Raw genomic sequence first — 111785 nt, 5'->3', positions numbered from 1 at the left:
CGACCGCGGCGGCGGCCGGGGCGGTGGCCTTGCGGGTCGCACGGCGGCGGGTACGGGCCGGCGGGGCGGCCTCCTCCGCGGGCTCCTCGACGGGCTCCTCGGCGACGGCCGGGGCGGCCTCGGTCAGCTCCGCGGGCTCCTCGGCGGCGGCCGTGGAGGTCACGGGCGAGGTGGCCTTGCGGGTGGCACGGCGACGCGCGGGACGCGCCGGAGCGGCCTCGGCGGCCTCCTCGGCGACGGCCGGCTCAGCGGCTTCGGCGACCGGGGCGACGGCCTCGGCCACGGGGGTCTCCACGGCCGCGGTCTCGACGACCGGGGCGGTGGCCTTACGGGTCGCACGGCGGCGGGTACGGGCCGGCGGGGCGGCCTCGGCCTCGACCGGGGCGGCCTCCACGGCCGGGGCCTCGGGGGCCGCCGTGGTCTCGGCGGAATCGGCGGTCGCGCCCGTCACCGGCGGACCGGCGGGGCGGGAAGCGGCGCGGCGCCTGCGGCGCGGCGGCAGCTTGTCACCGGGGGCGTTGGTGTCTTCGTTGGACTCGAGCATGCGGGGTTCTCCCGTCACGCTCCCGGGCGCCGCGCCTGGTTCCGGTCCGGCGGCACGGTCGCGCCTGTGGCGCGGTGCCGCCGTCCGGGGCGCGGGCGCCGCACGGGAGCTCTATGTCTGGCTCGCCGGTTCCGTACGCCCTGTGCGGACGGCCTGGCGAAAGTCTCCTGGTCAGTGCGCGGCCCGACCCAGGTGGCTCCCGAGTGCCAGGGCTGCGCTACAACGACCGCTCCCTACGCGGTACCCGCACCCGGCGCCGTCGCAGAGGCGGTCGCGGCGGCCGTGGTAGAAGCGGCCGTGACTGCCTCGCGGTCGGGCGCGAGCGGGTCGGTCACCGTGCCGGACTCCTCGTCGAAGAGCCCCTGCGCCAGCCTGGTCACCGCAGCGGGGACCGGCGGCGCCAGGTCGGCCACAGCTCGGAGACCGGACAGGACGTCGTCGGGTCGCACGGCAGGTGTCACGTGCCGAACAACCAGCCGCAGTATCGCACAGGCGCTGTCCAGCGGCCTATCACCCTGGGGATCGCCCTGGGGACGTGCTGCCGTCAGCTCGGTGACCGCGGAGCGGGCGTCGAAGGTACGGACGCCGTTCTTGGTCTTGCGCTGTACTTCCACCGTCTCGGCCGCGAGAAACGCCTCGACGGCCTTCGTCGCCTCCTCGACCGTGACGCCTTCGAGCCGGAGCTCCCACACGGAGGCGGTGAGCCGGTCGGCGAGTCCGGAGGTCCGGGCCTCGACGGCGTCGGTGATGTCGAGTCCGGCCGGCAGGGACTCGTCGAGCAGGGCCCGCAGCGACTCGGGGTCGCGCGCCTGCGTCAGCGCGATCTCCAGGTACTCGGCCTCGGAGCCGGTACCCGTCGGCGCGGCGTTGGCGTACGACACCTTGGGGTGCGGGGTGAAGCCGGCCGAGTACGCCATGGGCACCTCGGCGCGGCGCAGCGCACGCTCGAAGGCGCGCTGGAAGTCACGGTGACTGGTGAACCGGAGGCGGCCGCGCTTGGTGTAGCGCAGTCGGATGCGCTGCACCGCCGGTGCGGGCGGCGGGCCTTCGGGCTGTCGCTTGCCCAGTGGTTCTTCTCCTCGGTGCGGGGCGGCGCGGGTGGCGCCGTCCACGAGATGTACGGGTTGCCCTGGGGGTCCCGCCCGGTTCACCCCCGCTTTCGCAGGGAGATCTCGGGGGCGGGCGCCGCGCCGGGGACGTTCGTTGTACTACCCAGAGTACGCGCCCGGGCCACCTCCGGTTCCCCGGGTTCGGTCATCCGTGCTCCGCCGACCAGGGCGCGCCGGGCGTCCCGGCGGGCCTCCCGCACGGTCGCGCGTGCCGACGCGAGCGCGTCACGGACGGTCGCGCGTGCCGAAGCGAGCGCGTCGCGAACGGTCGCGCGTGCCGAAGCGAGCGCGTCGCGGACAGTCGCGCGGCCCGACGCGACGGCCGCCCGCACGCCGGCGCGCGCCGAGGCCAGTGCCTCCCGCGCCGCCCGCCCGACGGTGACGGCGAGTCTGCGGGCCGGGACCCCCACGCGGTCCCGCACCCAGCGCCCCACCGGCCGGGCGATCCGCGTCCACGCCCAGGCGGCGGGCCGCCCGACGAGGTTCCACGCCACCCACTTCACCGCCCGCCCCACGGCCCGCGACACGAACCCGGCGACGCGCCAGCACATCCCGAGCGCGTCCCGCACCTCCCGGGCGACGGGCACCAGGACCCGCGTCCAGAGCCACCGGGCGGGGACCACGACGCCGTACCGGCACACGGGCACGACCACGTACCGCCACAGCCCCGCCCACGGCCACACGAACAGCGCCCTCCCCAGCCACGACGCCGTCACCGCCAGCGCGTGCCCGACCCGCGGGAGGAACCACCCGAGGCCCCGCCCGAGCTGCCGGAACGCCCGGCCGATCCCTCGTCCCAGCGGGCTCAGCACGTACCGGTCGAGCCACACGGCGGGCACGACCACGCCGTACCGGAACAGGGGCACGAGGAGGTACCGGAACAGCGCGGCGAGGGGGACGAGGACGAGCTTCTCCAGGAGGAACAGCAGCGCGGTGCCCAGCCGCGTGAGGACCGCCCGGTACAGCCAGGCGGCGGGCACCGCGATCCCGTACCGGCCCACGGGCACGACCACGTACCGCCACAACCCCACCCACGGCCACACGAACACGGCCTTCCCCAGCCAGACGCCCGCCGTGGACAGGCCCCGCCACAGCCAGCCGGCCCCGCCGGCGATACCGCGCCCCACTCCGGTGAGCGACCAGGCGAGTCCGCGCCCCAGCCCCGTGAGCGACCAGGCGAGGCCTCGGCCCACGCCCGTGGCCACCCACGCGATGCCGTGTCCCAGGGGTGTCAGGACCGTGCGGTACAGCCGGCGCGAGGGGCGGGCCACCATGTGGTGGAGGAGGCGGCCGATGCCGTGGCCGATGGCGGCGAAGACCAGGTGGAGACCGCGGTACAGGCCCGTGAGCAGCCAGGTCAGGGCCCGGCCCGTGGGGCGGAGGAGGGCGCGGTGGAGGAAGTGCGCCGCGGCCGTGAGGGCGTCCCAGGCCATGCGGACGGGGAGGACGATCAGCAGCACGACGATCCGGACGGGGATGCGGATCAGTGCCGGCGGAGGCGGCGGGTTCTCCAGGGTCATGCCGGAGATGACGCGACGGCCCGGCGGAGGGTTTCCCCTCGCGCCGGGCCGTCGCCGGAGCGTTACCCGATCGGACTACTTGACGACCGACAGCGGCAGCAGCTTCTTGCCGGTGGGGCCGATCTGGATGTGGGTGTCCATCTGCGGGCAGACGCCGCAGTCGAAGCACGGAGTCCAGCGGCAGTCCTCGACCTCGGTCTCGTCGAGCGAGTCCTGCCAGTCCTCCCAGAGCCAGTCCTTGTCGAGACCGGAGTCCAGGTGGTCCCACGGGAGGACCTCTTCGTAGGTCCGCTCGCGGGTGGTGTACCAGGCGACGTCGACGCCGAAGCCGGGCAGCGTCTTCTCGGCGCAGGCCATCCAGCGGTCGTACGAGAAGTGCTCGCGCCAGCCGTCGAAGCGGCCGCCGTCCTCGTAGACCGCGCGGATGACGGCGCCGATGCGGCGGTCGCCGCGGGAGAGGAGGCCCTCGACGATGCCGGGCTTGCCGTCGTGGTAGCGGAAGCCGATGGAGCGGCCGTACTTCTTGTCGCCGCGGATCTTGTCGCGGAGCTTCCGCAGGCGCTCGTCGGTCTCCTCGGCGGAGAGCTGCGGCGCCCACTGGAAGGGGGTGTGCGGCTTGGGGACGAAACCGCCGATGGAGACGGTGCAGCGGATGTCGTTCTGGCCGGAGACCTTGCGGCCCTCGGCGATCACGTTCATCGCCATGTCGGCGATCTGGAGGACGTCCTCGTCGGTCTCCGTCGGCAGGCCGCACATGAAGTACAGCTTCACCTGGCGCCAGCCGTTGCCGTACGCGGTGGAGACGGTCCGGATCAGGTCCTCCTCCGAGACCATCTTGTTGATGACCTTGCGCATGCGCTCGGAGCCGCCCTCGGGGGCGAAGGTGAGACCGGAGCGGCGGCCGTTCCTGGTCAGCTCGTTGGCGAGGTCGACGTTGAAGGCGTCCACGCGGGTCGAGGGGAGGGAGAGACCGACCTTGTCGTCCGTGTAGCGGTCGGCCAGGCCCTTCGCGATCTCGCCGATCTCGCTGTGGTCCGCGGAGGAGAGCGAGAGGAGGCCGACCTCCTCGAAGCCGGTCGCCTTGAGACCCTTCTCGACCATCTCGCCGATGCCGGTGATGCTTCGCTCCCGCACGGGGCGCGTGATCATGCCGGCCTGGCAGAAGCGGCAGCCGCGGGTGCAGCCGCGGAAGATCTCGACGGACATGCGCTCGTGGACGGTCTCCGCGAGCGGCACGAGGGGCTGCTTCGGGTACGGCCACTCGTCGAGGTCCATGACGGTGTGCTTGGAGACGCGCCACGGCACACCGGACTTGTTCGGCACGACGCGGCCGATGCGGCCGTCCGGCAGGTACTCGACGTCGTAGAAGCCCGGGATGTAGACCGAGCCGGTCTTCGCGAGGCGGAAGAGGACCTCCTCGCGCCCGCCCGGTCGGCCTTCCGCCTTCCACGCGCGGATGATCTCGGTCATGTCGAGGACGGCCTGCTCGCCGTCGCCGATGATCGCCGCGTCGATGAAGTCCGCGATCGGCTCGGGGTTGAAGGCGGCGTGGCCGCCGGCGAGCACGATCGGGTGGTCGACGGTCCGGTCCTTCGCCTCCAGCGGGATGCCGGCCAGGTCCAGGGCGGTGAGCATGTTCGTGTAGCCGAGCTCGGTGGAGAAGCTCAGGCCGAACACGTCGAAGGCGCTCACCGGGCGGTGCGAGTCGACCGTGAACTGCGGTACGCCGTGCTCCCGCATCAGCTCTTCGAGGTCCGGCCACACGCTGTAGGTGCGCTCGGCGAGGACGCCCTCGCGCTCGTTCAGCACCTCGTACAGGATCATGACGCCCTGGTTGGGCAGGCCGACCTCGTACGCGTCCGGGTACATCAGCGCCCAGCGGACGTCGGCGGACTCCCAGGGCTTGACCGTGGAGTTCAGCTCTCCACCGACGTACTGAATCGGCTTCTGCACGTGCGGGAGCAGAGCTTCGAGCTGCGGGAAGACAGACTCGGCAGCAGACATCTCGAACCTTCGTGAGCTGGCAGGGGGGCGACTCTCAAGCGTACCCCGGTGCTCAGCGGGTCAGTGCCGACCGGATTCCCGGGGCCGAGGCCCGGTCCCACGCCGCGGGGAGCTCGCGCTCGACGGCGGCGGCCGCCGCTTCCTCGTGCCCGTGGAGAAGGCCCCAGGTGAAGGCGGATTCGCCGACTCCGTGGGCCTGGATTCCGAGTTCGCGCAGGGCTGTGCGGGCGACGACGGAGTCGTGGTGTTCGCCGAGGAGGGACTGGACGGCCTTGACGCGTTTCGCGAGCCGTTTGGCGGGCTTGCCGAGGGTGGGGCGGGCCGCGTCGGCGGCGTAGCGGGCGCGTTTGGCGGCCTTGCGGGCGTCGTGGAGGGCGAGGTCGCGCTCGTGGCCGGGGTCGAGGGAGAGGGCGTGCTCGATCCGGCCGCCGAGGCGGGCGTGGTCCGCGCGGACGGCGCGGGCGAGGACCTTGCGGGCGTCGCGGCGGGCGGCCTTGCGCAGCGGCGGGGCGGCGAGGAGCGCGTCGAGGGTGTCGAGGAGGGCGAGGTGGCGGGCGGAGTCGAGGGCGGCGAGGGCCTGGTGCCGGGCGCTCCTGGCGCGGGCGGCGTCCCGGCGGCGCAGGCGGGCCCTGACCGGGCCGAGGACCAGCGTGGGGGGCAGCTCCGCGACGTGGGCGCGCAGGCGGGCGTCGAGGACCTCGTGGTCGCGGGCGACGCCGAGTTCTCCGGCGAGCCACTTCAGTTCGTCGCCGACGGGGTCGGTGACGTTCCGGTCGAGGACGCGGCGGTACGTCTTGAGTGCGCTGCGCAGCCGTCGGCAGGCGACCCTCAGCTGGTGGACGGCGTCGGGGAGGTCGCGCCGTACGGCGGGGTCGAGGGCGACGATCGCGTGGATCTGTTCCCGTGCGTAGGCGAGGACGGCGGCCGCGGCGGTGCCGGGTTCCGCGGGGGCGGCCGGCGGCCGCGGGCGCCCGCCGCCGCCCGTCTCGGCGAGGGCCCTGGCGAGTTTGGACGCGGAGGCGGACGGGTGGATGCCGGCCTTCCCGAGGCGCTTCCCGATGGCGTCGAGGAGCGCCGGGTCGGGGCCGCCGGGGCCTTCGTGGTGGTCGGGGCCGTCCGGGCCGTCGGCGAGTTCCACCTCGATCTCGGTCCAGGTGGCCTCGGGGCCTTCCGGCAGCCGGGTGGCGTGCACGGTGTCGACGGAGAGCTCGGCGAGGAGGGTGCCGTCGGCGGCGAGGAGGTGGCGGACGTCCCGGGACGAGCGGAGGCGTACGACGGGGACGACCGCGCCGGTCCGGACCCGGGAGCGCAGGAGCCCCGCCAGCTCATCCGGGAGGGTGTCGCTGAGCGGGGCCCTGATCTCGTCGCGGATGCCGGCGGCGACGGGGAACTTGACGTGCCAGCCGGCGTCGCTCCCTCCGGTGCGGCGGCGGAGGGTGACCGAGTCGGCGGCGAGGCGCAGGTCGGGCGTGTCGTAGTAGACGGCGTCCAGTTCCATGACGCCCCGGTCCACGGCCTGGGAGACCTCGGGCACCTTGGTGAGGTCCGGTACCGGTGTCTCCCCGGTGGCTTCGTACTTCCGCTCGATCTCGCGCTTCGTCTCGGCCATACCTCGAATCTAGTCGCCGTCAGGCCGTCATCGGGCGTTGGACGCGGATCGACTGGAGCAGTCCGATCGCCACCCAGACGGCGAACATCGACGAGCCGCCGTACGAGACGAACGGCAGCGGCAGGCCGGCGACCGGCATGATGCCGAGGGTCATGCCGATGTTCTCGAAGGACTGGAAGGCGAACCAGGCGATGATGCCGGCCACGACGATGGTGCCGTAGAGCTCGGTGGTCTCGCGGGCGATCCGGCAGGAGCGCCAGAGGATGACGCCGAGGAGGACGAGGATCAGTCCGGCGCCGACGAAGCCTAGCTCCTCCCCCGCGACCGTGAAGACGAAGTCGGTCTGCTGTTCGGGGACGAACTGGCCGGTGGTCTGGGACCCCTTGAAGAGGCCGGAGCCGAGGAGGCCGCCGGAGCCGATGGCGATGCGGGCCTGGTTGGTGTTGTAGCCGACGCCGGAGGGGTCGAGGTCGGGGTTGGCGAAGGCGGCGAAGCGGTTGATCTGGTACTCGTCGAGCATGCCGAGCGTGGTGACGAGGACCGCGCCGAGGACGCCCGTGCCGATCAGGCCGAGGACCCACCGGTTGGAGGCGCCGGAGGCGAGGAGCACGCCGAGCACGATGACGGCCATGACCATGACCGAGCCGAGGTCGGGCATCAGCATGACGATGCCCATGGGGAGGGCCGCGAGGGTGAGGGCCTTGGCGACGGTGCGGTGGTCGGGGTGGAGCTGGTCGCCCGCGTCGACCTTGGCGGCGAGCAGCATCGCCATGACCAGGATGATCGTGATCTTCACGAACTCGCTGGGCTGGAGGGAGAAGCCGCCGCCGACGACGATCCACGCGTGGGCGCCGTTGATGGTGGCGCCGAGCGGGGTGAGGACGGCGAGGATCAGCACGATCGACAGCGTGTAGAGGATCGGCACCGCGCCGCGCAGGGTGCGGTGGCCGAGCCAGATCGTGCCGATCATCAGGGCGAGGCCGATGCCGGTGTTGAGCAGGTGCCGGAAGAGGAAGTAGTACGGGTCGCCGTTGTTGAGCTCGGTGCGGCCGCGGGTGGCGGACCAGACGAGCAGGGATCCGATGGCGGAGAGGGCGAGCGCCGAGAGCAGGATCGGCCAGTCGAGCCGGCGGAGCACCGAGTCGCGGGCCGCCAGTTTGGCGAGGGTCCCGCGCTCGGGCGCGTACCGGGAGACGGAGAAGCCGTGGGGTGCGGTCATGGGTCGTCCTCAGTCCCGGTGTCGGCCGGCGGGCGGGCCCGCGAGTGCCTGGTCGTCGTCGTCCGGCTTCTTCGTGCCGTCCGGCGCGGTCGGGGGTGCGTTCGGGTCGACCTTCTGGGCCTCGGGGTCGTACGGCTTGATCTTCGGGGCGTCGATGGAGCCGTCGGCCTCGATCTTCGGCAGGGTCTTCTGCGGCTGCGGCAGCAGGGCCCGCTTGAGGTCCTGGTTGCCGGCGTCGTCGAGTCCGTAGAGCGCGTCGTAGATGTTGCGCACGGCGGGGCCCGAGGCGCCGGAGCCGGTACCACCCTGGGCGATCGTCATGATGATCGCGTAGTCCTTGGTGTACGTGGCGAACCAGGAGGTCGTCTGCTTGCCGTAGACCTCGGCGGTACCGGTCTTGGCGTGCATCGCGATCTTGTCCTGGGGCCAGCCGCCGAATCGCCAGGCGGCCGTACCGCGGGTGGCGACTCCCGCGAGGGCTTCCTCTATCAACGCCTGGGTCTTGGCGTCCATCGGCAGCTTGCCGTGGGACTTGGGCTTGATCTCGGTGACCTTCTTGCCGTCGGGGCTGATGACGGCCTTGCCGACGGTGGGGTTCCAGAGCGTGCCGCCGTTGGCGATGGCGGCGTAGATGGTGGCCATCTGGATGGGGGTGACGAGGGTGTCGCCCTGGCCGATCGAGTAGTTGACGGAGTCACCGGCGCGCATGAGGTTGCCTTCGAGGCAGTTCTCGTACGAGAGCTGCTGCACGTAGGTGCCGCCGCGCTTGCCGACCTTGCACCAGTAGTCCTTGTTGGCCGTCCAGAAGTTCTGCTTCCACTTCCGGTCGGGGACGCGGCCGGTGACCTCGTTGGGGAGGTCGATGCCGGTCTCGGCGCCGAGGCCGAACTGGTGGGCCGTCTTGTAGAACCAGTCCTTGGCGTCCTTCTTCGGCTTCATGCCGCCGTCGTTCAGCCACTGCTGGTGGGAGAGGGCGTAGTAGACGGTGTCGCAGGAGACCTCGAGCGCCTGGCCGAGGGTGATGGAGCCGTGGCCCTGGGACTCGAAGTTCTTGAAGACCTGGCCGCCGATGGAGTACGAGGAGGGGCACGGGTAGCGCCCGTTGAACTCGTATCCGGCGTTGACGGCGGCGGTCGTCGGGATGACCTTGAAGATCGAGCCGGGGGCGGCCTGGCCCTGGATGGCCCGGTTGAGGAGCGGGAAGTTCGAGTCCTTGCCGGTGAGGGCGGCGTAGTCCTTGGCGGAGATGCCGCCGACCCAGGCGTTGGGGTCGTAGTCGGGCTGCGAGGCCATGGCGACGATCCGGCCGGTCTTCGTCTCCATGACGACGACGGCGCCCGCGTCGGCCTTGTAGTTCTCGCTGGTGTTCCGGTCGAACGTCTTGCGGGCCTCCAGCATCGCGTTGTGCAGCTCCCATTCGGCGACCGCCTGCACGCGGGCGTCGATGGAGGTCACGACGTTGGAGCCGGGGACCGCGGGGTCGCTCTTGGCCTGGCCGATGACGCGGCCGAGGTTGTCGACCTCGTAGCGGGTGACGCCGGCCTTGCCGCGCAGTTCCTTGTCGTAGGTGCGCTCCAGGCCGGAGCGGCCGACCTGGTCGGAGCGGAGGAACGGCGAGTCGGTGTCCTTGGCCTTCTCGATCTCGGCGTCGGTGACGGGCGAGAGGTAGCCGAGGACCTGGGAGGTGCGGGCCTTGCCGGGGGCCGGGTAGCGGCGCACGGCGGTGGGTTCGGCGGTGATGCCGGGGAAGTCCTCGGCGCGCTCCCGGATCTGGAGGGCCTGCTGGGTGGTGGCCTCGTCGGTGACCGGGATCGGCTGGTAGGGCGAACCGTTCCAGCAGGGCTTGGGCGTCTTGGAGTCGCAGAGCCGGATCTTGTTGATGACGTCGTCGGGCTTCACGTCGAGGACCTCGGCGAGCCGGGTCAGGACGGTCTTGCCCCGGTCCTTCATCTTCATCAGCTCGGTGCGGGACGCGGAGACCACGAGCCGGGTCTCGTTGTCGGCGAGCGGCACGCCGCGGGCGTCGAGGAGCGAGCCGCGGACGGCGGGCTGGACGACCTGCTGGACGTGGTTGTTCTTCGCCTCGTCGGTGTACTCCTTGCCGTTGCGGATCTGGAGGTACCAGAGGCGGCCCCCCAGGGTGAGCAGCAGCGAGAAGACCAGGATCTGGATGACGACGAGCCGGATCTGGACCCGCGGGGTCCGCCCTGTCTCGGGGATGTTGCTCATACTGCCGGTGCCCCCTCGGTCACAGTCGCTTGACTCCCTTGATGCGTCCGGCCCGTGAGGCGCGGCTCCGGGCGGCCTTCACGCGCAGGCCGCCGCGCTGGTTGCCGATCCGCAGGCCGGTGCCCGAGGAGAGCCAGCCGGACGCGACGTCGGCGCCGTTGCCCCCGCCGGCGTCGGCGAGCGGATCGTTCTCGGCCCGTCTGGCCAGGGCCATGATGAGCGGCACCGTGAACGGCGCGAGGAGCAGGTCGTACACGGCCGCGGAGAACAGCAGGAACCCGAGGCCGACATGGCGGGCGGCGGTGTCGCCGACGAGGGCGCCGACGCCGGCGTAGAGCAGGGTGGAGCCGACGGCCGCGGCGACGACGACGGCCATGGGGCCGGTCGCGGAGGTCAGTCGGCCGTTGTCCGGGCGGGCGAGGCCGACCAGGTAGCCGATGACGCAGAGCACGAGGGCGTAGCGGCCGGCGGCGTGGTCGGCGGGCGGGGCCAGGTCGGAGAGCAGTCCCGCGGTGAAGCCGATGAGGGAGCCGCTGACGGGTCCGTAGACGAGGGCGAGGCCGACGACGGTGAGGAGGACGAGGTCGGGGACGGCGCCGGGGAGTTGGAGGCGGGCGAGGACGGAGACCTGGACGACCAGGGCGACCACGATCAGGGTGGCGGAGAGGAGGATGCGGTTGAACTTCACGGTGTCGCGTCCCCCTGGTCCTGCGGTGCCTGCTGGTTCTGGTTCGGCTGCTGCCCCTGTGGTGTGCCGTCGGCGGCCCGCTGTCCGTCCGGTGGCGGCGGGGTCACCGTGACGGTGACGGTCGGCGCGGGCTTCGGCTTCTGCGGCAGGACCATGTCGCGGGGGTCGGAGCGGGGGGCCTGGACGACGACGCCGACGATGTCGAGCTTGGTGAAGCCGACGTACGGGCGGACGTAGATGTTGCGGGTCAGGCCGCCGCCCGCGGGGTCGACGCGGACGACCTCGCCGACCGGGACGCCGGGCACGAAGGGCTTGTCGGCGCTCGATCCGAAGGTGACGAGCCGGTCGCCGGGCTTCACCTTGGCCTTGCCGTTGAGGAGCTGGACGAGCAGCGGCCGGTCGCCCTGGCCGGTGGCGAAGCCGAGTTCGTCGGACTTCTCCATGCGCGTGCCGACGGTGAAGTCGGGGTCGTTGGCGAGGAGGACCGTGGCGGTCGACGGGCCGACGGTGGTGACCCGGCCGACGAGCCCGGAGCCGTTGAGGACGGTCATGTCCCGCGTGATGCCGTCGCGGGCGCCCACGTCGATGGTGACGGTCCATGAGAAGCCCTGGGCCGCTCCTATGGCGATGACCTGGGCGCCCTTGATGCCGTACTGCCCGGCGCCGGCGGTCTTGAGCATGGTGTCGAGCTCGCGGAGCCGGTTGCGGTTGCGGTCGTCGCTGCCGAGCTCGGCCTTGAGCTCGGCGTTCTCCTTCTCCAGAGCGGCGATCCGGGTGTGCCGCTCGCCGGAGTCCCGGACCGCGCCTATGGCGTTGCCGATGGGATCGACGGCGGCCGCCACACCGTTCTCGACCGGCCCGAAGACCGCCGCTGCGGCCTGTCGGGCACCGTCGACGGGTGACTCCTGGCCGCCGCGGATGTCCACCGTGATCAGTGCGAACGCGATGGCGATCAGCAGCACCAGGAGCAGCCGGCTCTCTCGTGTGTCCCTCACGTGCGGCGGCCGTGCCTTTCCTCGGGGTTCGGTTGTTCGGCTGTGCGGGTGAAACTCGGTGCGGGCGTTCCCTCGTGGGGCCGTACGGGTGGTGCTAGCGGCGCGGCTGGGCGTCCAGGACCTGCTGGAGGGCCTCGAATTCCTCCACGCACTTGCCGGAGCCGAGCGCCACCGAGTCCAGCGGGTCCTCGGCGATGTGGATCGGCATGCCGGTCTCGCGGCGGAGCCGCTCGTCGAGGCCGCGCAGCAGGGCGCCGCCACCCGTGAGAACGATGCCGCGGTCCATGACGTCACCGGAGAGCTCCGGCGGGCACTTGTCGAGGGTGGTCTTCACGGCGTCGACGATCGCGTTGACCGGCTCCTCGATGGCCTTGCGGACCTCGGCGGCCGAGATGACCACGGTCTTCGGGAGACCGGAGACGAGGTCGCGGCCGCGGATCTCGGTGTGCTCGTCCTTGTCGAGGTCGTACGCGGAACCGATGGTGATCTTGATCTGCTCGGCGGTGCGCTCACCGAGGAGGAGCGAGTACTCCTTCTTGATGTGCTGGATGATCGCGTTGTCCAGCTCGTCGCCGGCGACCCGGATCGACTGTGCCGTGACGATTCCGCCGAGGGAGATGACGGCGACCTCGGTGGTGCCGCCGCCGATGTCCACGACCATGTTGCCGGTGGCCTCGTGGACGGGGAGGCCCGAGCCGATGGCCGCCGCCATGGGCTCCTCGATGATGTGCACCTGGCGGGCGCCGGCCTGCGTCGAGGCCTCGATCACGGCGCGGCGCTCCACCCCGGTGATGCCGGAGGGAACGCAGACGACGACGCGGGGGCGGGCCAGGTAGCGGCGCTTGTGGATCTTGAGGATGAAGTAGCGGAGCATCCGCTCCGTGATCTCGAAGTCGGCGATCACGCCGTCCTTCAGGGGCCGGACGGCGACGATGTTGCCGGGCGTCCGGCCGATCATCTTCTTCGCTTCCGCGCCGACCGCCAGGATGCCGCCGGTGTTGGTGTTGATCGCCACGACGGACGGCTCGTTGAGGACGATGCCACGCCCCCTGACGTACACCAGCGTGTTGGCAGTCCCGAGGTCGATAGCCATGTCACGGCCGATGAACGACATTGAGTTCCCCTTGTTTCCCATGAGGATGCTTCGGGCCTTCCCCAGCGACCGTTGACGGCTTCTCAGGTAGGCGAAACGGTGGCTGAAGTGGGTGGCGGAAGGTGGTGCGGCGTGGAGTTTTCCATCGTAGTGCCGCCCGCCGGGATACCGCGCGGCGGTCCACCTCTGTACAGGTGACGGTAGGACGCGGCGATCCGTTCCCGGGATCGGCGTTCATATGCCTGGGGGCGACCGAATTCCTTCGGTCGCCCCACAGGGTGATGCGTTCGGCTGACTCGGAGTCAGCACACGTCAGGCAAGACCCGGGAAGAAGATCTTCAGCTCGCGGAGCGCCGACTCCTCGGAGTCCGAGGCGTGGATCAGGTTCTCGCGGACGATCGTGCCGAAGTCGCCGCGGATGGAACCGGGCGCGGCGGCGATCGGGTCGGTCGGGCCGGCCAGCTGGCGGACGCCCTCGATGACCCGCTCGCCCTCGACGACGAGCGCGACGACCGGACCGGAGGACATGAAGCCCATCAGCGGCTCGTAGAACGGCTTGCCCTTGTGCTCGCCGTAGTGCTGCTCAAGGGTCGCCTGGTCCAGCTCGCGCAGCTCCAGGGCCGCCAGGGTCCAGCCGGCCTTGCGCTCGATACGGCCGATGATCTCGCCGATCAGGCCACGGCGGACGGCGTCGGGCTTGAGCAGGACGAGCGTGCGCTGGCTCACGGGGTGACTCCTTCGGGAAAGCGGTGTGCGGGACCTCCGAGGCTACAGGTCCCGCACGTGCTTCGATTACGCAGCGTCAGGCCCTGCCGAGGCCCCCGCGGCCTGCGCCTCGGCCCAGCGCGCCTTGATGTCGTCGATCCGTCGCCCGTAGTGAACGGAAGCCCACCAGAGGCCGGCGAAGACCGCGCCCAGGAAGAACATCGTGGGGACGACGAAGCCGCTGAGGATCAGACCGATCTGCAGGGCCCAGCCGAGCTGCACGCCGCCGGGACGGGTGACCATCCCGCACAGCAGCACCGAGAAGACCATCGCGACACCGCAGACCCACCAGACGGTGGACATCGCGAGACCGTCGTCCTTCATCGCGACGAGCCCGGCGAAGCCGATGACGAAGAACTCGCCGATGAGCGTCGAGGAACAGAGCGTACGCATCGGATTCAGCCCCTCCGCAGCAGCAGCCGGGCATCGCCGACCGTGAAGATCGAACCGGTCACGAGGACGCCCGCGCCGCCGTACTCGGCCTCTTCCTCCGCAAGGGTGATGGCGGCCTCGATGGCGTCGTCGAGCCGCGGCTCGACGACGACCCGGTCCTCGCCGAAGACCTCGACCGCGGTCGCGGCCAGCGCGTCCACGTCGGTGGCCCGCGGCGTGGAGTTCGCCGTGATCACGACCTCCGCGAAGATCGGCTCGAAGGCCTCGAGGAGCCCCTTGGCGTCCTTGTCGCCGCTCGTGGAGACCACGCCGATGAGCCGGGAGAAGCCGAAGGCCTCGCTGATGCCCTCCGCCGTGGCCCGCGCGCCGTGCGGGTTGTGCGCGGCGTCCAGGATGACCGTCGGGGAGGAGCGGACGATCTCCAGGCGGCCGGGCGAGGCGACCTGGGCGAAGGCCCGGCGGACCGTGTCCACGTCCAGGGTCCTGGCGTGCTCGGCGCCGATGCCGAAGAAGGCCTCGACCGCCGCGAGCGCCACCGCCGCGTTGTGCGCCTGGTAGGCGCCGTGCAGCGGCAGGAAGATGTTGTCGTACTCGCCGCCCAGGCCGCGCAGGGTGAGGAGCTGGCCGCCGACCGCGACCTCGCGGGAGACGATGCCGAACTCCATGCCCTCGCGGGCGACGGTGGCGTCCGCCTCGACGGCCTTCTTCAGCAGGACCTGGGCCGCGTCCACCGGCTGCTGGGCCAGGATGACGGTCGCGTCCTGCTTGATGATCCCGGACTTCTCGCCGGCGATCTCGCCGGTCGTCCCGCCGAGCCGGTCGGTGTGGTCCAGGTCGATCGGGGTGACGACGGCGACGGAGCCGTCGATGACGTTCGTCGCGTCCCAGGTGCCGCCCATGCCGACCTCGACGACGGCCACGTCGACCGGGGCGTCCGCGAAGGCCGCGTACGCCATTGCGGTGAGGACCTCGAAGAAGGAGAGGCGGTACTCCTCGCGGGCGTCGACCAGCTCCACGTACGGCTTGACGTCCTGGTACGTCTCGATGAACCGCTCGGCGGAGATCGGGGCGCCGTCCAGGCTGATCCGCTCGGTGATGGTCTGCACGTGCGGCGAGGTGTACCGCCCGGTGCGCAGCTCGAAGGCGCCGAGCAGGGCCTCGATCATGCGGGCCGTCGACGTCTTGCCGTTGGTGCCGGTGATGTGGATCGAGGGGTAGGCGCGCTGCGGCTCGCCGAGGACGTCCATCAGGGCCGCGATCCGCTTGACCGACGGCTCCAGCTTGGTCTCGCCCCAGCGGGTGGACAGCTCGGTCTCGACCTCGCGGAGCGCCTTGTCGAGCTCCGGGTCCTCGGGACGGCCGGGCACGGGGTCACCCTGCGGCGCGCCGCCCTGCGTGCGCAGGGTACGGCTGCCGGCCTCGATCACCGCCAGGTCGGGGTCGCGGTCTGTCTCGTTGTCGACGATGTCGTCGAACTGGTCATTCGGGTCGCTCGGCTCGCTCACGGGGCCAGTCTACGGAGGCGGACCGACAGGACCATGGACCCACCCCTTTCGGGACTTTCGGTCCACCGCCCGCCGGATCCGCCCGGCAAACTTGGCGATCATGGACATAGGGATCGACCTCGGCACGGCCAACACGCTCCTCTACGCGCGCGGCCAGGGCATCGTGCTCAACGAGCCGTCCGTGGTGGCGGTGCAGGAGGGCTCCCGGCACGCGCTCGCGGTCGGGACGGAGGCGAAGGAGACCATCGGCCGCACACCGGGGTCGATCACCGCCATCCGGCCGCTGCGTGACGGTGTGATCAGCGACTACGAGGCCGCCGAGGAGATGATCCGGCACTTCGTGCGCAAGGCCGTGCCGGGCCGCAGGCGCCCGAGGACGCGGATGGTGGTGTGCGTGCCCAGCGGGGTGACGCAGGTCGAGCGCCGGGCGATCGTGCACGCCTCGCTGTCGGCCGGCGCCCGCGCGGTGCACCTGATCGAGGAGCCGATGGCGGCGGCGATCGGCGCCGGGCTGCCCGTCTCCGACCCGCGCGGCTCGATGGTGGTCGACATCGGCGGCGGCACGACCGAGGTGGCCGTGATCTCGCTGGGAGGGATCGTCACCGCCCAGTCGCTGCGGGTCGGCGGCGACCGCCTCGACACGGCGATCACCGACTACGTGCGCAAGAAGCACTCGCTGCTCATCGGCGAGCGGACCGCGGAGGACGTCAAGGTCGCGATCGGCACGGCATGGCCGGTGCCCGGCGGCGACGAGCTGGAGCGCCGGACGTTCACCGTGCGCGGCCGGGAGAAGGTGAGCGGGCTGCCCCGCACGGTGGAGTTGACGGTGCCCGAGGTGCGGACGGCGCTGGACGAGCCCGTCGAGGCGATCATCGCGGCCGTACGGGTGACCCTGGAGGAGTGCCCGCCGGAGCTCTCCGGCGACGTGATGGAGCACGGCATCGTCCTCACCGGCGGCGGGGCGCTGCTGCCGGGCCTCGACCTGCGGATGGCCTCCGCCACGGGCATCCCGGTCTTCGTCGCGGACCGGCCGCTGGACTGCGTGGCCCTGGGCTCGGGGCGGTGCGTGGAGGACTTCGACGGCCTCCAGCGGGTGATGGGGAAGGCGGAGACGGTCCGCTAGGGGTGTGTCACCAGGAGACCCCTAGCGGGCGAGGCCCGTCGGGAGCAGGGCCGTGACCCGGTAGGCGGCGCCGTCGCGGCGGGCCTTGAGGGTGCCGCCCATGCTGGTGACGCGTTCCTCCATGGAGAGGAGGCCGGTGCCGGTGGAGACGGGGGACGGGTCGGGCGGGGTGGTGGGCATCGGGTTGCGGACCTCGATCCGCAGGTCGGGTCCGTCCACCGTGATCGCGACCGTCACGGGCAGGCCGGGCGCGTGCTTGGCGGCGTTCGTCAGGCACTCCCGGACGACCCGGTGGACGGCCGCCTGCCGGAGCGGCGACAGCGCCTTGGCCTCCTCGGCGACCGTCAGGTCGACGGCGCCGCCCATCCGTTCGCTCTCCGCGGCGAGCGCGGCGAGCCCTTCGAGGCCGGGGGTGGCGGCGTCCCGGTCGGCGCGGCGCACGATCGTCTCGTTCAGCATGAGGTGGGCGCGGCGGGCGGTGTCCGCGAGCTCCTCGAAGTCCTTCTGGTGGACCTCGCCCCTGGCCCGTACGGCGAGGACCTCGGCCCGCACCGCGAGGACGGTGAGTTCGCGGCCGACGAGGTCGTGGACGTCCCGGCCGACGGAGATCCGCTCCTCCTGGACGGCCTGCCGGGCGACGGCCTCGCGGCGCTGGACCTCCAGGGCGCGGACGAGGTCCTGGCGGTAGGCGGCGATGCCGACGCCGGCCGCGAGGACGCCGATGGGGACGACCAGGCTGAGGAAGTCGCTGAGGGTCTCGCCGTGCTCGGCGGGCCAGCCGGGCGTCAGGAAGAGTCCGTACGCCACGGCGACGTACAGCAGGGTCGCCGCGATGGCGGCGCGGCGCCCCCGGAACCGGCCGATCGAGTACAGCGCGAACTGGATCATGGTGAGCTCGTGCAGCCACCCCGTCAGGCCGAGCGCGACGACGTACGGAAGCCACGGCAGCCGCCGTCTGAGCACCAGCGTGGCCGCGCCGGCCGCGAGGACCAGGGTGGCGGTGACGCCGGTGAGGGAGTTGTCGGCGCGGGCGAGCCCCGGCACGTCCAGGACCATCAGGCCGAAGGCGCTGAGCGCGGCGACGACGTCGAGGGCGCGGGGCGAGACCGCCCACCGGTCCACGCAACGGCGGAGCGCGGGGACGGCGGGGAGGCGGAGCATGCCCTCCATCATCCAGGGTCTTTCGTCCCGGTGCCGTGGACCCGAAGTCCCGCCTGGTGTGAGTTCGGGCACTTCACCCCTATTGGGGCGGTCCGGGCATACGGGAAGGGGCCCGGAACCGTGATCGGTTCCGGGCCCCCTCCGTCGTACGGGTCAGGCCTGCGGCAGGTTCGCCAGCTGGGTCTGGATGCGGGCGATGTCCTCGTCCGCCTTGGCGAGGCGGGTGCGGATCTTGTCGACCACGTTGTCCGGGGCCTTGGCGAGGAAGGCCTCGTTGCCGAGCTTCCCGTTCGCCTGGGCCTTCTCCTTCTCCGCGGCCGCGAGGTCCTTCGCGAGGCGCTTGCGCTCCGCGGCCACGTCGATCGTGCCCGACAGGTCGAGCGCGACCGTGGCACCCGCGACCGGCAGCGACGCGGTGGCGGAGAAGCCCTCGCCCTCCGGCTGGAGGCGCAGCAGCTGGCGGATGGCGGCCTCGTGCGCGGCGAGCGCGGTGCCGCCGAGCTCCAGGCGGGCCGGGACCTTCTGGCCGGGCTGGAGGCCCTGGTCGGCACGGAAGCGGCGGACCTCGGTGACGACCTGCTGGAGGTTCTCGATCTCCGCCTCGGCGGCCGGGTCCCGGAAGCCCGAGTCCTTCGGCCAGTCGGCGATGACGAGGGACTCGCCCCCGGTCAGCGTGGTCCACAGGGCCTCGGTGACGAACGGGACGATCGGGTGCAGCAGCCGCAGCATGACGTCCAGGACCTCGCCGAGGACCCGGCCGGAGACCTTGGCCTGCTCGCCGCCGGCGAAGAACGTCGTCTTCGACAGCTCGACGTACCAGTCGAAGACCTCGTCCCACGCGAAGTGGTACAGCGCGTCGCTGAGCTTCGCGAACTGGTAGTCCTCGTAGTACGCGTCGACCTGGGCCACGGTCGCGTTGAGACGCGACAGGATCCAGCGGTCGGTGGCGGACAGCTGCTCGACCGGGGGCAGTTCGCCCTCGATGGTCGCGCCGTTCATGAGCGCGAAGCGGGTCGCGTTCCAGATCTTGTTGGCGAAGTTGCGGGACGCCTTGACCCAGTCCTCGCCGATCGGGACGTCGACGCCCGGGTTGGCGCCGTTGGCCAGGGTGAAGCGGACGGCGTCGGAGCCGTACTCGTCCATCCAGTCCAGCGGGTTGACCACGTTGCCGAAGGACTTCGACATCTTCTTGCCGTTCTGGTCACGGACCATGCCGTGCAGGGCGATGGTGTGGAACGGCGGGGTGCCGTCCATCGCGTACAGACCGAACATCATCATCCGGGCGACCCAGAAGAAGAGGATGTCGTAGCCGGTGACCAGGACGGAGTTCGGGTAGAACTTCGCCAGGCTCTCCGTCCGCTCGGGCCAACCGAGCGTGGAGAACGGCCACAGGCCGGAGGAGAACCAGGTGTCCAGGACGTCCGTGTCCTGGTGCCAGCCCTCGCCCGTCGGCGGCTGCTCGTCCGGTCCGACGCAGACGACCTCGCCGTTCGGGCCGTACCAGACCGGGATGCGGTGACCCCACCACAGCTGGCGCGAGATGCACCAGTCGTGCAGGTTGTCGACCCAGTCGAAGTAGCGCTTCTCCATCTCCTGCGGATGGATCTTGACCTTGCCGTCGCGGACCGCGTCACCGGCGGCCTTGGCGAGCGGGCCGACCTTGACCCACCACTGCATCGACAGGCGCGGCTCGATGGTGGTCTTGCAGCGCGAGCAGTGGCCGACGGAGTGGACGTACGGACGCTTCTCGGCGACGATCCTGCCCTCGGCGCGCAGCGCGGCGACGATGGCGGAACGCGCCTCCAGGCGGTCAAGGCCCTGGAAGGGGCCGTGGACGGTGATGACCGCGCGCTCGTCCATGACGGCGAGGTTCGGCAGGTTGTGGCGCTGGCCGATCTCGAAGTCGTTCGGGTCGTGCGCCGGGGTCACCTTGACGGCGCCGGTGCCGAACTCGGGGTCGACGTGGGTGTCGGCGACGACCGGGATCGTGCGGTCGGTCAGCGGCAGCTTGATCTGCTTGCCGACCAGGTGCTTGTACCGCTCGTCGTCGGGGTGGACGGCGACGGCCGTGTCACCGAGCATCGTCTCGGCGCGGGTGGTGGCGACGACCAGCGAGTCGTCACCCTCGCCGTAGCGGATGGAGACGAGCTCGCCGTCGTCGTCCTGGTACTCGACCTCGATGTCGGAGATGGCCGTCAGACAGCGCGGGCACCAGTTGATGATGCGCTCGGCGCGGTAGATCAGCTCGTCGTCGTAGAGCTTCTTGAAGATGGTCTGGACGGCCTGGGACAGGCCCTCGTCCATGGTGAAGCGCTCGCGGGACCAGGCGACGCCGTCACCCAGGCGCTTCATCTGTCCGGAGATCTGGCCACCCGACTCGGCCTTCCACTGCCAGACGCGCTCGACGAACGCCTCACGGCCCAGGTCGTGGCGGGACTTGCCCTCCTTGGCGAGCTCGCGCTCGACGACGTTCTGGGTGGCGATGCCGGCGTGGTCCATGCCGGGCTGCCACAGCGTCTCGAAGCCCTGCATGCGCTTGCGGCGGGTGAGGGCGTCGATCAGCGTGTGCTCGAAGGCGTGGCCCAGGTGGAGCGAACCGGTGACGTTCGGCGGCGGGATGACGATCGTGTACGGCGGCTTCTCGCTCTTCGCGTCCGCCTCGAAGTACCCACGCTCTACCCAGCGCTCGTACAGCGGCCCCTCTACCTCGGCCGGCGCGTACTGGGTCGGCAGTTCGGTGGTGGGCGCTGTCTGCTGCTGAGTGTTCTCGGTCACGGGGTCAGTTTAGGGGTGTAGCGGCCGTGTCCTGAAACGCTTTGGTTCGGTAACGGTGTGGGCCCCGCCGCACTGCCACGCCGCGGGTTCCGCCAGGATGTTCGGTAGGCATAAACATCCTGTGAGGGGAACCTGTCGATGAGCTACAACCAGCCGGGCCCGTACGGCGGCCAGCCGCCCCAGCAGCCCGGGCCCCACGGCGGCCAGCCGGGCCCCTACGGCCAGCAGCCCGGCCCGTACGGCCAGCCCCAGGCTCCCCAGCCCGGTTACGGATACCCCCAGCAGGCCCCGCAGGGCGTCCCGCCGCAGCAGCCCTACGGCTACCCGCAGCAGCAGCCCGGCCCCTACGGCCAGCAGCCCCCGTACGGCGCCCCCCAGGGCCCCGGCGGCTACGTGCCGCACCCCCCGGCCGCCAAGAAGTCCAAGGCCGGCTGGGTCATCGGCGCCGTCGCGGTCGTCGCGGCGATCGGCGTGGGCGCGTACTTCCTGCTCGGCGGCGGCGGTTCCTCGGTCGCCGACGACGGCCCGCACAAGCTGATCACGCCGGAGACGGTCCTCGGCGAGTACAAGAAGGCTCCGGACAAGGGGAGCTCCTCCTCCGGGGACGACTCGCTCGACGAAGCCGAGAAGAACGGCGTCAAGAACGCCACGAAGGTCAAGGCCACCTACCAGGTGGAGAACAAGGCCAACCCGCTCGCCAGCAAGATGATCTCCTTCAACGGTCTCTACGGCGAGATCGAGGACCCCGAGAAGGTCGTCGACGCCATCTTCGCCAGCGCCAAGGCCGAAGCCGACAAGGACGCCGGCAAGAGCGACGCGCCCCAGCTGGAAGGCAGCCCCCAGGCGTACGAGCCGGACGGCCTCGACGGCGCGATCCTCAAGTGCCAGCAGGCCAAGGGGAAGGCCGACCCGGCCACCAGCATGCCCGCGTTCACCGTCACGATGTGCGTGTGGGCCGACCACAGCACCGTGGGCTTCGTCGTCCCGGTCGACATGTCCGCCATGATGACCGGCAAGGGCGCCACCGGCGAGGAGGCCGCCGCCGTCACCGCCAAGCTCCGCAAGGAGGTCCGCGTCAAGTCCTGACGGGCTGACCGGACATGAGTGAGGGGGTCCCGCCTTCCGGCGGGACCCCCTCACTCGTCTGCTGCCGGTTCAGGCCGACTTCTCGTGCCTGCCGTCGTTCTTCACGATCCGCGGGACCAGCGTCGGGTTGACGTTGTTGCGGACGACGTCGGCCGTGATGACGACTCGGGCGACGTCCTTGCGGGACGGGACCTCGTACATGACCGACTGGAGGACTTCCTCCATGATGGCGCGCAGGCCGCGCGCGCCGGTGCCGCGGAGGATCGCCTGGTCGGCGATGGCTTCCAGGGCGGGGCGGTCGAAGTCCAGCTCCACGCCGTCGAGTTCGAAGAGGCGCTGGTACTGCTTGACCAGGGCGTTGCGCGGCTCGACGAGGATCTGGAGGAGCGCCTCGCGGTCCAGGTTGTGGACCGAGGTGAGGACGGGGAGGCGGCCGATGAACTCCGGGATCATCCCGAACTTCACCAGGTCCTCCGGCATGACCTCCTGGAACTGGTCGCTCGCCTCGATCTCGCGCTTGGAGCGGATGGTCGCCCCGAAGCCGATGCCCTTGGCGCCCGCCCGCGACTCGATGATCTTCTCGAGGCCGGCGAAGGCGCCGCCCACGATGAAGAGCACGTTCGTCGTGTCGATCTGGATGAACTCCTGGTGCGGGTGCTTCCGTCCGCCCTGCGGCGGTACGGAGGCCGTGGTGCCCTCCAGGATCTTCAGCAGGGCCTGCTGCACGCCCTCGCCGGAGACGTCACGCGTGATCGACGGGTTTTCGCTCTTACGGGCGACCTTGTCGATCTCGTCGATGTAGATGATCCCGGTCTCGGCCTTCTTGACGTCGTAGTCGGCCGCCTGGATCAGCTTGAGCAGGATGTTCTCGACGTCCTCGCCGACGTAGCCGGCCTCCGTCAGCGCCGTCGCGTCGGCGATGGCGAACGGGACGTTGAGCATCCGGGCCAGGGTCTGCGCGAGCAGCGTCTTCCCGGAGCCCGTGGGGCCGAGCAGCAGAATGTTGGACTTCGCCAGTTCGATGGCGTCGTCCCGGCCCTGCGCGCCGCCGTTCTCGCCGGCCTGGACGCGCTTGTAGTGGTTGTACACCGCGACCGAGAGGGCCTTCTTCGCGGGCTCCTGCCCGACGACGTACCCCTCGAGGAACTCGTAGATCTCGCGGGGCTTGGGGAGTTCCTCCCAGCGCACCTCGCTCGTCTCCGCGAGTTCTTCCTCGATGATCTCGTTGCAGAGGTCGATGCACTCGTCGCAGATGTACACACCGGGTCCCGCGATGAGCTTCTTCACCTGCTTCTGGCTCTTTCCGCAGAACGAGCACTTGAGCAGGTCGCCGCCATCACCGATGCGTGCCACGAGGTGCTTCCCCTTCGCCTGGGAGCGCTTGGTTCAGCGGCTCCTGGTGCCTCATATTCGACGGTACCTTGCCGGGCCCCTCGTTCGGGCCCCCCTTGGCACGGTTCACATGGTCGCGATTCGGCCACAGGGACCGTGCCAGGGGAAGGTCGGGCGTCAGCGCTCGGCGGAGGCCGTGCTCTTACGGGTCGAGACGATCTGGTCGACCAGGCCGTACGCGAGGGCGTCCTCGGCGGTCAGGATCTTGTCGCGCTCGATGTCGTCGCGGATCTTCTCGATCGGCGTCGAGGAGTGCTTGGCCAGCATCTCCTCCAGCTGGCTGCGCATCCGCAGGATCTCGCGGGCCGCGATCTCCAGGTCGGAGAGCTGCTCACGGCCGGTGCCGCCGGAGGGCTGGTGGATCAGCACGCGGGCGTTCGGCAGGGCCATCCGCTTGCCGGGCGTACCGGCGGCGAGCAGCACGGCCGCGGCGGAGGCCGCCTGGCCCATGCAGACCGTCTGGATGTCCGGCTTCACGAACTGCATCGTGTCGTAGATGGCCGTCAGCGCGGTGAAGGAGCCGCCGGGGCTGTTGATGTAGATCGAGATGTCGCGGTCCGGGTCCATCGACTCCAGGCACAGCAGCTGCGCCATGACGTCGTTGGCGGAGGCGTCGTCGATCTGCACGCCGAGGAAGATCACGCGCTCCTCGAAGAGCTTCGCGTACGGGTCGTACTCGCGGATGCCCTGTGAGGTGCGCTCGACGAAGCGGGGCACGACGTAGCGGTTGTCCATCGGCGCGCCGGTGTAGAGGCCGCTCGCGGAGAGGTTGTTGTGCATCGGGGTGTTCACCGTCCTGGTGGCGTTCGGCGGGGGGCTGGGGCTCTTCGGCGGCCGGCGCTCAGGCGCCGGTGCCGCCGCCGCCCGGAACACCCGCGGCGTGCGTGATGATGTCGTCGATGAGGCCGTACTCCTTGGCCTCCTCCGCGGTGAACCAGCGGTCGCGGTCGCCGTCGCGGATGATCGCCTCGACGGTCTGGCCGGAGTGCTGCGCGGTGATCTCGGCCATGCGCTTCTTCGTGCGAAGGAGGTACTCGGCCTGGATCTTGATGTCGGAGGCCGTGCCACCGATGCCGGCGGAGCCCTGGTGCATCAGGATGTCGGTGTTCGGCAGCGCGAAGCGCTTGCCGGGGGCGCCGGCGGTGAGCAGGAACTGGCCCATGGAGGCCGCCATGCCCATACCGATGGTGACGACGTCGTTCGGGATGAACTGCATGGTGTCGTAGACGGCCATGCCGGCCGTCACCGAGCCGCCGGGGCTGTTGATGTACAGGAAGATGTCCTTCTCCGGCTCGGCGGCCAGGAGGAGCATCTGGGCGGTGATCTTGTTGGCGATCTCGTCGTCGACCTGCTGGCCGAGGAAGACGATGCGCTCGCCGAGGAGCCGGTTGTAGACATGGTCGCCGAGGCCGCCACCGATGGACGGCTCACCCGCGGCGTAAGGCTTCAGATTCGTCACGTATCCACCTGCTCGTCTCCGACGGCCCAGGCCGTCTCAGCGTCTCGTTCAGAGGGCACTGCCCTCGTATTCATGGACCCTAACGCGCAGGTAGGACAACGCCATCCCGGTTCCCGAACTGTTCGCTGGGAGCGCAAGGTAGTTGGGGACGCATAACAGGGTCCTGGTACGTCCACGGGCCCGGACGCACTGCTGTGCGTCCGGGCCCGTGGGACGGGGTTCCGCGCCGGGGCGCGGAGCCGCTTACTTGTCCTCGGAGACCTCGGCCTCGCCGGTGACGGCCTCGACGGCCTCGGCGGCGGTCTCGAGCTCGTCCTCGTCGTCCGAGAGGTCCACGGCCTCGCCGTTGGTGTCGACGACCTTGGCGGCCTCGACGACGACCGCGAGGGCCTTGCCGCGGGCGACCTCGCCGACGAGCATCGGCACCTGGCCGCCCTGGGCCACGGCCTGGGCGAACTGGTCGGGGCTCATGCCGGAGGAGGCGGCACGGCGGAACAGGTGCTCGGTGAGCTCCTCGCGGGAGACGTCGAGCTTCTCCTTGTTGACGAGCTCATCGAGGATGAACTGCGTCTTGATGCCCTTCTCGGCCTGCTCCTTGGTCTCGGCCAGGAACTCTTCCTCGGTCTTGCCCTGGAGTTCCAGGTACTTCGCGAGGTCGATGCCCATCTGGCCGAGCTGGTGGTGCTCCAGGTTGTGCTTGCGGGTGTTGATCTCGTCCTCGAGAAGCTTCTCGGGCATCGGGACCTCGACCAGCTTGAGGAGCTCGTCGAGGACGCGCTCCTGGGCCTGGGTGGCCTGGTCGAACTGCTTCATGTTCTCGAGGCGCTTGCGGCTGTCGGCCTTGAGCTCGTCGAGGGTGTCGAACTCCGACGCCAGCTGCGCGAACTCGTCGTCCAGCTCGGGGAGCTCACGGGCGGCGACGGTGGTGACCTTGACGGTGACCTCCGCGTCCTTGCCCTCGGCGGAGCCGCCCTTCAGCTGCGAGGTGAAGGTGGCCTCGCCACCGGCCTCCAGGCCCTTGACGGCCTCGTCGATGCCGTCGAGGAGCTCGCCGGAACCGATGGTGTACGAGACGTCGCTGGCGACGCCGTCGGGCAGCACCTCGCCGTCGACCTTGGCCTCCAGGTCGATGGTGACGACGTCGCCGTCCTGCGCGGCACGCTCGACCGGGGAGGTCGACGCGAAGCGCTCGCGGAGCTGCTCCACGGACTTCTCGACGTCCTCGTCGGTGACCTCGACCGCGTCGACGGTGACCTCGATGCCGGAGTAGTCCGGGATCTCGATCGTCGGGCGGATGTCGACCTCGGCGGTGAAGGCCAGCAGCTCGCCGTCCTTCAGCTCGGTGATGTCGACCTCGGGCTGGCCCAGCGGGTTGACCTCGGCCTCGTTGACGGCCTCGGTGTAGAACTTCGGGAGCGCGTCGTTGACGGCCTCCTCCAGCACGGCGCCGCGGCCGAACCGCTGGTCGATCACGCGAGCCGGGATCTTGCCCTTACGGAAGCCCTTGACCGTGACCTGCTGGTTGATCTTCTTGTACGCCGCGTCGAGGCTGTCCTTGAGCTCCTCGAAGGGCACCTCGACAGTGAGCCGAACCCGGGTCGGGTTCAGGGTCTCCACGGCGCTCTTCACGGTTCGGTCTCCTTGTGGCTGATTCCTGGAATCCGCCGATACCGCGTGTAGCGGCTCCGGCGGCTCGGCCCGGTCAGAAAGACACACGGGCACGCAGCTTGCATAGTAACCGCAAGCGGTCTGACGCCCACAACGTGATCAAGAACGTGCGAGGTGGGCGCGCGGTCGTCATGGTCGGGGTGGCGGGATTTGAACCCACGGCCTTCCGCTCCCAAAGCGGACGCGCTACCAAGCTGCGCCACACCCCGTCGGTGCGACACGTAGGGTACATGGACGGGGACTGTGCGGCGCCCCTTGTTTTCGGGGTGTGCGAAGAAGGTCCTCGACCGGCTACCATGCTCCTCGTGCCGCGGTCCTCGTGACCTGCGGCGCGACGCTGTGCGGGTGTAGCTCAATGGTAGAGCACTAGTCTTCCAAACTAGCTACGCGGGTTCGATTCCCGTCACCCGCTCCACGCAGGTCAGGGCCGGTCCGGAGAAGCTTCTCCGGACCGGCCCTGACGCGTTTCCCGGCCGCCGGCCCCCCGCCCGGTCGGCGGGGGCCGCGGCGGTTCAGAACTTGATGGACGCGACCGTCTGCGTTATCGAGTCCAGGAAGCGCTGGATGTCGTCGGCCATGCCGGTGGAGGCGAGGAAGAAGCCGAAGAGGACGGCGACGACGGCCGGACCGCCCTTGAGGTTCCCCCCGCGGATCAGCACCACCAGGATGATTGCCAAAAGCAACACCACAGACAGTGAAATGGCCACAACTGATCACACCCTCGGTCGGTCCCACGTTGCCCACCAGGGAGCCCGTGTCCCGGAACACCCCCCGCTGCCTCCATCGTGCCACCAACCCCCCTGCCCTCGCTGCCGGGTGACGAATCGTCGTGGAGAAGATCACTTCGCCCGGCGGGAGTTGTCGATCAGGCGGGGCGGGAGAGCAGGAGGAGGGCGCGGTCGTCGTTGACGTCCTTGGCGACGGCTTCGATGAGGTCCCAGGCGACGCCCTCGAAACCGCCGGCGACACAGCGGTCGGCTTCTCCGGTGAGCCGGTCGATGCCCTCGGCGATGTCCCGGTCGGCGGCCTCGACGAGGCCGTCGGTGAAGAGCATGAGGACGTCGCCGGGGCGCAGCGATCCCTTGACGGGGTGGAACTCGGCGCCGTCGTAGACGCCGAGGAGCGGGCCGTCGGCCGCCTTCTCCTCCCAGCGGCCGCTGCCCGCGTGGAGCTGGAGGGCGGGCAGGTGGCCGGCGGAGTAGAGCTCGTAGTCGCCGGACTCCAGGTCGAGGACGAGGTGGATCGAGGTGGCGAAGCCCTCGTCCCAGTTCTGGCGGAGCAGGTAGCCGTTGGCCGCGGGGAGGAAGCCGTGCGGCGGGAGGGAGCCGAGGAGGCCGCCGAAGGCGCCGGAGAGCAGCAGGGAGCGGGAGGCCGCGTCCATGCCCTTGCCGGAGACGTCGGTGAGGACGACCTCCAGGGTCCGGCCGCCGTGGGTGCGGGCGGCGACGACGAAGTCGCCGGAGAAGGACTGGCCGCCGGCCGGGCGCAGCGCCATCTCGCGGTGCCAGCCTCTCGGGAGGCGGGGCAGGGCGCTCTGGACGCGGATGCGTTCGCGCAGGTCGAAGAGCATGGTGCCGCCGCGCCGCCAGGGCACGCCGACCCGGGCCCGGAACTGGGCGATGAGCAGTCCGAAGAGGCCGCAGGCGGCGACGACGAGGACCGTGCCGGGGGTGACCCTGGCGGGGCCCTGGGTGTACGGCCCGAGGACGACGGACTCGACGATGAGGGCGCCGGCGGCGGTCGCGTAGAGACCGAGCAGGCTGGCGGGGCGCAGCAGCAGCCCGCCGGCCACGATCGGCAGGACGAGCGCGGACGGCGCGCACCAGACGGGATTGACGATCGTTCCGCAGGCGATGGCCGGAATCATCAGGAGGAGTCCGGCGAAGGCGAGCCAGTCGGAGCCGTCCCCGCGGAAGTAGTCGACGCCGGACTTGCGCAGCGCGACGCGGGCCCGGCGGGCGCGCCTGCGCATCCGGGCCGCGTACCCGTTCACTCCGGCGCGGTGTCCCATTGGCCTGGACCCTATCCACACGGTCCGGCATCGCGCAGGGGTACCCCGGTGACAATGCGCGTGAAATCGGGTCGCCCCGGGCGCCGGCCCGCTGATATCGATGGCATATGACGACGGAACTCCGGGTTCTCGACCCGAACGACTGGGACCGCTGGTTCGGGGTGCTGGACCTCGCGTTCGGGGGGTTGCACGAGCCGCCGGACGCGCGGGCGCTGTGGCGGGACCTCACGGAGTGCGAGCGGTCGCTCGGCGCCTGGGACGGGGACCTGTGCGTGGGGACGGCGGGCGCGTTCTCGTTCCGTCTCACGGTGCCGGGCGGGGCGCTCGTGCCGGCCGCCGGGGTGACGATGGTGAGCGTGGCGGGCACGCACCGGCGGCGCGGGATCCTCTCCTCGATGATGCGGCGGCAGCTCGACGACGTGCGGGCGGCGGGTGAGCCGCTGGCCGTGCTGACGGCCTCCGAGCCGGTGATCTACGGGCGGTTCGGTTACGGCGCCGCGACGTGGACCGAGCACGCGGTGATCGACACGAACCGGGTGCGGCTCGCGGTGCCGGACGGCACGGACGGGGTGGGGCTGCGGCAGGCGGACCTGGTGGAGTCCGCGGCGGTGTGCGAGGAGGTGTACGCCCGGCTGGTGCCGCTGCGGCCGGGGATGGTGGCCCGGGGTCCCGGCTGGGAGCGGCTGCCGCTGCTCGACCCGGAGTCGGAGCGCGGGGGGTCCTCGCCGCGGTTGTGCGTGCTGGCGGAGCGGGGCGGGGAGGTCGTGGGCTTCACGCACTACGCGATCAGGCCGAACTGGTCGTTCGCGGGGGCGGACGGTGCCGTGGTGGTGCAGCAGGTGCTGGCGCTCGACCCGGTGGCGGAGGCGGCGCTGTGGCGGTTCCTGTGCTCGGTGGACCTGACGTCGCAGGTGCGGATCCGGAGCAGTCCCGTGGACGGCGCCTGGCGGCATCTGGTGTCGGACGCGCGGCGGTGCGAGGCGACCTCGCGGGAGGGTCTGTTCCTGCGGATCGTGGAGGTGGGCGCGGCGCTGGAGGCGCGGACGTACCAGGCGCCGGTGGACGTGGTGTTCGAGGTGGAGGACGCGTTCTGCCCGTGGAACGCGGGGCGTTGGCGGCTGACGGGGGACGGGAAGGGCGCGGTGTGCGTCCGGACGTCCGATCCCGCGGAGCTGGCGCTGTCCGTACGGGAGTTGGGCGCGGCGTATCTGGGCGGGACGTCGCTGGTGGCGCTGGCGGGGGCGGGGCGGGTGCGGGAGCTTCGGGAGGGGGCGCTGGTCGAGGCGTCCGTCGCGTTCGGGTCGCCGGTCGCGCCGTGGCTGCCGCACGGGTTCTAGGGCCTGTCGGGCGGGGTCAGCGCTGTTGGCAGGTGGGGCACCAGAAGAGGTTGCGGGCGGCGAGGTCGGCGGTGCGGATCTCGCTGTGGCAGACGTGGCAGGGCTGGTGCGTGCGGCGGTAGACGTAGACCTCGCCGCCGTGGTCGTCGACGCGGGGCGGGCGGCCCATGGCCTCGGGGGTGTGTTCGGGGCGGACGGTGTCGATGCGGTTGAGGCGGACGCCCTCGCGCATCAGCGCGGCGAGGTCGGTCCAGATCGCGTCCCACTCCCCCGGCGTGAGGTCCTTGCCGGCGCGGTAGGGGTCGATGCCGTGCCGGAAGAGGACTTCGGCGCGGTAGACGTTGCCGACGCCGGCGATGACCTTCTGGTCCATGAGGAGGGCGGCGATGGTCGTCCGGGACGTGGAGACGCGGCGCCAGGCCTTCGCCGGGTCGTCGGCCTCGCGGAGGGGGTCCGGGCCGAGCCGGTCGTGTATCGCCTGCTTCTCGCCGTCCGTGATCAGCGCGCAGGTGGTGGGGCCGCGCAGGTCGACGTACCCCTCGGGGTCGGCGAGCCGCAGCCGGACGGTGTCCGTGGGCGGCGGGGCCGGGGCGTCGCCGAAGGCGACCTTGCCGAAGAGGCCGAGGTGGATGTGGATCCACTCCCCTTCCCCGAAGCCGAGGAAGAGGTGCTTGCCGTGGGCCTCGGTGGTCTCCAGGACGGATCCGTCGAGCAGGGCCGCCGAGTCGGCGAACTTGCCCTGGGGGCTGGAGACGCGCACGGGCCGGCCGCCGAACCGCTCGCGGTGGTCGGCGGCCAGCCGGTGGATGGTGTGCCCTTCGGGCATCAGGCGGTCGGCTCCTGCGGGTGGTGCGCCGGGATCGGGGGGAGCTCGCCGGTGTTTTCGTACGCGGTGAGCATGTCGATGCGGCGGGTGTGACGCTCGTCACCGGAGTACGGGGTGTTCAGGAAGATCTCGACGAACTTGGTCGCCTCTTCCCGGGTGTGCATCCGGCCGCCGACGGAGATCACGTTGGCGTTGTTGTGCTCGCGGCCGAGGGCGGCGGTCTGCTCGCTCCAGGCGAGGGCGGCGCGCACCCCCTTCACCTTGTTCGCGGCGATCTGCTCGCCGTTGCCGGAGCCGCCGATGACGATGCCCAGGCCGTCCGGGTCCGCGGCCGTCTTCTCGGCGGCACGCAGGCAGAACGGCGGATAGTCGTCGAGGGCGTCGTAGATGTGGGGGCCGCAGTCGACGGCCTCGTGGCCGTGTGCGGTGAGCCACTCGACGAGGTGGTTCTTCAGCTCGAAGCCGGCGTGGTCGGAACCGATGTAGACGCGCATGACGCCGAGTGTGGCACGTCAGGGGCCGGGTAGCAGGCAGCGGGGTCGGGACCTTCACCCGGCCTGGTACGGACCTTCGACTCTCGCGAGGTCGCCGTACAACGATCCGGAATGAGGGCTTCCGATCATCCCTGTTCACGGGGTTCAATGCTGGGGCTCGCGACCCGAGCGCCCCCCACACACGAGGAAGCGTTGATGAACACGCAACCGACCCTGACGAAGGACGGCCAGGAGACCGGCACCACCGGAACTCCGCAGTCCTCCGACGGCCTCAAGGCCGGACTCAAGAACCGCCACCTGTCGATGATCGCGATCGGCGGCGTCATCGGCGCCGGCCTCTTCGTCGGCTCCGGTTCCGGCATCGCCGCGGCCGGCCCCGCGATCCTCCTCTCGTACGCACTCGTCGGCGCCATGGTCGTCTTCGTGATGCGGATGCTCGGCGAGATGGCCGCCGCCCGGCCGTCCTCCGGCTCCTTCTCCGCCTACGCGGACCGCGCCCTGGGCCGCTGGGCCGGATTCAGCATCGGCTGGCTCTACTGGTTCTTCTGGGTCGTCGTCCTCGCCGTCGAGGCGACCGCGGGTGCCAAGATCCTGGAGAGCTGGGTCCCGTCCGTGCCGCAGTGGGGCTGGGCGCTCATCGTGATGGTGGTGCTGACCGCGACCAACCTCGGCTCGGTCGCCTCGTACGGCGAGTTCGAGTTCTGGTTCGCCGGCATCAAGGTCGTCGCCATCGGCGCCTTCGTCGTCATCGGCATGCTCGCCGTCTTCGGCGTGCTCCCCGGCTCGGACAACCCGGGCGCGGGATTCGCGCACCTCACCGACAGCGGGGGCTTCTTCCCGATGGGTGCGGGGGCGGTCCTCACCGGTGTGCTGATGGTCGTCTTCTCGTTCATGGGCAGTGAGATCGTCACGCTGGCCGCCGGCGAGTCCGAGGACCCGCAGAAGGCGGTCACGAAGGCCACCAACAGCGTGATCTGGCGGATCGGCGTCTTCTACCTGGGCTCGATCTTCGTCGTCCTGACGCTGCTGCCGTGGAACGACAAGTCGATCGTCGACAAGGGCTCGTACGTCGCCGCCCTCGACTCCATCGGCATCGCGCACGCCGGCCAGATCATGAACGTGATCGTCCTGACGGCCGTCCTGTCCTGCCTGAACTCGGGCCTCTACACGGCCTCCCGCATGGCGTTCTCGCTCGGCCGGCGCGGCGACGCGCCGAAGGCCTTCGCGAAGACCAACGCGCGGGGCGTGCCGACGGCGGCGATCCTCGGCTCCGTCGTCTTCGGCTTCGTCGCGGTCTTCTTCAACTACAAGTGGCCGGACACCGTCTTCGCCTTCCTGCTGAACTCCTCCGGCGCGGTCGCGCTCTTCGTGTGGCTGGTCATCTGCGTGACCCAGCTGCGGATGCGCGGCATCATCCTGCGCGAGTCCCCGGAGAAGCTCGTGGTGCGGATGTGGCTGTTCCCGTACCTGACGTGGGCGACGATCGTCATGATCGTCGGCGTCCTCGGCTACATGGTGTACGACGGCGGCAGCAACCGCGACCAGGTCGTACTCTCCCTGCTCGTCGCCGCGCTCGTCATCGCGATCTCGCTGGTGCGCCAGCGCTTCGGCAAGGCCGACCGGCCCGCGGAGCTCTCCGAGCACGTGTGACCGCGTAGGTCCGCACGGACCGCACGCGAGAGGGCCCGCCGTTCCCCGGGGAACGGCGGGCCCTCTCGCGTGCGTGCGGGGCTCAGCCCTTGCGGCCGACGAGCTTCCAGGCGGCCGGGAGGGCGCCCATGGCGAGGGCGGCCTTGAGGGCGTCGCCGATGAGGAAGGGGGTGAGGCCGGCGGCGACGGCCTGGCCGAGCGTCATGCCGGTGGCGAGGGCCAGGTAGGGCACGCCGACGGCGTAGATGATCGCGGAGCCGAGGACCATGGCGCCGGCGGTGCGGAGCACCGAGCGGTCGGCGCCGCGGCGGGCGAGGGCGCCGACGACGGTCGAGGCGAGGAGCATGCCGAGGATGTAGCCGAAGGACGGCATGCCGTAGCCCGAGGTGGCCTGCGCGAACCACGGCACGCCCGCCATGCCGGCCACCGCGTACAGCGCGAGGGCGAGGAAGCCGCGGCGGGCGCCGAGCGCGGTGCCGACGAGCAGGGCGGCGAAGGTCTGGCCCGAGACGGGGACCGGGGAGCCGGGGACCGGGACCGAGAGCTGCGCGGCGAGACCGGTGAGGGCGGCGCCGCCGACGACCAGCGCGATGTCGCGGGTGCGGCTCGACGGGATCAGGTCGGCGAGGACGGTGCCCGCACGGAGGGTACGGGCGGGGGCGGCGGCGGTGCTCATCGGTACTCCGCGAGGGTGAGGGTGGGAGGGACAGGTTGACGGTATGCCAGGAGTGAACGCCCGATCACCGTCAGCCGCCCACAAAGCGGCGGTCGAGCGCTTCGTGGAGATCGAACAAACCCCGTCGATCATGCGGCGCGCCACGTGACGCTTGTCACTAGGGACTCGTGCGGCGAGGTCCCTTTTGCGCCAGAGGGTGTCCGCTGGAGAGACTGTGGAGTCTCCATAAACCGTCAGAGAGCACGAGCCCCCGCATGCACGACTCCCTCGCCCCCGAACCGGAGCCCCTCTCCCACGGTCTGAAGCAGCGTCACCTGACGATGCTGGGGCTCGGCGGGGTGATCGGCGCGGGGCTCTTCGTCGGCTCGGGCGCGGGCATCGCCGTCGCCGGACCCGGCATCGTGGTCTCGTATCTGATCGCCGGCGCGCTGGCGATGCTGGTCATGCGGATGCTGGGCGAGATGTCGGCGGCGATGCCCGCGTCGGGGGCCTTCTCGGTGCACGCCGAGCGGGCGCTCGGCCGGTGGGCCGGCTTCTCGGTGGGCTGGCTGTACTGGTTCCTGCTCGTGGTGGTCCTCGCCGTGGAGGCGACGGGCGCGGCGCGGATCGCGAACGGCTGGGCGCCGGAGGTCCCGCAGTGGGGCTGGGTGCTGGTCTTCATGGTCGTGTTCACCGTCGCCAACCTGGCGGCGGTGAAGAACTTCGGCGAGTTCGAGTTCTGGTTCGCGGCGCTGAAGGTCGGCGCGATCGTCCTCTTCCTGGTCCTGGGCGTGCTGGCGATCGTCGGCTGGCTGCCCGACACCGATCCGGTGGGCATGGCCAACCTGACCGGGCAGGGCGGGTTCCTGCCGAACGGCTGGTCCGGGGTGGTCTCCGGGGTGCTCGCGGTCGTGTTCGCCTTCGGCGGCCTGGAGGTCGTCACGATCGCGGCGGCCGAGTCGGACGACCCGGCGCGGAACGTGGCGCGGGCGGTGCGCAGCGCGGTCTGGCGGATCCTCCTCTTCTACGTGGGCTCGATGCTGGTCATCGTGACCCTGCTGCCGTGGACGTCGATGAAGCCCGGCGAGTCGCCGTACGTGGCGGTCCTGGACGCGATCGGGGTGCCCGCCGCGGGCCAGATCATGAACGTGGTGGTGTTCGTGGCGCTGCTCTCGGCGCTGAACGCGAACCTGTACGGGTCGTCCCGGATGGTGTTCTCGCTCGCGGAGCGCGGGGAGGCACCGAAGGGGCTGCTGAGGACCTCGGGCGGAGGCGTGCCGCGCCGGGCGGTGCTCGCCTCGGTGGCCTTCGGCTTCGTCTCCGTCCTGCTCAATCTGAAGTGGCCGGATTCCGTCTTCCTGTACATGCTGAACGCGGTCGGCGCGGTGCTGCTGTTCGTCTGGGCGCTGATCGCGGTCTCGCAGCTGCGGCTGCGGCGCCGGATCGAGCGCGAGGCTCCGGAGACGCTGACGCTGCGGATGTGGGGCTTCCCCTGGCTGACGTGGGTGGCGCTGGCCGCGATGGCGGCGGTGCTCGTCCTGATGCTGTACGACGACGGGGCGCGGCCGCAGGTGCTGTGGTCGTCGGCGGCGACCGGTGCGGTGCTGCTGGTGGCGTGGGTGCGGGAGCTGCGCACGAAGCGGGCATGATCCTTCACTTTGTGTGAAGGTCGTGCCCGTATAGCGGACACATGTTCCCTCTGAACGGCGTGCCCGCCCAGACTGTGGGCTGCTCCCGTCTCAGCTAGTGAACAGGGCTCGCCCATGTCTCGGACCACCGCGCCCGCGCCGGCCGACCGCAAGGACGGCGCGACCGCACCCGCCGAGGGCCTCTCGCACGGCCTCAAGCAGCGCCACCTCTCGATGATCGCCCTCGGCGGCGTCATCGGCGCCGGACTCTTCGTCGGGTCCGGCGCCGGCATCGCCGCCGCCGGCCCGTCGATCGTGATCGCCTACGCCATCTCGGGCGTCCTCGTGATGCTCGTGATGCGGATGCTCGGCGAGATGTCGGCGGCGAACCCGGCCTCCGGCTCCTTCTCCGTGCACGCCGAGCGGGCCTTCGGGTCCTGGGCGGGCTTCACCTCGGGCTGGGCCTTCTGGTTCCTGCTCTGCGTCGCCGTCGGCCTGGAGGGCATCGGCGCCGCGAAGATCATGACGGGCTGGTTCCCCGGCAGCCCCGAGTGGGCCTGGGTCGCGCTCTTCATGGTGGTCTTCTGCGCCACCAACCTGGCGGCGGTGAAGAACTTCGGCGAGTTCGAGTTCTGGTTCGCCGCGCTGAAGGTCGGCGCGATCGTCCTCTTCCTCGGCATCGGCGTCCTCGCCATCGTCGGCGTCCTGCCCGGCACGGACGCTCCCGGCACCGCGAACCTCACCGGTGACGGCGGCTTCTTCCCGCACGGCTCCGAGGGCCTGATCGTGGGTCTGCTCGCCTCGGTCTTCGCGTACGGCGGCCTGGAGACGGTCACCATCGCGGCCGCCGAGTCCGAGCACCCGGTGCAGGGCGTCGCCAAGGCCGTCCGTACGGCGATGTGGCGGATCGCGCTCTTCTACATCGGCTCGATGGCGGTCATCGTGACCCTCGTCCCGTGGGGCGACAAGGCGGTCGTCGAGAAGGGCCCGTACGTCGCCACCCTCGACCACCTGGGCATCTCCGGGGCCGGCCAGATCATGAACGTGGTCGTGCTGGTCGCCCTGCTGTCGGCGATGAACGCCAACGTCTACGGCGCCTCCCGCATGGCCGGCTCGCTCGTCGCGCGCGGCCAGGGCCCGAAGGCGCTGGGCCGGCTCTACGGCGGCGTGCCCCGCCCGGCCGTGCTCGTCTCCTCGGTCTTCGGCTTCGGCTGCGTGCTGCTCAGCTACTGGCGGCCGGACGACATCTTCATCTGGCTGCTCAACACGATCGGCGCGATCATCCTGGTCGTCTGGTTCTTCATCGCCGCCTCGCAGCTGGTGCTGCGCCGCCGGACCGAGCGCGAGGCGCCCGAGAAGCTGGTCGTGCGCATGTGGGCCTTCCCGGTCCTGACCTGGGTGGCGCTGGCCGGAATGGCGGCGATCTTCTTCCTGATGGCCCGCGAGGAGGGCACCCGCGTGCAGTTGTACTGGACGGGCGGGCTGACGCTGCTGCTGGCCGCCGTCGGCTTCGTGCGGCAGAAGGCGGCGGGCCGGGCTTCCTGACCCCTCCCCCGTACGGCGACCCCCGGACCACCACTCGGTCCGGGGGTCTCTTCATGCTCCGGTAGATCAACTACTGTTAGCCTGCACTTGCACATGACTTGCAATAAGCAGGCGAAGGGGCCGGGCACATGGCGATCTACACACTTCCCGAGCTGCCGTACGACTACGCGGCGCTGGAGCCGGTGATCAGTCCGCAGATCATCGAGCTGCACCACGACAAGCACCACGCCGCCTACGTCAAGGGTGCGAACGACACGCTGGAGCAGCTGGCGGAGGCGCGCGACAAGGACCAGTGGGGCGCGGTCAACGGCCTGGAGAAGAGCCTCGCGTTCCACCTCTCCGGCCACATCCTGCACTCCATCTACTGGAACAACATGAGCAGCCCGAAGGACGGAGGCGGCGGCGAGCCGCTGGCCGCCGACGGCGTCGGCGACCTCGCGGACGCGATCACCGAGTCCTTCGGCTCCTTCGCCGGGTTCAAGGCCCAGCTGACCAAGGCCGCCGCGACCACCCAGGGCTCCGGCTGGGGCGTCCTCGCCTACGAGCCGATCAGCGGCCGGCTCATCGTCGAGCAGGTCTACGACCACCAGGGCAACGTCGGCCAGGGCTCGGTCCCGATCCTGGTCTTCGACGCCTGGGAGCACGCCTTCTACCTCCAGTACAAGAACCAGAAGGTCGACTTCATCGAGGCCATGTGGCAGGTCGTCGACTGGCAGGACGTCAGCAGGCGCCACCGCGCCGCCAAGGCCTCCGTACCGCTGATCTCCTTCTGACCCCCGACTCCTGCTCGTGATCGTCTTCTCCACCTTCACCGGGCAGGCGGATGAAGGAAGAACCCCCGCGATGACCTGAATCGCGGGGGTTCTTCCCTGTCCGGAGGGCGGAGGACTACTCGAAGCTGGGCGCCGCCGTCCGGGTGCGCTTGATCTCGTAGAAGCCCGGGGTCGACGCCACGAGCAGGGTGCCGTCCCAGAGGCGGGCGGCCGCGTCGCCGCGCGGGGTCGGGGTGACGACGGGACCGAAGAAGGCGACCTCGTCGCCCGTCGGGCCCGGTACGGCGATGACGGGGGTGCCGACGTCCTGGCCGACCTTGCCGATGCCCTCCTCGTGGGAGGCGCGCAGCTCGGTGTCGTACGTGTCCTTGTCGGCGTACTCCACCAGGTCCTCGGGGAGGCCGACGTCCGCGAGGGCGGCGGCGATGGCCTCGCGGGTCGGGCCCTCGCCGTTGTTGTGGAAGCGGGTGCCGAGCGCCGTGTAGAGCTTGCCGACGACCTCGTCGCCGTGCAGCTGCTGGGCGGCTATGACGACGCGGACCGGGCCCCAGGCCTGGGTCTCCAGCATCTCCCGGTACTTCGGCGGGACCTCGTCGAGCCGGTTCTCGTTGAGGACGGCCAGGCTCATGACCTTCCAGCGCACGTCGACCGGGCGGACCTGCTCCACCTCCAGCATCCAGCGGGACGTCATCCAGGCCCACGGGCACAGCGGGTCGAAGTAGAAGTCGGCGGTGGTCCTGCTCTCGGACATGTCACTCCTCGGTACGGCCGTCGGAAGAAGGTGGTGCGCCGAAAGGAGGCAACGCCGCGGACACGTGACGGCATTCCCGCGCGCCGGGATTCCCGTGTCGGGTGCGACAGCCGTACATGGGAGGATTGCTGCTGTTTCGAACGTGCCACGAAGGAGTGACCGTGCCCGGTGAGAATCTGTCCCGCGACGAGGCCCAGGAACGGGCCGAGCTGCTGACCGTCGACGGGTACGAGGTCTTCCTCGACCTCCGCTCGGCCGTCGGCGACTCCACCGAACCGGTGCGCACCTTCCGCTCGGAGACGACGATCCGCTTCCGCCGCACCGGCGCGGGCGACTCGACCTTCGTCGACCTGATCGCGCCCTCCGTGAACGCGGTCACCCTCAACGGCCGCGCGCTCGACCCCGCGGTCGTCTTCGACGGCGCGCGGATCGCGCTCGACGGACTCGCCGACGAGAACGTGCTCGTCGTGGACGCGCAGTGCGCCTACAGCCGGACCGGCGAGGGCATGCACCGCTTCGTCGACCCGGAGGACGGCGAGGTCTACCTCTACACGCAGTACGAGCCGTCCGACGCCCGCCGGGTGCACGCCGACTTCGAGCAGCCCGACCTCAAGGCCCCGTTCCGCTTCTCGGTGACCGCCCCCGAGGGCTGGACGGTCTGGTCGAACGGCGCCGGGGAGCAGGACGCCGACGGCGTGTGGCGGTTCGCCGAGACGGCGCCGATCTCGACGTACATCACCTGTGTCGTGGCGGGCCCGTACCACTACGTGACCGACAACTACACGCGCGGCGACCTGGAGATCCCGCTCGGCGCGATGTGCCGCAAGTCGCTGGCGAAGCACTTCGACGCGGACGACGTCTTCCTGATCACCAAGCAGGGCTTCGACTTCTTCCACGACAACTTCGACTACCCGTACCCCTTCGGGAAGTACGACCAGGCCTTCGTCCCCGAGTACAACCTCGGCGCGATGGAGAACCCGGGCATGGTGACCTTCCGCGAGGAGTACATCTACCGGGGCAAGGTCACCCAGGCGCAGTACGAGAGCCGGGCCAACGTCATCCTCCACGAGATGGCGCACATGTGGTTCGGCGACCTGGTCACCATGGTGTGGTGGGACGACCTGTGGCTGAAGGAGTCCTTCGCGGACTTCATGGGCTCCTTCGTGAACGCCGAGGCCACCCGCTTCACCAACAGCTGGGTGACCTTCGCCAACAACCGCAAGTCCTGGGCGTACCGCGCCGACCAGCTGCCGTCCACCCACCCGATCACGGCCGACATCCGTGACCTGGAGGACGCCAAGCTCAACTTCGACGGCATCACCTACGCCAAGGGCGCGTCGGTCCTCAAGCAGCTCGTCGCGTACGCCGGCCGGGACGCGTTCCTGGAGGGCGCGCGCCGCTACTTCAAGCGCCACGCCTACGGGAACACGCGGCTCGCCGACCTCCTCGCGATCCTGGAGGAGACCTCCGGGCGCGACATGAAGACCTGGGCGAAGTCCTGGCTGCAGACCTCCGGCGTGAACACCCTGACGCCGGCCGTCACCTGCGACGCCGAGGGCCGGATCACCGAGCTCGCCGTGCTCCAGGAGGGCGGCGAGCCGCGCCCGCACCGGGCGGCGGTCGGTCTCTACCGGCTCTCCGACGGGGCGCTCGTCCGGTACGCGCGGGCCGAGGCCGACATCACCGGCGCGCGGACGGTCGTCACCGAGCTCGCGGGCCGGGAGAAGCCCGACCTGGTGCTCGTCAACGACGACGACCTCACCTACTGCAAGATCCGCTTCGACGAGAGCTCGCTCGCCACCGTGCGCGCGCACCTCGGCGCGATGACCGACCCGCTGGCCCGCGCCCTGTGCTGGTCCGCGCTGTGGAACCTGACCCGTGACGGGCTGATGCCCGCCCGGGACTTCGTCTCCGTCGCGCTCGCCTTCACGGGCAGCGAGACCGACATCGGCGTGCTCCAGATGGTGCACGCCTGGACGAAGGCGGCGGTGACCCACTACGCGGCGCCCGAGTGGCGCGAGGAGGGCGGGCGGCTGCTCGCCGAGGGCGGTCTGCGCGAGCTGCGGCTGGCCGAGCCGGGCAGCGAGCACCAGCTGACCTGGGCGCGGTTCTTCGCGGCGACCTCCTCCTCCGACGCCGACTTCCAGCTCCTCGCGGGGCTGCTCGACGGTACGGCGAAGATCGACGGCCTCGACGTCGACCAGGAGCTGCGCTGGGCGCTGCTCACCCCGCTCGTCGTGCACGGCCTCGCCGACGAGGGCCGGATCGGCGCGGAGCTGGCCCGCGACGACACGGCGACGGGCAAGCGCCACCAGGTCCGCCTCCTCGCCTCGCGGCCCTCGGCGGCGGTCAAGGCGCAGGCGTGGGCGCAGGTCGTCGAGTCGGACACCCTGTCGAACGCGCTGGTCGAGGCGACCATCACGGGCTTCGTCCAGCCCTCGCAGCGCGAACTGATCGCCCCGTACGGGGAGAAGTACTTCGCCGCGATCCAGCAGCTGTGGGCCGACCGGTCGATCCAGATCGGCATGGACGTGGTCCGGGGCCTGTTCCCGGGGCTCCAGGACGACGCGGCGACGCTGGCCGCCGCGGACGGCTGGCTGACCGCGCACGAGTCCGCCGCTCCGGCCCTCCGCCGCCTCGTCGTGGAGGCCCGCGACGACCTGGCGCGGGCGCTCCGCGCGCAGGAGTGCGACGGGCGCGCCGCGGAGTAGGCGGGGCTTCCCGGACAGGACCCGGGTCCTGGTGGGGGTCGCGGGCCGCTGCCCGCGGCCCCCGCCGTCGTTTCGGCGGGGGACGGGCGCGGGTCGTGGCCCCCGCCGTGGTGTCACCGGCGGTACGGGCGCGGGTCGCGGCCCTCATCGGCAGTCGAACGCGCGTACTTTAGGGCGAGGTTGTCCCGGAATGTCGACGGGCGTGTAACAGGGGTTAGGGGAGCCTTCGGAAGCGGAAGACCCCCGGCATGAACCACAACACCCCCATCACCCCCCGCCCCCTCCCTCTCTCCTCCCGTACCGGCCGGGCACAACGCCTCGCGTCGGCTGACCAGTTGAGGGCGCAGGGGATGTCCGCCGCCGAGGTCGCCGCGCACTGCCGGCCGGGCGGCTGGCAGCAGCTGCTGCCCGGCGTGTTCCTGCTGCACCCGGGGCAGCCCACCAGCGAGGACCGGCTGAAGGCCGCGCTGCTCTACGCCCGCAGGACCGCGACCGTGCCCGCGCAGGGGCCGGACGCGATGATCACCGGGCTCGCCGCCCTGACCCTGCACCGGTTCTCGTCCGCTCCCCCGCTCACCGCCCTGGAGCGGATCGACGTGCTGGTGCCGCGGACCCGGCGGCTGCGGTCGACCGGCTGGGTGCGGGTGGTGCGCGCGCCCGAGGCGCCGGAGCCGGTGGAGCTCACGGGCCTTCCCGTCGCGCCGGTCGCCCGCGCCGTCGCCGACGCGGTGTCGGGCCTCTCGGACGCGGAGGCCGTACGCCGGCTGCTCACCGAGGCGGTCCGCGGCGGCCACTGCGAACCGGGCGCGGTGGTACGGGAGTTGAACCGGGCCCGGTTGCTGACGCGGCCGCACGTGGTGGACGCGGTGGACGCGCTGCTCGCCGAGGGGCGGTCGCTCTCCGAGGAGCGGCTGTACGAGATGGTGCGGGAGTTCGGTCTCCCGGACCCGTGGTGGAACGTGGACCTGCGGCTGCCGGGCGGCCCTCATCTGGGCGGTGTCGACGCCTACTGGCCGGACCAGGCGGTCGCCGTCGAGCTGGACACCCGGGCGCCGCGGCAGGACGACGACGCGCTCTGGTCCGAGTACACCCGCAAGCGGGAGCACCTGGAGCGGCTCGGCATCACGGTCGTCCACCTCACCCCGCGCAAGCTGCGCGAGGCGATGGACCAGCAGGCCACCGTGGTCCGCACGGCGCTGATGGCCGCGCCGGACCGGCAGCCCGCCGCGTACGTCGTCGTCCTGCCGCGGTGAGCGGCTACTTCTTCGGCACGGTGCCGCAGAACTCGGCCTCGACGACCGCCTGGGTGTCGCCCGTCCAGTCGGCGTTGAAGTTGCCGGCGAGGGAGTGCTCGCCGTCGCGGGTCGCCTGGGCCAGGGAGGAGGAGCCGTGGATGCCGCCGCCGTGGCCCCAGACCTCCTTCCCGCAGCCGAGCTTCTGCTTCATGAGCCCGAGGCCGTAGCCCACGTTCGGGTACTCGGGGGAGATCGCGACGGTGGTGGTCATCTCCTTGAGACCGCCTTCCGTGAGGAGCCGGCCCTTGAGCAGGGCCCGGTAGAAGGTCTGCAGGTCCTGGGAGTCGGAGATGATCTCGCCCGCCGCGCCCGCGATGCTCGGGTTGAGGTCGGAGACCTCGTGGACGGGGGCGTTCACGTCCCGGGAGAGCGTGGAGTACGCCGGGCTGCTGGGCTCCGGCATGGCCGTGCGGGTCCCGGGGACGGTGGTGGCGCGCAGCTTGAGCGGCTTGATGATGCGGTTCTCGACGGCCTTGCCGTAGGGGCGGCCGGTGACCTTCTCGATCACCATGCCGGCGAGGACGAAGTTGGTGTTGGAGTAGTTCCAGGCGGTGCCGGGCGCGAAGTCGGGCCGGTGGGTCATGGCGACGGAGACGAGCTGTGCGGGGGTCCAGGTGTCGTAGCGGTGCTCCAGGAAGCCGGCGCCGAAGACCCGCTCCTGGAAGGCGGGGTCCTCGGTGTAGCTGTAGATGCCGCTGGTGTGGTTGAGCAGCTGGCGCACGGTGATCTTCCGGCCGTCGTGGCCGTTGCCGCGGACGGCGCCGGGGAGCCACTTCTCGACCGGGTCGTCCAGGTCGATGCGGCCCTCGGCCTGGAGCTGGAGGAGGACGGTGGCGGTGAAGGTCTTGGTGATGGAGCCGACCCTGAAACGGTCGTTGCCCTTCCGCTCTCCGGCGGTGCCGGTCCACCGGTCGCGGCCGTCGCGGGCCTGGGCGACGGCGCCGGGCACTCCGGCGGCGACGGCGGCCTGGAGTGCCTGCCGGGTGGCCGCGTGGTCCTGCCGGTGTGCCGGTGCCGCGAGGGCGGGCGCGGCGAGGGCGGTGGCGGCGAGGCCCGCCACGAGGGTGGCGGCGACGACGGTACGTGCGGCTGACATGCGGTGCTCCCCTGGTCGTGTGCTGCGGTCGGGGGAGGGGACCGCGGGTGGGTGCGGGGGGTTGATCGCGCTCGTGACGGTTGGGCCCTTTTCGGCCTTCCGGCGGAGGGTCAGCCGTTCGCCGGGTCGCTGAGCGGCGACTGCCCCAGGGGCGGCCGGTCGCGCCAGAGCTGGAGGCCGATGTCGACGAGTTCGACACGGGTGAGGGAGGGCACCGCGTCGAGCGGGAACCAGGCGGCGAGGTCGGTGGAGCCGCCCTCCTCGTTCCGCAGGGAACCGCCGGTGATCCGTGCCTCGTACAGGATCCGTAGGCCCTGCCAGTCACCGGGGCCGCCGAGCCGGCGGAGCCAGGAGCGCCGGATGGAGTCGATGCCGAGGAGGGCGGTGGGCTCGGTCAGATAGCCGGTCTCCTCCTCGACCTCGCGGACGACGGTGCGGACGGGATCCTCGCCGTGGTCCATGCCGCCGCCCGGCAGGGTCCACCGCTTGACGCCGTCCTTGGCGACCCAGCGGGCGAGCAGTATCTCCTCGCCCCGGACACACACGGCGTAGGCCGCCACCCTCAACTCCTGCTGCATGCCACGAGGTTAGAACCAGTACACGGGATACGTCCGCCCCGTGGCACGGCCCGCTCCGAGCCCGACGGCGACCAGGAGGAGGGAGGCGAGGGCGAGAAGGCCGATAAACGCCCAGAAGGGCGGGCCCTGGAGGGCGACGATGACGGCCGTGGCCGCCGCGGGCGAGTGCGGGGTGCGGGCGGCCGTCATCACCCCGAGGGCGAGCCCGCCCGCGACGGCGGCGCCCCACAGGCCGGGGCCCGCCACCGCGAGGACGGCGAACCCGGTCAGGGCGGAGAGGAGTTGGCCGCCCACCACCGAGCGCGGCTGGGACAGCGGCAGGTCGGGGGCGCCCGCCACCAGGGCCATGCTGGCGGCGAGCGGGGGGATGAGCAGCGGCTCGTGGAGGAGGGTGCCGACCGCCGCCAGGAGGAGGAGGGCGGTCACGCTGGCGGCGGTCGCGGTGAGGAGGACGGCGGGGCGGGGGCGGGCGGGGGGCCTGCGCCGGCCGGGCGGGGTGGCGGGCGCTTCGGGGGCGGCCGCGGTCGAGGCGAGAGCGGTCGTGGTCACGGGGCCTCCAGGGGTGCGGGTTCGTGCCGGTGCGGGCGAAGGCCCTGGGCGGGGTGGGTGCGACGAGGTCACGGTTCCGTCGGGTTGGCCGGGGAGTACTCCGGGGCCGACCAGCGCAGGGGGCTGCCGGCCGGGGTCTCGACCGTGCGGTCGACGCGGAAGCGGGTGACGCGGCCCTCGGGGCCGTACTCGGTGTGCGCGCGTCCGCTGAGCTGGAGGGTGACGCCGGTCTCCCAGTCGAGGAAGAGCAGGCCGGAGCGGCCGTCCGACTCCAGGTTGCCCAGGGTCAGGAACATGGCGTTGCCGGGGTAGTCCCGCCAGCTGAGCTCGCGGGGCCCGTCGACGCGGACGAAGCCCGGCATGCCGCCGCGGTGGCTCGTGTCGACGCCGTCGGGTGCGGCGGTGGCGACGAAGAACGTGTCGGCGGTGCGGATGCGGCGCACCTGGTCGGGGGTGAGCGCGTCACCCTGCCGCACGGCGCCCGCCTCGGTGCGGCCGGCGGGATCGGAGCCGTACAGCTCCCGCTTCTGGAGGTATTTCGGGCAGTTGGAGAAGACCTGCTCGGCCTCGATCGTGAAGCCGCGGGCGCTGGGGCGGGCGATGCCGTTGAGGCGCATGCGGCGGCGGGTGCGGGGGTCGAGGGCGATCGTCCCGACGGGGGTGCCGTCGGCGGTGACGGCGTCCGCCAGCGGGTCGTGGGCGGGGATGCCGCCGGCGACGGAGACGGTGCGGGGTCCGGTGGCGCGGGTGAAGCCGGGCGGGCCGGTGAGGAGGCTCGACCAGACGCGGCCGTCGGCGTCGGCGGCGCCGACGGCGAGCATGGGCTGGGCTTCCAGGAAGGCGGCGGCGACGGGGCGGATGCCGGGGGTGATGGAGCGGCCCACGTGGTCGGCGAGCTGCCGGACGCCCTCGCGCGCCTGTACGGCGAGGGAGCCGGGGTGGTACGCGGTGGTCACGGGGGGCCTCCTGGGGTGCGGGGTCTCGGGGTGCGGGAGCGGGAGCGGGCCCTGGCGCGGGGGCGCGTTCCGGTCGCGCCCACACGTTCCGTCCTGCGGAAGGGGGGGGGCGCGACCGTGGCGGTTAGAAGAAGCCGCAGGTCGGGGCCGTGGACGAGGGGGCTTCGGCGGCTTCGAGGCCCTTGGGGACGGAGATTTCGAGGCGGGTGCCGTCGGGGTCGTGGAAGAAGATGCCGCCGGAGGTGGCGCCTTCGCGGTGGGCGACGACGCCGTCGTGGGCGAAGGTGGCGCCGCGGGCGATGAGGGCGGCTTCGGCGGCGCGGACGTGGTCGAGGGACTCGGCTTCGAAGGCGAGGTGGTGGAGGCCGGCGCGGGCGGGGGCGTAGTCGGCGTCGGCCTGCTGCCAGAGGGTGAGGACGAGGCCGCCGTCCCTGCCGAGGAAGGCGAAGCGGCTGCCGTCCTCGTCGCCCTCGCCGAGGACGTCGAAGCCGAGGACGTCGCCGTAGAAGGCGAGCGAGCGGTCCAGGTCGGTGACGTTGAGGCCGACGTGGTGGGTGGCGAGTGTGCCGATCGCGGACATGAGGGTTCCGTCTCTGTCGTGGCTCGCCCCCTTGGGCTAACCTCTTACTTCGACTTTAGAGGTTATAAGCGAGCGGCGTCAACCGGTCACGTACTCTTGAGGGGTTAGCTCACCGAGGAGGGTGTCCGCATGACCGTCGTCGACCCACGGCCGCTCGTCGGCGAACCGCTCTCCCTGGACCTGCTCAACACCCGCTGGAACGAGGAGGGGGTCCGGCAGGACCTGCTCGCCGACATCGACGGGCTCGCCGTCTGGCTCGCCTCCAACCGGCTGGAGCGACGGTTCGCCGCGGACGCCACCACGCTGCGGCACACCCTCGCCGCCCGGGACGCGCTCGCCGGGCTCGTCGACCGCCCCGGCGACCCCGCCGCCACCGCGCGGGTCGACGCGGTCCTCGGCCACGGCCGCATCAGGGCCACGCTCACCACCGCGGGCCCCGGCGAGGAGGCCGAGTTCCCGGACCCGTCCTGGGGGCCCGGCTGGACCGCCGCGCGCGACTACCTCGACCTGCTGCGCACCGCTCCCGACCGGATCCGCGCCTGCGCCCACGAGGCGTGCATCCTGCACTTCTTCGACACCTCGCGGAACGGCACCCGCCGCTGGTGCTCGATGGCGATCTGCGGGAACCGGGCCAAGGCCTCCCGCCACTACGCCCGCACGAAGGAGGGCTGACCCGCCCGGACCGCGAACTCGCCCCGGTTTCCACGGGTTCGTCCGCCGTGGCGGATCCCGGTTGATGGCGGGTTTGTGCCGTGGCGGCACAACGCCCTCCGCCAACTCTCTACAAACCCCTGTCATTTACGAAAGGCTGAGCGGTCATCCGGCACCGAATTCCGGACCCTCTCCTTTCACCCACAGGGATGTAGATGACCACCCCCGAAACTCGGAGCTCCATACCCGGACGCTCGACGCCCGGGCACAGGCGCGCCGCGCGCATCGCCGCCGCCGCCGGGCTCGTCGCCGCGCTGGTCGCGACCGGCGCCGCGCCCGTGCTCGCCACCGAAGCCCCGGACACCACTCCCCCGGTCAAGGCCTCGGACCCCGCCGACAAGCTCGGCGCGATCGACGCCCAGCGCCTCACCGAGGCGCAGGCCGGCGGCGAGAAGAACGTCACCGTCCTCGTCGCCACCGCCCCCGGCGCCACCGAGCAGGTCGCCGACCAGCTCGACGCCGTCCCCGGCGCCTCCGTCGGCAAGCGCCAGGACGCGCTCGGCTACGTCCGCGCCACCCTGCCGACCGCCAAGGCCGCCGCCGCGATCAAGGCCGCCACGCAGCTCTCCTCCGTCCAGTCGATCGACCTCCAGGCCGAGATCCCGCTGGACGACCCGACCCCGGACGCGGGCGCCTCGACGGGCGCCGTCGACGGCACCACGGTCGCCACGACCTACCCGGCCCCGGGCCCGAACACCCCGGCGAAGAACCCGTACAACCCGTCCCACGAGACGGGCGCGGTCGACTTCGTCAAGGAGCACCCGAAGGCCGACGGCCGCGGCGTGACCATCGGCATCCTGGACTCCGGTGTGGACCTCGGCCACCCGGCCCTCCAGAAGACCACCACCGGCGAGCGCAAGATCGTCGACTGGGTCACCGCCACCGACCCGCTGACCGAGGGCGACGCCACCTGGCGCGCCCAGATCACCCCGGTCGCCGGCCCCGTCTTCACCGCCGCCACCCAGAGCTGGACGGCCCCGGCGGGCTCGTACCAGTTCAGCCGCTTCTCCGAGGCGGCCACCACGGGCGGCGACCCCAAGGGCGACATCAACCGGGACGGCGACACCACCGACGTCTTCGGCATGCTGTACGACCCGGCCGCCGGCACCGTCCGCGTGGACACCGACCAGAACAACGACTTCACGGACAACGCGCCGATGAAGCCGTACAAGGCCGGGTACCAGATCGGCTACTTCGGTACCGACGACCCGTCCACCCCGGTCGCCGAGCGCACCCCGTTCGTCGTGGAGATCCGCAAGGACGTCCCGATGGACCCGGCCGGCGGCACCTGGGTCGGCAAGAAGGCCGACTTCGTCAACATCGGCCTCGTCGAGTCCTCGCACGGCACCCACGTCGCCGGCATCACCGCCGCCAACGGCCTCTTCGGCGGCAGGATGAGCGGCGCGGCCCCCGGCGCGAAGATCGTCTCCGCGCGCGCGTGCACCTGGTCCGGCGGCTGCACCAACACCGCCCTCACCGAGGGCATGACGGACCTCGTCGTCAACCGCGGCGTCGACATCGTCAACATGTCGATCGGCGGCCTGCCGCAGCAGAACGACGGCGACAACGTCCGGTCGCGCCTCTACACCCGCCTGATCGACCAGTACGGCGTCCAGCTGGTCATCTCGGCCGGCAACGAGGGCCCCGGCATCAACACGATCGGCGACCCCGGCCTGGCCGACAAGGTCATCTCGGTCGGCGCGGCCGTCTCCAAGGAGACCTGGGCCGCCAACTACGGCTCGGCCGTCGAGAAGAAGTACGCCATGTTCCCCTTCTCCTCGCGCGGTCCGCGTGAGGACGGCGGCTTCACCCCGACCATCACCGCCCCCGGCTCGGCCGTGAACACCATCCCGACCTGGCTGCCGGGCGCCGGCGTCGCCGAGTCGGGCTACACGCTGCCCGCCGGCTACGGCATGCTCAACGGCACCTCGATGTCCTCGCCGCAGGCGGCGGGCGCGAGCGCGCTGCTGATCTCGGCCGCGAAGCAGAAGGGCATCGCGCTCTCCCCGCTCACCCTGCGGACCGCGCTGACCTCGACCGCGAAGCGCATCCCCGGTGTCGCGGCGCACGAGCAGGGCTCGGGCCTCATGGACATCGAGGAGGCCTGGGAGTCGATCAAGGACGGCGCGACCGCGCACGACTACACGGTCCAGGCCCCGGTCGACACCGTGATCTTCCCGGCCCCGCACACCGGCACCGGTGTGTACGACCGCGAGGGCGGCCTCAAGGTCGGCCAGAAGAAGGTCTACGACGTCACCATCACGCGCACGAGCGGCCCCGACCGGCCGATCGAGCACGAGCTCGACCTCAAGTACAACGACGGCACCTTCCGCATCCTCGGCGACGACGAGATCGACCTGCCGCTGAACAAGCCGGTCACCGTCAAGCTCCAGGCCCGCGCCGCCACCGCCGGTGCGCACAGCGTCATCCTGGAGGCCGACGACGAGCGCACCGAGGGCGTCGACAAGCAGATCCTCGCCACCTCGATCGTCGCGAACGACCTGGTCGCCCCGGGCTACGGCTTCACCGCCACCAGCTCGGTGCAGCGCAACAGCAGCAAGTCCTACTTCGTCACCGTGCCCCAGGGCGCCAAGACGCTGGAGGTCGCGCTCGGCGGTCTGAAGGAGAAGAGCCAGACCCGGTTCATCTCCATCCACCCGGTCGGCGTCGGCATCGAGGACAGCGCCACCACGCAGTGCTACCCGCACTACAACCCGGCCAACACCTGCCGCCCCGACCTGCGGTCCTACCCGGACCCGACCCCGGGCGTCTGGGAGATCGAGGTCGAGTCCCGCCGTACGTCGCCGGACCTGGACAACCCGTACACCCTGGGCGTCTCCGTCCTGGGCGCCGACTTCGACCCGGCCGTGCAGACGGTCCCGGAGGCGAAGATCGGCACCCCGGCCGCGGTCCAGTGGACGGTCACGAACCGCTTCGCGGGCGTCACGGGCACCCTCAAGGGCGGCTCGCTCGGCTCGCAGAAGAGCGAGACGCCGACCATCCAGCACCACGAGAAGCACACGAAGACCGTCACCATCGGTGAGGGCGTGGAGCGGCTCGACATCGCCATCGGCAACACGTCCGACAAGGCCGCCGACCTCGACCTGACGGTCACGCTGAACGGCAAGACCGTCGGCCAGTCGGCGGACGGCGACTCGGAGGAGGCCGTCTCCCTGGTGAAGCCGGCCCCGGGCACGTACACCGTCGTGATCGACGGCTACTCGGTGCAGGCCGCGGGCGGCACCACGTACGACTACAAGGACGTGTACTACTCGTCCGCGCTCGGCACCGTGAAGGTCGACGAGTCGAAGCAGGTCACCCTGGCCAACGGCGCCTCCGCCCCGGTGGCGGCCGAGGTCCTGGTCGCCGGCGCGGCTCCCGAGGGACGCCAGTTCTTCGGCGAGGTCCGCCTGCTCAACGCCCGCGGCACCGTCGCGGGCACCGGCAGCGTCCTGATCGGCGCGGTCACCCCGTAGCACCGTACGAGTGAGGGGGGGCGGACGCCGAAACCGGCGTCCGCCCCTTTCGCGTCCTGAGCCCCGGGTGGGACGCGTCCAGGACGCGTCCCGACCCTTGGACAATGGATTGGACAAGGCGGGCGGGGACATACGCATCATGGACCGGCAGCACCCTGCACAAACGTACGGAGGAGTCCCCGTGAAGGTCGGAATCGTAGGAGCCACCGGTCAGGTCGGCACAGTCATGCGGAAGATCCTCGTCGAGCGCGACTTCCCGGTCGACGAGCTGCGGCTGTTCGCCTCCGCGCGTTCCGCCGGCACGGTCGTGGACGGGGTCACGGTCGAGGACGCCTCCACCGCCGACTACACCGGCCTGGACATCGTGCTCTTCTCCGCCGGCGGCGCCACCTCCAAGGCCCTCGCCGAGAAGGTCGCCTCGCAGGGCGCCGTCGTGATCGACAACTCCTCCGCCTGGCGCCGCGACCCCGAGGTCCCGCTGGTGGTCTCCGAGGTCAACCCGCACGCGATCAAGGACCGCCCCAAGGGCATCATCGCCAACCCGAACTGCACCACGATGGCCGCCATGCCGGTCCTCAAGCCCCTCCACCAGGAGGCCGGCCTGACCGCGCTGATCGCCACCACCTACCAGGCCGTGTCCGGCTCGGGCGTGGCCGGTGTCGCCGAGCTGCGCACGCAGGCGTGTGCCGTGGCCGAGAAGGCCGACCAGCTGGCGTTCGACGGCGAGGCCGTCGAGTTCCCCGAGCCCGCCGTCTACAAGCGCCCGATCGCCTTCAACGTGGTCCCGCTGGCCGGCTCCGTCGTCGACGACGGCTCCTTCGAGACGGACGAGGAGCAGAAGCTCCGCAACGAGTCCCGCAAGATCCTGGAGATCCCGGAGCTCAAGGTCTCCGGCACCTGCGTGCGCGTCCCGGTCTTCTCCGGCCACTCCCTCCAGGTCAACGTCCGCTTCGAGCGCCCCATCAGCGTCGAGCGCGCCTACGAGCTGCTGGAGGACGCCGAGGGCGTCGTGCTCTCCGAGATCCCGACCCCGCTCCAGGCGGCCGGCAAGGACGCCTCGTACGTCGGACGCATCCGCGTGGACGAGACCGTCGACAACGGCCTGGCGCTGTTCCTCTCCAACGACAACCTGCGCAAGGGCGCGGCGCTGAACGCCGTGCAGATCGCGGAGCTCGTCGCGGCCGAGCTCAAGGGCTGACCCCGGGCACCCTCCGGAGGGGCGGCTTCCCGTTGCGGGGAGCCGCCCCTCCGGCGTGCCTGCGCGTGCCAGAGTGCCTCCATGACCCAGATACCCAGGGGTGCGAACGTCCCGGTGCCCCCGCGGCCCCTCCATGTCGCGGTCAGCTGGCGGACCGGGCACGAGGTGCCCGACGTGGACGTGTCGGCGCTGCTGCTCGGGGCCGGGGAGCGGGTGCGGGGCGACGCCGACCTCGTCTTCTACAACCACGCCGAGCATCCCTCGGGGGCTGTGCGGCACCTGGGGAGGTCGGCGCCGGGCGCGCCCGGCAGCCCGGCCGCCGACTGGATGTGGCTCGACCTCGCGCGCGTGGAGCCGGACGTGGGGCGCCTGGTGATCGCCGCCTCCGCCGACGGGGGTGCCTTCGGGCGGGTCCCCGGGCTCGACGTACGGGTCACGGACGGGGCCGGGAACCCCGTGGCGTACTGCGCGATCGGGAGCGCGACGACGGAGACGGCCTTCGTCTTCGGGGAGTTCTACCGGCACGGCGGCGGCTGGCGGTTCCGCGCCGTCGGCCAGGGGTACGCCTCGGGCCTGGCCGGGCTCGCGACGGACTTCGGCATCGTGGTGGAGTCCCCGCCGCCGCCGATCCCGGGCCCCGGCTACGTCCCGCCGCCCGCGCCGCCGGCGCCCGCGGCCCCGCCCGTGCCGGTGGCGGACCCGTACGGCGGAGAGTTCCGGCCGGCCGTCTACCAGGGGCGCGGCAAGGAGACCGTGCACTGCGACCCGGCGCTGCCGCCGGGTCACTGGGTGCTCCTGGAGATCGAGTCGTTCCACTCGCTCTCCACCACGATCGAGGCCTGCGACACCTACGGGCGGGCCCAGGAGTTCCTCCTCATGGCGTACGAGGACGACGTCCGCGCCCGGACGGTCGCCCTGGTCCCGCGCGCCCGCCCGCTGACGCTGCGGGTGGAGGCCGACGCGCCCTGGACGCTGCGGGTGCTGCCGCTGTCCCACGCCCGTCGTTTCGACAGCCACGTCGAGGGCCTCGCACACGACCTGGTGATCTACGACGGGCCCCCCGGGGTGCTCGACTTCGCGCACCACGGGGAGTCGAACTTCACGGTCCACCAGCACACCCCGCCGCGGGACCCGCTCTACGACGACGAGGAGCAGGACCTGCTGGTCAACGAAATCGGAGAGGTCCGGGTGAGCGCCCCCGTGCCGGGTCCCGGGCTGCTGCGGATCAGCGGCGACGGACCATGGAAATGCGCGGTGCGCCGCTGAGGCACCCCGTGGAAGGATGGCCCAAACGTCACGAAACCGAGGAGTTGACCGGGTGCCTGGCACGAACCTGACCCGTGAAGAGGCTCAGCAGCGGGCAGCACTGCTGACCGTGGACGCGTACGAGGTCGAACTCGACCTCACCGGTGCGCAGGAGGGCGGCACCTACCGGTCCGTCACCACCGTCCGCTTCGATTCCGCAGAGGCCGGTGCCTCGACCTTCATCGACCTCGTCGCACCCGCCGTCCACGAGGCCGTGCTGAACGGCCGGTCGCTCGACGTCGCGGCCGTCTTCCGCGACTCGCGGATCGCCCTCGACCACCTGGTCGCCGGCCGCAACGAGCTGAAGGTCGTCGCCGACTGCGCGTACACCAACACCGGTGAGGGTCTGCACCGCTTCGTCGACCCGGTCGACGACCAGGCCTATCTGTACACCCAGTTCGAGGTGCCGGACGCGCGGCGGGTCTTCGCCTCCTTCGAGCAGCCCGACCTGAAGGCGACCTTCCAGTTCACCGTGAAGGCCCCGGCCGGCTGGAAGGTCATCTCCAACTCGCCGACGCCCGAGACGCCGAAGGACGACGTCTGGGTCTTCGAGCCGACCCCGCGCATCTCGACGTACATCACCGCGCTGATCGTGGGCCCGTACCACGCGGTGCACTCGTCGTACGAGAAGGACGGCCAGACCGTCCCGCTGGGCATCTACTGCCGTCCGTCGCTGGCCGAGTTCCTGGACGCGGAGCACATCTTCGACGTCACGCGCCAGGGCTTCGACTGGTTCCAGGAGAAGTTCGCGTACGACTACCCGTTCGCGAAGTACGACCAGCTCTTCGTGCCGGAGTTCAACGCGGGCGCGATGGAGAACGCGGGCGCGGTCACCATCCGCGACCAGTACGTCTTCCGCTCGAAGGTGACGGACGCGGCGTACGAGCGGCGTGCCGAGACGATCCTGCACGAGCTCGCCCACATGTGGTTCGGCGACCTCGTGACCATGGAGTGGTGGAACGACCTGTGGCTGAACGAGTCGTTCGCCACCTACACCTCGGTCGCCTGCCAGGCCTCGGTGACGGGCACCCGCTGGCCCAACGCCTGGACGACCTTCGCCAACGCGGAGAAGACCTGGGCCTACCGCCAGGACCAGCTGCCGTCGACGCACCCGATCATGGCCGAGATCAACGACCTGGAGGACGTGCTCGTCAACTTCGACGGGATCACGTACGCCAAGGGCGCCAGCGTCCTGAAGCAGCTCGTCGCCTACGTCGGCCAGGACGAGTTCTTCAAGGGCGTCCAGGCCTACTTCCAGGCGCACGCCTTCGGCAACACGCGCCTGTCCGACCTGCTCGGCGCCCTGGAGGAGACCTCCGGACGTGACCTGAAGACCTGGTCGAAGGCGTGGCTGGAGACGGCCGGCATCAACATCCTCCGCCCGGAGGTCGAGACCGACGAGAACGGCTTCATCACCTCCTTCGCCGTCAGGCAGGAGGCGCCCGCGCTGCCCGCCGGCGCCAAGGGCGAGGCCGTCCTGCGTCCGCACCGCATCGCGATCGGCTTCTACGACCTCGACGAGGCCGGCCGGCTGGTCCGCACCGACCGCCTGGAGCTGGACATCGAGGCGGCCGGCCTGACCGCCGTTCCGCAGCTGGTGGGCAAGGCCCGCCCGGCGGTCGTCCTCCTCAACGACGACGACCTGTCGTACGCGAAGGTCCGCCTCGACGAGGTGTCCCTCACCAACGTCACCGCGCACCTCGGCGACTTCGCCGAGTCGCTGCCGCGCGCCCTGTGCTGGGCCTCCGCCTGGGACATGACCCGCGACGGCGAGCTGGCGACCCGCGACTACCTGGCGCTGGTGCTCTCGGGCATCGCCAAGGAGTCCGACATCGGCGTGGTCCAGTCGCTCCAGGGCCAGGTCAAGGCGGCTCTCGACCTGTACGCGGCGCCGGAGTGGCGGGCCGAGGGCCTGGCGCGCTGGGGCACCTTCGCCCAGGAGCAGCTGCGCGCCGCCGAGGGCGGCAGCGACCACCAGCTGGCGTGGGCGCGGGCCTTCGCGGCGACCGCCCGTACGGACGCCGAGCTCGACGTGCTCGCCGGGCTGCTCGACGGCGGTGTGGTGATCGACGGCCTCGCCGTCGACACCGAGCTGCGCTGGGCGTTCGTGCAGCGGCTCGCGGCCACCGGCCGCTTCGACGAGGCGGAGATCGCCGCCGAGCTGGAGCGCGACCGGACCGCGGCCGGCGAGCGGCACGCGGCGACCGCGCGGGCGGCCCGCCCGACGGAGGCCGCGAAGGCGGAGGCCTGGGCGTCGGTCGTCGAGGACGACAAGCTGGCGAACGCCGTGCAGGAGGCCGTCATCGGCGGCTTCGTCCAGTCCGACCAGCGCGAGCTGATCGCCCCGTACACGGCGAAGTACTTCGCGGCGATCAAGGGCGTCTCGGAGACCCGCAGCCACGAGATGATCCAGCAGGTCGTGGTCGGCCTCTACCCGACGCTCCAGGTCTCCCAGGAGACCCTGGACGCGACGGACGCGTGGATCGCGGAGCACAACCCGGTTCCGGCGCTGCGGCGCATGGTGACCGAGTGCCGCGCGGGCATCGAGCGTGCCCTGAAGGCGCAGGCCGCGGACCGCGCGTGACGTCGGTCGGGTGACCGGTGAAGGGGCGCCCTCCCCCGTGGGGGCGCCCCTTAGTCGTCGTGTCGCCCGGTTCGCCGCGGGGGCGCCCCCCTCGCTGTCGTGGCGCCCCCTGCGCCGGGTCAGCCGCCGAGGGCCGCGTACCGGGCGCGCAGGTCGGCCGCGCCCTGCTCCGTGAACGTGCCGTGGAGGCGCATCCGGGCGACGCCGCCGTCGGGGAAGGCGTCGAGGCGGACGTGGGTGACGACGGCCTGGGCGGGGAGCTTGAAGCGGTGCGGGGTGTCGGGCTGGAGGCGGGTCCTGGGGATGATCTCGAACCACTCCGCGCCGCCCGCGGGATCGCCGTTGCAGCCCTGGAGGGCGATCCAGCCGGCCGAGTTGCCCTTGAGGTAGGCGGTGTCGATCTCGACCGCGCGGACGGCTCCCTGGGCGGCGAGCCGGAAGCGGACCCAGTCGTTGGTGTCGCGGACCCGGCGGCGGCGGTTCTCCCAGCCGTCGTCCATCTTGCGCGAGGTGCCGGGCAGGATGATCTGGGTGGGCGAGGAGTAGAACCGGTCCGACGCGTCCTCGTACGAACCGCCGTTGAGCACGGCGATCAGGTCGAGGGTGCCGAGGAGTTCGAGCCACTCGGGGTCGGGCACGACCTCGCCGTGGACGCGGAGGCGGGCGATGCCGCCGTCGGGGTGCTGGCAGACCCGGACGTGCGTCCAGCGGCGCTCGGCGTCGATCGTGAAGCCGTTGGCGGCGTGGCCGCGGACGGGGGTGGGCGGGACGAGCTCCTCCCACTTCGCGTCGAGCAGCTCGGCGGGGCCGGGCGAGCCCTCCACGGCGGTGGCCTGGATGCTCACCCGCTGCGGGTGGTTGCCGCGGAAGTGGGCGGTGTCGACGACGATCCCGCGGATGACGCCGGGGGCGCCGAGGCGGACGATCGCCCAGTCGTGGTCCTCGGGGGCGGGAAAGACGTTCTCGGCGTCGGCGCCGCGGCGGCGGCGGGTCTCCCAGCCGTCCATGATCTTGCCCTTGTGGCCGAAGCGCTCCGGGTCGAAGACAGCCGGCCCGCGGACGAGGAGGTTCTCCCGTTCCGCGAAGAACTCGTCGTTGGCGGCCACGACGCCGCCGCCGAGGCGGCGGTCGGCGAGGTCGACGAGCTCGGTGAAGGGGAAGTCACCGGAGCGGTAGTCGGCGTACGGGTCGCCGCCGGAATAGGGGGCGGCGTCGTTGGCGTGCGGGTCCTGGTCCGGGCTCGTCTCGAAGGTCATGTCCCGACTCTGCGCCCCGGGGACCCGAGCGGTCCATCGAATGTTTTCGACGACGCCGTTCAGTTCTGCTGAAAGGTCTCGCGGGCCGCCGCCGCCTGGCGGAGCGCGGCCAGGACCCGGGACACCGCCGGGCCGTCCTCCGCCCCGCGCCGTACCGCCGCGACGACGTGGCGGCGCGGCTGGTCGGCGGAGAGGACGCGCATCACGACGCCGGCGCCGCCCCGGCGTTCGGCGGAGGCCATCCGGGGGACGAGGGCGATCCCCATCCCGGCCTCGACCATCGCGAGGATCGCGGTCCAGCCGGAGGCGCTGTGGGCCTGCTCGGGCACGAAGCCGGCGGCCTCGCACGCGGCGGTGGTGATCTCGGACCAGGGGCCGGAGCCGCCGAAGATCCAGGGCTCGGCGGCGAGGTCGGCGAGTCGCAGCCCGGGGGCGTCGGCGAGCGGGTGGCCGGCGGGCAGGGCCACGTCGAGCGGGTCGGCGAGCAGGGGCACCCGGCTGAACTTGGGGTCGCGCACGGAGGGCGCGTGGGCGGCGAGCGAGAGCGCCAGGTCCACCTGGCCGGCCGCGAGCAGCTCGTACGCCTCCGCCGCCTCGGCCTCCCGGACGCGGACGTCGAGCCCGGGGTGCGCGGTGCGCAGCTGCCGTACGGCGGGGACGACGAGCGCGGGCACCGACGTCGAGAACGCCGCCACCCTCACCTGTCCCGCCTCTCCCCTCAGGTATCCGTCGAGTTCGGCGTCGGCGCGTTCCAGCTGCGCGAAGACCGCCTCCGCGTGCCGCAGCACCAGGTGGGCGGCGTCGGTGAGCCGGACCCGGCGGCCCTGGGCCTCCAGGAGGCGCACGCCGAGCTGCCTGGCGAGGTTGGTGAGCTGCTGCGACACGGCCGAGGGGGTCATGAGCAGGGCCTCCGCGGTCGCGGTGACGGTGCCGCGGTCGCGGAGGGTGCGGAGGATATGGAGCTTCTTGATGTCCCACTCGGTCATGGGGCGCAACCTATCCGGCCGCGTCTACCTCGCGGAGCTCAGTGCCACTCCGCCGAGGATGAGGGCCATGCTGGCGCCGCCGAGGAGGCCGAGCCGTTCGCCGAGGAGGGCGTACGAGAGGAGGGCGACGCAGACGGGCTGGAGGTAGTACACGATCCCGGCGCGCGCGGCGCCGATCAGGGTGACTGCCTTGTTCCAGGCGAAGAAGGCGACGGCGGAGGAGAGCACGCCGACGTAGACGAGCGGGCCGACGGTGCCGGTGGTGGGCTCGAAGCCGCCCTGGACGGCGAGGCTGGCCCCGTACGCCGGGAGGAGCATGAGCGCGCCGAGGGCGAAGGTGGTGAAGAGGAAGGCGAGGCCGCCGAGTTCGGCGGGGCGGCGCTTGAGCAGGGCGCTGTAGGAGGCGAAGCAGACGGCCGCGGCCATGACCCAGAGGTCGCCGGTGGCGAGGTCCGGGGCGAGCGAGCCCTTGCTGACGAGGAGCAGGACGCCGGCGCAGGCGATGAGCATGCCGGTGGTGCGGCGCGGGCCGAGGCGGTTGCCGCCGAGGCGGGCGAAGAGCGCCATGAGGACCGGGGAGGCGGCCATGATCATGCCCATGTTGCCGGCGGAGGTGGCGGTCCCCGCCTGGTTGACCAGGGTGTTGTAGACGGTGATGCCCAGCAGTGCGGCGAGGGCGAGGAAGCGGAGGTGGCGGCGGATCAGGTGCCGCTGCCGCCAGGTCTCGCGGGCGGCGAGCGGGGCGACGGCGAGGAGGGCGACGATCCAGCGCCAGAAGGCGGCCTGGACCGGGGGCACGGTGTCGTGGAGGGCCCGGGCGGCGACGAAGCTGCCGGACCAGACGACGGTGGCGAGGAGCGCGAGGAGCACACCGAGGCCGGCGCCCTTGGCGGGTGCCGGCCTCTCGGTGACTGCGGGTGCGGTGAGCGCGGCTTCGGTGGCCGCGGATTCGGCGGCGGGGGCGGCTGTGGCGGGGGCGGGGGGCGTGGCGGTCCGGGTCCCGGTGGTCCGGGCGACGGTCGGGAGGCGGGCGGTGATCGGCTTCATGCCGGCTACCGTCGCACCCCCGAAACCCCCAGGTCCATCGAAACTTCCTGACCGTTCTTTTCAGTGGAGCTGAACGGTTCGACCTGCGGGGCCTTCGGCGTACGGGGGTTCAGCTGGCCCGCAAGGGTGGCGCCGAAGGCGATCAGCATGCCGACGACCTGCACCGGACCGAGCGCCTGGCCGAGTGCCGCCCAGCCGATGATCGCCGCGGTGATCGGGGAGAGCGGGCCGAGGAAGGTGACCGAGGAGGCGCTCAGTCGCTCGATGCCGCGGAACCAGAGGAAGTAGGAGATCGCGGTGTTGCCGAAGGCGAGGTAGGCGTAGCCGGCCAGGTGGGTGCCGGTCAGGGCCGGCGGGGCGCCCTCGACCAGGAAGGCGATGGGCAGGATGACCAGGCCGCCGGCGGTGAGCTGCCAGCCGGTGAGGGCGAGGGCGCCGACGCCTTCAGGGCGGCCCCAGCGCTTGGTGAAGACGATGCCGGCCGACATGGAGAGCGACGAGAGCAGTCCGGCCCCCACGCCGACCGCGTCGAGCGCGGCCCCCGCCTTGAGGACCACCAGACTGACGCCGAAGGCGGCGACGACCGCGGTGATCAGGGACTTCGCGGTGGGCTTGTCGCCGAGGAAGAGGGCGGCGAGGCCGACGACGAAGAGCGGGCCGACGGAACCGACGACGGCGGCGACACCGCCGGGGAGCCGGTAGGCGGCGAGGAAGAGGAGCGGGAAGAAGGCGCCGATGTTCAGGGCTCCGAGGACCGCCGCCTTGCCCCACCAGGCGCCCTTGGGGAGCTTCCGGGTGAGGGCGAGCAGGAGGAGGCCGGCGGGCAGGGCGCGCATCAGGCCGGTGAACAGCGGCCGGTCGGGCGGCAGGAACTCGGTGGTGACGAAGTAGGTGGAGCCCCAGGAGATCGGGGCGAGTGCGGTGAGCGCGACGACTGCCGCCTTGCGGGACATGACGGTTCCCCCTGCTGTCGGATGCCGGACTGCCTTGGCAGTAATTAACTTAGCACTAAGCTACTTACTTGCAAGTGGCTTTCTTGCCACCGACCGGAAGGGAAGAGGAAACTGAGGCCATGACGACGCAGAACCCCGGCTACGACGCCGTCGACGCCATCACCGACCAGTGGGCGGCTGTCCGCCCCGACCTGGACACCGGGCCGATGGCCGTCTTCGGCCGGATCTACCGGCTGGCCAACGCCATGCGCGGCAAGGTGGACAAGGCGTACGCGCCCTACGGCATGGCGCTCGGGGAGTTCGACGTGCTCGCCACCCTGCGCAGGTCCGGGGAGCCGTACACGCTCTCGCCGCGCGAGCTGACCGCCACGCTGATGATCACCACCGGCGGCATGACGGGCCGGCTCGACAAGCTGGAGAAGGCCGGGCTCCTCACGCGCAGCCCCGACCCCAACGACCGGCGCGGGCTGCGGGTCACCCTCAGCGAGCGCGGCAGGGAACTGGTGGACCAGGCCGTCGGCGCCGGCCTCGCGGAGCAGAGCGCCGCCCTGACGGCCGCGCTCACCGAGGAGGAGGCGGACCACCTCTCCGCGCTCCTCCGGAAACTGCTCGCCACGACCGCCTGACGACGGTGGGCGGCGGGGGCCTCAACGCACGCGAGGGCGCCGCACGGTACCTCGTACCGTGCGGCGCCCTCGGCGGAGTGCGATGAGGCGGTTACGCCTTCTTGGACTTGTCGAGCACCATCACCAGGCCGATGATGACCAGGAACAGCACCAGCGGGGCGGCCACGTAGAGGCCGAGCGTCTCGACGACACTCAGCTTGGGGGCCGGGTCGTCACCGTCGTCGCGGGTGAGCGCGAGCGCGGGGGACGACATGAGCAGCATCATCAGCGTCGTACCGGCCGCGACGGAGCCGGCGCGCAGTGCGTTCTTCTTGTCCACGGTGCAAACGTAGCGAACACCTAAACGGACCGCGCGCCCGGGGGTGCCGTACGAGCGCTCCCCCGCTCGCCGAACCCGTCACCGGACGCCGTACGGTCGCGCAGCTCGCGCAGCAGGGCGTGCGCCCGGGGGGAGGCGGCGAACTGTTCGAGGGTGAGCGGCTGGCCGTCCGGGCCCGCGAGCGGCAGCCGCCAGTTGGGGTACTGGTCCCAGGTGCCCGGCAGGTTCTGCGGCCTGCGGTCCCCCACCGCGTCCGGCAGCCACACCCCCACCATCCGGGCGGGCGTGGCGAGCAGGAACCGGTGGACGGCCCGGATGCCGGCCTCCTCGTCCCCGGTCCCCTCCGGCAGCAGCCCGAGCCGCTGGAACAGGGCCAGCCACTCCGCGGTCTCGGCCGCGTCGGCCGCGCGGTCGCGCTCCGGATCGCCGTCGGTCAGGCCGAGCCGGTGCCGCAGCGCCACGTGGTCGCCGGACAGCCGGGCGGCGGTGGGCGGCAGGTCGTGGGTGGTGGCGGTGGCCACGCACTCCGGGCGCCACTCCGCCGGGGGCAGCGGGCGGCCGGTGCCCGCCCAGTCCCGCTCGAACCAGAGCACGGAGGTGCCGAACACCCCGCGCCGGGCCAGCTCCTCGCGCACCCCCGGCTCGACCGTGCCGAGGTCCTCGCCGATGACGAGGGCGCCGGCGCGGTGCGCCTCCAGGACGAGGACGGCGAGCATCGCCTCGGCGTCATAGCGGACGTACGTCCCCTCGGTGGGCGCGTGGCCCTCCGGCACCCACCAGAGCCGGAACAGGCCCATGACGTGGTCGATGCGCAGCGCGCCCGCGTGGCGCAGGAGTTCGCGCAGGAGGCCCCGGTAGGGGGCGTAGCCCGCGGCTGCGAGGGCGTCGGGCCGCCAGGGCGGCAGCCCCCAGTCCTGGCCGCGGGAGTTGAAGGCGTCCGGCGGGGCGCCGACCGACATGCCGGCGGCGAAGGCGTCCTGCTGGGCCCAGGCGTCCGAGCCCTCCGGGTGGACGCCGACGGCCAGGTCGTGGACGATCCCGATCTCCATCCCGGCCTCGCGGGCGGCCGCGGCGGCGTCGGCCAGCTGCCGGTCCGTCAGCCAGGCGAGCCGGCAGTGGAAGTCGACCCGGGCGGCGAGCTCCGGGTCGGTGCGCACGGCGGACTCCGCCGTGCGCGGCCCGCGCAGCTCCTCGGGCCAGTCGCGCCAGTGGTGGCCGTGCCGCTCGGCGAGGGCCTGGTAGGTCGCGTGGTCCTCCAGGGCGCGGCCGCGGTCGGCGAGGAAGTCGTGGAAGGCGGCGCGCCGCCCGGGCCCGAGGTCCACGCTCCCGACCACGATCTCCAGGGCCCGCCGCTTGACGTCCCACACGGCGTCCCGGTCGATCAGCGCACCCTTGCCGAGGACCCGTTCGCGCAGTTCGGCGGCGTCGCCGAGGATCCGGTCGAGCTCCTCGCGGCGCTCGGGGCCCACCAGGGCGTACTCGGGGATCTCCTCGATCCTCAGGTGGACGGGGTCCGGGAAGCGGCGCGAGGAGGGGCGGTACGGGGAGGGGTCGGCGGGCGCCCCGGGCACGCCCGCGTGGAGCGGGTTGACCTGGACGAAGCCGGCGCCGTGGACGCGGCCCGCCCAGCCGGCGAGTTCACGCAGGTCGCCGAGGTCCCCCATGCCCCAGGAGCGGCTGGAGAGCAGCGAGTAGAGCTGGACGAGCAGCCCGTACGCGCGCCGCGCGGGCGCGGGCACGCGCGCGGGGCTCACGATCAGGGTGGCGGTGGCGGCGCGCCCGTCGGGGGCCTGCGCCGTGACCGTGTGGACGCCGAGGGGCAGCCGCTCCCAGTCCCGGCCGGTGAGGACGGCGCCCTCCTCGGTGGTGACCCGGAGGCGGGTGCCGGTCGGCAGGTCCGCCGGGGGCCGGAGGGGCTCGTCGCCCCGCCGGTGGACCAGGGTGGGGGGCAGCAGGCGGTCCCGGTCGGCCCGTTCCGCCGCGCCGAGGGCGGCGGCGACCGCCTCCGGCGTGGCCGCGTCGACGCCCAGGGCGCCGAGGACGGCGACCACGGTGGCGTCGGGCACGGGAACGGTGACGCCTTCGGAAGGGCTGTACGCGGTGGCGACGCCGTGACGGGCGGCGAGACGGGCCAGGGTCACTTCATACTCCGGGGGACTCCGTGCCACCCGCGCTGCCGGGGGCGGTGGGCTCGCTGGTGAGGGGGGCCGCCTCGGTCAGGGGCGGTTCACTGGTGAGGGGGGCCGCGTCGGGCAGCGGCGGTTCGCTGGTCAGCGGCGCGCCGGTGTCCGGCGCCTGCTGGGGAACGCGTATCCGTCCGAGGTGGCGGGCGGTCGTGGTCACGGGGGTCTCCCGGTTTCGTCTCGACAGGTGGGACCTGGGCGTGCGACTGAGCCCTACCCACCGCACCTCGTTTTACCGGCGGAAAGTGGCGAAGTGACGTCACCTCGCCGACGAATCGCCGGGCAAAGGCGACACATCGCCCGCTCTCATTGACACTTCCGTGCGACGGGTGGTGGGCTCGTGACCCACTCGTGACCAACCCGGCGGAGCGGCCGGGCCTGTCCGGAGGGAGACCCCGTGCACGTCGGGCGCAGGAAGCGGACAGCGACGGCCGTCGCTGCCGCCGTCATCGGCGGCCTCCTGGGCGGCGCCGCACCGGGCCCGGTGTACGCGACCCCGGCGGCACCGGCCGCACCCGCGGCCCCGTCGGCCCCCACCGCGCCGACGGCTCCCGCCACACCGGCGGCTCCCCCGGGCCCGGGGGTTCCCGCCGCGGGGCGCGCGGGTGCCCCCGCGCCGGCCGTGCCCGCCGTGTGGCCCCGGCCGCAGTCGCTGACCGGCGCAGGGCCCTCCGTACGCCTCGGGGACGAGGTGACGCTGCTCGCGGACGCCGACGCCGATCCGTACGCGGTCGCCGCCCTGCGCGAGCTGCTCCGGGCCACCGGGGTGCGGACCGTCCACACCGGGCTCCCGGGCCGGGGCCCGGTCCTGCGGCTCGCCGGGCCCACCGGCGAGGCGGCGGAGGCGGCGCTGGCGGCCCTGCGCGTGCCCGAGCGGCTCGATCTCCCGCGCGGCGGCTACCGCCTGGCGACCGGCCGCTACCAGGGGCGGGAGACCGTCGTCCTCGACGGGGTCGGCGAGGACGGCCTCTTCCACGCCGTCCAGACGCTGCGCCAGCTCGTCGGCACCGGCCGCGAGGTCCCCGGGGTCGTCGTCCGCGACTGGCCGGGCACGGTCGAGCGCGGGATCACCGAGGGCTTCTACGGCAGCCCCTGGACCCTCGAACAGCGACTCGCCCAGCTCGACTTCCTCGGCCGCACCAAGCAGAACCGCTATCTGTACGCGCCGGGGGACGACCCGTACCGCCGGGCGCAGTGGCGCGATCCCTATCCGGAGGAGCAGCGGCGGGAGTTCCGCGCGCTCGCCGAACGGGCCCGCGCCAACCGGGTGACCCTCGGCTGGGCCGTGGCGCCCGCGCAGTCCATGTGCCTGGCCTCGGCCGGCGACGTGAGCGCTCTGACGCGGAAGCTCGACGCCATGTGGGACCTCGGGGTGCGCGTCTTCCAGCTCCAGTTCCAGGACGCCTCGTACGACGAGTGGCACTGCGACGAGGACGCCGACGCCTTCGGGCGGGGTCCCGCGGCCGCGGCCGCCGCACACGCGCGCGTGGCGAACACCGTCGCCCGGCACCTGGCCGACCGGCACCCGGGCGCCGAGCCGCTGACCGTGATGCCGACGGAGTACTACCAGGACGGCGCGACCGCCTACCGCACGGCGTTCGCCCGGGCGCTCGACGCGGAGGTGCGGGTGGCGTGGACGGGCGTCGGCGTCGTCCCGCGCACGATCACCGGCCGCGAACTGGCCGGGGCGCGGGCGGCCCTGGGCGGGCACCCGCTGGTCACGATGGACAACTACCCGGTCAACGACTACGCGCAGGACCGGCTGTTCCTCGGTCCCGCCACGGGCCGGGAGCCGGCCGTGGCCGCCGGTTCCGCCGCCTTCCTGGCCCACGCCATGGAGCAGGCCACGGCCTCCCGGATCCCGCTCTTCACCGCCGCCGACTACGCCTGGAACCCGCGGGGCTACCGGCCTCAGGAGTCCTGGCGGGCGGCCGTCGACGACCTCGCGGGCCCGGACCCGGCGGCCCGCGAGGCGCTGCGCGCACTCGCCGGGAACGGCGCCTCGTCGATCCTCGACCCGAAGGGCGAATCGGCCTATCTGAAGCCGCTGCTCGCCGCGTTCCGGGCCTCGCGCACCACCCCGGACACCCCGGCGGGCAGGGCCGCGCGGGAGCGGGCGGCGCGCGAGCTGCGGGCCGCGTTCACCGTGATGCGCCGGGCCCCCGAGCGGCTCGCGGCCACCGCCGGTTCCGCCTTCGACGACGAGACGGGCCCCTGGCTCGACCGGCTCGCGCGGTACGGAGCGGCCGGCGAGACGGCGATCGACATGCTCCTCGCCCAGGACCGCGGCGACGGCCAGGCGGCCTGGCGGGCGCGGCTGGCCCTCGAACCGCTGCGGGAGGCGTTGGAGGCGGGCCGGGTGACGGTCGGCGCGGGGGTCCTCGATCCGTTCCTCACGCGCGCGGTGGCGGAGTCGACGGCCTGGACCGGTGCCGACCGCCCCGCGGCCGCGCGGGCCGACCGCGCCCCCGGCTCGTACACCGTGCGGCTCGACCGGACGCGGCCCGTGGCGGCCCTCACCGTGCTGGCCGGGCCGGGCGGCGCGGGGGCGGGCACGGACGCGCGCGTGGAGGCGCACGTCTCCGGCGAGGGTTGGCGGCCGCTCGGCCCGCTGTCGGCGTCCGGCTGGACGCAGACCGATCTGAAGGGGCTGCGGGCCGACGCGCTGCGCGTGGTGTGGAGCGGCGAGGGCCGGGACCCCGGGGTGCGCTCGCTGGTGCCGTGGTTCGCGGACGGCCCCCGGGCCGGGCTCGAACTGGCCCGTACGGAGACGGACGCGGAGATCGGCGGACCGGCGCGGCGGGTGGACGTGGAGCTGTCGGGCGTGCGCGCGGACGAGGTGCGCGGGGCGCTGACGGCGAAGGCCCCGAAGGGGATCGCGGTCCGCCTCCCGAAGGAGGCCGCGGTGGTGCGCGGTGCGCGGACGAGCGTCCCGCTGGAGGTGTCGGTGGGCGCGGACGTGCCGGCCGGCACGTACCGGGTGCCGGTGTCGTTCGCGGGCGAGGAACGCGTGCTGACGGTGCGGGCCTTCCCCCGTACGGGAGGACCCGACCTGGCGCGGGCGGCGACGGTGTCGTCCTCGGGCGACGAGACCCCGGACTTCCCGGCCGCCTCCGCGGTGGACGGCGATCCGGCGACCCGCTGGTCCTCGCCCGCGGAGGACGGCGCCTGGTGGCAGCTGGAGCTGGCCGAGCCGGCGCGGATAGGGCAGGTGGTGCTGCACTGGCAGGACGCGTACGCCTCCCGGTACCGCGTCCAGGTCTCCGCCGACGGGCGCGTGTGGCGCACGGCGGCGACCGTCGCGGACGGCAGGGGCGGCCGGGAGTCGGTCCGGATGGACGCGGCGGACACGCGCTTCCTGCGGGTGCAGGGCGAGGCGCGGGCGACCCGGTTCGGCTACTCCCTCTGGTCGGTGGAGACGTATGCCGTGGAGGCGCGGGAACCGGCGGGATCGTCGCCACCGCCCGAGGCCGACTGACACGTCCGAGGAGCGGCGCGCCCCTGGGGGTGCGCCGCTCCCGTGCCGATGGCCCCGGATACGCGAAAGGCCCGGCTCAACCCGTCGTCAGCGCCCTCACGGGGGCGTCGGCGACGGAGTCGATCCGGGCCATCACGTCCTCGGCGCCGTACGGCTGGAGGTACGGCAGCCAGCGGGGGTCCCGGTGTCCGGTCCCGATGATCCGCCAGGCCAGGCCGGACGGCGGGGCCGGTTGGTGGCGCAGGCGCCAGCCGATCTCGCGGAGGTGCCGGTCGGCCTTGACGTGGTTGCAGCGGCGGCAGGCCGCCACCACGTTGTCCCAGGCGTGCGTGCCCCCGCGGCTGCGCGGGATGACGTGGTCGACGCTGGTGGCGACGCCGCCGCAGTACACGCAGCGCCCGCCGTCGCGGGCGAAGAGGGCTCTGCGGGTCAAGGGAACGGGCCCCCGGTAGGGGACCCGCACGAAGCGCTTCAGTCGCACCACGCTGGGAGCGGGGAGGACTTGGGTCTCGCTGTGCAGGAAGGCGCCGGACTCCTCGAGGCAGAGAGCCTTGTTCTCCAGGACGAGGACGAGTGCGCGGCGGAGCGGTACGACGCCGAGCGGCTCGTACGACGCGTTGAGGACCAGGACATGCGGCACGGATGCCTCCTATGGCGCCGGCGGCGCGTGGCTCGCGCCGGGACGAACTGCTCTCAGTCTCTCCTCAGGCCTGGTCGGAGCGCCACCACGTACCGGAATCGGGGTGGCGGGTCCGGAGTGTTCTCGACCACATCGGCAGCTCCTCCTCTTACCTGCCTCTTACTTGCCCAGGTGAGGTCGGTCTCTCCCTCGAACAGGGCAGCGGGAGCACATCCGATGCCCCGTTAGTGTGGAAGGCCTGCGTCCGCGATGCCTGGAGGTTGCCCCGTGTCCTGGTCCGCCCTAGCGGCTGCCACCGAACCCGAACCCATTCCGGTGACCCTGGACGAGGCCGCGGAGAAGGCGACGAACGCGGCGAGCTGGGTGGAGGAGAACTGGTCCACCTGGCTGAACACCGGGCTGCGCATCCTGCTGATCCTGGTCGTCGCGCTGCTGCTGCGGATGGCCGTCCGCCGCGCCCTGACGAAGCTGATCGAGCGGATGAACCGGTCGGCGCAGGCGGTGGAGGGGACGGCGCTCGGCGGCCTCCTCGTCAACACCGAGCGGCGCCGGCAGCGCTCGGAGGCGATCGGCTCGGTCCTCCGCTCGGTCGCGTCGTTCCTCATCCTGGGCACGGCGGGCCTGATGGTCCTCGGCGCGTTCAAGATCGACCTGGCGCCGCTGCTCGCCTCGGCCGGTGTGGCCGGTGTGGCGATCGGTTTCGGCGCGCGGAACCTGGTGACGGACTTCCTCTCCGGCGTCTTCATGATCCTGGAGGACCAGTACGGCGTCGGTGACTCGGTCGACGCGGGCGTGGCCTCCGGCGAAGTCGTCGAGGTGGGCCTGCGGGTGACCAAGCTGCGCGGCGTGGACGGCGAGATCTGGTACGTGCGCAACGGCGAGATCAAGCGGATAGGGAACCTCAGCCAGGGCTGGGCGACGGCGGCCGTGGACGTGACCGTCCGGCCGACGGAGGACCTGGAGCAGCTGCGGTCGGTGATCACCGAGGCGGCGGACGCCATGGCGAAGGAGGAGCCGTGGAACGAGCGCCTCTGGGGTCCGGTCGAGGTGCTCGGCCTGAACGAGGTGCTGCTCGACTCGATGACGGTCCGGGTCTCGGCGAAGACGATGCCGGGGAAGAAGCTGGGTGTGGAGCGCGAGCTGCGCTGGCGCATCAAGCGGGGTCTGGACGAGGCCGGCATCCGGATCGTCGGCGGGCTCCCGGCGCAGGCCGAGGAGGCCGCGGGCGACCCGACGGCGGGCATGGCGGCGCCGTCGGCGTTCGCCTCGGCGACCTCGCCGCAGTCGGCGGCGGCGACCCCGCTGCCGAAGCCCGACCTCTCGAAGTAGCACCGCCCGTACGGCCCGACGCCCCCGCAGGTAACGCTTTGGTTGCCTTCGGGGGCGTCCCGCGTTCCCGGGTATTGACGCTTTCGCGGCGGCCGCCTTACCTTCCTCCCACCGAATAGGAAACTTTCCTAACAGAGCAGCGGGAGAACGGGCCGGCCGCCAGGCAGCACAATGGCCCGACCATCGTGGAAAGGCAGGTGCGGACTCAATGGCCGGTACGACCCCGGGAACCCCCGGCACACCGCGCGTCCTGCGGGCCATGAACGACCGCGCCGCCCTCGACCTGCTCCTGGAGCACGGCACGCTCTCGCGGACCCGCATCGGCAAGCTCACCGGCCTGTCCAAGCCGACCGCCTCCCAACTGCTCGCCCGCCTCGAAGCGGCCGGGCTCGTCGTCGCCACCGGCACCACCGAGGGCAGGCCGGGACCGAACGCCCAGCTCTACGCGGTGAACCCGCGCGCCGCGTACGCCGCGGGACTCGACGTCGACCAGCACCGCGTCCACGCCGCCGTCGCCGACGTCACGGGCGAGATCGTCGGCGAGTTCGAACTCCGCACCCCCGGCCGCGCCAACTCCGGCGTCGTCCGCCAGGTCACCGACGCCCTCGACGGGGCGACCAAGGCCGCCGGACTCGCCCGCGAGGACGTCCGGCGCCTGGTCATCGGCACCCCCGGCGCCTTCGACCCGGCCACCGGACGCCTGCGGTACGCCTCCCACCTGCCCGGCTGGCACTCCCCCACCCTCCTGGAGGAGCTGGCCGCCGTCCTGCCCATGCCGTTCGAGTACGAGAACGACGTCAACCTCGTCGCCGTCGCCGAACAGCGCGTGGGTGCCGCCCGCGACCACGACGACTTCGTCCTGCTGTGGAACGAGGGCGGCCTCGGCGCCGCCCTCGTCCTCGGCGGGCGGCTGCACCGCGGCTTCACCGGCGGGGCCGGCGAGCTCGGCTTCCTGCCCGTGCCCGGCACCCCGCTCGTACGACAGGTCACCAAGGCCAACTCCGGCGGCTTCCAGGAACTCGCCGGCATCCAGTCCGTGCCGCGGATCGCCCGCGCCGCCGGGATCGCGACCCCCGACCACCCCTTCGTACCGGTGGTCAGCGGGCTGCTGTCCCGGGCCGCCGAGACCCACGAGGACGACCCCCGGTACGCGGAACTGCTCGACCGCTACGCCGAGCGCCTCGCCACCGGCCTCGCCGCCCTCGTGGCCGTACTCGACCCCGAACTGATCGTGCTGTCCGGGGACGCCCTCGTCACCGGCGGCGAACCCCTGCGCGCCCGCGTCCAGTCCGAACTCGCCGACCTCGCCCCTTCCCGGCCGCGGCTCGTCCTCTCCGCCGTACGCCGGAGCCCCGTCCTGCGCGGCGCCCTCGAAAGCGCCCTCGCCACCACGCGCGACGAGGTCTTCGACACCTCGCGCTGACCGTCCCCGCCCTCTCCGCACGCCACCGACCCGCCCCAGGGAGACATCGCCATGCCCGCACGCCCGCGCAGAGCCGCCGCCGCGCTCGCCGCCACCGCCTCGATCGCCCTCTTCGCCTCCGCCTGTACGGGCTCCGCGAACAACCAGGCCGCCGAAGACCCGAACGCGCCGACGACGATCACGTTCTGGCACGGCTGGTCGGCGCCCGCCGAGGTCAAGGCGATCGAGGACAACGTCGCCCGCTTCGAGAAGTCCCACCCGAACATCAAGGTGAAGCTCGTCGGCGACATCAACGACGAGAAGCTCGGCCAGGCGCTCCGCGCGGGCGGCTCGAACGGGCCGGACGTCGTCTCCTCGTTCACCACCTCCAACGTCGGCAAGTTCTGCGCCTCGGGCGCCCTCGCCGACCTCAAGCCCTTCATAGAGAAGTCGAAGCTCGACCTGGACAAGACCTTCCCGAAGGTCCTCCAGGAGTACACCCAGTTCGACGGCAAGCGCTGCTCGCTGCCGCTGCTCTCCGACGCGTACGGGCTCTACTACAACAAGACCGCGTTCAAGAAGGCCGGACTCGACCCCGAGGCCCCGCCGAAGACCTGGTCCCAGTTCACCGAGGTCGCCAAGCGGCTGACGAAGCCCAAGGGCGACTCGTACGAGCAGCTCGGCTTCATGCCGAACTACCTGGGCTACGAGACCGTCGTCGAGCACTACATGTCGCAGTGGGACCACGACTACTTCGACGACAACGGCAAGTCGAACGTCGCCAAGGACCCGGCGTTCGCCGAGATGATGACCTACCAGAAGTCCCTGGTGGACGGCCTCGGCGGGTTCAGGAAGCTCGACAAGTACCGCACCACCTTCGGTGACGAGTGGGGCGCCAAGCACCCCTTCCAGACCGGCCAGGTCGCCATGCAGCTCGACGGCGAGTGGCGGCTGAACTTCATCAAGGACGCCAAGGTCGACTTCGAGGTCGGCGTCGCGCCGCTGCCGGTCGCCGACGACGAGCTGAGCGAGTACGGCAAGGGCTACCTGTCCGGCACGATCATGGGCATCGCGCCGCAGAGCAAGAAGCAGAACGCGGCCTGGGAGCTGGTCAAGTACATGACCACGGACACCGCCGCGGTGGTCGCCTTCGCCAACGCCATCGGCAACGTGCCCTCCACCTTCGAGGCGCTGAAGTCCCCGGACCTCGCGTTCGACGACCGCTTCAAGACGTTCCTGGAGATCGCCCAGCACCCCGAGTCCACCACCATGGACGGCGCGGTGAACGGCCCCGCCTACCAGGAGGCCCTCTCCGAGCTCGCCCACCGGTACGAGAACGGCCAGGTCACCGATCTGAAGAAGGGCCTCGCGGACACCGCGGCCCAGATCGACCGCGACATCGCCGCGGCGAAGTGACGGCCGGATCCCGACCATGAGCACGGACACCCTGCCCACGAAGGAGGCGGCCGCCCCGGCAGCCGCCTCCCCCACGGGACGCAACACCCTGCGGTCCAAGCGTCGGCGCAACGCGCTGCGCACCGCACTGTTCATGTCCCCCTGGCTGATCGGGTTCGGCTTCTTCTTCGCCTACCCGCTCGTCTCCACCCTGTACTTCTCGTTCATGCGGTACGACGGCCTCAACCCGCCGACCTGGCGCGGCGTGGAGAACTGGACGTACGTCTTCGCCGACATGCCGAAGTTCTGGCCGGCGATGCAGAACACGCTCTGGCTGGCCGTCGTCATGGTGACCTGCCGGGTCGTCTTCGGCCTCGGCATCGGCATGCTCATCACCAAGATCAAGACGGGCGCCGGGGTCTTCCGCACCCTCTTCTACCTGCCCTACCTGGCCCCGCCGGTGGCCGCCACGCTCGCCTTCGTCTTCCTGCTCAACCCCGGCACCGGACCGGTCAACTCGCTCCTGGAGGCCGTCGGCATCCCGGCGCCCGCCTGGTTCAACGACGCGGACTGGGCCAAGCCCGCCCTGACCGTCCTCGCCGTGTGGGGCGTCGGCGACCTCATGGTCATCTTCATGGCCGCCCTGCTCGACGTGCCGAAGGAGCAGTACGAGGCCGCCGAGCTGGACGGCGCGTCCCCGTGGCAGCGGTTCCGCTACATCACGCTGCCGAACATCTCGCCGATCGTGCTCTTCGCGGTCGTCACCGGGATCATCGGCGCGATGCAGTACTACACCCAGCCGATCGTGGCCGCCAAGGTCGCCTCGGGGGTGCTGGGCGGCTCCGGTGTGGCCTTCCAGCCCGGCTACCCCGACAACTCCACCCTGACGCTGCCGCAGCTCGTCTACAGCCTCGGGTTCAACCAGTTCAACTACGGCGCGGCCTGTGTGGTGGCGCTCGTGCTCTTCGCTCTCTCCATGGCCTTCACCGCCCTGCTCATGCGCCGGCGCGGCGGCCTGATCGGCTCGGGTGACTGACACATGACGACCGCAACCGCCCAGGCGCGTCCCGCCGTGAGCCCCGCCGAGAAGCAGGCCCGCCGGACGTCCCTGCTGCACTGGATCGCCGTGCACTCGCTCGGCGTCGCCGCCGCCCTGTTCTTCGTCCTCCCGTTCGTGTTCGTCCTCCTGACCTCCCTGATGAGCGACCAGCAGGCGCTCACCCGGGACCTGACGCCGAACTCCTGGCACTGGGAGAACTACGTCAAGGTCTTCGAGACGGACGGCTTCCTCCTCTGGTGGAGGAACTCGCTGCTGTACGCGGGACTCGGCACCGTCCTCGTCGTGGTGTCCTCGATCCCCGTGGCCTACGCGCTCGCCAAGTTCCGCTTCCGCGGCCGGCACCTGTCGCTGCTGCTCGTCATCTCGATGATGATGCTGCCGCCGCAGGTCGTCATCATCCCGATGTACCTGTTCTGGGCGAAGCAGATGGACCTCTCCGGGACGCTGTGGCCGCTGATCATCCCGATGGCGTTCGGCGACGCCTTCGCGATCTTCCTGCTCCGCCAGTTCCTGCTGACGATCCCGAACGAGTACGTCGAGGCCGCGAGGATCGACGGCTGCGGCGAATTCCGCACCCTCGTGAAGGTCGTGCTCCCGATGGCGAAGCCCGGCATCGCCGCCGTGGCCCTGTTCCAGTTCTTCTACTGCTGGAACGACTACTTCGGGCCGCAGATCTACGCCTCCGAGAACGCGACGGCCTGGACGCTCAGTTACGGCCTCGAGTCCTTCAAGGGCGCGCACCACACCGACTGGAACCTGACCATGGCCGCGACCGTGCTGGTCATGGCCCCCGTGATCCTCGTGTTCTTCTTCGCCCAGAAGGCGTTCGTCGAGGGAGTCACCCTGACCGGAGTGAAGGGCTGATACGAAAGATGAAGCTCACTGTCGTGGGGGGCGGTTCCACCTACACCCCCGAACTCATCGACGGCTTCGCGCGGTTGCGCGACACCCTGCCCATCACCGAACTCGTCCTCGTCGACCCGGCCGCCGAGCGGCTCGAACTGGTCGGCGGGCTCGCCCGGCGCATCTTCGCCAAGCAGGACCACGACGGGAAGGTCACCACCACCACCGACCTCGACGCCGGGGTCGAGGGCGCCGACGCCGTCCTGCTCCAGCTGCGGGTCGGCGGACAGGCCGCCCGCCAACAGGACGAGACCTGGCCCCTGGAGTGCGGCTGCGTCGGCCAGGAGACCACCGGCGCCGGCGGCCTCGCCAAGGCGCTGCGCACGGTCCCGGTGGTCCTGGACATCGCCGAGCGGGTCCGGCGCACCAACCCGGACGCCTGGATCATCGACTTCACCAACCCCGTCGGCATCGTCACGCGCGCGCTGCTCCAGGCCGGGCACAAGGCCGTCGGCCTGTGCAACGTGGCCATCGGCTTCCAGCGCAAGTTCGCGAAGCTCCTCGGCGTCGCCCCGTCCGAGATCCACCTCGACCACGTCGGGCTCAACCACCTGACCTGGGAGCGGGCCGTACGGATCGGGGGCCCCGAGGGCGAGAACGCCCTGCCCCGGCTGCTCGCCGAGCACGGCGACGCCGTCGCCGACGACCTCCGCCTGCCGCGCCCGGTCCTCGACCGGCTCGGCGTCGTCCCCTCGTACTACCTCCGGTACTTCTACGCGCACGACGAGGTGGTGCGCGAGCTCGGCACGAAGCCGTCCCGGGCCGCCGAGGTCGCGGCGATGGAGCGGGAACTCCTGGAGCTGTACGGCGACCCGGCGCTCGACGAGAAGCCGGCCCTGCTCTCCAAGCGCGGCGGCGCCTTCTACTCGGAGGCGGCCGTGGACCTGGCGGCCTCGCTGCTGGGCGGTGGCGGATCGCCGTACCAGGTGGTGAACACGTACAACAACGGGACGCTGCCGTTCCTGCCGGACGACGCCGTCATCGAGACGCAGGCCGCGGTGGGCGCGCACGGCGCCACGCCGCTGCCGGTCGCGCCGGTGGACCCGCTGTACGCCGGTCTGATCGCCCACGTCACGGCCTACGAGGACCTGGCCCTGGAGGCGGCGCTCCGCGGCGGCCGCGACCGGGTGTTCAAGGCGCTGCTCGCCCACCCGCTGGTGGGCCAGTACGCGTACGCCGACGGGCTCACCGACCGGCTGATCGCGCACAACCGGGAGCACCTCGCGTGGGCGTGACCGGAACCCTGCTGGCCGTCGACGCCGGCAACAGCAAGACCGACGTCGCCGTCGTCTCCGTGGACGGCAGGGTCCTCGGCACGGCGCGCGGCGGCGGCTTCCAGCCCCCCGTGGTGGGCGTGGAGACGGCGGTCGACGGGCTCGCGGAGATCGTCGGGCGGGCATGCGCCGAGGCCGCCGTGCCGGCGGAGTTCGCGCACGTCGCGGCCTGTCTCGCCAACGCCGACCTGCCCGTCGAGGAGGCCGAGCTGCGGGCCGCGCTCCTCGCGCGGGGCTGGAGCCCGTCCGTACGGGTGCACAACGACACCTTCGCCATCCTGCGGGCCGGCATCGACGAGCCCCGGGGCGTCGCGGTGGTCTGCGGGGCCGGGATCAACTGCGTCGGGATGACCCCGGACGGGCGGACCGCGCGCTTCCCGGCGATCGGGAAGATCTCCGGCGACTGGGGCGGGGGCGGCGGACTCGCCGACGAGGCGATGTGGTTCGCGGCGCGCGCCGAGGACGGGCGGGGTCTGCCCACCGCGCTCGCGGACGCGCTGCCCGCCCACTTCGGACTGGGGTCGATGTACCAGCTGATCGAGGCGCTGCACCTGGGCGGCGTCCCGATGGAGCGGCGGCACGAGCTGACCCCGGTGCTGTTCGCGGTCGCGGCCCAGGGCGACCCGGTGGCGCTCTCGCTCGTGCACCGGCTCGCCGAGGAGGTCGTCGCCATGGCGTCGGTCGCACTCCGGCGGCTCGGGCTCCACCGCGAGGTGGCGCCGGTGATGCTGGGCGGCAGCGTGCTCGCGGCCCGCCATCCGCAGCTGGAGGAGCGGATCCTCGAACTCCTCGCGGAGCGGGCGCCGAAGGCCGTGGTCGGGTTCGTGACCGCGCCGCCGGTGCTCGGGGCGGGGCTGCTCGCCCTGGACGCGGCCGAGGCGGGTCCGGAGGCCAAGGCCCGGCTGCGGGAGCACTACGGGGCCTGAGGAGTGCGGCCGCGGGGTGTCTCGTCGTCTCGACGAGGCACCCCGTACGCATGTTCACCCGTTCGAGGGGTGTCCGAAAGGGAACCGATCTTCGGCGGGCGGCGTATTCAGAGTGAGGGGGTTCGCCTGCTGATGTGCCGGGGGCATGGGGCACGATAGGAACAAGATCGAGTCAATCCCGGTGTGCGGACGGCCCCCTGAGGCCATACTGCTGGCCGGGGTGGTCGTCCACCGGAACCGGTCGCCACCGGGACACCGGACGGGCCGGCCGACGTCAGCGACCGAGGGGGAGGTCAAGTGACACACCCGCCGAAAGCGCCCGCCGCCTCGGCGGCGCACGGCACGGCGCAGGCGCCCGCGCGCCCGGGCACCGTGCCCGCGCAGCCGTCGCCCGTGCCCACCGCGGCCCCGCCCGCGGGGCGTGGCGCCTGGGCCGTGGGCCGCGAGCGACTGCGCGTGGCCGCGACGACCGAGCCCGGCCGGCTCCAGATCCTCGGCGCCGTACTCGCGCTGCTCGTCGTGGCGTTCGGGGCGGTCAGCGCCCTTGAGGTGTCCGACCGGGCCTCCGCCGCCGACGACGTCGTCAGCCGCAGCCAGCCGCTGAGCGCCGACGCCGCCGCGATCTACCGCTCCCTAGCCGACGCCGACACCACCGCCGCCAGCGGCTTCCTCGCGGGCACGCTGGAGCCCGCGGAGTCCCGCGCGCGGTACACCCGGGACATCACCACCGCCTCCCGGCTCCTCGTCAAGGCCGCGGCGAACGCCGGCGGCTCGTCCGAGTCGGCCCGCGAGATCACCACCCTCAACGAGCAACTGCCCCGCTACACCGGCCTAGTCGAGCGCGCCCGGGCCGCCAACCGGCAGGGCCTGCCGCTGGGCGGCGCCTACCTGCGGTACGCCAACCAGCAGATGGCCGGCACGCTGCTGCCGGCCGCCGAGCGGCTCTACGCGGCGGAGACCGAACGGCTCCAGCGCGACGACGAGTCGGCCCGCACCTGGCCGTTCCTTTCGCTCGCGCTCGGCCTGCTCGCCCTCGGCGTCCTGCTGTGGGCGCAGCGCCGCACCTACGCCCGGACCAACCGGGTCCTCAACCACGGCCTGCTCGCCGCCACCGCCGCCACCGTCGTCGTGCTGCTCTGGCTCGCCGCCGCGCACACGGTCGCGCGCGGCGGGCTCGACAGCGCCCGCGCGCAGGGGCAGGAGTCCCTCCAGGTCCTCAACACCGCGCGGATCAGCTCGCTCACGGCCCGCGCCAACGAGAACCTGACGCTGGTCGCCCGGGGCGCCGTCCTCACCGAGGACGGCAAGAACGACAAGTACGAGGCCGAGTACACGGCGAGCATGGGCGCCCTGACGGACGCGCTCGCCACGGCCCGCGAGCGGGCCGACGACGACGCCGGGCGCGGTCCCGTCGACGAGTCCGCCGCGCGCGCCGCCGAGTGGCGGGAGCGCCACAAGGACGCCCGCGCGAAGGACGAGGCCGGCGACTACGAGGGCGCCCTCGGCCGGATCATCGGCGCGAAGGAGTCCACGGGCGGGTCCTTCGACCAGATCGACGCCGCCCTGGAGCGGGCCCTCGCCCACGAGCAGGCCGAGTTCACCCGCTCCGCCGGGGACGCCAGGGACACGCTGACGGGGTTGCCGCTCGGCGCGGCGGTACTCGGGCTCCTGGGCGCGGCGGGCGCGCTGCTCGGCATCAACCGCAGACTGTCGGAGTACCGGTGAGAGGGGGCGGGATGCCGAACGGCGCGTACCCGCTGGCGCGGCGGACGGCGGGCCGGCTGCGGGGCTGGGGCGGGGTGGCCGCCATGGCCGTGGCCTGCGGGCTCACCGCCACGCTCACCCTGCTGCCGCTCACCCGGGCCGGGACCGGCCCGGCGCCCGCGCAGTGGACGCCGGGGCCCGGCGTGGGCACCGGCGTCCAGATCAAGTCGGACACCTGCGAGCACCCCGAGGCCTCCCTCTCGCCCTCGTCGGCGGACGGCCCGTCGATCCGGGCGATCAAGGACCGCGGGAAGCTGATCGTCGGCGTCGACCAGTCCAGCTACCGCTGGGGCTACCGGAACCCGGAGAAGGGCGTCCTCGAGGGCTTCGACATCGCGCTCGCCCGGGCCATCGCCAAGGACGTCCTCGGCGACCAGGACGCGATCATCTTCCGGGCGATCCCGACCAACCAGCGGATCGCCGCCCTGAACAGCGGCAAGGTCGACCTCGTCGTGCGCACCATGACGATCAACTGCAAGCGGATCGAGCAGGTCGCGTTCTCCACCGCCTACTTCCAGGCCGGCCAGCAGGTCCTCGCGCCCAAGCTCGCCAAGGACATCACCGGCTACGACGCCTCGCTGAAGGGCAAGCGGATCTGCACCGCCGAGGGCTCCACGGCCTACGACGCGCTGGCGGAGAACTCCTTCGGCGCGGTCTTCAAGGACGAGGCCGACGGCACCAAGGACGACAAGGACCTGCTGACCGTCCCCAACCAGCTGGACTGCCTGGCCCGGCTCCAGATGGGCGAGGTCGACGCCGTCGTCACCGACAACGCGCTCGCGGCCGGTCAGGCCGCCCAGGACCCGGCGGTCGAGCTCAAGGGCCGGCCGTTCACCGAGGAGTACTACGGGGTCGCGGCCAAGCTCGGGAACGACGACCTGGTCCGCCGGGTCAACCAGGTCCTGGTGGGCTACCGGCAGGGCCCCTGGCAGGCCGCGTACAAGGAGTGGCTGGAGAAGGACCTGCCCGGGATAACCGGGCCGCCCGCTCCGCTGTACAAGTAGCGCTGTACACGCCCCCGTACGAGCAAGCCCGTACACGACAGCGGAAGAGGTAACAGATGGGCGTCACGGGACCCCCCGGGCCGGTGATGGACCGGGACGAGGTGGACCGTGCGCTGGCGCGGCTCGGCGCCGAGCACAAGGCGATCGAGGACTCGCTCCTCGCGCTGCAGGACCACGCGGGCCGGCGGCTGCTCGAAGGAGCCGAGCTGACCGGCACCACCCGGGACCGCTGGGCGGCGACCGAGCGCACCATCACGCTGCTCTGGACCTGCTTCGACGTGTACACCGGGGCCCTGCGGGAGGCCCGCGAGCTGCGCGGACGGCGCCGCTGGCCCGCCCGCGAGGAGCTGGTGGAGCTGACCGAGCGGCTGCGCGGCGAGAGCGTGCTCGTCGCCGGCGGGGCGGGCGAACAGGCGCTCCTCACCGAGCGTTTCAGCCTGGAGGGGCTCGTCCGGCGGATGAACGAGCTGTACGCCGCCTCGCTCGACCTGGTCGTCACCGCCGACGCCGTCTGGTCGGCGCTGCCGGCCCGGATAGACCTGCTCGCCGCCGAGCTGGGGCGGACGCGTTCGCTGGCGCACTCGGTGGGCGTACGGCCCGGGGAGCATCCGGCCGGGGACGAGCTGGAGGCCATCACGGCCGAGCTGACCGCGCTGCGGTCCCAGGTGGTGACCGACCCGCTGGCCTTCTGGCGTCCGGCGGCGGGGAGTTCGGCGCCCGGCGGCGGCCGCCCCGACACCCAGCGGTACGACCGGGCGGCGCTGGCGCTGGAGGACGTCCGGCGCGAGACCGAGGCCGTCCTCGCGGTCCGGCAGGACTCCGAGGACCGGCTGCTGCGGCTGCGCGACGTCCTCTCGCGGGCCGACCGGACGCTCGCCGAGGCGCGTTCGGCGCGCGGCGAGGTCCTCGCGAAGATCGCCGCCTCCGAGGTGCCGGCCGTCAGCGGGCCGCCGACGGTGCTCCAGGAGCGGCTCGCGGTCGCCGCCGAGTACCGCAGGCACGCCCAGTGGCACCGGCTCTCCCCGCTCCTGGAGTCCCTGGAGCGGGAGGCGGAGGAGGAACTGCTGCGGGCCAGGGAGTCGTTGACCGCGGTGACGGCGCCGCTCGCGGTCCGGGCCGAACTGCGCGGCCGGCTCGACGCCTACAAGGCGAAGGTGGCCCGGCTCGGCGCGGCGGAGGACCCGCTGCTGATCGAGCGGTACGACGCGGCCCGCAGGATGCTGTGGAGCGCGCCGTGCGATCTGCGGGTCGCGGAACAGGCCGTCCTGCGCTACCAGCAGGCGGCGGCGGACGTACTGTCCGGCCCGAGAGACGCGGGAGGACGACAGTGGTGAGCGGGGAGACGGGCGTGGGGAGCTGTCAGCGTCCTTCGTGCGAGGGATCGTACGAGGACATGGGAGGCGGCGAGCTGTACTGCGACACGTGCGGGCTCGCCCCGGTCGTGGCGCCCGGAGGGCTGATCGGCTCGACGCCGACGGGGATGGCCGTGCCCGGCAGGGGGGCGGGCGCTGTCGGCGGGCCGGACTCGGGCTCCTCGCGGAGCGGTTCGCGCGCCTCCTCGCGGGCCTCGTCGCGTTCCTCGACCTCCCGCCGGTCGGTCTCGGGACGCCTGTCGCGCGCGCTCTCCGGCGCGTCCACGGCCCGCTCGGTCTCGGTGCGCAGCTCCGGTTCGTCGACCGGCCAGTCCGCCAGGAACCGGCTGGGCGCGGGCCTGGTGGCCATTCCGGAGGTGCCGCGGCCCGATCCGCGGGCCGCGGTGATGGAGAACGCCGAGGTCCCCGAGCGGAAGCGTTTCTGCTCCCGCTCCGACTGCGGGGCGCCGGTGGGCCGCTCGCGGGGCGACCGGCCGGGCCGCACGGAGGGCTTCTGCACCAAGTGCGGGCACCCGTACTCCTTCGTGCCCAAGCTGCGCGCCGGGGACATCGTCCACGGCCAGTACGAGGTGGCGGGCTGCCTCGCGCACGGCGGCCTCGGCTGGATCTACCTCGCCGTCGACCGGGCGGTCTCCGACCGGTGGGTCGTCCTCAAGGGCCTGCTCGACACCGGCGACCAGGACGCCATGGCGGCGGCGATCTCCGAGCGCCGCTTCCTCGCCGAGATCGAGCACTCCAACATCGTCCGCATCTACAACTTCGTCGAGCACCTCGACCAGCGCACCGGCTCCCTGGACGGCTACATCGTCATGGAGTACGTCGGCGGCAAGTCCCTCAAGGAGATCGCCAACGACCGGCGCACCCCGGACGGCCGCCGCGACCCGCTGCCGGTCGAGCAGGCCTGCGCGTACGGGATCGAGGCCCTGGAGGCGCTCGGCCACCTGCACAGCCGGAACCTGCTGTACTGCGACTTCAAGGTCGACAACGCCATCCAGAGCGAAGACCAGCTGAAGCTCATCGACATGGGCGCGGTCCGGCGGATGGACGACGACGAGTCCGCGATCTACGGCACCGTCGGCTACCAGGCGCCCGAGGTGGCCGAGGTCGGCCCGTCCGTGGCGAGCGACCTGTACACGGTGGCGCGCACCCTCGCGGTGATGACCTTCGACTTCCAGGGCTACACGAACGTGTTCGTGGACTCGCTGCCCGACCCGGAGCACATCGCGGTCTTCCGGACCTACGAGTCGTTCTACCGCTTCCTGGTCCGCGCCACCGACCCCGACCCGGCCCGCCGGTTCGCCTCCGCGCAGGAGATGGCCGAGCAGCTGACCGGCGTCCTGCGCGAGGTGGTGGCGCTCCAGTCGGGGCGCCCGCGCCCGGCCCTCTCGACCCTGTTCGGCACGGAGGTGCGGGTCACCGACACCGTCCTCTTCGCCGAACTCACCGAGGACGTCTCGCTGCTCGGCGCCCGCCGCGGCCGCGGACGGCGGGGCGGGACCGGAGCGCCCGGGGCCCCGGCCACCGCCGGGCCGGCCGCCGGTGCGGGGCTCTCCGGACTGCTCGCTCCCGTCGACACGCCCGCCACCGCGCTCGCGCTGCCCCTGCCGCACGTCGACACCGGCGACCCCAACGCCGGGTTCCTCGCCGGTCTCGCCGCCGCCGCGCCCGGCGAACTGCTCCCGGCGCTCCAGGCCGCGCCCGCGCCCTCCGTCGAGCTGCGGCTGCGCATCCTGCGGGCCCAGCTGGAGCTGGGCGACCTGCGGTCCGCCGCCGGCACCCTCGCGGGCCTCGAGGAGCGGGACCCGGACGACTGGCGGGTCGTCTGGTACCGGGGCGTCACCTCCCTGGTGACAGGCGACCACGAGCAGGCGGCCCTCGCCTTCGACGCGGTGTACGACGCCTTCCCCGGCGAGCCCGCGCCGAAGCTGGCCCTCGGCGTCTGCGCCGAGGTGCTCGGCCAGCTGGACAACGCCGCCGAGTACTACCACCTGGTGTGGACCACCGACCCGAGCTTCGTCAGCGCGGCCTTCGGACTCGCCCGCGTACGGCTGGCCGCGGGCGACCGCACCGGGTCCGTGCAGGCCCTGGAGTCCGTGCCCGAGGCGTCCATCCACTACACGGCGGCCCGGGTCGCGGCCGTGCGGGCGCGGCTGCGGCGGCGCCCCGCGCACGAGCCGCTGGGCACCGATCTGACGGCGGCCGCCACGCAGGTCTCCGCGCTCCAGGGCTTCGGTCTGGACGCGGTGCGCCGCGAGCAGTTGTCGACGGAGGTCCTCGGAACGGCCCTCGACTGGGTACTCTCCGGGAGTCCCGGTGCGGCACCGGGCGGCGGCGCGCTGCTGCTCGGAAGTGAACTGGACGAGCGCGGACTGCGCTTCGGCCTCGAACGCTCGTACCGGGTGCTTGCCCGGCTCGCCCAGCAGGGCGACGAGAGGATCGAACTGGTGGAGCGGGCCAACCGCTTCCGTCCCCGGACGTGGGTGTGAGGATGTCCCAGAAGCCGAAGCCGTCGCACGGACTCGCCGCCTGCCCGGGCTGCGCGGAGCCGCTGGACTCGGGTGACCGGTTCTGCGGGGCGTGCGGCTACGACCTCTCGGCCCTGCCGGCCGCCGAGGCCGAGCCGGACCGCCCGACCGTGGCGATCGTCACCCCCGTCGCCTGGCCGGACGCCCCGCCCCGGGACCCCGGTTCGCTCTCGACGATGACCCAGCACCCGGGCGACCTCCCCGGCACCGACTCCGGCGGCCGGGACCTGCCCACGATCGAGGTCCGCACGGACGGCCCGGCACCGGCCCCCTCGGCGCCCGCCTCCGCGACCGCGTCCGGGACCGGAACGGGCGGCGACTTCGAACTGGCCGCCCCCGATCCCCGTACGGCCGTGCGGACCGATCCGCCCGCGGCCCTCGCCCAGGCACCGGCCGCGGCCGGTGCGGCGCCGGCTCCGTCGGCCGCGCTCTGCGTGGCCTGCCGGGCCGGCCGGGTGGACACCGACGGCTACTGCGAGAACTGCGGGCACGCGCAGCCGCGCGAGCGCGACCACATGGAGCGGGAGGCCGGCCCCGCCGCCGCCGTCAGCGACCGGGGGCTGCGCCACCACCGCAACGAGGACGCGTTCGCCGTCTCGGCGACCACCCTCCCCGACGGCTCCCCCGCCGTCCTCGCGATCGTCTGCGACGGCGTCTCCTCGGCGACCCGCCCCGACGACGCCTCCGCCGCCGCCGCGGCCGCCGCCGAAGCCTCGCTGCTCGCCGCGCTGCCCCGGGGCACCCACCCGCAGCAGGCCATGCACGAGGCGATCGTGGCCGCCGCCGAGGCCGTCGACTCCCTCGCGGAGGAGCCGGATCAGGACGGTGCGGAGCACGACCCGCACCGCCACCGGAACGCCCCGGCGTGCACCATCGTCGGCTCGATCGTCGCCGACGGCCTGCTCGTCGTGGGCTGGGTCGGCGACAGCCGCGTCTACTGGGTGCCGGACGACCGGGGCACCGCGTCCGTCCGGCTGACCGAGGACGACTCGTGGGCCGCCCAGATGGTCGCGGCGGGCCTGATGAACGAGGCCGAGGCGTACGCGGACGAGCGCGCCCACGCGATCACCGGCTGGCTCGGCGCCGACTCGTACGAACTGGAGCCGCACACCGCCTCGTACAAGCCGGACCACTCCGGTGTGGTGGTGGTCTGCACCGACGGCCTCTGGAACTACGCGGAAGGTCCCGAGGACATGGCCAGGGTCGTCCCCGCGGACGCGGCGGAGCGCCCGCTGCACGGCGCCCAGGTCCTGGTCGGGCACGCCCTGGACGGCGGCGGCCACGACAACATCACGGTCGCCCTCGTGCCGTTCACCGTCACTCCGCACGGGGCGGAACCCGCCTGAGCGGTCGCCGTTCCTCCGTCCCTTCACCGTTGTTGCCCGAGGAGCCCGAACAGATGGCGAACTTCTCCAAGTCGACCGTGCCCCAGTTCTCGGTGGACGTCTACCAGAACGAGTTCCTGCCCGAGGGCGGCCGGGACGTCAGCGCGATCGTCACGGTCACCTCGACCGGGGGCGGCACCGGCGCCGCGGGCCTCGGCGGCTTCGGGGGCTTCACCGGCGGCGGCACGGCCGGCGTCGTGATCATGGTCGACTGCTCCGGCTCGATGGACTACCCCGCCACCAAGATGCGCGGCGCCCGCGAGGCGACCGCCGCCGCCGTCGACACCCTGCGCGACGGCACCTCCTTCGCCGTCGTCGCCGGCACGCACGTGGCGAACGAGGTCTACCCCGGCAACGGCGGCCTCGCCGTCGCCGACGCCCGGACCCGCGCCGAGGCCAAGGAGGCGCTGCGCCGCCTCTCCGCCGGCGGCGGCACGGCGATCGGGACCTGGCTGCGCCTCGCGGACCGGCTCCTCTCCTCCGCCGACCTGTCCATCCGGCACGGCATCCTGCTCACCGACGGCCGCAACGAGCACGAGACGCCGGAGGAGCTGCGGGCCGCCCTGGACGCCTGCGCGGGCCGGTTCACCTGCGACGCGCGCGGGGTCGGCACCGACTGGGAGGTCAAGGAGGTCACCGGGATCGCGTCCGCGCTCCTCGGCACCGCCGACATCGTCGCCGACCCGGCCGGTCTCACCGCCGACTTCACGTCGATGATGGAGACCGCGATGGGCAAGGGCGTGGCGGACGTCGCGCTCCGCCTGTGGACCCCGGTCGGGGTCGAGATCGCGTTCGTGAAGCAGGTGGCGCCGTCGGTCGAGGACCTCACCGGGCGGCGCACCGAGGCCGGTCCGCGCGCCGGGGACTACCCGACGGGTTCGTGGGGCGACGAGTCCCGCGACTACCACGTGAGCGTGCGCGTCCCTCAGGCGGCGGTCGGCCGCGAGATGCTCGCCGCCCGCGTCTCGCTGATCGCCCCGGACCCGGCGGGCGGCGACCCGCGGCCGCTGTCCCAAGGGCTGGTACGGGCGGTGTGGACGGACGACCTCGCGATGTCGACGTCGATCAACCCCCAGGTCGCGCACTACACCGGCCAGGCGGAGCTCGCGGATGTCATCCAACAGGGGCTCGATGCACGCAAATCGGGCGATCACGACGGCGCGACGGCCAAACTGGGCCGCGCCGTGCAGCTCGCGGCGGCCTCCGGCAACGCGGATACGGCGAAACTGCTTTCGAAGGTGGTCGACGTCGTCGACGCGGCGACCGGTACTGTGCGTTTGAAGGCGAAGGTCGCGGAAGCGGACGAGATGACACTCGAGACCCGCTCCACCAAGACCGTTCGCGTCAAGAGGTAGCCCGGCCACCGGGCCGGACGACGAGAGGGGGAAGCACCGACATGCCGACCTGCCCGAACGGACACCAGTCGGTCTCCGACGACTGGTGCGAGGTCTGCGGCCACCGCATGGCCGGGGCGGGCGCGCCTGCGGGTGCCGTACCGCCGCCTCCCCCGCCGCCGCCCCCCGCGTACGGATACCCCGGCCCCGGCCAGGCCCCGCCCGGCCCGCCGCCGGGCGCACCGGGCGGGTTCGACGGCCCCGGTGCACACGGTGCTCCCGGCGGCTTCGACGGCCCGGGTGCGCACGGCGGCTTCGACGGCCCCGGCGGGTTCGGCCCCGGCGCGCCCTCGGCTCCCCCGGTTCCTCCTCCGGCTCCCGGCGGCTTCGGCCACGGGGGCGACCCGAACGCGACGGCCCAGGCGGAGCTCTGCCCGCAGTGCCGTACGCCGCGCGAGCACATGGCGCCGTTCTGTGAGGAGTGCCGCTGGAACTTCCTCACGAACACAGCGACCTCGTACACCCCGCTCGCCCCGCACAACCCGCCGGCGCAGCAGCCGGGACCGCCGCCGGGCCTCAACCTGCCGCCCGGCTTCCAGTCGCCGCCGCCCCCGCCGCCGCATCAGCAGCCGCCGTCGCAGCAGCCCGACCCGTTCGGCTACCAGGGTTCGCGGCCCTCGCAGGTGAACCGGCCCGCCGAGCCGCTGGGCGCCGAGCCCACGCACCACCAGGCGCCTCCGCAGCGCCCGCCGGTGCAGCAGCCTCCGGTGCAGCAGCCGGGGACGCAGCAGCCGCCGGCCCCGCCCGCGTACCTCCAGGCCCCGGCAGCGGCCCCGGCGCCCCCCGCGCCGCCGCAGCCGCGCGCCGACGACGACTGGGTCCTGTCCCCGCCGTCGCAGCCGCACGCCCCGCAGCCGCCGGCTCCGCAGCACCAGCAGCCGCAGCAGCCGATGCAGCAGCCACCGCAGCACCAGCAGCACCAGGGATCCCAGCAGCACCAGGGGCCTCCCCCGCACCAGGGACCGCCGCAGCACCAGGCGCCTCCTTCGTACCAGGCGCCCCAGGGGCCTCCGCAGCAGTTCCAGCCGCCGCAGCAGCCCCTGACCTGGACCGCGGTCATCGGCCCCGACCGCGAGTACTTCATGGCGATGATGCACCGCAGCGGGCCCGAGGCCTCGGGCCTCAACCTGCCCGCGTACTCGCCGGACAAGCACCTGCCGCTGCAGGGCAACCAGATCTCCATCGGCCGCCGCCGGCACTCCACCGGCGAGTCCCCCGACATCGACCTGTCGGTGCCGCCGGAGGACCCGGGCGTCTCGCACCAGCACGCCGTGCTCGTGCAGCAGCCGGACGGCTCGTGGGCGGTGGTGGACCAGAACTCCACCAACGGCACCACGATCAACGGCGGCGAGGAACCGATTCAGCCGTACGTCCCGGTCCAGCTCCAGGAGGGCGACCGCGTGCACGTCGGCGCCTGGACGACGATCACGATCCGGCGGGGATAGCCCCCTGCTCAGGCCTCGGGCAGGGGCCAGGCGTACGGCCCCGCGGGGTCGTCCAGCCAGGCCCACTGCCGGTCGCCGCTGACCGTCACCCCGAAGCGCTCCCGCTCCGGCCGCCGCTCGCGCAGCCAGAGCGAGAGCGCTTCGCGCCTGTCCAGGGCCTCGCCGGCCAGCCCCCAGAGGAAGCCGAAGCCCTCGTCCCCGGCCGGTCCGCGGCGCGGGACGCGGGCGGCGAGGCCCCGAAGCGCCACGAAGTACGCCGAGGTCGCCAGGAACCGGCCCTCCGCGTGCGTGCCGTCCCTGACCCGCAGCAGGACGAGGCCGGTGGAGAGCGGGGCGAGGACCAGGGCGTCCGGCCGGGCCTGCGCGAGCCAGGGGTACGGCACCGAGGGCACCGCGCAGGTCGCGACGATCCGGTCGTAGGGGGCGTGCTCCGGGCAGCCGCGGGCGCCGTCGGCGGTGACGACGGCCGGCCGGTACCCGGCGGCGGCGAGGTGGGTCCTGGCGGCCTCGGCGATCTCCTCGTCCAGGTCGACCGTGGTGACGTGCGCGTCGCCGAGCCGGTGGCAGAGCAGGGCGGCGTGGTAGCCGGTACCGGCGCCGATCTCCAGGACGTCGTCCCCGTCGCGTACGTCCAGGGCCCGGAGCATCAGCGCCATCAGCGACGGCTGGCTGGCCGAGGAGACCAGGTCGCCGTCCCGTACCCGGGTGGCGATCGCCGTGTCCCCGTACGCCCCGCGCAGCCAGCGCCGCCGGCGCCCGGGGTCGGGGTCGCCGGACCAGAGCCGCTCGTAGCCCCCGGACCCCGCGACGTAGTAGTACGGGACGAAGAGATGGCGCGGGACCTCGTCGAAGGCGGCCCGCCACGCCGGATCGGCCAGCTCTCCCGCCGCCTCCACCTCGCGTACGAGCGCCCGCCGCGCCCGCGCGGCGGCGCCGGCGAACTCGTCCCACGGCTCACCCATGCCTCCACTCTCCCGCCGCGGGAGGGGCCCGGCGAGCGCTCCGGGGGGTGGTCGTAGGCCTCCGGTCCTCGGCCGGGTCATCTGAGACGATGGAACGGTGAACGAGATTCCCGGGGAAACAGTGCAGGAGCAGACCTTCTACGAGCAGGTCGGCGGCGAGGAGACCTTCCGCCGTCTGGTCCACCGCTTCTACGAGGGCGTCGCCGGGGACCCGCTGCTGCGCCCGATGTACCCCGAGGAGGACCTCGGCCCCGCCGAGGAGCGGCTCACCCTCTTCCTGATCCAGTACTGGGGCGGCCCCCGCACCTACAGCGACCACCGCGGCCACCCGCGCCTCCGGATGCGCCACGCCCCGTTCACCGTCGACCGCGCCGCCCACGACGCCTGGCTCCGCCACATGCGCGACGCCGTGGACACCCTCGACCTCTCCCCCGCCCACGAGGCGGAGCTCTGGAAGTACCTGACCTACGCCGCCGCGTCGATGGTGAACACGGCGGACTGACGCTCCCTCACCCCGCCCCGGGCGCCTCGGCGGCCCGGCTCAGGCCCGGCCTGGCATGGACGGACACATTCCGGAGAGTGTGCCCCAAATAACGGTCACAATCGCATCAAGGTCGGTCTGCAAGCGGTTTCCAGCAGCACGTGCACTCTGAAAGCATCCGAGAGAAGTTCCGGGGGCGTTCGGCGAGTGTTCGACGTGCGTGCCGTGATCAGGGTGGCCAGGGGGACGGGTGACGGGGTTCGTATTTCTGCGCGTCAGGGCGCACCGGCTACTGCTCTCCGCGGCACTCCTCGCGGTGCTCCTGACCACCTCGGTGCTGGCCACGCTCGCGGCGTTCTCCGGCGCCATCGGGGACGCGGCGCTCCAGGCCGGCCTCCGCGGCCGGTCGGCGGCGGCCGCGTCGCTGCTCGTCACCGGCCAGGTGACCGAGGCGAAACGGGCGAGCGCCGAGGCCGCCGTCACCGACGGCATGCGCCGCACCTTCGACGGACTGCCGGTCACCGTACGGCGCCTGGAGCGATCGGGGCCGTACGCGCTGCCGCGGAACCTCCAGCCCGCGGCGGCCCGCAAGGGCGACCCCGACCTCACGCACTTCGCCGCCCTCGACCGCTCGCGGCTGGCTCTCGTCAAGGGCGCCTGGCCCTCGGCGACCCGGACCGCGGGCGTGGTCGAGACGGCGCTGCCCGAAGAGGCCGCCCGGCGGCTCCGGGTGGAGCCCGGCACCGTCCTCGACCTCGGTGACCGGCTCGACGACAAGCGGCCGGTGAAGACCCGGATCACCGGCGTCTACCGGCCCGTCGACACCGCCGACCTGTACTGGCAGCTCGACCCGGCCGGCGGGCGCGGCGTGCGGACCGTCGCGTTCACCACGTACGGGCCGCTGCTCGTCGACCCGGCCGTACTCGGCGCAGGGGCACTGAGCGCCGGCACCACCTCCTGGCTCGGCTCCGCCGACTTCACCGGCTTCACCACCGACCGGATCGACGCCCTGCGGGCCTCGGCGACCGCCGGACCGCAGGCCCTCGCCGAGAACACCGACGCGTTCGGGACGACGATCACCGCGTCCACCGCACTGCCGACCTCCTTGGAGCAGACCCAGCGCGCGCTGCTCGTCTCCCGCTCCACCCTGCTGATCGTCGCCGTGCAGCTGGTGCTGCTCGCCACGTACGCCCTGCTGCTCGTCGCCCGGCTGCTCAGCACCGAGCGCTCCGGGGAGACGGCGCTGCTGCGGGCCCGCGGCGGTTCGCGGCGCCGGATCGCCGGGCTCGCCGGCGCCGAGGCACTGCTGCTCGCGCTGCCTGCGGCCGTCGCCGCGCCCCTCCTGTCCGGACCGCTGACCCGGCTGTTCGCCGAGCGGTCCGCGCTCTCCTCGCTCGGCGTCCGGCTCGACACGACCCCCTCGCTCCAGGTGTGGCTGGTCGCCGCCGCCGTGGCCCTGCTCTGCGCGGCGGCCGTCGTCGCGCCCGCGCTCGCCGCCGGCGACGGCTCCGGCGTCTCGCTGCGCAAGGCCCGCTCGGCTTCACTGCCCGCACCCGTACGGGCCGGTGCCGACGTCGCCCTCCTCGCCATCGCGGCCGTCGCCTACTGGCAGCTCCAGCGGCCCGCCGCCGCGGGCGGCACCCTCGGCGCGGACGAGGACGGCGGCGGCTCCATCGACCCGGTGCTCGTCGCCGCGCCCGCGCTCGCCCTGCTCGCCGGCACCGTCCTGACCCTGCGTCTGCTGCCGCCCGCCGCCAAGCTGGCCGAGCGGCGCGCGGCGGGCGGGCGCGGCCTCTCCGCCGCCCTCGCCGGCTGGCAGTTCAGCCGCCGGCCGCTGCGCGGCGCGGGCCCCGTCCTCCTCCTCGTCCTCGCCGTGGCGATGGGCATGCTGGCCATCGGGCAGAGCGGCTCGTGGGAGCGGTCGCAGCGCGACCAGGCCGACTTCCGCACCGGAGCGGCCGTCCGCGTCCTCAGCGCCGGGCCCGGGGAGCCGACGGAGACCGAGCGGTTGGCCACCGTGCCGGGCGTGACGGCCGTAGCCCCGGTGTACCGCGCCGACACGGACGTCGCCGGGACGACCGCGACCGTCCTGGCCGTGGACACCCGCAACGCCGCCGACAGCATGCTGCTCCGCGCCGACCTCACCGGCACCCCGGCCTCCGCCCTCCTCGCCCCGCTCGTGCCGAAGGCCGTCGACCGGCCCGGACTCCGGCTGCCCGCAGGCACCCGCACTCTCGCCGTCGACCTGCGCGGCGTCGCGCCGGCCGGCACGCCCGAGGGCAAGGTCACGGCCGTCTTCGAGGACCCGAACGGCATCCCGTACACGCGGCTGTTGGGGACGCTGCCGTACGACGGCCGCACCCACCGGCTGACCGTCGACCTCGGCGCCCTGACCGCGGGTCCCGGCGCCGACGGGAGCCGCGGCTCCGGCGGTCTGCTCACCCTCACCGGCCTGGAGACCGAGGGCCAGATCGTCGACGGCGCCACGCACACGCAGTCCGTCCACGTCGAGCGCTTCGCCACCGTCCGGCCGGACGGCACCGAGCAGGCGCACTCCCCGGGGCGGGTCCTGGCCTCCTGGGCGCCCACCATCGATCAGACCGAGAACGGCGACCCGGGCGGCAGCGGCACCGCCCGCGGCACCGCCGGTTCCGCGGGCCCCGGCGGACGCCCCGCGCCGTACACCGTCCCGTTCGTCGTCACCGGCGGCGTCCCCGACGACAGCCACTGGGCGCCGGAGGAGTACACCCTGCGGATGAACGCGCCCAGGGCTCCGGCGCCCGAGCACCTGCCCGCCGTGGCCACCGAGGCCTTCATGAACGCGACCGGCGCCAAGCCCGGCGACCCGGTGGAGGTGTCCGTCGACGGCCGGCAGCTCGAGGTCTCCGTCGTCCGGGTAGTGAAGGAGCTGCCGACCACCGGCCCCGGCGCCCGGACCGTCTCCGCCACCACGCCCGTCGCCACCCCCGAGGACGGCGGCGCGGTCCTCGTCGACCTGGCTTCGGCCAACCGCCACCTCACCGCCGACCCCGAGCAGAGCTCGACCCTGCCGCCCACCGAGTGGTGGCTCACCGTCGCCCCCGGCCGCGCGGACGACGTCGCCGCGGCCCTGCGCGCCCGCCCCAACGCGGACCCCGCCCAGGTCCTCGTACGCGACGAGGCCGCCGCCGACCTCCTCGGCGACCCGCTCGGCGCCGGCCCCAACGCCGCCCTGATGGCCGTCGCGGCCGCCGCCGCCGCACTCGCCGCGGTCGGCTTCGCGGTCGGCTCGGCCGGCGCGATGCGGGAACGATCCGCCGAGTTCGGCGTCCTCCAGGCGCTCGGCACCCCGCGCAGCCGGCTCGCCCGGCTCATCGCCGCCGAACAGGGCATCCTCATCGGCATCGGCCTGCTCGTCGGCATCGGGCTCGGGACCGTCCTGGCCCGGGCCGTCGTCCCGCTCGTCGTCCTCACCGGCCAGGCCGCCCGCCCCGTCCCCGGGGTCCTCGTCGAACTGCCCCTCGGCCAGGTGGCCCTGCTCCTCGCCGGCGTCGCCACCCTCCCGCTGGCCATCGTCGCCGCCATCGCCCTGCGCCGCACCGACCCCGTCGTGACCCTGCGCCACCAGGGGGACCACTGATGCCCGCCGCGGACGACGACGTGACCGGCGGGCAGCCCGTCGAGCACCCCGGACCACCCACCGGAGCCACCAAGGCCCCCGCCGCACGCAGGAAGGCACCCGACATGTCCCCGTCCCGGTCCGACAAGCCCGCCCGCGCCGTGGCGCCCTGGGTGCGGACCCGGCTGCGGACCGCGCCCTGGGCCGCCGTGTCGCTCGCCCTGCTCGTGTTCGTCACCGCCTACCTCGCGGCGGCGCTGCCGCGCGCTGTGGACACGTACGAGACGGAGGGCCTGCGGCACGACATCCGGACCGCCGCGCCCCGCAACAGCGTCCTCGAACTGACCGCCGAGGCGCCCGGACTGGAGCTCCGTCAGGCCGAGCGCGAGGCGGAGCTGGCCCCCGACGTGCTCCGCGGGCAGCACGACCAGGTGCTCACCTTGCTCCCCGAGCCGCTGCGCGTCGACCCGCGGCAGACCGTCCACGGTGTCCGTACCGTCACCCGGGTCAAGGGCCTCGACCCGTGGCTGCCACGGCCCGACGGGATCTCCCCCGAGTTCCTCCTCTCCTCCCCGTCCGACGTGGCCGGCCACACCACGCTGCGGCAGGGCCGGGCCGCCGCCGGAACGGCACGCCACCCCGAGGCGGTGGTGACGGCGAAGACCGCCGAGTCCCTCCGGCTGAAGCCCGGTTCCGTCGTGCACGTGCCGGGCCGGGTCAGCGCCGAGCCGATCGCCGTGACGATCACCGGGATCGTCGAGCCGCGCGACCCCGAAGGCGCGTACTGGGCCGTCGAACCGCTCGTGCGCGCCCCCGCCCTCGCCACGCTCGTCGGCGACGAGATCAAGTACTACTGGCAGGCGGCACTGCTGGTCGCCCCCGAGTCGGCGCCCGCCCTGCTCGCCACCCTCGGCGACCCGGAGGTCTTCTTCCGGTTCATGCCGGAGGCCGACCACCTCACCACCCGCGACACCGACCGGCTCACCACCGTGCTCGACTCGGTCGACGGCGGACCCGAGCTGGTGAACATACGCAGGGTCATCGGGCCCACCGGCGCCTTCAGCACCGAACTCGACACGATCGTCGGCTCGTACCGCTCGATGCGCGACGCGATCAGCCCGGTCGTCGCCGTCGCCGTCTTCGGCATCGGCGCGGTCGCGGCGGTCGTCCTCGCCATGACCGGCGGCCTCTTCGTCGCCCGCCGGGACAGCGAGCTGGCACTGATCCGCTCCCGCGGCGCCTCACTCACCGGCATCGGCATGCGGCTGCTCGGCGAGACCACGGCGGTCGCCGTACCGGCCGCCGCCCTCGCCCTCGGCCTCGCGGTGGCGACGCTCCGCGGCCCGGACGGCGGATCGGGCGGCATCCCGCTCGCGCCCTCCCTCCTCGCCACCGTGGCCGTCGCCCTGATCGCGATGCTCGTGCTGCCCCTGCGGGCCGTCGTCGTGCACCGCACCCCGCGCCTGCACGGCGGCCGGGACGACCTGCTCACCGCCCGTCCCTCCCGGCGCCGCACGGTCCTCGAACTCACCGTGCTCGTACTGACCGTCGGCGCCGTCGCCTCGCTGCGGCTGCGCGGCACCGCCGACGGGGACCACCTGGTGAGCGCCGCCCCGGTGCTCGTCGGCCTGATCGCGGCCATGCTGCTCGTACGGATCTACCCCCTGCCTCTGCGGTGGGCGGCCCGCCCGGCCCGCCGGCTGCGCGGGGCCGTAGGACCGCTCGCCCTGGCCCGCGCCGGACGCTCGTCCTCGACGGGCACGCTCCCGCTGCTCGCGCTGGTCCTCGCGCTGGCCACGGCGGCCTTCGGCGGCTCCGTCCTCGCCGGTGTCGCCGACGCCCGCGACCGGTCCGCGCTCCTTGCCGTCGGCGCGGACGCCCGGATCGACGGCTCGGTCGAATGGACGCCGGTCCCGGCGGAGCTCACCGAGAAGGTGCGCCGTACGCCGGGGGTACGGGACCTGGCCCCGGTGCAGGTCGAGTACGGGGTGTCGCTGCCGTCCCTCGAGGGCGTCTCCGCACTGCCGATGACCGCGCCGCTCGTGGGCGTCGAACCCGGCTCGTACACCCGGCTCGCGCAGCGGACCGGCTTCGGTCCCTTCGCCGCCGGGCTGCTCGCCTCGACCGGGCGGGGCGGCCCGGGCGCGGTCGCGGACACCGACCGGGTGCTGCCCGCGATCGCCTCGCCTTCGGTCGCCGAACGGTTCGGCGAGAAGCCGCTGGAGATCGTGTCGGCGGCCGGCGTCTTCCGAGTGAGGGTGGTCGCGGTCCGGTCCACCACCCCGGCCCTCTCCGACGCCGACTTCCTCCTCGTCAACGCCGCCGACCTCACCCGCCGGGTGCCCACCGCCCTGCTCGTCACGGGGGCGCCGGACGCCACCGCGCTGCGCACCGCCGTGGCGGACTCGTCCGAGTCCGGCGACTTCCTCGTGACGACCCGCGGCGAGGAGCGGACCACCTACGTGGACTCGCCGCTCCAGTCGGGCGCCGAGGGCATCTACCTGGGCGCGATCGGCGCGGGCGCGGGCTACGCGATGGTCGCGGTCCTGCTCTCCCTCATGCAGAGCGCGCCGGAGCGGACCAAGCTCCTCGCCCGCCTCCGGACGATGGGCCTCACCCGCAAGCAGGGCCGGCGGCTGCTCGGCCTCGAAGCACTGCCGCAGGCGGTCCTCGCGGCACTCGGCGGCACACTGGTCGGCTGGGCGACGGTTCCGCTGCTCGCCCCGGGCATCGACCTGTTCCGGCTGGCGCTCGCGACGGCGCCGGGATTCGCCCGGCTGGACAGCGCCCCGCTGCGGGCGGACCCGTGGTCGCTGGTGCTGCCCGCGCTCGCCGTCGTCCTCCTGACGGGGCTGGCGGCCGCGGGACAGGCCTGGTGGGCGGGGCGCAGGGGCTCGATCAAGGAACTCAGGGCAGGAGACGCACGATGACCAAGACCGGGACCCCGAGTGGGACGACGCTGACCGACACCGGTTCGGACACCACCCTCGAAGAGCTGGAGCGGCGGGCCACGGCGCGGCGCGACCGGCCCTCGTACGGCCACGACGCGCTCATCGCCTGCGACCGCCTCGTCCGGATCTTCACCACGGACGGCGTCGAGGTGCAGGCGCTCCAGGGCCTCGACCTCCTCGTGAAGGAGGGCGAGCTGATGGCCCTGGTCGGCGCCTCCGGCTCCGGCAAGTCGACCCTGATGAACATCCTCGCGGGCCTGGACGTGCCGACCGCCGGAGCGGCCCGCGTCGCCGGCTGCGACCTGCTCGCCATGGACGGCAAGGCGCGCCTCCGCTACCGCCGCGAGGTCGTCGGCTTCGTCTGGCAGCAGACCGCCCGCAACCTCCTCCCCTACCTGACGGCCGCCCAGAACGTGGCCCTCCCCATGCAGTTGCGCGGCCGGTCCAAGCAGAAGGCGGAGCGGGCCGAGGAGCTGCTCGCCATGCTCGGCATCTCCGAGATCCGCGACCGGCGGCCGCACCAGCTCTCCGGCGGCCAGCAGCAGCGGGTGGCCATCGCGGTCGCCCTGGCCAACAACCCGGCCGTGCTCCTCGCCGACGAGCCGACGGGCGAGCTGGACTCCGCCACCGGCGAGCAGGTCTTCGCGGCCTTCCGGCGCGCCAACGAGGAGCTCGGCACGACGATCGTCATCGTCACCCACGACCAGGCCGTCGCCTCCGAGGTCCGCCGCACCGTCGCCATCCGCGACGGCCGCACCTCCTCCGAGGTCCTCCGCCGCACCGAGGTCGACGAGCTCGGCCAGGAGTCCCTCGTCGCCCGCGAGTACGCCATGCTCGACCGCGCCGGCCGCCTCCAGCTCCCCGCCGAGTACACCCAGGCCCTCGGCATGGAGCACCGGGTCGCCCTCGAACTCGAACAGGACCACATCGGGGTCTGGCCGGACGACGCGGAGCACTGAGCGGGGGGGGGCCGGGCCGCTGGGCTTCTGGCTCCTGGGCCGATGGGCTCGTGGGCCGCTGGGCTCGTGGGCCGCTGGGCTTGTGGGCTGCCGGGCCGCTGGGCTCGTGGGCCGTTGGGCTTGTGGGCTCCCGGCGCCCTGACTGCTGTGTCCTCCGGGTTCCGGACTCCGGAGTCCCGACGTCGGGGCTGGGGCTAGGACTCCCGTGCAACCGCGTACCCGTGAACCGGCGTCCCCGCCCACGGACCTGACCGCAGTCGACGTCCGCAGTCGACGTCACTCCCAGGGGGACCCATGGGGAAGGCCGTGGCGTACGCCGGGGCGCTGCTCGTGCCCGCGCTCGCCGGAACGCTCCTGTGGACGTGGGCGGACCGGAGCCTGCGCAGCCCGCACGGGCTGCCCACCGCGCTGGGGGTGGCGGGCGGCCTCGCGCTCACCGCGGCCGCGCTCCTGGCGCACAACGCGCTCTTCCGCGAGGGCGGCAGCATCGCCGCCGTCGTGCTCATGCTCGCGGGCCTCACGGCGGTCTGGGTGGAGGCCCGGGACTCCGCCGTCCGCGGCGCGGTCACCGACTGCGTGGTGGTGGGCGAGGTCAAGGTGACCCACCATCCGACCTTCGGCGAGGGCGCACCCGAGGCCAAGACCCTGTACCACCACACCCTGGACTGCGCCGGCGGCTACCCCACCGACTTCTCCGCCGAGGAACGCATCGGCTCCTCCGGCACCGCGGTCCGCATCGCCTACGACCCCGCTCACCGCATGGACCCCATCCTGGAACGCCAGAACAAGGCCCACGGCTCCCCCGTCGTCCCCGCGTCCCTGCTCGCGCTGTCGGCGGCCCTGTCGGCGGTCGCGATCTCCAGGGAGGGGCGCGGCGAGGACTGACCCGCACGATGGTGGAACGCCCGCCCTCCGCGGCTGCGGGCTTCGAGGCGGGGAGTCAGCCCGTCAGGTCCATGAGCCCGGCGGCGGTGGGCCGGAAGCCGCACCGCTCGTGGAACACGGCCAGGTGGGGCTCGTAGTCCACGTGCAGCCAGTGCGCGCCGCGCTCCCGGGCGGCCGCGGCGGCGGCGCGTACGAGGGCGACGCCGAGGCCCTGCCGGCGCGCGTCGGGGTGGACGGTGGTGTCGAGCAGGAAGGCGTGCACGCCTCCGTCGCCGACGACGTTCACGTACCCGACGAGCCGCCCGGCGCTGCGGGCGGTGACCCGGAGCATGCTGCGGGCGAGGACGGGACCGAAGTCGGTGTCCCGGTGCCCGGGCCAGGCGGCGTGGAAGAGCGTGTTGAGCTCGTCGCCGGTGAGGGGTCCGTCGACGCGTACGTCGGTCACCGGGGGGCGACCGTCAGGGACATCGGCGCGGTGCGCAGCGCGATCGAGCCGTACGGGGTGCGCAGCCGGAGCCACGGACCGGAGGCGAGGAGCGCGAGGGCGCCCCCCTGCTCCGCCGGGGGCAGGAAGCCGAGCGACTGGGCGGCGTGCACGGCGCGCAGGGGCAGTCCGGTGGTGCCGAGGGTGCGGGACCAGATGTCGTGACCGATCCGGTCGCGCTCCGCCCTGGTCCGGCGATCCTCGGGCAACTCCTCGTCGCGGGCGCGGAATTCGGCGACCGCGGCGGCGACCGCGCCCCGCATCTCGGCGGCGCCCGGCAGGCCTTCGACGGGCCGCCAGCCGGAGCGCGGCGGCAGGACGCCCGCCCAGGGCGGCCCGGTCACCGAGTCCGGGACGACCGCCTTGCCGGCCGACTCCTCGATGCCTTCGAGGAGTTCGCCGGCGGAGACGGTGACGTCGAGGTCCACGGCGTCGACGAGGCGGGCCGTGCGGATCGCCAGTACCTCGAAGGACGCCGGCCGCCCGAAGACGGCCAGCGCCCCGCCGCCCGCCTGGAGGCGGACGGCGGCGGCCCGGTCGTAGTGGACCAGCCGGGTCAGGAAGGCGGCGAGGGCCGCCGCCTCCCTGGCGTCGGCGAAGTGGAGCGGTGCGAGGACGGTCATGCGGCGGCGGACATCCCGTCGTCCACGAACTCCTCCAGGAAGCTCCGCTCCTCGGCGGTGATCCGCCGGGGGCGCTGCGCCTCCAGGTCGAAGGGCACGACGATCGTGGACGCGCGGACGTAGGTCACGTCCGGGTCCTTGATCTCGTAGGCGATCGTCAGCGACGCCGCGCCTATCTTCGTGACCCACGACTCGATGGTCACCGGCTCGTGCCGGTGGACCAGCGGCCGCACGTAGTCGATCTCGTGCCGGGCCACGACGGACCCGCCGGAGAACGAGGGGGAACCGTCCCCCGGCGCCAGCCGGAACATGAAGTCGATCCGCGCCTCTTCCAGGTACCGCAGGAAGACGACGTTGTTGACGTGCCCGAAGGCGTCCATGTCCGACCAGCGCAGGGGACAGCTGTAGATGTGCCTCGTCACGGACCTCAGCCTCGGGTCAGCTTCTTGTACGTGGCACGGTGCGGACGGGCCGCGTCCGCACCGAGGCGCTCGATCTTGTTCTTCTCGTACGACTCGAAGTTGCCCTCGAACCAGAACCACTTCGACTCGCCCTCGTACGCGAGGATGTGCGTGGCGACCCGGTCCAGGAACCAGCGGTCGTGGGAGATGACCACGGCCGCACCCGGGAACTCCAGGAGCGCGTTCTCGAGCGAGGACAGGGTCTCGACGTCGAGGTCGTTGGTCGGCTCGTCGAGGAGCAGCAGGTTACCGCCCTGCTTGAGGGTGAGCGCGAGGTTCAGGCGGTTGCGCTCACCGCCGGAGAGCACGCCGGCCGGCTTCTGCTGGTCCGGGCCCTTGAAGCCGAACGCGGAGACGTACGCCCGGGAGGGCATCTCGACGTGGCCGACGTTGATGTAGTCGAGCTCGTCGGAGACGACGGCCCACAGCGTCTTCTTCGGGTCGATGTTGGCGCGGCTCTGGTCGACGTACGAGATCTTGACGGTCTCGCCGACCTTGACGGAGCCGGAGTCCGGGGTCTCCAGGCCCTGGAGCATCTTGAACAGCGTGGTCTTGCCGGCGCCGTTCGGGCCGATGACGCCGACGATGCCGTTGCGCGGCAGGGTGAAGGACAGGTCGTCGATGAGGACCTTGTCGCCGAAGGCCTTCGAGAGGTTCTCGACCTCGACGACGATGGAGCCCAGACGCGGGCCCGGCGGGATCTGGATCTCCTCGAAGTCCAGCTTCCGCATCTTGTCGGCCTCGGCCGCCATCTCCTCGTAGCGCGCCAGACGCGCCTTGGACTTGGCCTGACGCCCCTTGGCGTTCGACCGCACCCACTCCAGCTCTTCCCGCAGACGCTTCGCCCGCTTGGCGTCCTTCTGACCCTCGACCTTGAGCCGCTCGGACTTCTTGGTCAGGTAGGTGGAGTAGTTGCCCTCGTAGGGGTGGGCGCGACCGCGGTCGAGCTCCAGGATCCACTCGGCGACGTTGTCGAGGAAGTACCGGTCGTGGGTGATGGCCACGACGGTGCCCTTGTACTGCGCGAGGTGCTGCTCCAGCCAGTTCACCGACTCGGCGTCGAGGTGGTTGGTGGGCTCGTCGAGGAGCAGCAGGTCGGGGGCCTCCAGGAGCAGCGCGCAGAGCGCGACACGGCGCTTCTCGCCACCGGAGAGGTTGTTGACGGGCCAGTCGCCGGGCGGGCAGCCCAGGGCGTCCATGGCCTGCTCGAGCTGGGTGTCGAGGTCCCAGGCGTTGGCGTGGTCCAGGTCCTCCTGGAGCTTGCCCATCTCGTCCATGAGCGCGTCCGAGTAGTCGGTCGCCATGAGCTCCGCGACCTCGTTGAAGCGCTTCAGCTTCCCCATGATCTCGGCGGCGCCCATCTGGACGTTCTCCAGGACGGTCTTCGTCTCGTCGAGCTTCGGCTCCTGCATGAGGATGCCGACGGAGAACCCGGGCGACAGGAACGCGTCGCCGTTCGACGGCTGCTCCAGGCCCGCCATGATCTTCAGAACGGTGGACTTACCGGCACCGTTCGGGCCGACCACACCGATCTTCGCGCCCGGCAGGAAGCTCAGCGTCACGTCATCGAGGATGACCTTGTCGCCGTGCGCCTTGCGCGCCTTGCGCATCGTGTAGATGTACTCAGCCAAGAGAAACCGTCCGGCAAAGAGTGAGTGGGCAGATACACCCCATCTTGCCTGACCGCCACCCCCGGGGGCGAACCAGTAGGCGGGGGGGCTCGCTGACCTGCACGTTCCCGGGTCACCCTCGTCGCCGACCTGTCACTGTTGGTCGCCGTCGGTCACTCCTGAGCCCCGTCGCACGGCTCACAGACGGCCCAGGTGCACTTCGGTCGGAAGACCCTCCCCGCCGATCCGGCAATCAGCCAGCTACCCCCGCCCCGCCAGAAGTAGCAGCGGCATCAGTGCGCACATACGGTGAATACGTGGCGAACATCTACAAATCCCGCGGTCAGCTGCGGCCATTGAGGCGGTGGCTCATCTGCTGGGGGTCGTGGGTCTTCGTACCCACCGCGATCATCTTCGTCGTTACCGGGTTCCTAGCTGGCTGGCACGTGGCCTACGAGGTGCTCGTGGGACTGACTTCCCCCGCACAGGTGCCGACACCGTTGGCGCCATGGCTTTTGTCCTTGGCGGGCTGGCTGATCGTCCCGGCCGCGATCGGCGGAGTAGTCGGCTACATGCTCTCTGCACGCATCGATAGTTACCGATCGACACCCATCCAAAACGTCCTGGACCGACTACGGGGCGTGAAGAATTCGGCGCCGCCAAGCGCAAGCGGAGGCGACCATGGGCTACCGCCTAATTCGCAAGCTGGACGAGATGGCGGACGAGTGGTGGAATGACGACCATCGGTTCGCCAGCCTGTTCTTGCGTGTTCATCAGCATAGGGGGAAGGCGCAAGATTGCTGGGAGAGCGCCGTTGAGATGGTGCTGGACACTGATGCGATGGGGGACCTACAGGGGTCTGCGGCCGTTGACAAAGCCGAGCTTCTAGCTATCCACGGTTTGTGGTCGCCGTTGCTGGAAAAACCTCCAGGGTGTGGACTTTGCGGAAAGGTGGGAGACGGTGGCTAAGACGAAGTTGACCTCTGTGTACGCGCAGTGGCTCGCCACGGCTTACCCCGAGGTGAAGGACACCGCGCGGATCAAAGAGGGTGCGGAATTCCTCGCAGATACGTCTTCCGAGGACGACCGAGTAACGACCGCAGAACGAGCTGAGATCGTCCGGAAGGAACTCAGCCACATCCTTGGTTGCCCAACCAGTCAGACCTCGAATCAGTGACTTGGTCCGTCCTGATGACACGGACAGGCCATGGGGAAGTCGCCTAGGACGACTCCCCGGGTGTAGTCCAACTGTCCCAGACTGCCCGCCATTGGGCACCAGAGCGCACCCGCTTACCGCCCGAACCGCATCCCAGCATTGCGCTCTCCCGCACCCCAGGCGGGTCGCCGAACACTCTGGCCCCGCTCCCATCCCGTCTGCCGTCGACCCACACACCGTGGAGCAAGCGCGGGTCCTGGCGTCCAGGTGGAGCGCGCCACTGTACGAACGACCTGGACGCCAGGACCCGTGTCTGCTCGGCTCTGCCTGGGTCGATGGCAGGCGGGATGGGAGCCCCCCACCTTCACCACGACGCTGCCGGCAGACGCCCACGGGCCCCCTCCATCCCGGAGCCTGAGCGCCCCCGCCGGAGGCATCGTCCTGTCCGGCACGTCACGCACTCGCCCCGGCCACGCCGTGGTTCTTCCCGCCCATCAACCCGAGCCGTCAGGCGTGCGGACGGCGGCCGGGCTGGAGCGGGGCGTAGACAGGAGCGCAGGCCCGGGCGACGGGCCGCGCGCGCCGCGCCGTGCGCGGCGGGTGCCTTGATGAAGTAGAGCAACTCTCACCGCACTCGTCCTGTGGCCAGTGGTGGGCCTGTTGAGGCTTCCGTTCGCCCTGCGGGCTCGGTCGGTCAAGGCTCCCCGGCCGGCGCCGACTCGGGTGCATTCCTGGTCTGTGCCCCAGGTCTTCGGGGTCCGTGCCGGCCTGCCCGAGCGCTTCCAGGCGATGGTGGATGTGGGTGCCGGGTGCGGGCTTCGGCAGGGAGAGATCTTCGGCATCTCCGTCGACAACATCGGGGATCTCGGCTGGCTCTATGTCCGGCAGCAGGTGAAGAAGGTGCGCGGTGGGCTCGTGTTCGCCCCTCCGAAGCGCGGGAAGCTCCGGGACGTCCCCCTCGACCCTGAGGTCTCGGCGGCCCTGCGCGAGCACATGAAGCGCTTCCCGCCGGTCGAGGTCACGTTGCCATGGCTGACGCCGAGCGGGCCGAAGGTGACTCACCGGCTCGTGTTTTCGGCACCTGCCGGAACGGCCCTGTGGAGCAATACCTTCAATGACCAGACGTGGAAGCCGGCGCTTGCCTCCGCCGGGGCACCTGATGCCGAGCAGCGAGACACGCACCCGGAAGGCCATCAGCGCGATGTACCGGGCTGCGGGTCACGCTCACGACGGCCTGGAAGCCATTCAAGCTGCGGCCTGAGACAGCCCCTCATCTGCGGGAAACTGCTGGTGAGGGGGTGCTTCGCGCTCTCGCTCGGCAAGTCCTCAAGCATGGGGCGGGGATGGCGCTCAGGCACGAAAAGGGCACCCACAGCCATCGCGCTGCGGGCAGGATGCCACTGACGTGATTCTTTCCATCAGTCAGGGGGTCCCATGGGAAGCGCGCTCATTGGGTTAGCTGCCGCTGTGGTCGGTGTGACGGGCACGCTCATCGCGTCTGTCCTGTCGCAACGCCTGCTAGGCCGCGTTCAATCGGAACAGTTCGAGCGTCAGCAGCAGGTGGCTGCAGCGCAGTGGCACCGCGAGCAGCAAGTAGCCGAACTGAACCGTCGGCGCGACGCCTACATGCAGGTCAACGCGTCCCTCCGACGCTATCGAACGCATCTCCTGAACTTCCTGTGGACCGTGCACAAAGGAGCTGTCACGCCGGAGGCTCGGGAGCTGGTCGAGGAGGCGCGGCGCGATCACCACTCGGTCTTCGCTGAGGCGCAGCTCATCGCGTCCGGAGCGGTGCTGGCCCAACTGGATGAGATGACGAAGGTCTTGTCTGAGGTCTACCGGCGGACCATGAGTCTGGAGGAGGGAAATCCTGATCCGGATGGGTCCTTCGACGACATAAGGGCCGACTTCGTTCGCCTTTGGGAGCGATGGGAGACGATGCGCAGTGTGATGCGCACCGACCTTGGCGTCGGGCACGGTGCGGGCGAGCAAGCAGCAATCGGAGCCTGACAGCTCCCCGCTCGCCTGCCTGACGGCCCAGAGACGGCCCAGGCTGCCTGAGACGGCCCCTCATCGGCGGGAAACCTGCTGGTGAGGGGCTGTTTTGTGCCCTCGGCCGGAGAGAAACACCCCATCTTGCCTGACCGCCACCCTCCGGCGGAAACCGGTTCGGGTGGAGCGGGGGCTCGGAGGGGGTCGTGAGGGGTGGGAACAGGGGTGTGACGTGCGACGACCCCGGGCGCGGATGCGGTCCGGGGTCGGGCGGGGGTGCGGGGTGAGCGCGTGTGACGTGGAGCACTCCGCGGGGTGCCGGGCGCGAGGGCCCGGCACCCGTGGCCGGGAATTACTGGCCGGCGGTCTTCTTCTTGCGGAGGAAGAACACCGCGCCGCCGCCGATCACGACGAGCGCGGCGGCGATGCCGGCGATCATCGGGGTGGCGTTGGAGCTGCCGGTCTCGGCGAGGTCGCCGCCGCCGGTGGTGCCGGCGGTGGTGTCACCCGTGGTGGCCGGGGTGGACGGGGAGGGCTCGACCGAGGGGGAGGTGGAGGGGGTCTCGGAGGGCTGCGGGCCGGGGGTGGCCGTCTTGCAGTCCAGGATGCCCTCGAAGGTCTCCTCGAAGCCGTTCGGGCCGGTGATCGTGAACTTGTAGGCCTCGTCCTCGGCGAGCGGGACCGCGATGGTCTTCTTCTCACCGGGGGCGACCGTGTACGAGGTGCCCTTCAGGTCGAAGGTCCAGGCCTCGTCGCCCGCGTTGGAGGCGATGACCTCCAGGCCGCCCTTGGCGCAGTCCTTGGCGACCGTGACGGCCGGGACGGCACCCTTCTTGGCCCAGGCGGCGCCGGCCTTGGCGGTGATGGTGGAGTCGCTGGAGCCGGCCAGGATCATCGTCTGGCTCTTGCCCTTGACGCTGACGAAGGCGCGACCGAGCGGGACCTTCGTGGTGGCCTCGGCCTTGACCTCGGCGGTGCCGTCGGTGGTGCCGGCGGGAACGTCGACGTAGACCTCGTCGCCGTCCTTGGCCTTGGTGACGGCCTTGCCGTCCTTGTCGACGACGCCGACACCGGCCGGGGCGCCCGGAACCATCGAGAGGACGGCCTCGGAGGCGTTGGTGCCGACCTTGATCGGGCCGAGACGGTCACCGGCCTTGCCCGCGACGGAGGCGGGGGAGAGGCTGAGGGAGGCCTTGGGCTCCTCGACCTTCGTGGCCTTCTCCAGCAGGTACTCGGTCAGCTCCTTGCCGTGCGCGTCCTTCGGCGTGGCGTCGACCTTGTCGGAGAAGTGCCAGATCGCGGCCTGCGTGGCGGCGGCGGCGGTCTCCTCGGTCAGGCCCTCGACCTTGGTCTTCTCGGCGAGGCCGGCGATCGAGACGTTCGGGTAGGAGTTCTCCAGGATCCAGAGGATCTTGCCCGCGTCGGGGTTGTTGTGGAGGGACGACTCGTCCCAGCCGACCTCCTTGTACTGCTTGCCCTCGCGCGCGCCGGTGCGGAAGTCGATGCAGTAGGTCTGCAGCTTGCCGCCGTTGTCGACCTTCATCTCGAAGAGGCCGGCGCCGTACTCCCGGACCTCGTCCTCGCCGTCGACCTTCTCGACGACCTTCACCGTGTCGGCGATCTTCAGCTGGCCGAGGGTGGCGGTGGCGCCACCGCTCGCACCCGGAACCTCATCGGCCGCGGCCGGTCCCGCGAGGGCTATCGCGCCGGTGGCGACGAGGCCCGAGACCAGGGTGGCAGCGGCAAGGCGGCGAACAGTGCCCCGCCCACGAACTGAAAACATTGGATTCCCCTCCGGGCGGCAGCTCCGCGAACTTGGTCGATTCACGTGGGGGGAGCGCACGCCAGCAGACTCACAGACTCGATGGGCTCACGTGCCACATGAGTACCCGGGAATCCTAGGGACGCGGAACCCCCGGGTGCCCTGCCATACGGTCAGATAACCATTCCGTCTCGGAATCGTTATCCACCAGGCGAGTTGGTCGACAAATCCCCACGACGCATGGTCAGGAGGCGGTTACCAGGCGCGTCGTCGCCTCGTCCGCGGCCACCGCCCACGGGTCCTGGTCCGGTCCCGGCGGCGCCCCCGGCGGCGCCCCCTGTGCGGTCCCGACCAGCGGCTGAGGCCCGCCGTCGGGGCGGAGTTCGGGCTCCGGCCGGGCCGCGCGGCGGAAGGCCGCGGTCCCGCGGCTCAGATCGTGGCCCACGGCGAGCGCCGCGACGTCCACGAAGGTCTTGCGCTGGCCGTCGCGCTCGTCCTCACGCACCTTCAGGCGGCCGTGGACCACGAGCGGTTCGCCGACCGACACGGAGGCGGCCAGGTTGGCGCCGAGCGAGCGCCAGGCCGAGACCGTGTAGAAGCTGGTGGGCCCGTCGGACCAGGTGCCCTGCTCGCGGTCCCAGCGGCGCGCGGTGACCGCGAAGCGGAACCTGGCCACCCCGCCCGCCGCCGTGTCCCGGTACTCCACCGCCGTCGCCACGTTGCCGACGAGCGTCACGGTCGTGTCGTTCATGTCCGCCCCCTTTTGTCTCGCGTTGTTTCCCATGTGGCCTGCCGTCGCCCGGCCGCTGTTCGCCGGCTGCCGTTCCCCCGGCCGTCCTGTCGCTTCGGCACCATGGTGGAGCGTCACGGGAAACCCCGTCGGGGCCTGTGGACGACCGGTCGTATGGGGACAACTCCCTCACCCGGAAGGCGGATACCGGGCAAAGTGGCAGGACGCGGGACCCGCGCTACCGACCCCGTACCCCCGTTCGCGTCGCACCCAGCCGGGCCGTTCCGAAGCGGCCGCCGCCGACGACCCGGGCCGCCGGGCGGGTGCCGACCACCGTGGCGTACTGCTCGCGCACCTCGCGGTAGCGCATCAGCTCCGCGGCCACCGGGTCGAGCACGCGGGCCCGGCCGCAGGCGGCGGCAGCCTCGCGCAGGCGGCGCTCGGCCTCCTGCCCGTAACGGCGCGCCGGGCCCTTCACGGCGCCCTCGCAGGCCCATTCGACGAGCGGGCCGCCGACGATGCCGGCGACCATCACGAGGACCGGCGGCAGGAGGCCGGGGGGTACGACGCCGACGATCTGGCCGACCAGCCAGAGCGCGCCGAAGATCTGCAGGAGCGTCATCACGACCTGGGCGAGGACGGCCGCCGGCCACCAGGCGGGCCGCGGCGGCCGGGCGGCCGGGTCGCCGATGGACACCGCCAGTTCGTCCAGGGCCTCGGGCAGCCCGTCCGCGCCGCGTTCCGCGGCCTCGCGCACGGCCTGCGCCCAGGGGACGGGCAGTCCCCGCGAGGCCTCGTCGGCGACGATCCGCACCGCCTGCTCCACGCGCTGGCGCGCCGTCAGCTCCTCCTCGACCGGGGTGGCGAGGCGCGGGTCGGTGGTGCCGTGCGCGCGCATCCGCTCGTACCGGCGGTAGAGCCGCAGCCAGGGGGTGCCGCAGGCGCGGATGGCGCCCCGGCTCCAGACCCGCTCGGCGGCCTCCCCCGCGGCCTGGGCGCCGACGGCGACGGCCAGCCGGTCCGTGAAGGCGTCCCTGGCCCGCTCGTCGAGGCCGGACCGTCCGTCGGCGACGTACGCCGGACGCAGCCGGGCCGCGGCCGCGTCGACGTCGGCGGCGAGCCGGCGCTCGGGGGCGGTGCGTTCCTGGACGAACCGGGCTACCAGCTCGCGTAGTTCGGGCACGCCCTCGCCGGTGAGCGCGGAGACGGGCAGCACGGTGGCGCCGGGTTCGCCGTGCTCGCCCAGGGCCACGCCGTCCTCGTCGAGGAGCCGCCGGAGGTCGTCGAGGACGAGGTCGGCGGCCTCCGTGCCGAGCCGGTCGATCTGGTTGAGGACGACGAACGTGACCTCGGCGTGCCCGGCGAGCGGCCGCAGGTAGCGCTCGTGGAGGGCGGCGTCCGCGTACTTCTCGGGGTCGACGACCCAGATGACGGCGTCGACCAGCCCGAGCACCCGGTCGACCTGGTCGCGGTGGGCGGTGACCGCCGAGTCGTGGTCGGGCAGGTCGATGAGGACGAGCCCCTGGAGTTCGGTGTCGGCGGCGCCGCCCGCGAGCGGCTTGCGGCGCAGCCGGCCGGGCACCGCGAGCCGGTCGAGCAGCCCCGCCGCGCCCTCGGACCAGCTGAGCGCGATGGGCGCGGACGTGGTGGGGCGGCGCAGCCCGGTCTCGGAGACGGGGACGCCCGCGAGGGCGTTGAAGAGCGTCGACTTGCCGCTGCCGGTCGCTCCGGCGATGGCGATCACGGTGTGCCGGGAGGACAGCCGCTGCCGCGCCGCGGCCTCGTCGAGCACCCGCCCGGCCTCGGCGAGGGCCTCGCCCTCCACCCGGGTGCGGGAGAGCCCGACGAGCTCGTGGAGGGCGTCGAGGCGGGTGCGGAGGGGACCGCCGTAACTCCCGCCGAGGGGCGGCAGCATGTCCTCCTCCCTGCCGTCGCCGACGTCCCCGGGCTCCCGGGCGTCTCCCCCGGGCTGTGCCTCCTTGGCGGCGGCCCGTTCGCTCGCGCGCCGCGCGATCAGCCCGTCGTCCCAGCTCCCCCGGCCCCGTTCGGCCGCCCCGTCCCGGTCCCGCCCGCGCCCCCGGCCGTCATCCGCCACGCCCCGGTCCCGCCCACGCCCCCGGCCGTCATCCGCCACGCCCCGGTCCCGCCCGCGTCCCCGGCCGTCGTCCGCCACGTCCACCACGTCACTTCTCCTTCTGCAGTACGGAGAGCGCGGCGATCAGCTCCGCCTGCGGCTCGGGGGTCACGTCGAGCGATTGGAGGGGGGCGAGGCGCCGGTCGCGCTCGGCGTGCAGGACCCGGTCGACGTACGAGAGGACCAGCTCACCGCCCTTGTCGCGCAGCCGCAGGGCGGCCTGGGCGCCGAGGAGTTCGGCGAGGCGCTCGCCGGCGGACCGGGCGCGCCGCCCGCCGAGCAGCGAGGCCGCCAGGAGGGCGGCGACGGTGTCTGCCTCGGGCACGGCGGTGCGGGCCGCGCGCGAACCGGAGGGGCGCTCGACGTCGCGCACCTCCTCCTCGGCCAGTTCTTCGAGTACGCGGCGCCAGCGCCGTACCTCCACGCCGATCCGCTCCCCCGCCTCCCGGTCACCGCCGCCGGTCCGCGGCGGAGCCAGGGCCTCCGAGGCGGGCTCGCGGCGCCAGGTGTCCCGTACGCGCTCCTCGGCGGCCGAGACCGCGCAGTGCAGGAGGGCGGCGAGGGACTCGGCGAGGGCGTCGAGGAGCTCCTCTGCGGTGCTGTCGCGCGGGTAGCCGCGCCAGCGCGTACGGGCGTCGCCCGCGAGGACGGCGCCGCGCCCCAACTGCTGCCGCACCCGCTTGCCCTGCTCCCCGTACGCGGTCTCGACGACCCCGCCGAGGCGGACCGCCGCGGCGTACTGGGCGGCCACCGCGCCGGCCAGTTCGGGGAGGCGGGTGTCGAGGGAGTCGATCACGCCGGAGGCCGTCCGGTCGGCGGCCTGCTGCCGGGCCGCCGGGTCCTCGGCGCGGTGCGCCAGCCAGCCGCGCAGGGCGGCGACGGCGCTGTCGGGCAGCAGGCCGCTGCCGCCGCCCGCCGACTCGGGCAGCTCCGGGATGGTGAAGCGCGGCACGTCGCCGAGCCCCGCCTTGTCGAGCAGCGCCTCGAACTGCCGGGAGACCTCGCCGATCACCTGGTGGGGGACGCGGTCGAGGACGGTGACGAGGGTGGCGTCGTACTCCTTCGCGGTACGCAGCAGATGCCAGGGCACGGCGTCGGCGTACCGCGAAGCCGTCGTGACCATCACCCAGATGTCGGCGGCGCAGATCAACTCCGCGGCGAGCAGCCTGTTCTCCACGACCAGCGAGTCGATGTCCGGCGCGTCGAGCAGGGCGAGGCCCCGGGGCATCGCGGCGGCGGTCTCGACCCGCAGCGCGTTCTCCTCGGCGGCGTGCTCTTCCGCCGGGTGGTCCTCGTCCGTCTGCGGCAGCCACACACGGGTGAGCTGCGGCAGCACCCGCATCCCCGCGAACCAGTGGTGGTCCTCGGGATGGCACACGAGCACCGGCGTCCTGGTCGTCGGCCTCAGCACCCCCGACTCACTGACCCGCCGCCCGACAAGGGAGTTGACCAGCGTGGACTTCCCCGCCCCCGTGGAACCCCCCACCACCGCGAGCAGTGGCGCGTCGGGATCCTTCAGCCGTGGCACCAGGTAGTCGTCCAGCTGGGCGAGCAACTCCGCCCTCGTCTGCCGGGCGCGCGGCGTGTCCGGCAGAGGGAGAGGAAGACGCACGGCGGCGACTCGGTCGCGCAGGGCGGAGAGTGCGTCGATCAGCTGAGGCCGTTCGTCCAAGGTCACCACATGCGAAGAATGCCCAATTTATGAGTGTTTTTGAAGCCTATTTGCGGCCCTGCGCGCCGAAGAAAGGGGTGACAACCGGAAGCCACGGCATAACGAGTGCACAACACCCGCCCCGAGCGACGTCAAAAGCGCTGCGCGAATCGCACCTGCCTGCGATTATCGTTCCGCTTCACCGAACCTCCACATCGTGCCACGCAGGTGAAGCAACCGGGCCAAGGCCACCGGAGCCCTATCCTTGTCCCGGCAGACCCCACCCCACCCACCCGGGCCTCCCGGCCCCACCATCCCCACCCGGCCCCCGTAGCTCAGTGGATAGAGCAGGTGCCTTCTAAGCACTTGGCCGCAGGTTCGAGTCCTGCCGGGGGCGCAAGGAAAGGGCCCTCCTTCGGGAGGGTCCTTTTTGCTGGTCAGGGGCGGGGGCGGGCCACCGGGGGAGGTGCCGGACGTACCCCCCGGTAGGGCCGGGGACATTCGGCGGCGTCCGACTCGTTGCGGGTTTCTCCGGGTGGAAGCGCGGCTGCGCGCCTCGCTCAGCCAGTCGCGAGTCGCCTCGGACGGCGATTTTCATTGAACGGTCATCTACTTGGCAGTACGAAGCTAACGTCATCGCCCTGAGATCACCTGCTGCCCGCCGCTAGCGGGCGTCGGTCCGCTACCGGCAGCAGGACAGTGCACGCAGGGGAGCGTGCATCTCACTGGAGCAAGGGGGGACCCGGACATGGCCCGAAACCAGAGACCTCAGCCGACCGCGGAGGACAGGAAGAACTTCCGCGTCGGCTGTGGATTGATGCTGGCCGCACTTCTCGTAGTCGGCGGATGCAGTGCTCTGTTCGACGACGACAACGACTCGTCGTCCACCTCGGCGTCTTCATCGACCTCGTCATCCGTTCAGGACGACGAGGCGGCGAGCGTCACCGTCGGGGACTTCGTCGGCATGGGGCTCCAAGCAGCCCAGGACGCGGCGCAGGCCGACGGCATCTACAGCCTCGAATCGACAGACGCCGCGGGTCTGGGCCGCCAGCAGTTCCTCGACCGCAACTGGACGGTCTGCTCTCAGGAGCCCGCAGCCGGCGCGACCATGAGCACCGACGAGACGCTCACGTTCGACACCGTCAAATCCAGCGAAGGCGAGACCTGCGACGACCCCACGGGGGCGGGCAGCAGCGACGAGTCCAGCACCGAAGACTCCTCCACCGTCTCCGGTACGGGGGACGACTACGGCGACGTCGGTTCCTCCACCGTTTCCGGCGCCGGGGACGGCGACGGCGACGACTCGGCCGGCAGCAGCTCCACTTCGTCGACCGGCTCCTCCTCATCGGGGAGTGACTCCAGCACTTCTTCGTCGCCAGAGGGCTCGCAGCAGGCGCCCACCGGAGCCACAGCTCAATGCAACGACGGTAGCTACAGCTATTCCGCGCACCGTCGGGGTACCTGCTCGCACCACGGTGGCGTAGCCGTCTGGCTCGCCAGCGTGCCTTCGTAGGGAGAAGTCGTCGTGATTCCTTGAGCGAGGCATGGTCGGCCTCGCGTGATGTCGACGGCCGGGGTAGGCGTTCGATCGGCCCGCGGGCGGCCCGGAGTTCGGGCCGGGCTCGGGTTTTCGGGGGCGTGGGGGCGGCGGGGGTCAGGCTGGTAGGGCGAGGAGGAGGAGGGGTTTGGTGGTGGGGTGGGGGGAGCCTTGAGTGGGTTCGAGGGTGAGGCCGACGGTGGTGGCGTCGGCGGGGTTGCCGGCGAGGGGGACGGTGCCGTCGGAGTGGATGAAGCCGGCGGGCTGCATGGTGCCGTCCTGGTCGAGCCAGAGTTGGTAGGTCTGGCCCGGCGCGGGGGTGGGGAGGCCGGTGGCGGTGAAGACGGCCTTGTTCTGGCGGGCGGAGCTGACGACGGTGGTGAGGGCGCCGTTGGTGGCGCGGCCGTGCGCGGTGCGGGCGTCGGGTGCGGCCAGGACGGTGCTGACCGCGTCGAGCTGCTGCGCGGACTGCTGGGCCTGCTGCTGGGCGTCCTGGCTCTCCTGGTACTGCCAGGCGGCGAGGCCGGCGAAGGAGACCGCGGCGACCAGGCTGGCGGCCAGGGCCAGGGGGGCGGCCTTGCGCCTCAGGACGTGGACGAGGCGCCGGTCGGGGCCGGTGGCGGGGACCTGGGGCGGGAGTTGGCGCACGCCGTCGATGGCGGCCATGGTGCGCTGCTTGAGGGCGTCCGGCGGGTCCTGGGCGGTGGCCCCGGCGAGCCGGGCGGCGGTCGCCTCGAACTCGGCCACGTCCCTGCGGCAGGCCTCGCAGTGCGGGAGGTGCGCGGCGAAGTCGTCCCGCTCGGCGGGGTCGAGGGCGTCGAGGGCGTACGCGGCCGCGAGGGTGTGCAGGTCGGAGCGGTGCTGGTTCATGTGGTCACCCCCATGCAGTCGCGGAGCCGGATCAGTCCGTCGCGCATGCGTGTCTTGATGGTGGGAAGCGGCGTGTGCAGGGTCTCGGCGACTTCACGGTAGGTGAGTCCCCGGTAGTAGGCGAGGGCGACGGCCTGGCGCTGGATTTCGGTCAGGCCGCGCAGACAGCGCCGTACCTGTTCGCTCTCCAGCCGGGTCTCCACCTGCTCGGCGACCTCGTCGAAGGCCGTGGTGTGTTCACGCGCCGCCTGCGCGTGCTCGCGGTCCGTGGCGGCCTGGGCCGAGCGGACCCGGTCCACGGCCCTGCGGTGCGCGATGGTGGCCGCCCATGCGGTGACGGACCCGGCGGTCGGCTGGTAGCGGGCGGCCTGCCGCCACAGGTCGATCATCACCTCCTGGGTGACCTCCTCTGACTGGGCACGGTCGCGCAGGACTCTCACCACGATCCCGAACACCATCGGCGCAAGAGCGTCGTAGAGGGCGGAGAACGCCTGCTGGTCGCCCTGGGCGACCTTTCGCATCACGTCGGCGAGGCCCTGGCGCGGGGTCGGGCCCGGGTCGTCGAGGGGAACGGGCCGGTTCACCGGGCGGGCTCCGTGCGTGGGGACCAGGCGCAGCCGTCCGGGACGGCCGGCCGGGGGCGGGGTGTCCATCGCATGCGGGTCCTTGATCGGAAGACGGGGCCGGCCACGGGGTTCGCGGACTGCGGCCACAGAGCCGGGGGGCGGCCTGTGCAGAGTCTTCGTAGCGGACACGCGTACGGATGGGAGGCCCTTTCGCCGCCTCCTCCGTCCGCCGTTCACCCGCACGAGTGAGACGGAGCCGCTCCGCCCATCCGGAGGGCCGGAGGCGCCGAACCCGCCGGGGAGGCAGACGCCCCGTTGCGGGGAGGCAGACACCCCATTGCGGGGGGCGGACGCCTTCGTTCCTCCGGCGGCCGGGCGGATACCTCGCGGGCCGCCCCCAGGTGCTCCGCGGAGGCGGTACGTCGGCAGAGCCGCTCGTACGGTGCCGACCGCGGTGCTGGATCCCGGCCCACCGTCGACGGAGACGACGGTGGCCGGTACCCCGCGCAGGACCCGGGCGGCGCGCCACGGCGGCGCTCGCCGCACGCAGAGCCGTGGTCCTGGGCGGGCGGGGCGCGGGGGGGCCCGGGGGGGGGGCGGCCCCGCCGGCCCAGGGGCCCGGGGCGCGCGGCCCCCCCCGGGCCCCCCGGGCCCCCCGGC

89 protein-coding genes, 3 tRNA genes and 1 pseudogene are annotated in these 111785 nt (G+C 72.5%); 42 read left to right on the top strand and 51 right to left on the bottom strand.

Features of this window, described 5'->3' with window-relative positions; translation table 11 throughout:
• From MRBLMG1_RS34685 to folC, 13 genes and pseudogenes are all read right to left on the bottom strand, one after another.
• Nucleotides 1–544, bottom strand: a pseudogene (locus tag MRBLMG1_RS34685) (ribonuclease E/G); the annotation flags it as partial.
• A 233-nt stretch (nt 545–777) separates the two neighbouring features.
• A complete protein-coding gene (locus MRBLMG1_RS34680) occupies nt 778–1569 on the bottom strand; it encodes a TIGR03936 family radical SAM-associated protein (protein WP_367828131.1) in 792 nt (263 codons plus the stop codon).
• A 122-nt stretch (nt 1570–1691) separates the two neighbouring features.
• On the bottom strand, nt 1692–3173 hold the full coding sequence (locus MRBLMG1_RS34675; protein ID WP_367828123.1) for a hypothetical protein: 1482 nt from the start codon (nt 3171–3173) through the stop codon (nt 1692–1694).
• A 75-nt stretch (nt 3174–3248) separates the two neighbouring features.
• The gene (locus tag MRBLMG1_RS34670; RefSeq protein WP_367828122.1) at nt 3249–5177 is read right to left on the bottom strand and encodes a TIGR03960 family B12-binding radical SAM protein; all 1929 of its coding nucleotides are present in this window, start codon (nt 5175–5177) and stop codon (nt 3249–3251) included.
• 52 nt (nt 5178–5229) lie between these two features.
• Entirely contained in the window at nt 5230–6786 is a 1557-nt protein-coding gene (locus MRBLMG1_RS34665; RefSeq protein WP_367828121.1) for a CHAD domain-containing protein, read from the bottom strand.
• A gap of 19 nt (nt 6787–6805) precedes the next feature.
• Nucleotides 6806–8005 carry a rod shape-determining protein RodA gene (rodA, locus tag MRBLMG1_RS34660; RefSeq protein WP_367828120.1) on the bottom strand — a complete coding sequence of 400 codons (1200 nt, stop codon included), beginning with the start codon at nt 8003–8005 and terminating at the stop codon, nt 6806–6808.
• A gap of 9 nt (nt 8006–8014) precedes the next feature.
• Nucleotides 8015–10234 (bottom strand): penicillin-binding protein 2, encoded by a 2220-nt coding sequence (mrdA, locus tag MRBLMG1_RS34655; protein ID WP_367828119.1) that lies wholly within the window; start codon nt 10232–10234, stop codon nt 8015–8017.
• Between the two features lie 19 nt (nt 10235–10253).
• Nucleotides 10254–10922 (bottom strand): rod shape-determining protein MreD, encoded by a 669-nt coding sequence (gene mreD, locus MRBLMG1_RS34650; RefSeq protein ID WP_367828118.1) that lies wholly within the window; start codon nt 10920–10922, stop codon nt 10254–10256.
• Nucleotides 10919–11917, bottom strand: a complete 999-nt coding sequence (gene mreC, locus MRBLMG1_RS34645; RefSeq protein WP_367828117.1) for a rod shape-determining protein MreC — start codon at nt 11915–11917, stop codon at nt 10919–10921. The genes mreD and mreC overlap by 4 nt, the downstream gene beginning before the upstream one ends.
• 94 nt (nt 11918–12011) lie before the next feature.
• Nucleotides 12012–13031 (bottom strand): rod shape-determining protein, encoded by a 1020-nt coding sequence (locus MRBLMG1_RS34640; RefSeq protein ID WP_030317599.1) that lies wholly within the window; start codon nt 13029–13031, stop codon nt 12012–12014.
• 291 nt (nt 13032–13322) lie between these two features.
• Nucleotides 13323–13736, bottom strand: coding sequence for a nucleoside-diphosphate kinase (ndk, locus tag MRBLMG1_RS34635; protein ID WP_367828116.1), 414 nt, complete (start codon nt 13734–13736; stop codon nt 13323–13325).
• 66 nt (nt 13737–13802) lie between these two features.
• Nucleotides 13803–14168: a DUF4233 domain-containing protein gene (locus tag MRBLMG1_RS34630; RefSeq protein WP_367828115.1), complete on the bottom strand. Its 366-nt coding sequence runs from the start codon at nt 14166–14168 to the stop codon at nt 13803–13805.
• A 5-nt stretch (nt 14169–14173) separates the two neighbouring features.
• Nucleotides 14174–15673: a bifunctional tetrahydrofolate synthase/dihydrofolate synthase gene (gene folC, locus MRBLMG1_RS34625; RefSeq protein WP_367828114.1), complete on the bottom strand. Its 1500-nt coding sequence runs from the start codon at nt 15671–15673 to the stop codon at nt 14174–14176.
• Between the two features lie 100 nt (nt 15674–15773).
• Between folC and MRBLMG1_RS34620 the strand changes: the two genes are divergently transcribed.
• Nucleotides 15774–16796, top strand: coding sequence for a rod shape-determining protein (locus MRBLMG1_RS34620; protein ID WP_367828113.1), 1023 nt, complete (start codon nt 15774–15776; stop codon nt 16794–16796).
• A gap of 21 nt (nt 16797–16817) precedes the next feature.
• Here MRBLMG1_RS34620 and MRBLMG1_RS34615 read toward each other — a convergent pair whose 3' ends face one another.
• The gene (locus tag MRBLMG1_RS34615; protein WP_367828112.1) at nt 16818–17957 is read right to left on the bottom strand and encodes a sensor histidine kinase; all 1140 of its coding nucleotides are present in this window, start codon (nt 17955–17957) and stop codon (nt 16818–16820) included.
• Nucleotides 17958–18110: 153 nt separating this feature from the next.
• Nucleotides 18111–20732: a valine--tRNA ligase gene (locus tag MRBLMG1_RS34610; protein ID WP_367828111.1), complete on the bottom strand. Its 2622-nt coding sequence runs from the start codon at nt 20730–20732 to the stop codon at nt 18111–18113.
• A 138-nt stretch (nt 20733–20870) separates the two neighbouring features.
• On the opposite strand from MRBLMG1_RS34610, the gene MRBLMG1_RS34605 reads away from it, so the two are divergent.
• Entirely contained in the window at nt 20871–21818 is a 948-nt protein-coding gene (locus MRBLMG1_RS34605) for a hypothetical protein (RefSeq protein ID WP_367828110.1), read from the top strand.
• 69 nt (nt 21819–21887) lie between these two features.
• On the opposite strand, the gene clpX is transcribed toward MRBLMG1_RS34605, so the two are convergent.
• The 5 genes from clpX to MRBLMG1_RS34580 all read right to left on the bottom strand — a co-directional run bounded on the left by clpX (nt 21888) and on the right by MRBLMG1_RS34580 (nt 26546).
• Nucleotides 21888–23171, bottom strand: a complete 1284-nt coding sequence (clpX, locus tag MRBLMG1_RS34600) for an ATP-dependent Clp protease ATP-binding subunit ClpX (RefSeq protein WP_015033605.1) — start codon at nt 23169–23171, stop codon at nt 21888–21890.
• A gap of 156 nt (nt 23172–23327) precedes the next feature.
• Nucleotides 23328–23990, bottom strand: a complete 663-nt coding sequence (locus MRBLMG1_RS34595; protein WP_367828109.1) for an ATP-dependent Clp protease proteolytic subunit — start codon at nt 23988–23990, stop codon at nt 23328–23330.
• A gap of 61 nt (nt 23991–24051) precedes the next feature.
• Nucleotides 24052–24669 (bottom strand): ATP-dependent Clp protease proteolytic subunit, encoded by a 618-nt coding sequence (locus tag MRBLMG1_RS34590; RefSeq protein WP_366305952.1) that lies wholly within the window; start codon nt 24667–24669, stop codon nt 24052–24054.
• Nucleotides 24670–24912: 243 nt separating this feature from the next.
• Nucleotides 24913–26298, bottom strand: coding sequence for a trigger factor (gene tig / locus MRBLMG1_RS34585; RefSeq protein ID WP_367828108.1), 1386 nt, complete (start codon nt 26296–26298; stop codon nt 24913–24915).
• Between the two features lie 171 nt (nt 26299–26469).
• A tRNA-Pro gene (locus MRBLMG1_RS34580) sits at nt 26470–26546 on the bottom strand.
• Nucleotides 26547–26678: 132 nt separating this feature from the next.
• On the opposite strand from MRBLMG1_RS34580, the gene MRBLMG1_RS34575 reads away from it, so the two are divergent.
• Nucleotides 26679–26752, top strand: a tRNA-Gly gene (locus tag MRBLMG1_RS34575).
• Nucleotides 26753–26849: 97 nt separating this feature from the next.
• Here the strand turns inward: MRBLMG1_RS34575 and MRBLMG1_RS34570 are convergent.
• Together MRBLMG1_RS34570 and MRBLMG1_RS34565 are read right to left on the bottom strand one after the other, a co-directional pair.
• Nucleotides 26850–27044: a hypothetical protein gene (locus MRBLMG1_RS34570; RefSeq protein ID WP_015033610.1), complete on the bottom strand. Its 195-nt coding sequence runs from the start codon at nt 27042–27044 to the stop codon at nt 26850–26852.
• 158 nt (nt 27045–27202) lie between these two features.
• Entirely contained in the window at nt 27203–28348 is a 1146-nt protein-coding gene (locus tag MRBLMG1_RS34565; protein ID WP_367828107.1) for a PP2C family protein-serine/threonine phosphatase, read from the bottom strand.
• 107 nt (nt 28349–28455) lie between these two features.
• Here MRBLMG1_RS34565 and MRBLMG1_RS34560 point away from each other — a divergent pair, with 107 nt between their 5' ends.
• Nucleotides 28456–29685, top strand: a complete 1230-nt coding sequence (locus MRBLMG1_RS34560) for a GNAT family N-acetyltransferase (RefSeq protein WP_367828106.1) — start codon at nt 28456–28458, stop codon at nt 29683–29685.
• 16 nt (nt 29686–29701) lie between these two features.
• Here the strand turns inward: MRBLMG1_RS34560 and MRBLMG1_RS34555 are convergent, their stop codons facing one another.
• Both MRBLMG1_RS34555 and MRBLMG1_RS34550 read right to left on the bottom strand, forming a co-directional pair.
• Complete coding sequence (locus MRBLMG1_RS34555; RefSeq protein WP_367828105.1) at nt 29702–30511, bottom strand: Fpg/Nei family DNA glycosylase; 810 nt, start codon at nt 30509–30511, stop codon at nt 29702–29704.
• Nucleotides 30511–31005 carry a ribose-5-phosphate isomerase gene (locus tag MRBLMG1_RS34550; protein ID WP_367828104.1) on the bottom strand — a complete coding sequence of 165 codons (495 nt, stop codon included), beginning with the start codon at nt 31003–31005 and terminating at the stop codon, nt 30511–30513. The genes MRBLMG1_RS34555 and MRBLMG1_RS34550 overlap by 1 nt, the downstream gene beginning before the upstream one ends.
• A gap of 195 nt (nt 31006–31200) precedes the next feature.
• Here MRBLMG1_RS34550 and MRBLMG1_RS34545 point away from each other — a divergent pair, with 195 nt between their 5' ends.
• Nucleotides 31201–32655 (top strand): amino acid permease, encoded by a 1455-nt coding sequence (locus tag MRBLMG1_RS34545; protein WP_367828103.1) that lies wholly within the window; start codon nt 31201–31203, stop codon nt 32653–32655.
• 82 nt (nt 32656–32737) lie between these two features.
• On the opposite strand, the gene MRBLMG1_RS34540 is transcribed toward MRBLMG1_RS34545, so the two are convergent.
• Nucleotides 32738–33331, bottom strand: coding sequence for a biotin transporter BioY (locus tag MRBLMG1_RS34540; protein ID WP_367828102.1), 594 nt, complete (start codon nt 33329–33331; stop codon nt 32738–32740).
• Nucleotides 33332–33585: 254 nt separating this feature from the next.
• Between MRBLMG1_RS34540 and MRBLMG1_RS34535 the strand changes: the two genes are divergently transcribed.
• From MRBLMG1_RS34535 to MRBLMG1_RS34525, 3 genes are all read left to right on the top strand, one after another.
• Nucleotides 33586–34959: an amino acid permease gene (locus MRBLMG1_RS34535; RefSeq protein ID WP_367828101.1), complete on the top strand. Its 1374-nt coding sequence runs from the start codon at nt 33586–33588 to the stop codon at nt 34957–34959.
• Between the two features lie 114 nt (nt 34960–35073).
• Complete coding sequence (locus MRBLMG1_RS34530; RefSeq protein ID WP_367828100.1) at nt 35074–36483, top strand: amino acid permease; 1410 nt, start codon at nt 35074–35076, stop codon at nt 36481–36483.
• Between the two features lie 128 nt (nt 36484–36611).
• A complete protein-coding gene (locus MRBLMG1_RS34525) occupies nt 36612–37256 on the top strand; it encodes a superoxide dismutase (RefSeq protein WP_367828099.1) in 645 nt (214 codons plus the stop codon).
• A 115-nt stretch (nt 37257–37371) separates the two neighbouring features.
• Here MRBLMG1_RS34525 and MRBLMG1_RS34520 read toward each other — a convergent pair whose 3' ends face one another.
• The gene (locus MRBLMG1_RS34520; RefSeq protein ID WP_367828098.1) at nt 37372–38007 is read right to left on the bottom strand and encodes a DsbA family protein; all 636 of its coding nucleotides are present in this window, start codon (nt 38005–38007) and stop codon (nt 37372–37374) included.
• A gap of 161 nt (nt 38008–38168) precedes the next feature.
• Here MRBLMG1_RS34520 and pepN (MRBLMG1_RS34515) point away from each other — a divergent pair, with 161 nt between their 5' ends.
• Nucleotides 38169–40718 (top strand): aminopeptidase N, encoded by a 2550-nt coding sequence (gene pepN / locus MRBLMG1_RS34515; RefSeq protein WP_367828097.1) that lies wholly within the window; start codon nt 38169–38171, stop codon nt 40716–40718.
• Nucleotides 40719–40966: 248 nt separating this feature from the next.
• Nucleotides 40967–41971, top strand: coding sequence for a hypothetical protein (locus tag MRBLMG1_RS34510; protein WP_367828096.1), 1005 nt, complete (start codon nt 40967–40969; stop codon nt 41969–41971).
• 4 nt (nt 41972–41975) lie between these two features.
• Here MRBLMG1_RS34510 and MRBLMG1_RS34505 read toward each other — a convergent pair whose 3' ends face one another.
• The 5 genes from MRBLMG1_RS34505 to MRBLMG1_RS34485 all read right to left on the bottom strand — a co-directional run bounded on the left by MRBLMG1_RS34505 (nt 41976) and on the right by MRBLMG1_RS34485 (nt 45772).
• Nucleotides 41976–43109: a serine hydrolase domain-containing protein gene (locus MRBLMG1_RS34505; RefSeq protein WP_367828095.1), complete on the bottom strand. Its 1134-nt coding sequence runs from the start codon at nt 43107–43109 to the stop codon at nt 41976–41978.
• Between the two features lie 110 nt (nt 43110–43219).
• Nucleotides 43220–43687 (bottom strand): NUDIX hydrolase, encoded by a 468-nt coding sequence (locus tag MRBLMG1_RS34500; RefSeq protein WP_367828094.1) that lies wholly within the window; start codon nt 43685–43687, stop codon nt 43220–43222.
• A gap of 9 nt (nt 43688–43696) precedes the next feature.
• Entirely contained in the window at nt 43697–44236 is a 540-nt protein-coding gene (locus MRBLMG1_RS34495; RefSeq protein WP_367828093.1) for an HPP family protein, read from the bottom strand.
• 68 nt (nt 44237–44304) lie between these two features.
• Nucleotides 44305–45192 (bottom strand): pyridoxamine 5'-phosphate oxidase family protein, encoded by an 888-nt coding sequence (locus tag MRBLMG1_RS34490; protein WP_367828092.1) that lies wholly within the window; start codon nt 45190–45192, stop codon nt 44305–44307.
• A 124-nt stretch (nt 45193–45316) separates the two neighbouring features.
• The gene (locus MRBLMG1_RS34485) at nt 45317–45772 is read right to left on the bottom strand and encodes a VOC family protein (RefSeq protein ID WP_367828091.1); all 456 of its coding nucleotides are present in this window, start codon (nt 45770–45772) and stop codon (nt 45317–45319) included.
• Nucleotides 45773–45901: 129 nt separating this feature from the next.
• Here MRBLMG1_RS34485 and MRBLMG1_RS34480 point away from each other — a divergent pair, with 129 nt between their 5' ends.
• From MRBLMG1_RS34480 to pepN (MRBLMG1_RS34460), 5 genes are all read left to right on the top strand, one after another.
• Nucleotides 45902–46444, top strand: a complete 543-nt coding sequence (locus MRBLMG1_RS34480) for a CGNR zinc finger domain-containing protein (protein ID WP_367828090.1) — start codon at nt 45902–45904, stop codon at nt 46442–46444.
• A gap of 194 nt (nt 46445–46638) precedes the next feature.
• The gene (locus tag MRBLMG1_RS34475; RefSeq protein ID WP_367828089.1) at nt 46639–49959 is read left to right on the top strand and encodes a S8 family serine peptidase; all 3321 of its coding nucleotides are present in this window, start codon (nt 46639–46641) and stop codon (nt 49957–49959) included.
• A gap of 181 nt (nt 49960–50140) precedes the next feature.
• Nucleotides 50141–51157 carry an aspartate-semialdehyde dehydrogenase gene (locus tag MRBLMG1_RS34470; protein ID WP_367828088.1) on the top strand — a complete coding sequence of 339 codons (1017 nt, stop codon included), beginning with the start codon at nt 50141–50143 and terminating at the stop codon, nt 51155–51157.
• An 81-nt stretch (nt 51158–51238) separates the two neighbouring features.
• Nucleotides 51239–52423 carry a TerD family protein gene (locus MRBLMG1_RS34465; RefSeq protein ID WP_367828087.1) on the top strand — a complete coding sequence of 395 codons (1185 nt, stop codon included), beginning with the start codon at nt 51239–51241 and terminating at the stop codon, nt 52421–52423.
• 52 nt (nt 52424–52475) lie between these two features.
• On the top strand, nt 52476–55046 hold the full coding sequence (gene pepN / locus MRBLMG1_RS34460) for an aminopeptidase N (RefSeq protein ID WP_367828086.1): 2571 nt from the start codon (nt 52476–52478) through the stop codon (nt 55044–55046).
• A 119-nt stretch (nt 55047–55165) separates the two neighbouring features.
• Here pepN (MRBLMG1_RS34460) and alc read toward each other — a convergent pair whose 3' ends face one another.
• Genes alc through MRBLMG1_RS34440 form a run of 4 tightly spaced genes read right to left on the bottom strand, consistent with a single transcriptional unit; the run spans nt 55166 to nt 59288 of the window.
• Entirely contained in the window at nt 55166–56302 is a 1137-nt protein-coding gene (gene alc, locus MRBLMG1_RS34455) for an allantoicase (protein WP_367828085.1), read from the bottom strand.
• 59 nt (nt 56303–56361) lie between these two features.
• Nucleotides 56362–57288 carry a LysR family transcriptional regulator gene (locus tag MRBLMG1_RS34450; RefSeq protein ID WP_367828084.1) on the bottom strand — a complete coding sequence of 309 codons (927 nt, stop codon included), beginning with the start codon at nt 57286–57288 and terminating at the stop codon, nt 56362–56364.
• 24 nt (nt 57289–57312) lie between these two features.
• Nucleotides 57313–58335, bottom strand: a complete 1023-nt coding sequence (locus MRBLMG1_RS34445) for a DMT family transporter (RefSeq protein WP_367828083.1) — start codon at nt 58333–58335, stop codon at nt 57313–57315.
• A gap of 5 nt (nt 58336–58340) precedes the next feature.
• Nucleotides 58341–59288 (bottom strand): EamA family transporter, encoded by a 948-nt coding sequence (locus MRBLMG1_RS34440; RefSeq protein ID WP_367828082.1) that lies wholly within the window; start codon nt 59286–59288, stop codon nt 58341–58343.
• A gap of 119 nt (nt 59289–59407) precedes the next feature.
• Between MRBLMG1_RS34440 and MRBLMG1_RS34435 the strand changes: the two genes are divergently transcribed.
• On the top strand, nt 59408–59914 hold the full coding sequence (locus MRBLMG1_RS34435; RefSeq protein WP_367828081.1) for a MarR family winged helix-turn-helix transcriptional regulator: 507 nt from the start codon (nt 59408–59410) through the stop codon (nt 59912–59914).
• A 91-nt stretch (nt 59915–60005) separates the two neighbouring features.
• Here the strand turns inward: MRBLMG1_RS34435 and MRBLMG1_RS34430 are convergent, their stop codons facing one another.
• From MRBLMG1_RS34430 to MRBLMG1_RS34420, 3 genes are read right to left on the bottom strand one after another with little or no spacing between them, the layout of a single operon-like run.
• On the bottom strand, nt 60006–60233 hold the full coding sequence (locus MRBLMG1_RS34430; protein ID WP_367828080.1) for a hypothetical protein: 228 nt from the start codon (nt 60231–60233) through the stop codon (nt 60006–60008).
• A gap of 20 nt (nt 60234–60253) precedes the next feature.
• A complete protein-coding gene (malQ, locus tag MRBLMG1_RS34425) occupies nt 60254–62374 on the bottom strand; it encodes a 4-alpha-glucanotransferase (protein WP_367828079.1) in 2121 nt (706 codons plus the stop codon).
• Nucleotide 62375: 1 nt separating this feature from the next.
• Entirely contained in the window at nt 62376–62576 is a 201-nt protein-coding gene (locus MRBLMG1_RS34420; protein ID WP_367828078.1) for a hypothetical protein, read from the bottom strand.
• Nucleotides 62577–62813: 237 nt separating this feature from the next.
• On the opposite strand from MRBLMG1_RS34420, the gene MRBLMG1_RS34415 reads away from it, so the two are divergent.
• Nucleotides 62814–65894 carry a beta-N-acetylglucosaminidase domain-containing protein gene (locus tag MRBLMG1_RS34415; RefSeq protein ID WP_367828077.1) on the top strand — a complete coding sequence of 1027 codons (3081 nt, stop codon included), beginning with the start codon at nt 62814–62816 and terminating at the stop codon, nt 65892–65894.
• Between the two features lie 76 nt (nt 65895–65970).
• Here the strand turns inward: MRBLMG1_RS34415 and MRBLMG1_RS34410 are convergent, their stop codons facing one another.
• Nucleotides 65971–66534, bottom strand: coding sequence for an HNH endonuclease (locus MRBLMG1_RS34410; RefSeq protein WP_366305888.1), 564 nt, complete (start codon nt 66532–66534; stop codon nt 65971–65973).
• Between the two features lie 249 nt (nt 66535–66783).
• Here MRBLMG1_RS34410 and MRBLMG1_RS34405 point away from each other — a divergent pair, with 249 nt between their 5' ends.
• The 10 genes from MRBLMG1_RS34405 (at nt 66784) to MRBLMG1_RS34360 (ending at nt 78925) form a co-directional block, all read left to right on the top strand.
• Complete coding sequence (locus MRBLMG1_RS34405; RefSeq protein WP_414721704.1) at nt 66784–67863, top strand: mechanosensitive ion channel family protein; 1080 nt, start codon at nt 66784–66786, stop codon at nt 67861–67863.
• Nucleotides 67864–68071: 208 nt separating this feature from the next.
• Nucleotides 68072–69286, top strand: a complete 1215-nt coding sequence (locus tag MRBLMG1_RS34400) for an ROK family transcriptional regulator (protein WP_367828075.1) — start codon at nt 68072–68074, stop codon at nt 69284–69286.
• A 51-nt stretch (nt 69287–69337) separates the two neighbouring features.
• The gene (locus tag MRBLMG1_RS34395) at nt 69338–70681 is read left to right on the top strand and encodes an ABC transporter substrate-binding protein (RefSeq protein ID WP_367828074.1); all 1344 of its coding nucleotides are present in this window, start codon (nt 69338–69340) and stop codon (nt 70679–70681) included.
• A 133-nt stretch (nt 70682–70814) separates the two neighbouring features.
• Nucleotides 70815–71696 carry a carbohydrate ABC transporter permease gene (locus MRBLMG1_RS34390; RefSeq protein WP_414721707.1) on the top strand — a complete coding sequence of 294 codons (882 nt, stop codon included), beginning with the start codon at nt 70815–70817 and terminating at the stop codon, nt 71694–71696.
• Nucleotides 71697–71699: 3 nt separating this feature from the next.
• A complete protein-coding gene (locus MRBLMG1_RS34385) occupies nt 71700–72584 on the top strand; it encodes a carbohydrate ABC transporter permease (protein ID WP_367828072.1) in 885 nt (294 codons plus the stop codon).
• Between the two features lie 8 nt (nt 72585–72592).
• A complete protein-coding gene (locus MRBLMG1_RS34380) occupies nt 72593–73858 on the top strand; it encodes a 6-phospho-beta-glucosidase (protein WP_367828071.1) in 1266 nt (421 codons plus the stop codon).
• A complete protein-coding gene (locus MRBLMG1_RS34375) occupies nt 73849–74823 on the top strand; it encodes an N-acetylglucosamine kinase (protein ID WP_367828070.1) in 975 nt (324 codons plus the stop codon). The genes MRBLMG1_RS34380 and MRBLMG1_RS34375 overlap by 10 nt, the downstream gene beginning before the upstream one ends.
• A gap of 297 nt (nt 74824–75120) precedes the next feature.
• Nucleotides 75121–76548 carry a hypothetical protein gene (locus MRBLMG1_RS34370; RefSeq protein ID WP_414721703.1) on the top strand — a complete coding sequence of 476 codons (1428 nt, stop codon included), beginning with the start codon at nt 75121–75123 and terminating at the stop codon, nt 76546–76548.
• An 11-nt stretch (nt 76549–76559) separates the two neighbouring features.
• Nucleotides 76560–77591, top strand: a complete 1032-nt coding sequence (locus tag MRBLMG1_RS34365; RefSeq protein ID WP_367828069.1) for a glutamate ABC transporter substrate-binding protein — start codon at nt 76560–76562, stop codon at nt 77589–77591.
• Between the two features lie 56 nt (nt 77592–77647).
• Nucleotides 77648–78925, top strand: coding sequence for a hypothetical protein (locus MRBLMG1_RS34360; protein WP_367828068.1), 1278 nt, complete (start codon nt 77648–77650; stop codon nt 78923–78925).
• Between the two features lie 25 nt (nt 78926–78950).
• Here MRBLMG1_RS34360 and MRBLMG1_RS37495 read toward each other — a convergent pair whose 3' ends face one another.
• Nucleotides 78951–79313, bottom strand: a complete 363-nt coding sequence (locus MRBLMG1_RS37495) for a hypothetical protein (protein WP_422664616.1) — start codon at nt 79311–79313, stop codon at nt 78951–78953.
• Between MRBLMG1_RS37495 and MRBLMG1_RS34355 the strand changes: the two genes are divergently transcribed.
• From MRBLMG1_RS34355 to MRBLMG1_RS34340, 4 genes are read left to right on the top strand one after another with little or no spacing between them, the layout of a single operon-like run.
• Nucleotides 79306–81450, top strand: a complete 2145-nt coding sequence (locus tag MRBLMG1_RS34355) for a tetratricopeptide repeat protein (RefSeq protein WP_422664615.1) — start codon at nt 79306–79308, stop codon at nt 81448–81450. The genes MRBLMG1_RS37495 and MRBLMG1_RS34355 overlap by 8 nt on opposite strands.
• A gap of 2 nt (nt 81451–81452) precedes the next feature.
• Entirely contained in the window at nt 81453–82835 is a 1383-nt protein-coding gene (locus tag MRBLMG1_RS34350; RefSeq protein WP_367828066.1) for a PP2C family serine/threonine-protein phosphatase, read from the top strand.
• 53 nt (nt 82836–82888) lie between these two features.
• Nucleotides 82889–84229 (top strand): vWA domain-containing protein, encoded by a 1341-nt coding sequence (locus MRBLMG1_RS34345; protein WP_367828065.1) that lies wholly within the window; start codon nt 82889–82891, stop codon nt 84227–84229.
• Between the two features lie 41 nt (nt 84230–84270).
• Nucleotides 84271–85713: an FHA domain-containing protein gene (locus MRBLMG1_RS34340; protein ID WP_367828064.1), complete on the top strand. Its 1443-nt coding sequence runs from the start codon at nt 84271–84273 to the stop codon at nt 85711–85713.
• An 8-nt stretch (nt 85714–85721) separates the two neighbouring features.
• Here the strand turns inward: MRBLMG1_RS34340 and MRBLMG1_RS34335 are convergent, their stop codons facing one another.
• Nucleotides 85722–86675, bottom strand: coding sequence for a methyltransferase domain-containing protein (locus MRBLMG1_RS34335; RefSeq protein WP_367828063.1), 954 nt, complete (start codon nt 86673–86675; stop codon nt 85722–85724).
• Nucleotides 86676–86772: 97 nt separating this feature from the next.
• Here MRBLMG1_RS34335 and MRBLMG1_RS34330 point away from each other — a divergent pair, with 97 nt between their 5' ends.
• From MRBLMG1_RS34330 to MRBLMG1_RS34310, 5 genes are all read left to right on the top strand, one after another.
• A complete protein-coding gene (locus tag MRBLMG1_RS34330) occupies nt 86773–87177 on the top strand; it encodes a globin (protein ID WP_367828062.1) in 405 nt (134 codons plus the stop codon).
• A gap of 229 nt (nt 87178–87406) precedes the next feature.
• Entirely contained in the window at nt 87407–90775 is a 3369-nt protein-coding gene (locus MRBLMG1_RS34325) for an FtsX-like permease family protein (protein ID WP_367828061.1), read from the top strand.
• Nucleotides 90775–93684 carry an ABC transporter permease gene (locus MRBLMG1_RS34320; protein ID WP_414721702.1) on the top strand — a complete coding sequence of 970 codons (2910 nt, stop codon included), beginning with the start codon at nt 90775–90777 and terminating at the stop codon, nt 93682–93684. The genes MRBLMG1_RS34325 and MRBLMG1_RS34320 overlap by 1 nt, the downstream gene beginning before the upstream one ends.
• Nucleotides 93681–94664 (top strand): ABC transporter ATP-binding protein, encoded by a 984-nt coding sequence (locus MRBLMG1_RS34315; RefSeq protein WP_367828060.1) that lies wholly within the window; start codon nt 93681–93683, stop codon nt 94662–94664. Before MRBLMG1_RS34320 ends, MRBLMG1_RS34315 begins: the two co-directional genes overlap by 4 nt.
• A 294-nt stretch (nt 94665–94958) precedes the next feature.
• The gene (locus tag MRBLMG1_RS34310; RefSeq protein WP_367828059.1) at nt 94959–95549 is read left to right on the top strand and encodes a hypothetical protein; all 591 of its coding nucleotides are present in this window, start codon (nt 94959–94961) and stop codon (nt 95547–95549) included.
• 55 nt (nt 95550–95604) lie between these two features.
• On the opposite strand, the gene MRBLMG1_RS34305 is transcribed toward MRBLMG1_RS34310, so the two are convergent.
• Genes MRBLMG1_RS34305 through ettA form a run of 4 tightly spaced genes read right to left on the bottom strand, consistent with a single transcriptional unit; the run spans nt 95605 to nt 98748 of the window.
• Complete coding sequence (locus tag MRBLMG1_RS34305; RefSeq protein WP_367828058.1) at nt 95605–95994, bottom strand: GNAT family N-acetyltransferase; 390 nt, start codon at nt 95992–95994, stop codon at nt 95605–95607.
• Complete coding sequence (locus MRBLMG1_RS34300) at nt 95991–96656, bottom strand: hypothetical protein (RefSeq protein ID WP_367828057.1); 666 nt, start codon at nt 96654–96656, stop codon at nt 95991–95993. The genes MRBLMG1_RS34305 and MRBLMG1_RS34300 overlap by 4 nt, the downstream gene beginning before the upstream one ends.
• On the bottom strand, nt 96653–97078 hold the full coding sequence (locus tag MRBLMG1_RS34295) for an acyl-CoA thioesterase (protein ID WP_367828056.1): 426 nt from the start codon (nt 97076–97078) through the stop codon (nt 96653–96655). Before MRBLMG1_RS34295 ends, MRBLMG1_RS34300 begins: the two co-directional genes overlap by 4 nt.
• A 5-nt stretch (nt 97079–97083) precedes the next feature.
• Complete coding sequence (gene ettA / locus MRBLMG1_RS34290; RefSeq protein WP_367828055.1) at nt 97084–98748, bottom strand: energy-dependent translational throttle protein EttA; 1665 nt, start codon at nt 98746–98748, stop codon at nt 97084–97086.
• Between the two features lie 20 nt (nt 98749–98768).
• Here ettA and MRBLMG1_RS34285 point away from each other — a divergent pair, with 20 nt between their 5' ends.
• From MRBLMG1_RS34285 to MRBLMG1_RS34270, 4 genes are all read left to right on the top strand, one after another.
• Entirely contained in the window at nt 98769–99464 is a 696-nt protein-coding gene (locus tag MRBLMG1_RS34285) for a DUF6313 family protein (protein ID WP_367828054.1), read from the top strand.
• A 224-nt stretch (nt 99465–99688) separates the two neighbouring features.
• Nucleotides 99689–99904: a hypothetical protein gene (locus MRBLMG1_RS34280; RefSeq protein WP_367828053.1), complete on the top strand. Its 216-nt coding sequence runs from the start codon at nt 99689–99691 to the stop codon at nt 99902–99904.
• A gap of 717 nt (nt 99905–100621) precedes the next feature.
• Complete coding sequence (locus MRBLMG1_RS34275) at nt 100622–101287, top strand: hypothetical protein (protein ID WP_367828052.1); 666 nt, start codon at nt 100622–100624, stop codon at nt 101285–101287.
• Nucleotides 101288–101317: 30 nt separating this feature from the next.
• Nucleotides 101318–101893, top strand: a complete 576-nt coding sequence (locus MRBLMG1_RS34270; protein ID WP_367828051.1) for a hypothetical protein — start codon at nt 101318–101320, stop codon at nt 101891–101893.
• A 334-nt stretch (nt 101894–102227) separates the two neighbouring features.
• Here MRBLMG1_RS34270 and MRBLMG1_RS34265 read toward each other — a convergent pair whose 3' ends face one another.
• The 4 genes from MRBLMG1_RS34265 to MRBLMG1_RS34250 all read right to left on the bottom strand — a co-directional run bounded on the left by MRBLMG1_RS34265 (nt 102228) and on the right by MRBLMG1_RS34250 (nt 108173).
• Nucleotides 102228–103658 (bottom strand): Cys-Gln thioester bond-forming surface protein, encoded by a 1431-nt coding sequence (locus tag MRBLMG1_RS34265; RefSeq protein ID WP_367828050.1) that lies wholly within the window; start codon nt 103656–103658, stop codon nt 102228–102230.
• Nucleotides 103659–103881: 223 nt separating this feature from the next.
• Nucleotides 103882–104388, bottom strand: coding sequence for a single-stranded DNA-binding protein (locus MRBLMG1_RS34260; protein WP_367828049.1), 507 nt, complete (start codon nt 104386–104388; stop codon nt 103882–103884).
• A 217-nt stretch (nt 104389–104605) separates the two neighbouring features.
• Complete coding sequence (locus tag MRBLMG1_RS34255; protein ID WP_367828128.1) at nt 104606–106282, bottom strand: YfjP family GTPase; 1677 nt, start codon at nt 106280–106282, stop codon at nt 104606–104608.
• A 268-nt stretch (nt 106283–106550) separates the two neighbouring features.
• Nucleotides 106551–108173, bottom strand: coding sequence for a dynamin family protein (locus MRBLMG1_RS34250; protein WP_367828127.1), 1623 nt, complete (start codon nt 108171–108173; stop codon nt 106551–106553).
• Between the two features lie 303 nt (nt 108174–108476).
• On the opposite strand from MRBLMG1_RS34250, the gene MRBLMG1_RS34245 reads away from it, so the two are divergent.
• Together MRBLMG1_RS34245 and MRBLMG1_RS34240 are read left to right on the top strand one after the other, a co-directional pair.
• Nucleotides 108477–108549, top strand: a tRNA-Arg gene (locus tag MRBLMG1_RS34245).
• A gap of 351 nt (nt 108550–108900) precedes the next feature.
• Nucleotides 108901–109665: a DUF3761 domain-containing protein gene (locus MRBLMG1_RS34240; RefSeq protein ID WP_367828048.1), complete on the top strand. Its 765-nt coding sequence runs from the start codon at nt 108901–108903 to the stop codon at nt 109663–109665.
• 141 nt (nt 109666–109806) lie between these two features.
• Here MRBLMG1_RS34240 and MRBLMG1_RS34235 read toward each other — a convergent pair whose 3' ends face one another.
• Together MRBLMG1_RS34235 and sigK are read right to left on the bottom strand one after the other, a co-directional pair.
• The gene (locus MRBLMG1_RS34235; RefSeq protein ID WP_367828047.1) at nt 109807–110559 is read right to left on the bottom strand and encodes an anti-sigma factor domain-containing protein; all 753 of its coding nucleotides are present in this window, start codon (nt 110557–110559) and stop codon (nt 109807–109809) included.
• Nucleotides 110556–111212, bottom strand: coding sequence for an ECF RNA polymerase sigma factor SigK (sigK, locus tag MRBLMG1_RS34230; RefSeq protein WP_367828046.1), 657 nt, complete (start codon nt 111210–111212; stop codon nt 110556–110558). Before sigK ends, MRBLMG1_RS34235 begins: the two co-directional genes overlap by 4 nt.
• Nucleotides 111213–111785 lie beyond the last annotated feature (573 nt).

This window comes from Streptomyces sp. LMG1-1-1.1 (assembly GCF_040815545.1).
Classification (GTDB): domain Bacteria; phylum Actinomycetota; class Actinomycetes; order Streptomycetales; family Streptomycetaceae; genus Streptomyces.
This window is presented reverse-complemented; position numbering and strand designations above follow the sequence as displayed.

Coding starts and splice junctions, on each gene's coding strand:
- MRBLMG1_RS34300 (WP_367828057.1), bottom strand. CDS start 96,656: ATGACCGTCCTCGCACCGCTCCACTTCGCCGACGCCAGGGAGGCGGCG.
- MRBLMG1_RS34435 (WP_367828081.1), top strand. CDS start 59,408: ATGACGACGCAGAACCCCGGCTACGACGCCGTCGACGCCATCACCGAC.
- MRBLMG1_RS34340 (WP_367828064.1), top strand. CDS start 84,271: ATGCCGACCTGCCCGAACGGACACCAGTCGGTCTCCGACGACTGGTGC.
- MRBLMG1_RS34390 (WP_414721707.1), top strand. CDS start 70,815: ATGTCCCCCTGGCTGATCGGGTTCGGCTTCTTCTTCGCCTACCCGCTC.
- MRBLMG1_RS34260 (WP_367828049.1), bottom strand. CDS start 104,388: ATGAACGACACGACCGTGACGCTCGTCGGCAACGTGGCGACGGCGGTG.
- MRBLMG1_RS34465 (WP_367828087.1), top strand. CDS start 51,239: ATGACCCAGATACCCAGGGGTGCGAACGTCCCGGTGCCCCCGCGGCCC.
- MRBLMG1_RS34485 (WP_367828091.1), bottom strand. CDS start 45,772: ATGTCCGCGATCGGCACACTCGCCACCCACCACGTCGGCCTCAACGTC.
- MRBLMG1_RS34640 (WP_030317599.1), bottom strand. CDS start 13,031: ATGTCGTTCATCGGCCGTGACATGGCTATCGACCTCGGGACTGCCAAC.
- MRBLMG1_RS34530 (WP_367828100.1), top strand. CDS start 35,074: ATGTCTCGGACCACCGCGCCCGCGCCGGCCGACCGCAAGGACGGCGCG.
- MRBLMG1_RS34595 (WP_367828109.1), bottom strand. CDS start 23,990: ATGCACAACAACCTCTCCGCGAGCGGCCTCTACACCGGCGCGCCGATG.
- MRBLMG1_RS34615 (WP_367828112.1), bottom strand. CDS start 17,957: ATGCTCCGCCTCCCCGCCGTCCCCGCGCTCCGCCGTTGCGTGGACCGG.
- alc (WP_367828085.1), bottom strand. CDS start 56,302: ATGACCTTCGAGACGAGCCCGGACCAGGACCCGCACGCCAACGACGCC.
- MRBLMG1_RS34240 (WP_367828048.1), top strand. CDS start 108,901: ATGGCCCGAAACCAGAGACCTCAGCCGACCGCGGAGGACAGGAAGAAC.
- MRBLMG1_RS34535 (WP_367828101.1), top strand. CDS start 33,586: ATGCACGACTCCCTCGCCCCCGAACCGGAGCCCCTCTCCCACGGTCTG.
- MRBLMG1_RS34520 (WP_367828098.1), bottom strand. CDS start 38,007: ATGTCCGAGAGCAGGACCACCGCCGACTTCTACTTCGACCCGCTGTGC.
- MRBLMG1_RS34235 (WP_367828047.1), bottom strand. CDS start 110,559: ATGAACCAGCACCGCTCCGACCTGCACACCCTCGCGGCCGCGTACGCC.
- MRBLMG1_RS34405 (WP_414721704.1), top strand. CDS start 66,784: ATGCCTGGAGGTTGCCCCGTGTCCTGGTCCGCCCTAGCGGCTGCCACC.
- MRBLMG1_RS34620 (WP_367828113.1), top strand. CDS start 15,774: ATGGACATAGGGATCGACCTCGGCACGGCCAACACGCTCCTCTACGCG.
- MRBLMG1_RS34475 (WP_367828089.1), top strand. CDS start 46,639: ATGACCACCCCCGAAACTCGGAGCTCCATACCCGGACGCTCGACGCCC.
- MRBLMG1_RS34550 (WP_367828104.1), bottom strand. CDS start 31,005: ATGCGCGTCTACATCGGTTCCGACCACGCCGGCTTCGAGCTGAAGAAC.
- MRBLMG1_RS34510 (WP_367828096.1), top strand. CDS start 40,967: ATGAACCACAACACCCCCATCACCCCCCGCCCCCTCCCTCTCTCCTCC.
- MRBLMG1_RS34320 (WP_414721702.1), top strand. CDS start 90,775: ATGCCCGCCGCGGACGACGACGTGACCGGCGGGCAGCCCGTCGAGCAC.
- MRBLMG1_RS34525 (WP_367828099.1), top strand. CDS start 36,612: ATGGCGATCTACACACTTCCCGAGCTGCCGTACGACTACGCGGCGCTG.
- MRBLMG1_RS34505 (WP_367828095.1), bottom strand. CDS start 43,109: ATGTCAGCCGCACGTACCGTCGTCGCCGCCACCCTCGTGGCGGGCCTC.
- MRBLMG1_RS34350 (WP_367828066.1), top strand. CDS start 81,453: ATGTCCCAGAAGCCGAAGCCGTCGCACGGACTCGCCGCCTGCCCGGGC.
- MRBLMG1_RS34450 (WP_367828084.1), bottom strand. CDS start 57,288: ATGACCGAGTGGGACATCAAGAAGCTCCATATCCTCCGCACCCTCCGC.
- rodA (WP_367828120.1), bottom strand. CDS start 8,005: ATGACCGCACCCCACGGCTTCTCCGTCTCCCGGTACGCGCCCGAGCGC.
- MRBLMG1_RS34605 (WP_367828110.1), top strand. CDS start 20,871: ATGAGCTACAACCAGCCGGGCCCGTACGGCGGCCAGCCGCCCCAGCAG.
- MRBLMG1_RS34265 (WP_367828050.1), bottom strand. CDS start 103,658: ATGTTTTCAGTTCGTGGGCGGGGCACTGTTCGCCGCCTTGCCGCTGCC.
- MRBLMG1_RS34270 (WP_367828051.1), top strand. CDS start 101,318: ATGGGAAGCGCGCTCATTGGGTTAGCTGCCGCTGTGGTCGGTGTGACG.
- MRBLMG1_RS37495 (WP_422664616.1), bottom strand. CDS start 79,313: ATGGCCACCAGGCCCGCGCCCAGCCGGTTCCTGGCGGACTGGCCGGTC.
- MRBLMG1_RS34555 (WP_367828105.1), bottom strand. CDS start 30,511: ATGCCCGAAGGGCACACCATCCACCGGCTGGCCGCCGACCACCGCGAG.
- MRBLMG1_RS34255 (WP_367828128.1), bottom strand. CDS start 106,282: ATGCTGCCGCCCCTCGGCGGGAGTTACGGCGGTCCCCTCCGCACCCGC.
- MRBLMG1_RS34335 (WP_367828063.1), bottom strand. CDS start 86,675: ATGGGTGAGCCGTGGGACGAGTTCGCCGGCGCCGCCGCGCGGGCGCGG.
- MRBLMG1_RS34565 (WP_367828107.1), bottom strand. CDS start 28,348: ATGGGACACCGCGCCGGAGTGAACGGGTACGCGGCCCGGATGCGCAGG.
- MRBLMG1_RS34560 (WP_367828106.1), top strand. CDS start 28,456: ATGACGACGGAACTCCGGGTTCTCGACCCGAACGACTGGGACCGCTGG.
- sigK (WP_367828046.1), bottom strand. CDS start 111,212: ATGGACACCCCGCCCCCGGCCGGCCGTCCCGGACGGCTGCGCCTGGTC.
- MRBLMG1_RS34545 (WP_367828103.1), top strand. CDS start 31,201: ATGAACACGCAACCGACCCTGACGAAGGACGGCCAGGAGACCGGCACC.
- MRBLMG1_RS34395 (WP_367828074.1), top strand. CDS start 69,338: ATGCCCGCACGCCCGCGCAGAGCCGCCGCCGCGCTCGCCGCCACCGCC.
- MRBLMG1_RS34440 (WP_367828082.1), bottom strand. CDS start 59,288: ATGTCCCGCAAGGCGGCAGTCGTCGCGCTCACCGCACTCGCCCCGATC.
- MRBLMG1_RS34675 (WP_367828123.1), bottom strand. CDS start 3,173: ATGACCCTGGAGAACCCGCCGCCTCCGCCGGCACTGATCCGCATCCCC.
- MRBLMG1_RS34380 (WP_367828071.1), top strand. CDS start 72,593: ATGAAGCTCACTGTCGTGGGGGGCGGTTCCACCTACACCCCCGAACTC.
- MRBLMG1_RS34385 (WP_367828072.1), top strand. CDS start 71,700: ATGACGACCGCAACCGCCCAGGCGCGTCCCGCCGTGAGCCCCGCCGAG.
- MRBLMG1_RS34630 (WP_367828115.1), bottom strand. CDS start 14,168: ATGCGTACGCTCTGTTCCTCGACGCTCATCGGCGAGTTCTTCGTCATC.
- MRBLMG1_RS34315 (WP_367828060.1), top strand. CDS start 93,681: ATGACCAAGACCGGGACCCCGAGTGGGACGACGCTGACCGACACCGGT.
- mrdA (WP_367828119.1), bottom strand. CDS start 10,234: ATGAGCAACATCCCCGAGACAGGGCGGACCCCGCGGGTCCAGATCCGG.
- MRBLMG1_RS34345 (WP_367828065.1), top strand. CDS start 82,889: ATGGCGAACTTCTCCAAGTCGACCGTGCCCCAGTTCTCGGTGGACGTC.
- MRBLMG1_RS34400 (WP_367828075.1), top strand. CDS start 68,072: ATGGCCGGTACGACCCCGGGAACCCCCGGCACACCGCGCGTCCTGCGG.
- MRBLMG1_RS34665 (WP_367828121.1), bottom strand. CDS start 6,786: ATGGCCGAGACGAAGCGCGAGATCGAGCGGAAGTACGAAGCCACCGGG.
- MRBLMG1_RS34360 (WP_367828068.1), top strand. CDS start 77,648: ATGGGCGTCACGGGACCCCCCGGGCCGGTGATGGACCGGGACGAGGTG.
- MRBLMG1_RS34310 (WP_367828059.1), top strand. CDS start 94,959: ATGGGGAAGGCCGTGGCGTACGCCGGGGCGCTGCTCGTGCCCGCGCTC.
- MRBLMG1_RS34445 (WP_367828083.1), bottom strand. CDS start 58,335: ATGAAGCCGATCACCGCCCGCCTCCCGACCGTCGCCCGGACCACCGGG.
- MRBLMG1_RS34365 (WP_367828069.1), top strand. CDS start 76,560: ATGCCGAACGGCGCGTACCCGCTGGCGCGGCGGACGGCGGGCCGGCTG.
- MRBLMG1_RS34670 (WP_367828122.1), bottom strand. CDS start 5,177: ATGTCTGCTGCCGAGTCTGTCTTCCCGCAGCTCGAAGCTCTGCTCCCG.
- MRBLMG1_RS34480 (WP_367828090.1), top strand. CDS start 45,902: ATGACCGTCGTCGACCCACGGCCGCTCGTCGGCGAACCGCTCTCCCTG.
- MRBLMG1_RS34540 (WP_367828102.1), bottom strand. CDS start 33,331: ATGAGCACCGCCGCCGCCCCCGCCCGTACCCTCCGTGCGGGCACCGTC.
- MRBLMG1_RS34500 (WP_367828094.1), bottom strand. CDS start 43,687: ATGCAGCAGGAGTTGAGGGTGGCGGCCTACGCCGTGTGTGTCCGGGGC.